Origin of the sequence: Streptomyces sp. NPDC006711 (assembly GCF_042869775.1) — a bacterium.
Lineage (GTDB): Bacteria > Actinomycetota > Actinomycetes > Streptomycetales > Streptomycetaceae > Streptomyces.
The window spans coordinates 1-104,821 of record NZ_JBIAGO010000021.1 but is presented as its reverse complement, the minus strand read 5'-3'; the positions used below and the strand labels follow the sequence as shown (position 1 = coordinate 104,821).

General features: G+C 70.9%; 108 protein-coding genes, 1 tRNA gene, 1 rRNA gene and 1 pseudogene. 59 read left to right on the top strand and 52 right to left on the bottom strand.

The features are described 5' to 3' along the window. The 3 genes from ACFYM2_RS30615 to ACFYM2_RS30605 form a co-directional block, all read right to left on the bottom strand. The coding region (locus tag ACFYM2_RS30615) for a hypothetical protein (protein ID WP_388840750.1) at nucleotides 1-205 on the bottom strand (205 nt) is incomplete at its 3' end. 109 nt (nucleotides 206-314) lie between these two features. Further along, the gene (locus ACFYM2_RS30610) at nucleotides 315-860 is read right to left on the bottom strand and encodes a hypothetical protein (RefSeq protein ID WP_388840747.1); all 546 of its coding nucleotides are present in this window, start codon (nucleotides 858-860) and stop codon (nucleotides 315-317) included. A 370-nt stretch (nucleotides 861-1,230) separates the two neighbouring features. Beyond that, nucleotides 1,231-1,698, bottom strand: coding sequence for an NUDIX hydrolase (locus tag ACFYM2_RS30605; RefSeq protein WP_388840744.1), 468 nt, complete (start codon nucleotides 1,696-1,698; stop codon nucleotides 1,231-1,233). A gap of 18 nt (nucleotides 1,699-1,716) precedes the next feature. Here ACFYM2_RS30605 and ACFYM2_RS30600 point away from each other — a divergent pair, with 18 nt between their 5' ends. The 10 genes from ACFYM2_RS30600 (at nucleotide 1,717) to ACFYM2_RS30555 (ending at nucleotide 8,675) form a co-directional block, all read left to right on the top strand. Further along, nucleotides 1,717-2,496 (top strand): GntR family transcriptional regulator, encoded by a 780-nt coding sequence (locus ACFYM2_RS30600; RefSeq protein ID WP_388840741.1) that lies wholly within the window; start codon nucleotides 1,717-1,719, stop codon nucleotides 2,494-2,496. Between the two features lie 139 nt (nucleotides 2,497-2,635). Beyond that, nucleotides 2,636-2,992, top strand: a complete 357-nt coding sequence (locus tag ACFYM2_RS30595) for a hypothetical protein (protein ID WP_365441496.1) — start codon at nucleotides 2,636-2,638, stop codon at nucleotides 2,990-2,992. 2 nt (nucleotides 2,993-2,994) lie between these two features. Next, entirely contained in the window at nucleotides 2,995-4,353 is a 1,359-nt protein-coding gene (locus ACFYM2_RS30590; RefSeq protein WP_388840738.1) for an FtsK/SpoIIIE domain-containing protein, read from the top strand. 76 nt (nucleotides 4,354-4,429) lie between these two features. Next, nucleotides 4,430-5,062 carry a DUF2637 domain-containing protein gene (locus ACFYM2_RS30585; RefSeq protein ID WP_388840735.1) on the top strand — a complete coding sequence of 211 codons (633 nt, stop codon included), beginning with the start codon at nucleotides 4,430-4,432 and terminating at the stop codon, nucleotides 5,060-5,062. Nucleotides 5,063-5,125: 63 nt separating this feature from the next. Next, complete coding sequence (locus ACFYM2_RS30580) at nucleotides 5,126-5,317, top strand: mobile element transfer protein (protein WP_388468010.1); 192 nt, start codon at nucleotides 5,126-5,128, stop codon at nucleotides 5,315-5,317. A gap of 9 nt (nucleotides 5,318-5,326) precedes the next feature. Next, nucleotides 5,327-5,482, top strand: coding sequence for a hypothetical protein (locus ACFYM2_RS30575; RefSeq protein WP_388840732.1), 156 nt, complete (start codon nucleotides 5,327-5,329; stop codon nucleotides 5,480-5,482). Between the two features lie 23 nt (nucleotides 5,483-5,505). Further along, nucleotides 5,506-5,820 (top strand): SpdD-like protein, encoded by a 315-nt coding sequence (locus ACFYM2_RS30570; RefSeq protein ID WP_388840729.1) that lies wholly within the window; start codon nucleotides 5,506-5,508, stop codon nucleotides 5,818-5,820. An 88-nt stretch (nucleotides 5,821-5,908) separates the two neighbouring features. Beyond that, the gene (repSA, locus tag ACFYM2_RS30565) at nucleotides 5,909-7,339 is read left to right on the top strand and encodes a replication initiator protein RepSA (RefSeq protein WP_388840726.1); all 1,431 of its coding nucleotides are present in this window, start codon (nucleotides 5,909-5,911) and stop codon (nucleotides 7,337-7,339) included. Further along, entirely contained in the window at nucleotides 7,336-7,524 is a 189-nt protein-coding gene (locus tag ACFYM2_RS30560) for a helix-turn-helix domain-containing protein (protein WP_388468004.1), read from the top strand. Before repSA ends, ACFYM2_RS30560 begins: the two co-directional genes overlap by 4 nt. Continuing rightward, the gene (locus ACFYM2_RS30555) at nucleotides 7,524-8,675 is read left to right on the top strand and encodes a tyrosine-type recombinase/integrase (protein ID WP_388840724.1); all 1,152 of its coding nucleotides are present in this window, start codon (nucleotides 7,524-7,526) and stop codon (nucleotides 8,673-8,675) included. The genes ACFYM2_RS30560 and ACFYM2_RS30555 overlap by 1 nt, the downstream gene beginning before the upstream one ends. 104 nt (nucleotides 8,676-8,779) lie before the next feature. Here ACFYM2_RS30555 and ACFYM2_RS30550 read toward each other — a convergent pair. Continuing rightward, nucleotides 8,780-8,853: transfer RNA gene (locus ACFYM2_RS30550), tRNA-Thr, on the bottom strand. A 593-nt stretch (nucleotides 8,854-9,446) separates the two neighbouring features. Between ACFYM2_RS30550 and ACFYM2_RS30545 the strand changes: the two genes are divergently transcribed. The 3 genes from ACFYM2_RS30545 to ACFYM2_RS30535 all read left to right on the top strand — a co-directional run bounded on the left by ACFYM2_RS30545 (nucleotide 9,447) and on the right by ACFYM2_RS30535 (nucleotide 12,007). Further along, nucleotides 9,447-10,583, top strand: coding sequence for a sn-glycerol-3-phosphate ABC transporter ATP-binding protein UgpC (locus ACFYM2_RS30545; protein WP_359006897.1), 1,137 nt, complete (start codon nucleotides 9,447-9,449; stop codon nucleotides 10,581-10,583). Between the two features lie 248 nt (nucleotides 10,584-10,831). After that, the gene (locus ACFYM2_RS30540) at nucleotides 10,832-11,242 is read left to right on the top strand and encodes a hypothetical protein (RefSeq protein ID WP_359009138.1); all 411 of its coding nucleotides are present in this window, start codon (nucleotides 10,832-10,834) and stop codon (nucleotides 11,240-11,242) included. 33 nt (nucleotides 11,243-11,275) lie between these two features. Then, complete coding sequence (locus tag ACFYM2_RS30535) at nucleotides 11,276-12,007, top strand: nucleotidyltransferase family protein (RefSeq protein ID WP_359009140.1); 732 nt, start codon at nucleotides 11,276-11,278, stop codon at nucleotides 12,005-12,007. Between the two features lie 310 nt (nucleotides 12,008-12,317). On the opposite strand, the gene ACFYM2_RS30530 is transcribed toward ACFYM2_RS30535, so the two are convergent. The 6 genes from ACFYM2_RS30530 to ACFYM2_RS30505 form a co-directional block, all read right to left on the bottom strand. Beyond that, a complete protein-coding gene (locus ACFYM2_RS30530) occupies nucleotides 12,318-13,847 on the bottom strand; it encodes a DoxX family protein (protein WP_359003065.1) in 1,530 nt (509 codons plus the stop codon). A 75-nt stretch (nucleotides 13,848-13,922) separates the two neighbouring features. Next, nucleotides 13,923-14,879: a 23S rRNA (guanosine(2251)-2'-O)-methyltransferase RlmB gene (rlmB, locus tag ACFYM2_RS30525; RefSeq protein WP_350231768.1), complete on the bottom strand. Its 957-nt coding sequence runs from the start codon at nucleotides 14,877-14,879 to the stop codon at nucleotides 13,923-13,925. Between the two features lie 108 nt (nucleotides 14,880-14,987). Next, the gene (gene cysS / locus ACFYM2_RS30520; RefSeq protein WP_388840721.1) at nucleotides 14,988-16,385 is read right to left on the bottom strand and encodes a cysteine--tRNA ligase; all 1,398 of its coding nucleotides are present in this window, start codon (nucleotides 16,383-16,385) and stop codon (nucleotides 14,988-14,990) included. Between the two features lie 165 nt (nucleotides 16,386-16,550). Next, on the bottom strand, nucleotides 16,551-17,066 hold the full coding sequence (ispF, locus tag ACFYM2_RS30515) for a 2-C-methyl-D-erythritol 2,4-cyclodiphosphate synthase (protein WP_359003060.1): 516 nt from the start codon (nucleotides 17,064-17,066) through the stop codon (nucleotides 16,551-16,553). Next, nucleotides 17,056-17,793, bottom strand: coding sequence for a 2-C-methyl-D-erythritol 4-phosphate cytidylyltransferase (gene ispD, locus ACFYM2_RS30510; protein WP_388461016.1), 738 nt, complete (start codon nucleotides 17,791-17,793; stop codon nucleotides 17,056-17,058). The genes ispF and ispD overlap by 11 nt, the downstream gene beginning before the upstream one ends. A 311-nt stretch (nucleotides 17,794-18,104) precedes the next feature. Further along, on the bottom strand, nucleotides 18,105-18,587 hold the full coding sequence (locus ACFYM2_RS30505; RefSeq protein ID WP_003953493.1) for a CarD family transcriptional regulator: 483 nt from the start codon (nucleotides 18,585-18,587) through the stop codon (nucleotides 18,105-18,107). Between the two features lie 620 nt (nucleotides 18,588-19,207). On the opposite strand from ACFYM2_RS30505, the gene ACFYM2_RS30500 reads away from it, so the two are divergent. Beyond that, nucleotides 19,208-19,876, top strand: coding sequence for a DUF461 domain-containing protein (locus ACFYM2_RS30500; RefSeq protein ID WP_350231764.1), 669 nt, complete (start codon nucleotides 19,208-19,210; stop codon nucleotides 19,874-19,876). 206 nt (nucleotides 19,877-20,082) lie between these two features. Here ACFYM2_RS30500 and ACFYM2_RS30495 read toward each other — a convergent pair whose 3' ends face one another. Then, on the bottom strand, nucleotides 20,083-20,763 hold the full coding sequence (locus ACFYM2_RS30495; RefSeq protein ID WP_267058550.1) for a response regulator transcription factor: 681 nt from the start codon (nucleotides 20,761-20,763) through the stop codon (nucleotides 20,083-20,085). After that, nucleotides 20,760-22,037 carry an ATP-binding protein gene (locus ACFYM2_RS30490; RefSeq protein WP_359003055.1) on the bottom strand — a complete coding sequence of 426 codons (1,278 nt, stop codon included), beginning with the start codon at nucleotides 22,035-22,037 and terminating at the stop codon, nucleotides 20,760-20,762. The genes ACFYM2_RS30495 and ACFYM2_RS30490 overlap by 4 nt, the downstream gene beginning before the upstream one ends. A gap of 304 nt (nucleotides 22,038-22,341) precedes the next feature. Here ACFYM2_RS30490 and phoU point away from each other — a divergent pair, with 304 nt between their 5' ends. Continuing rightward, nucleotides 22,342-23,019, top strand: coding sequence for a phosphate signaling complex protein PhoU (gene phoU, locus ACFYM2_RS30485; RefSeq protein ID WP_359003053.1), 678 nt, complete (start codon nucleotides 22,342-22,344; stop codon nucleotides 23,017-23,019). Between the two features lie 179 nt (nucleotides 23,020-23,198). Next, complete coding sequence (locus ACFYM2_RS30480; RefSeq protein WP_359003051.1) at nucleotides 23,199-23,357, top strand: hypothetical protein; 159 nt, start codon at nucleotides 23,199-23,201, stop codon at nucleotides 23,355-23,357. 83 nt (nucleotides 23,358-23,440) lie between these two features. Here ACFYM2_RS30480 and ACFYM2_RS30475 read toward each other — a convergent pair whose 3' ends face one another. Continuing rightward, complete coding sequence (locus ACFYM2_RS30475; RefSeq protein ID WP_388461021.1) at nucleotides 23,441-23,860, bottom strand: hypothetical protein; 420 nt, start codon at nucleotides 23,858-23,860, stop codon at nucleotides 23,441-23,443. A gap of 375 nt (nucleotides 23,861-24,235) precedes the next feature. Here ACFYM2_RS30475 and ACFYM2_RS30470 point away from each other — a divergent pair, with 375 nt between their 5' ends. Next, on the top strand, nucleotides 24,236-24,643 hold the full coding sequence (locus ACFYM2_RS30470) for a GerW family sporulation protein (RefSeq protein WP_388840717.1): 408 nt from the start codon (nucleotides 24,236-24,238) through the stop codon (nucleotides 24,641-24,643). 93 nt (nucleotides 24,644-24,736) lie between these two features. On the opposite strand, the gene ACFYM2_RS30465 is transcribed toward ACFYM2_RS30470, so the two are convergent. Then, complete coding sequence (locus tag ACFYM2_RS30465; RefSeq protein WP_388461025.1) at nucleotides 24,737-25,498, bottom strand: phosphoglyceromutase; 762 nt, start codon at nucleotides 25,496-25,498, stop codon at nucleotides 24,737-24,739. A 224-nt stretch (nucleotides 25,499-25,722) separates the two neighbouring features. Here ACFYM2_RS30465 and ACFYM2_RS30460 point away from each other — a divergent pair, with 224 nt between their 5' ends. Next, a complete protein-coding gene (locus ACFYM2_RS30460; RefSeq protein WP_388840714.1) occupies nucleotides 25,723-27,033 on the top strand; it encodes an MDR family MFS transporter in 1,311 nt (436 codons plus the stop codon). Between the two features lie 78 nt (nucleotides 27,034-27,111). Here ACFYM2_RS30460 and ACFYM2_RS30455 read toward each other — a convergent pair whose 3' ends face one another. Then, on the bottom strand, nucleotides 27,112-27,600 hold the full coding sequence (locus ACFYM2_RS30455) for a YbjN domain-containing protein (RefSeq protein WP_350231757.1): 489 nt from the start codon (nucleotides 27,598-27,600) through the stop codon (nucleotides 27,112-27,114). Nucleotides 27,601-27,661: 61 nt separating this feature from the next. Beyond that, nucleotides 27,662-29,005 carry a D-inositol-3-phosphate glycosyltransferase gene (gene mshA, locus ACFYM2_RS30450; RefSeq protein ID WP_388461029.1) on the bottom strand — a complete coding sequence of 448 codons (1,344 nt, stop codon included), beginning with the start codon at nucleotides 29,003-29,005 and terminating at the stop codon, nucleotides 27,662-27,664. A gap of 223 nt (nucleotides 29,006-29,228) precedes the next feature. Here mshA and ACFYM2_RS30445 point away from each other — a divergent pair, with 223 nt between their 5' ends. The 3 genes from ACFYM2_RS30445 (at nucleotide 29,229) to ACFYM2_RS30435 (ending at nucleotide 33,076) form a co-directional block, all read left to right on the top strand. Continuing rightward, on the top strand, nucleotides 29,229-30,026 hold the full coding sequence (locus ACFYM2_RS30445; RefSeq protein ID WP_359003039.1) for a class I SAM-dependent methyltransferase: 798 nt from the start codon (nucleotides 29,229-29,231) through the stop codon (nucleotides 30,024-30,026). 401 nt (nucleotides 30,027-30,427) lie between these two features. Continuing rightward, on the top strand, nucleotides 30,428-31,447 hold the full coding sequence (locus ACFYM2_RS30440) for an NlpC/P60 family protein (RefSeq protein ID WP_359003071.1): 1,020 nt from the start codon (nucleotides 30,428-30,430) through the stop codon (nucleotides 31,445-31,447). A 396-nt stretch (nucleotides 31,448-31,843) separates the two neighbouring features. Continuing rightward, the gene (locus tag ACFYM2_RS30435) at nucleotides 31,844-33,076 is read left to right on the top strand and encodes a SpoIIE family protein phosphatase (RefSeq protein WP_359003037.1); all 1,233 of its coding nucleotides are present in this window, start codon (nucleotides 31,844-31,846) and stop codon (nucleotides 33,074-33,076) included. Between the two features lie 73 nt (nucleotides 33,077-33,149). Here the strand turns inward: ACFYM2_RS30435 and ACFYM2_RS30430 are convergent, their stop codons facing one another. The 3 genes from ACFYM2_RS30430 to ACFYM2_RS30420 form a co-directional block, all read right to left on the bottom strand. Continuing rightward, nucleotides 33,150-33,494 carry a DUF2516 family protein gene (locus ACFYM2_RS30430; protein WP_359003035.1) on the bottom strand — a complete coding sequence of 115 codons (345 nt, stop codon included), beginning with the start codon at nucleotides 33,492-33,494 and terminating at the stop codon, nucleotides 33,150-33,152. Nucleotides 33,495-33,715: 221 nt separating this feature from the next. Further along, nucleotides 33,716-34,390: a hypothetical protein gene (locus ACFYM2_RS30425; RefSeq protein ID WP_388461035.1), complete on the bottom strand. Its 675-nt coding sequence runs from the start codon at nucleotides 34,388-34,390 to the stop codon at nucleotides 33,716-33,718. A gap of 22 nt (nucleotides 34,391-34,412) precedes the next feature. Further along, on the bottom strand, nucleotides 34,413-34,826 hold the full coding sequence (locus tag ACFYM2_RS30420; RefSeq protein WP_359003031.1) for a helix-turn-helix transcriptional regulator: 414 nt from the start codon (nucleotides 34,824-34,826) through the stop codon (nucleotides 34,413-34,415). A gap of 327 nt (nucleotides 34,827-35,153) precedes the next feature. Between ACFYM2_RS30420 and ACFYM2_RS30415 the strand changes: the two genes are divergently transcribed. The 9 genes from ACFYM2_RS30415 (at nucleotide 35,154) to ACFYM2_RS30375 (ending at nucleotide 43,514) form a co-directional block, all read left to right on the top strand. Further along, nucleotides 35,154-35,975 carry a TnsA-like heteromeric transposase endonuclease subunit gene (locus ACFYM2_RS30415; RefSeq protein ID WP_359003029.1) on the top strand — a complete coding sequence of 274 codons (822 nt, stop codon included), beginning with the start codon at nucleotides 35,154-35,156 and terminating at the stop codon, nucleotides 35,973-35,975. Further along, complete coding sequence (locus ACFYM2_RS30410) at nucleotides 35,906-37,114, top strand: hypothetical protein (protein WP_388840708.1); 1,209 nt, start codon at nucleotides 35,906-35,908, stop codon at nucleotides 37,112-37,114. Before ACFYM2_RS30415 ends, ACFYM2_RS30410 begins: the two co-directional genes overlap by 70 nt. After that, nucleotides 37,114-37,791, top strand: a complete 678-nt coding sequence (locus ACFYM2_RS30405) for a Mu transposase C-terminal domain-containing protein (RefSeq protein WP_388840705.1) — start codon at nucleotides 37,114-37,116, stop codon at nucleotides 37,789-37,791. The genes ACFYM2_RS30410 and ACFYM2_RS30405 overlap by 1 nt, the downstream gene beginning before the upstream one ends. A 137-nt stretch (nucleotides 37,792-37,928) precedes the next feature. Then, a complete protein-coding gene (locus ACFYM2_RS30400; RefSeq protein ID WP_359003023.1) occupies nucleotides 37,929-38,873 on the top strand; it encodes a TniB family NTP-binding protein in 945 nt (314 codons plus the stop codon). 631 nt (nucleotides 38,874-39,504) lie between these two features. Further along, entirely contained in the window at nucleotides 39,505-39,969 is a 465-nt protein-coding gene (locus tag ACFYM2_RS30395) for a DUF2199 domain-containing protein (RefSeq protein WP_359003069.1), read from the top strand. Nucleotides 39,970-40,002: 33 nt separating this feature from the next. Then, nucleotides 40,003-40,458: a DUF6228 family protein gene (locus tag ACFYM2_RS30390; protein WP_359003021.1), complete on the top strand. Its 456-nt coding sequence runs from the start codon at nucleotides 40,003-40,005 to the stop codon at nucleotides 40,456-40,458. Between the two features lie 152 nt (nucleotides 40,459-40,610). Then, nucleotides 40,611-40,928 (top strand): hypothetical protein, encoded by a 318-nt coding sequence (locus ACFYM2_RS30385; protein WP_359003019.1) that lies wholly within the window; start codon nucleotides 40,611-40,613, stop codon nucleotides 40,926-40,928. A 220-nt stretch (nucleotides 40,929-41,148) separates the two neighbouring features. Further along, entirely contained in the window at nucleotides 41,149-42,630 is a 1,482-nt protein-coding gene (locus tag ACFYM2_RS30380) for an AAA family ATPase (RefSeq protein WP_388840700.1), read from the top strand. Further along, the gene (locus ACFYM2_RS30375; protein ID WP_388840697.1) at nucleotides 42,630-43,514 is read left to right on the top strand and encodes an HNH endonuclease; all 885 of its coding nucleotides are present in this window, start codon (nucleotides 42,630-42,632) and stop codon (nucleotides 43,512-43,514) included. Before ACFYM2_RS30380 ends, ACFYM2_RS30375 begins: the two co-directional genes overlap by 1 nt. A 536-nt stretch (nucleotides 43,515-44,050) precedes the next feature. Here ACFYM2_RS30375 and ACFYM2_RS30370 read toward each other — a convergent pair. Continuing rightward, nucleotides 44,051-45,169 (bottom strand): FAD-dependent oxidoreductase, encoded by a 1,119-nt coding sequence (locus ACFYM2_RS30370; RefSeq protein WP_388840694.1) that lies wholly within the window; start codon nucleotides 45,167-45,169, stop codon nucleotides 44,051-44,053. A gap of 53 nt (nucleotides 45,170-45,222) precedes the next feature. Between ACFYM2_RS30370 and ACFYM2_RS30365 the strand changes: the two genes are divergently transcribed. Next, on the top strand, nucleotides 45,223-45,924 hold the full coding sequence (locus ACFYM2_RS30365; RefSeq protein WP_359003011.1) for a TetR/AcrR family transcriptional regulator: 702 nt from the start codon (nucleotides 45,223-45,225) through the stop codon (nucleotides 45,922-45,924). Nucleotides 45,925-46,046: 122 nt separating this feature from the next. On the opposite strand, the gene ACFYM2_RS30360 is transcribed toward ACFYM2_RS30365, so the two are convergent. The 3 genes from ACFYM2_RS30360 to ACFYM2_RS30350 form a co-directional block, all read right to left on the bottom strand. Further along, entirely contained in the window at nucleotides 46,047-46,550 is a 504-nt protein-coding gene (locus ACFYM2_RS30360) for an NUDIX hydrolase (protein ID WP_388840689.1), read from the bottom strand. Then, nucleotides 46,543-46,983, bottom strand: coding sequence for a hypothetical protein (locus ACFYM2_RS30355; RefSeq protein ID WP_388840687.1), 441 nt, complete (start codon nucleotides 46,981-46,983; stop codon nucleotides 46,543-46,545). The genes ACFYM2_RS30360 and ACFYM2_RS30355 overlap by 8 nt, the downstream gene beginning before the upstream one ends. 140 nt (nucleotides 46,984-47,123) lie before the next feature. Then, nucleotides 47,124-47,561, bottom strand: coding sequence for a VOC family protein (locus ACFYM2_RS30350; protein ID WP_388840684.1), 438 nt, complete (start codon nucleotides 47,559-47,561; stop codon nucleotides 47,124-47,126). A gap of 159 nt (nucleotides 47,562-47,720) precedes the next feature. On the opposite strand from ACFYM2_RS30350, the gene ACFYM2_RS30345 reads away from it, so the two are divergent. After that, nucleotides 47,721-48,473, top strand: a complete 753-nt coding sequence (locus ACFYM2_RS30345; RefSeq protein ID WP_388840681.1) for an N-acyl homoserine lactonase family protein — start codon at nucleotides 47,721-47,723, stop codon at nucleotides 48,471-48,473. Between the two features lie 50 nt (nucleotides 48,474-48,523). Here ACFYM2_RS30345 and ACFYM2_RS30340 read toward each other — a convergent pair. Further along, nucleotides 48,524-48,946, bottom strand: a pseudogene (locus ACFYM2_RS30340) (TetR/AcrR family transcriptional regulator); the annotation flags it as partial. Between the two features lie 21 nt (nucleotides 48,947-48,967). Here ACFYM2_RS30340 and ACFYM2_RS30335 point away from each other — a divergent pair. Then, nucleotides 48,968-49,378, top strand: a complete 411-nt coding sequence (locus ACFYM2_RS30335; RefSeq protein WP_388840678.1) for a hypothetical protein — start codon at nucleotides 48,968-48,970, stop codon at nucleotides 49,376-49,378. Nucleotides 49,379-49,406: 28 nt separating this feature from the next. Here ACFYM2_RS30335 and ACFYM2_RS30330 read toward each other — a convergent pair whose 3' ends face one another. Then, the gene (locus tag ACFYM2_RS30330) at nucleotides 49,407-50,396 is read right to left on the bottom strand and encodes an Lrp/AsnC family transcriptional regulator (RefSeq protein ID WP_388840675.1); all 990 of its coding nucleotides are present in this window, start codon (nucleotides 50,394-50,396) and stop codon (nucleotides 49,407-49,409) included. Between the two features lie 136 nt (nucleotides 50,397-50,532). On the opposite strand from ACFYM2_RS30330, the gene ACFYM2_RS30325 reads away from it, so the two are divergent. Next, nucleotides 50,533-52,029: an FAD-dependent monooxygenase gene (locus ACFYM2_RS30325; RefSeq protein ID WP_359003001.1), complete on the top strand. Its 1,497-nt coding sequence runs from the start codon at nucleotides 50,533-50,535 to the stop codon at nucleotides 52,027-52,029. Between the two features lie 34 nt (nucleotides 52,030-52,063). Here the strand turns inward: ACFYM2_RS30325 and ACFYM2_RS30320 are convergent, their stop codons facing one another. After that, on the bottom strand, nucleotides 52,064-52,903 hold the full coding sequence (locus ACFYM2_RS30320; RefSeq protein ID WP_359002999.1) for an NAD(P)H-binding protein: 840 nt from the start codon (nucleotides 52,901-52,903) through the stop codon (nucleotides 52,064-52,066). Nucleotides 52,904-53,080: 177 nt separating this feature from the next. Here ACFYM2_RS30320 and ACFYM2_RS30315 point away from each other — a divergent pair, with 177 nt between their 5' ends. Then, complete coding sequence (locus tag ACFYM2_RS30315; protein ID WP_388461043.1) at nucleotides 53,081-53,536, top strand: winged helix-turn-helix transcriptional regulator; 456 nt, start codon at nucleotides 53,081-53,083, stop codon at nucleotides 53,534-53,536. A gap of 97 nt (nucleotides 53,537-53,633) precedes the next feature. Here the strand turns inward: ACFYM2_RS30315 and ACFYM2_RS30310 are convergent, their stop codons facing one another. Genes ACFYM2_RS30310 through ACFYM2_RS30300 form a run of 3 tightly spaced genes read right to left on the bottom strand, consistent with a single transcriptional unit; the run spans nucleotide 53,634 to nucleotide 56,562 of the window. Then, entirely contained in the window at nucleotides 53,634-54,899 is a 1,266-nt protein-coding gene (locus ACFYM2_RS30310; protein WP_359002996.1) for a GNAT family N-acetyltransferase, read from the bottom strand. A gap of 25 nt (nucleotides 54,900-54,924) precedes the next feature. Further along, nucleotides 54,925-55,911, bottom strand: coding sequence for an asparaginase (locus ACFYM2_RS30305; protein WP_388840671.1), 987 nt, complete (start codon nucleotides 55,909-55,911; stop codon nucleotides 54,925-54,927). A gap of 57 nt (nucleotides 55,912-55,968) precedes the next feature. Continuing rightward, entirely contained in the window at nucleotides 55,969-56,562 is a 594-nt protein-coding gene (locus ACFYM2_RS30300) for an ABC transporter substrate-binding protein (RefSeq protein WP_388840668.1), read from the bottom strand. Nucleotides 56,563-56,730: 168 nt separating this feature from the next. Here ACFYM2_RS30300 and dtd point away from each other — a divergent pair, with 168 nt between their 5' ends. Then, nucleotides 56,731-57,156 carry a D-aminoacyl-tRNA deacylase gene (gene dtd / locus ACFYM2_RS30295; RefSeq protein ID WP_359002990.1) on the top strand — a complete coding sequence of 142 codons (426 nt, stop codon included), beginning with the start codon at nucleotides 56,731-56,733 and terminating at the stop codon, nucleotides 57,154-57,156. A 17-nt stretch (nucleotides 57,157-57,173) separates the two neighbouring features. Here dtd and ACFYM2_RS30290 read toward each other — a convergent pair whose 3' ends face one another. The 6 genes from ACFYM2_RS30290 to ACFYM2_RS30265 form a co-directional block, all read right to left on the bottom strand. Continuing rightward, nucleotides 57,174-58,139 carry a folate-binding protein gene (locus ACFYM2_RS30290; protein ID WP_359002988.1) on the bottom strand — a complete coding sequence of 322 codons (966 nt, stop codon included), beginning with the start codon at nucleotides 58,137-58,139 and terminating at the stop codon, nucleotides 57,174-57,176. A 10-nt stretch (nucleotides 58,140-58,149) separates the two neighbouring features. Then, the gene (locus ACFYM2_RS30285; protein ID WP_388840665.1) at nucleotides 58,150-58,587 is read right to left on the bottom strand and encodes a Fur family transcriptional regulator; all 438 of its coding nucleotides are present in this window, start codon (nucleotides 58,585-58,587) and stop codon (nucleotides 58,150-58,152) included. Nucleotides 58,588-58,621: 34 nt separating this feature from the next. Beyond that, nucleotides 58,622-59,194: an FABP family protein gene (locus tag ACFYM2_RS30280; protein WP_359002984.1), complete on the bottom strand. Its 573-nt coding sequence runs from the start codon at nucleotides 59,192-59,194 to the stop codon at nucleotides 58,622-58,624. A gap of 259 nt (nucleotides 59,195-59,453) precedes the next feature. After that, nucleotides 59,454-60,317 (bottom strand): hypothetical protein, encoded by an 864-nt coding sequence (locus ACFYM2_RS30275; protein WP_359002982.1) that lies wholly within the window; start codon nucleotides 60,315-60,317, stop codon nucleotides 59,454-59,456. Further along, entirely contained in the window at nucleotides 60,314-61,135 is an 822-nt protein-coding gene (locus ACFYM2_RS30270) for a hypothetical protein (protein WP_388840662.1), read from the bottom strand. Before ACFYM2_RS30270 ends, ACFYM2_RS30275 begins: the two co-directional genes overlap by 4 nt. Then, a complete protein-coding gene (locus tag ACFYM2_RS30265) occupies nucleotides 61,132-62,025 on the bottom strand; it encodes a hypothetical protein (protein ID WP_388840659.1) in 894 nt (297 codons plus the stop codon). Before ACFYM2_RS30265 ends, ACFYM2_RS30270 begins: the two co-directional genes overlap by 4 nt. 111 nt (nucleotides 62,026-62,136) lie before the next feature. Between ACFYM2_RS30265 and ACFYM2_RS30260 the strand changes: the two genes are divergently transcribed. Next, nucleotides 62,137-62,502: a DsrE family protein gene (locus ACFYM2_RS30260; RefSeq protein WP_359002976.1), complete on the top strand. Its 366-nt coding sequence runs from the start codon at nucleotides 62,137-62,139 to the stop codon at nucleotides 62,500-62,502. A 43-nt stretch (nucleotides 62,503-62,545) separates the two neighbouring features. Here the strand turns inward: ACFYM2_RS30260 and ACFYM2_RS30255 are convergent, their stop codons facing one another. From ACFYM2_RS30255 to ACFYM2_RS30225, 7 genes are all read right to left on the bottom strand, one after another. Further along, on the bottom strand, nucleotides 62,546-62,806 hold the full coding sequence (locus tag ACFYM2_RS30255; RefSeq protein ID WP_350231732.1) for a DUF3099 domain-containing protein: 261 nt from the start codon (nucleotides 62,804-62,806) through the stop codon (nucleotides 62,546-62,548). Nucleotides 62,807-62,966: 160 nt separating this feature from the next. Then, on the bottom strand, nucleotides 62,967-63,254 hold the full coding sequence (locus ACFYM2_RS30250; RefSeq protein WP_388840656.1) for a DUF1416 domain-containing protein: 288 nt from the start codon (nucleotides 63,252-63,254) through the stop codon (nucleotides 62,967-62,969). Between the two features lie 58 nt (nucleotides 63,255-63,312). Beyond that, nucleotides 63,313-64,158 carry a sulfurtransferase gene (locus tag ACFYM2_RS30245; RefSeq protein ID WP_359002974.1) on the bottom strand — a complete coding sequence of 282 codons (846 nt, stop codon included), beginning with the start codon at nucleotides 64,156-64,158 and terminating at the stop codon, nucleotides 63,313-63,315. Between the two features lie 1,306 nt (nucleotides 64,159-65,464). Beyond that, nucleotides 65,465-66,214: a DUF2993 domain-containing protein gene (locus tag ACFYM2_RS30240; RefSeq protein WP_388461058.1), complete on the bottom strand. Its 750-nt coding sequence runs from the start codon at nucleotides 66,212-66,214 to the stop codon at nucleotides 65,465-65,467. Nucleotides 66,215-66,474: 260 nt separating this feature from the next. Then, nucleotides 66,475-67,968, bottom strand: coding sequence for a hypothetical protein (locus ACFYM2_RS30235; RefSeq protein WP_388840653.1), 1,494 nt, complete (start codon nucleotides 67,966-67,968; stop codon nucleotides 66,475-66,477). A gap of 10 nt (nucleotides 67,969-67,978) precedes the next feature. Further along, the gene (locus tag ACFYM2_RS30230; RefSeq protein ID WP_359002968.1) at nucleotides 67,979-68,233 is read right to left on the bottom strand and encodes a MoaD/ThiS family protein; all 255 of its coding nucleotides are present in this window, start codon (nucleotides 68,231-68,233) and stop codon (nucleotides 67,979-67,981) included. 33 nt (nucleotides 68,234-68,266) lie between these two features. Further along, nucleotides 68,267-69,085, bottom strand: coding sequence for an alpha/beta fold hydrolase (locus ACFYM2_RS30225; protein ID WP_359002966.1), 819 nt, complete (start codon nucleotides 69,083-69,085; stop codon nucleotides 68,267-68,269). 281 nt (nucleotides 69,086-69,366) lie between these two features. On the opposite strand from ACFYM2_RS30225, the gene ACFYM2_RS30220 reads away from it, so the two are divergent. The 5 genes from ACFYM2_RS30220 (at nucleotide 69,367) to ACFYM2_RS30200 (ending at nucleotide 74,904) form a co-directional block, all read left to right on the top strand. After that, the gene (locus tag ACFYM2_RS30220; RefSeq protein WP_388461062.1) at nucleotides 69,367-70,131 is read left to right on the top strand and encodes a response regulator transcription factor; all 765 of its coding nucleotides are present in this window, start codon (nucleotides 69,367-69,369) and stop codon (nucleotides 70,129-70,131) included. Between the two features lie 150 nt (nucleotides 70,132-70,281). Continuing rightward, a complete protein-coding gene (locus ACFYM2_RS30215; RefSeq protein ID WP_388461064.1) occupies nucleotides 70,282-71,304 on the top strand; it encodes a LacI family DNA-binding transcriptional regulator in 1,023 nt (340 codons plus the stop codon). Nucleotides 71,305-71,425: 121 nt separating this feature from the next. Next, nucleotides 71,426-72,673: a S1C family serine protease gene (locus tag ACFYM2_RS30210; RefSeq protein WP_388840650.1), complete on the top strand. Its 1,248-nt coding sequence runs from the start codon at nucleotides 71,426-71,428 to the stop codon at nucleotides 72,671-72,673. A 99-nt stretch (nucleotides 72,674-72,772) separates the two neighbouring features. Continuing rightward, nucleotides 72,773-73,504: a response regulator transcription factor gene (locus ACFYM2_RS30205; RefSeq protein ID WP_359002958.1), complete on the top strand. Its 732-nt coding sequence runs from the start codon at nucleotides 72,773-72,775 to the stop codon at nucleotides 73,502-73,504. A 5-nt stretch (nucleotides 73,505-73,509) separates the two neighbouring features. After that, a complete protein-coding gene (locus tag ACFYM2_RS30200; protein WP_388461086.1) occupies nucleotides 73,510-74,904 on the top strand; it encodes a sensor histidine kinase in 1,395 nt (464 codons plus the stop codon). A 315-nt stretch (nucleotides 74,905-75,219) separates the two neighbouring features. Here ACFYM2_RS30200 and ACFYM2_RS30195 read toward each other — a convergent pair whose 3' ends face one another. After that, the gene (locus ACFYM2_RS30195) at nucleotides 75,220-77,043 is read right to left on the bottom strand and encodes a bifunctional metallophosphatase/5'-nucleotidase (protein WP_388840647.1); all 1,824 of its coding nucleotides are present in this window, start codon (nucleotides 77,041-77,043) and stop codon (nucleotides 75,220-75,222) included. Nucleotides 77,044-77,197: 154 nt separating this feature from the next. Here ACFYM2_RS30195 and mshD point away from each other — a divergent pair, with 154 nt between their 5' ends. The 8 genes from mshD to pstB all read left to right on the top strand — a co-directional run bounded on the left by mshD (nucleotide 77,198) and on the right by pstB (nucleotide 86,823). Next, nucleotides 77,198-78,121, top strand: coding sequence for a mycothiol synthase (gene mshD, locus ACFYM2_RS30190; protein ID WP_388840644.1), 924 nt, complete (start codon nucleotides 77,198-77,200; stop codon nucleotides 78,119-78,121). A gap of 271 nt (nucleotides 78,122-78,392) precedes the next feature. Then, nucleotides 78,393-80,618, top strand: a complete 2,226-nt coding sequence (locus ACFYM2_RS30185; RefSeq protein WP_359002953.1) for an RNA degradosome polyphosphate kinase — start codon at nucleotides 78,393-78,395, stop codon at nucleotides 80,616-80,618. Then, nucleotides 80,605-81,732, top strand: a complete 1,128-nt coding sequence (locus tag ACFYM2_RS30180) for a CHAD domain-containing protein (protein WP_388461071.1) — start codon at nucleotides 80,605-80,607, stop codon at nucleotides 81,730-81,732. Before ACFYM2_RS30185 ends, ACFYM2_RS30180 begins: the two co-directional genes overlap by 14 nt. Continuing rightward, a complete protein-coding gene (locus tag ACFYM2_RS30175) occupies nucleotides 81,729-82,193 on the top strand; it encodes an NUDIX hydrolase (RefSeq protein WP_359002949.1) in 465 nt (154 codons plus the stop codon). Before ACFYM2_RS30180 ends, ACFYM2_RS30175 begins: the two co-directional genes overlap by 4 nt. 257 nt (nucleotides 82,194-82,450) lie before the next feature. Continuing rightward, a complete protein-coding gene (pstS, locus tag ACFYM2_RS30170) occupies nucleotides 82,451-83,593 on the top strand; it encodes a phosphate ABC transporter substrate-binding protein PstS (protein WP_359002947.1) in 1,143 nt (380 codons plus the stop codon). Between the two features lie 136 nt (nucleotides 83,594-83,729). Then, nucleotides 83,730-84,728: a phosphate ABC transporter permease subunit PstC gene (pstC, locus tag ACFYM2_RS30165; RefSeq protein WP_359002945.1), complete on the top strand. Its 999-nt coding sequence runs from the start codon at nucleotides 83,730-83,732 to the stop codon at nucleotides 84,726-84,728. 192 nt (nucleotides 84,729-84,920) lie between these two features. Then, on the top strand, nucleotides 84,921-85,997 hold the full coding sequence (gene pstA / locus ACFYM2_RS30160; protein ID WP_359002943.1) for a phosphate ABC transporter permease PstA: 1,077 nt from the start codon (nucleotides 84,921-84,923) through the stop codon (nucleotides 85,995-85,997). Between the two features lie 49 nt (nucleotides 85,998-86,046). Next, a complete protein-coding gene (gene pstB, locus ACFYM2_RS30155) occupies nucleotides 86,047-86,823 on the top strand; it encodes a phosphate ABC transporter ATP-binding protein PstB (protein ID WP_359002941.1) in 777 nt (258 codons plus the stop codon). Nucleotides 86,824-87,254: 431 nt separating this feature from the next. On the opposite strand, the gene ACFYM2_RS30150 is transcribed toward pstB, so the two are convergent. Together ACFYM2_RS30150 and ACFYM2_RS30145 are read right to left on the bottom strand one after the other, a co-directional pair. Beyond that, nucleotides 87,255-88,253 (bottom strand): inorganic phosphate transporter, encoded by a 999-nt coding sequence (locus ACFYM2_RS30150; RefSeq protein ID WP_350231711.1) that lies wholly within the window; start codon nucleotides 88,251-88,253, stop codon nucleotides 87,255-87,257. Between the two features lie 7 nt (nucleotides 88,254-88,260). Beyond that, entirely contained in the window at nucleotides 88,261-88,881 is a 621-nt protein-coding gene (locus tag ACFYM2_RS30145) for a DUF47 family protein (protein WP_350231710.1), read from the bottom strand. A gap of 233 nt (nucleotides 88,882-89,114) precedes the next feature. On the opposite strand from ACFYM2_RS30145, the gene ACFYM2_RS30140 reads away from it, so the two are divergent. Next, complete coding sequence (locus ACFYM2_RS30140) at nucleotides 89,115-89,459, top strand: metal-sensitive transcriptional regulator (protein ID WP_359002939.1); 345 nt, start codon at nucleotides 89,115-89,117, stop codon at nucleotides 89,457-89,459. 645 nt (nucleotides 89,460-90,104) lie between these two features. On the opposite strand, the gene ACFYM2_RS30135 is transcribed toward ACFYM2_RS30140, so the two are convergent. Both ACFYM2_RS30135 and ACFYM2_RS30130 read right to left on the bottom strand, forming a co-directional pair. Then, nucleotides 90,105-90,293, bottom strand: a complete 189-nt coding sequence (locus ACFYM2_RS30135; protein ID WP_359002937.1) for a hypothetical protein — start codon at nucleotides 90,291-90,293, stop codon at nucleotides 90,105-90,107. 129 nt (nucleotides 90,294-90,422) lie between these two features. Beyond that, on the bottom strand, nucleotides 90,423-91,226 hold the full coding sequence (locus tag ACFYM2_RS30130; protein ID WP_359002935.1) for a hypothetical protein: 804 nt from the start codon (nucleotides 91,224-91,226) through the stop codon (nucleotides 90,423-90,425). A 94-nt stretch (nucleotides 91,227-91,320) separates the two neighbouring features. Between ACFYM2_RS30130 and ACFYM2_RS30125 the strand changes: the two genes are divergently transcribed. Both ACFYM2_RS30125 and ACFYM2_RS30120 read left to right on the top strand, forming a co-directional pair. After that, a complete protein-coding gene (locus ACFYM2_RS30125; RefSeq protein ID WP_388840754.1) occupies nucleotides 91,321-91,539 on the top strand; it encodes a hypothetical protein in 219 nt (72 codons plus the stop codon). A gap of 84 nt (nucleotides 91,540-91,623) precedes the next feature. Further along, nucleotides 91,624-93,198, top strand: a complete 1,575-nt coding sequence (locus tag ACFYM2_RS30120) for an FAD-binding oxidoreductase (RefSeq protein ID WP_388840639.1) — start codon at nucleotides 91,624-91,626, stop codon at nucleotides 93,196-93,198. Between the two features lie 70 nt (nucleotides 93,199-93,268). Here the strand turns inward: ACFYM2_RS30120 and ACFYM2_RS30115 are convergent, their stop codons facing one another. The 3 genes from ACFYM2_RS30115 to ACFYM2_RS30105 form a co-directional block, all read right to left on the bottom strand. Beyond that, complete coding sequence (locus ACFYM2_RS30115) at nucleotides 93,269-93,973, bottom strand: phosphatase PAP2 family protein (RefSeq protein WP_388840636.1); 705 nt, start codon at nucleotides 93,971-93,973, stop codon at nucleotides 93,269-93,271. A gap of 202 nt (nucleotides 93,974-94,175) precedes the next feature. Further along, nucleotides 94,176-95,183, bottom strand: a complete 1,008-nt coding sequence (locus ACFYM2_RS30110; RefSeq protein ID WP_359002927.1) for a bifunctional lytic transglycosylase/C40 family peptidase — start codon at nucleotides 95,181-95,183, stop codon at nucleotides 94,176-94,178. Nucleotides 95,184-95,371: 188 nt separating this feature from the next. Further along, nucleotides 95,372-96,241 carry a trypsin-like serine peptidase gene (locus ACFYM2_RS30105; protein ID WP_388840633.1) on the bottom strand — a complete coding sequence of 290 codons (870 nt, stop codon included), beginning with the start codon at nucleotides 96,239-96,241 and terminating at the stop codon, nucleotides 95,372-95,374. Between the two features lie 401 nt (nucleotides 96,242-96,642). On the opposite strand from ACFYM2_RS30105, the gene ACFYM2_RS30100 reads away from it, so the two are divergent. The 6 genes from ACFYM2_RS30100 (at nucleotide 96,643) to ACFYM2_RS30075 (ending at nucleotide 104,004) form a co-directional block, all read left to right on the top strand. After that, complete coding sequence (locus ACFYM2_RS30100; protein WP_053729027.1) at nucleotides 96,643-96,951, top strand: hypothetical protein; 309 nt, start codon at nucleotides 96,643-96,645, stop codon at nucleotides 96,949-96,951. A gap of 175 nt (nucleotides 96,952-97,126) precedes the next feature. Continuing rightward, on the top strand, nucleotides 97,127-97,990 hold the full coding sequence (locus ACFYM2_RS30095; RefSeq protein ID WP_388840631.1) for a hypothetical protein: 864 nt from the start codon (nucleotides 97,127-97,129) through the stop codon (nucleotides 97,988-97,990). After that, nucleotides 97,980-99,371, top strand: a complete 1,392-nt coding sequence (locus ACFYM2_RS30090) for a hypothetical protein (RefSeq protein WP_388840628.1) — start codon at nucleotides 97,980-97,982, stop codon at nucleotides 99,369-99,371. Before ACFYM2_RS30095 ends, ACFYM2_RS30090 begins: the two co-directional genes overlap by 11 nt. Further along, nucleotides 99,368-100,915, top strand: coding sequence for an SCO6880 family protein (locus ACFYM2_RS30085; RefSeq protein ID WP_388840625.1), 1,548 nt, complete (start codon nucleotides 99,368-99,370; stop codon nucleotides 100,913-100,915). The genes ACFYM2_RS30090 and ACFYM2_RS30085 overlap by 4 nt, the downstream gene beginning before the upstream one ends. A 19-nt stretch (nucleotides 100,916-100,934) precedes the next feature. Beyond that, nucleotides 100,935-102,362 (top strand): ATP-binding protein, encoded by a 1,428-nt coding sequence (locus tag ACFYM2_RS30080; RefSeq protein ID WP_359002918.1) that lies wholly within the window; start codon nucleotides 100,935-100,937, stop codon nucleotides 102,360-102,362. 1 nt (nucleotide 102,363) lies between these two features. Then, nucleotides 102,364-104,004 carry a type VI secretion protein gene (locus tag ACFYM2_RS30075; RefSeq protein WP_388840622.1) on the top strand — a complete coding sequence of 547 codons (1,641 nt, stop codon included), beginning with the start codon at nucleotides 102,364-102,366 and terminating at the stop codon, nucleotides 104,002-104,004. A gap of 77 nt (nucleotides 104,005-104,081) precedes the next feature. On the opposite strand, the gene ACFYM2_RS30070 is transcribed toward ACFYM2_RS30075, so the two are convergent. Both ACFYM2_RS30070 and rrf read right to left on the bottom strand, forming a co-directional pair. Then, entirely contained in the window at nucleotides 104,082-104,633 is a 552-nt protein-coding gene (locus ACFYM2_RS30070) for a GNAT family N-acetyltransferase (protein ID WP_388840620.1), read from the bottom strand. A 103-nt stretch (nucleotides 104,634-104,736) separates the two neighbouring features. Then, nucleotides 104,737-104,821 (bottom strand): 5S ribosomal RNA (rrf, locus tag ACFYM2_RS30065); the annotation flags it as partial.

The window sequence follows — 104,821 nt, the reverse complement described above, 5'->3', positions numbered from 1 at the left end:
GCTCCAGTACCGCCACGACGTCCTCAACGGCTGCCTCACCGGCACCGGCCTCCGACGCCAGCCACCATGACGACATCACGCATTCAAGGTCAGTAGTCGGTAGCGGCGCTCTGTGAAGGAAAAAGGTGGAACTGCAATGCGAAACCGTCGATACGGGAAAATAATCGCCCTCGCACGCGCTTTGAATCTGCGGATGTTCGTTCAAATCGGGCTGCTCATCGCTTGTTCGCAAGTTGTCAGTCCGGAGCAGATGTCGGCTGTGTCGGGGATGCTTCTATTGATCCAACAAGCCTCCGTTCGCGGAGTTGGCGGGTCTAATTCCCGTCGCCAAGATCCGGCGCGACGTCCTCCGGAAGATCTGCATCAAACGCAATCCAGCGAAATGCCAGGTTCAGGTTCATGAAATGGTTCTCATGCCTGTCCTGGGAATCTACAACATACCCGAAGCGCGCCTGCCGACGGCGATTCATGTGATTCTGCTCGGCTTCTCCCTTACCTCCGGCGAGGCGAATGAAGCGCTGCTCTGCGGATTGTCGACTTCGCATGACCATGGCATCGGCTATCTCGCGAAACGTGATCCCTCGCCGTCGAGCCTCTCTGAGCAGTCGCTCCTCTGAAGCCTCCACGAGCACCTGCATTTCAGCAACTAGGGTGAGAGCGTCTAACACGTCCTGGTTCGTTCTGCGCGTGCCGCGGGACGGATGCGACATGATAGAGATGAATGCGGCGACGTCGATCATAAAGTGCCGCGCCTCTTGAAATTTCTTGTCGTGTCGTTTGGCGAGTCGAATACAGGCACGTACTGCTGCGTGAGGTAGCCAGGTGTACCGGTCCATTCTTTTCTGATTGGGGGGAGCCATAAGGCCACTCTAGATCCGTTGGGTGAGGTGGGAGTCTGATTCAGAGAAGGTCGGCGGAGCGGCTTTGGGCGGGAGCTGCTTTGGCGCGAGTGATCATGGCCCCGTAAGCTTCCGGCGCGTCGGGCAGGTTGTGGACCTGCCCGGTAAAGCACGACGTTGGGGCCATGATCTTCGAGGCTCGCGCCAGAGTGGCTGCCTAAAGCCGTGGAGCCGGCCGCCCCAGCCACAGGGGGTGTCTCCCACTCCATGCCCGCAGCCGCGAGCGCGCCGCCGGGCGCGGCCAGCCGGGGCGGAGACAGGAGGCAGGCCGCGCCGCAGAGGCGGCGCGCGCCCGCGCCGTGCGCGGGCACTTGATGAAGTAGGGAAAGTTCTATCGCGCGGGCGTCAGGCGCTTGCCGTCGTGGCTGCGGACGTGCGGGCCCGCCCCGTCCAGGGCGTCCAGGAGACGGATCGCGTAGACCTCGGACATCCACTCCGCGACCTCTTCCGGCGTGAGCCAGTCGACGGCCGTTGATTCGCTCGACGTGCGCTCCACGCCGCCCGCGGGCTTGCAGCGGAAGACCAGGGCCACGATGCCCCGGGTCGTGTTCTTGTAGACCCCGGTCAGCTCGTCGACTTCCACGTGGATGCCCGTCTCTTCCCGGACTTCGCGACGAACACCTTCCTCCGGGGACTCGTCGATTTCGAGTACGCCGCCCGGAAGTTCCCAAGTGCCGTTGTCAGCGCGCCGGATGGCCAGGAGCCGACCGTCGTCGCGAACCACTACCCCGGCGACGGACACGGAGTGGAGTGGCGTTGACTGGCCTTCCCGGGCGCTGTTACTCATGTACAGGAGCATAGGAGGAAGAGAAGGACTATGGGAACAGCAGTAGGAGGTGGGAGAGCCGTACCTCGGTACGTGCAGATCGCCGACGAGATCGTTCAGCAGATCCGGGCCGGTGTCCTCAAGCCCGGCGAAATGGTGCCGAGCGAGTCCGAGCTCGTGGATCGCTACGGCGTCTCGGGCGGGACCATCCGTAAGGCCATGGTCGAGGTCCGCGCCAGTGGGCTCGTGGAGACCCGGCACGGCAAGGGCTCCATCGTGAAGGACCGGCCGCCCGTCCGGCACCGCTCCTCCGACCGTTTCCGGCGCTCGCATCGGCAGGGCGGCAAGGCCGCGTACCTGGCCGAGTCCGCCCAGTCCGGAGCGACCGCCAAGGTGAGCGTGCTCTACATCGGCCCCATGGAAGCCCCCGAGGACATCGCCGAGCGCCTGGACGTCGAGGCCGGCACTCAGGTGCTCGCCCGTCGGCGGCTGTATTTCCGCAACGGAACGCCCGTCGAAACGGCGACCTCTTACCTCCCGTGGGATGTCGTGAAGGACATCCCCGAGCTCTTCGCCGAGAACCCCGGCGGTGGCGGCATCTACGCCCGACTCGAAGACCACGGCCACGAGTTCGCGGAGTTCGTCGAGACGCTGCAAGCGCGCCCGGCGTCCAAGGCCGAGACGTCCGAGCTGGCGCTGAGCCCCGGGGCTCCGGTGGTCCACCTCGTCCGGGAAGCCGTGACGACCGCGGGCCTCGTCGTCGAGGTCTGCGACACCCTCATGGCCGCTGACCAGTTCGTCTTCAGCTATCGGATCCCCGCCGCCGACTGACGCACGCTCAACTGCCCACAACCCGCCGCGACTTCCTCGTCCCGGCGGGTTGACTCATGTACAGGAGTCATGCACTCTTCTTCATGTCACTCATGTACATGAGTGACGGAGTTAAGCATCTATAGAGGAGTGATCAGCTGTGCGTCAGATCCCTGTAGACACTTCCGCCGCGACCGTGATGGTCGCCAAGGCGCCGCAGCCCAAGGTCAAGGACCGCCGTACTGGCGAGCTCGCCGTGGACGCCGAGACCGGGGCCGCTCTGATGACCGTGGACGTGATGTTCGCGGCCAACGACGAAGTCGAGATCCTGTCCGTCACCATCCCCAAGCCCGGTCTCTCCGACGACTTGGCCATGGGGACGCCGGTCGCGCTGACCGGACTCGTCGCACGGCCGTGGGAGAACGAGTTCAACGGCCAGAAGCGGCACGGCATCGCGTACCGGGCCGTCGCCCTCACCTCGCTCGGCGTCGGCACCGCGAAGCCCAAGGCAGCCTGATCGTGGCCACCTTCACGGTCGTGCTGCTGCTGGTCGTCGCCTCCGCAGTGATCCTGCGGTGGCGGCGCCCCGCCTGGTACTGGGTCTGCTGCGGGGCCACGCTCGCCTCGTTACGGCTGTTGGTCCGGTACGCCTCGGTCATGGAGGCCTGCGGGCTCACCGTGCCGCCCGCGCGCTGGCAACTCGCCCTCGCCCGGGTAGCCAACCGGTCCGTACCCGAGTCCCGCTCACCGCGCATCCTGCGGTTGCGGCCTACTCGGACGGGGCTGGTCCTGCGGGTCAAACTCCGCCCCGGCCAAGATGCCTTCGACTTCTCCGCCGCCACGGATCGGCTGCGTCATTCCTTCGGGATGTACGGCGTCAGCTCCCGTGAACTCCGGTCAGGAATAGTCGAGTTACGGATGACCGGCTATGACGTGCTCAATCGCGTTCGGATGCCCGCTTCGAAGCCCGGTGACGGGGGCCCAATGCGTATCCCGCTGGCGCTGCGCGAGGACGGGGCGGTGCACTACCGCGACTTCCGTGCCGTGCCCCACGGGCTCACGCTCGGGGCCACCGAGTCCGGGAAGTCCGTCTACCTGCGCAACCTTGTCTGCGGGCTCGCACCGCTCGACGTCGCCCTGGTCGGTATCGACTGCAAGCAGGGAGTCGAACTCTTCCCCCTGGCTCGCCGCTTCTCCGCCCTCGCGGACGACCAGGAGACCGCGCTCGGCCTCCTGGAAGCGCTCGTCTCGCACATGGCGGACGTCTATCAACTCATACGCGCCCAGCAGCGCATCAGCGTCGCGGTTCCGGACGCAGAGATCGCCGCCGACATCTGGGACCTGCCCGACGACCTCCGGCCCGTTCCTGTCGTCGTCCTCGTCGACGAGGTCGCCGAGCTCGCGCTCTTCGCCAACAAGGACGAGGAGAAGCGCCGCGATCGCATCGTCACCGCCCTCGTCCGGCTCGCCCAGCTCGGCCGCGCCGCAGGCATTTACCTGGAGATCTGCGGTCAGCGCTTCGGCTCCGAACTGGGCAAGGGCATCACGATGCTCCGCGCCCAGCTCACCGGCCGCACCGCCCACCGCGTCAACGACGAGACCAGCGCCAACATGGCCTTCGGAGACATCTCCCCGGACGCCGTTCTCGCCGCCATCCAGATCTCGCCCGACACTCCGGGCCTCGCCGTCGCCGGCGACTCGACCGGCGGCTGGGCCCGCATCCGCGCCCCGCACACCTCGCTGCGCGACGCCGTGAACCTCTGCAACACCTACGCCGACCGCACGCCGGACCTACCGGCCCTCGCCGCCTTCCGGCCCGTCGTCGCCGCACCGGCCAAGGCCCTCGCGTCGTTCAACGCCTCCCCCGCCACGGCCTGACACACCCCGCACCACGGTCGGCGCGGCCACCTCGCGCCACGTCCCTACCCCCTCCATGCCGAATTGGTGGAGCCTCATGAACCGCTCGATCCGCGTGGACGCCGTTCTCGTACAAGCCGGGATCGCCGGGGCACTGTCCTTCGCACACCTTCATGACCTCGCTGCCGCCTCCGGACAGGACGGCTGGAAGGCCTGGGCCTATCCCGTCAGTGTCGACCTGCTCCTGGTCGCGTCCTGGCGACGGCTTCGCACTGAAGGTCCGTCGCGGCTTGCCTGGTCCTGGTTCCTGATCGCGCTCTCCGCGTCGCTCGGAGCCAACGTGGCCACAGCGGGCTTCCTCGACCTTCAACACCCGTCTTCCTGGCTGCGGTTCGGCATCGCCGGGTGGCCCGCGCTCGCCTTCCTCGGCGGCACTCTCCTCGCCCACACCTCACCCGCCCCGACCAGCGACGAACCGACGGAGCCGTTGCCGACGCACGAGTCCGCTCCCTCGGATGCCGCCTCCGCGCGAAGGCTCATCGAGGCTCCCGGACAGGAAGAGCCCGCTCCGGCCACCGCCTCCGTCCCGGCCGCCCTCGTCGACCACGCCCGCAAGCTCGCCGACGACCACCAGGCGCGTACGGGATCCGCGATCGACGCCGACACCCTGCGCGCCCGCCTCGGAGTACCGGCCCAGCTCGCCAACGCCATCGTCGCCCAACTCGACTGATACCAGCGGCAATACGGCCTCCTTTGGCCAACACCCGGCCGCCGCCCGAAAGGACTGATCTACGTGCCCGCTCGTGACCACTTCCACTCCGTGATGCGCATCGGTCCAGTGCAGATCGGCACCTACCGCGACCGCCACGGCCGGACCAAGCACGCGGCCGTGTGCACCAACGACCGCTGCGGCTGGTCCGCCGACTACTCCAGCCGGAGCGCCGCGCAGCTAGCCGCCCGCACCCACCGCTGCACCGCCCGATAGGAGCCCACCGTGGACGTCCCGCTCTGGCTCGCCCTGCTCGTCGTCGGCTACCTCGGCATCAAGCTCATCCGCCCGCCCTGGTGGCTCGTGGCCGTGCTCCTCGTCGGCGGCTATCTCCTCGCCGACAGCCTGCTCTCCCCCGTCATCGACTCCGCGATCAAGTAGGCCACTGCCAAAGGGGATTCATCATGTTCCGTCCCAAGGTCCCGACCATGCCCCAGCCGACAGCCCATGCCGCCTCGCCCGCCGTCATCGTCGAACCGACTACCAGCGTCCAGCGTCCCGTGCAGGCCTATGCGCCGACTCCGACGCCCTCCCGGCCCACCGTCCAGATCACCCCCGGCGCCGTGGTCGCCCTCGTCGGCGGCGGGACGGCCGTGGTCCTGGTCCTCGGCGCCGTCCTGGTTTCGATGCTGCTCGCGGTCGCCCTCACCGGAACGTCGCTCGCCATCTGCGCCCTGGTCGTCCGCTCCCTGATGAGCAGCGGCACGAAGCGCCGCTGACCGGCCCCCGGGCGGCCTCGATACCGCCAAGCATCCGCCGCCCGGGAGCCGTACGCCCTCCGATCCGAGAACCGAAGGAACCTCCAGCATGGCCCACCCCACCGCACCCGAACGACGCCTCAGCGCGCGGAAGGCGCCCGCACCCTCCCCGCTGCTCGACCCGATCGCCTTCGGCGACCTGCTGAGGGTGGCCTCGGCACCCGACTTCGACCGCTGGCAGGAGCAGATCCGTCGCACCGGCGGCTGCTCCGACCCCGTCCACCTCACCGGCTGGACCCTCACCAAGGACAGGACCACCGGGGAGACCCTGCACTCCTACTCCACCAGCACGGAACCGGGCGGCCATCTCCGCGTCGCCTGCGGCAACCGGCGCGCCTCCCGCTGCCCGTCCTGCGCATGGACGTACGCGGGAGACACCTACCAGCTCATCCGCGCCGGGCTCGCCGGAGACGACCGCCGAGACGTTTCCGGCACGGTCCGGAACCACCCGCGCGTCTTCGCCACCCTCACCGCGCCGTCCTTCGGCCCGGTCCACAACCGCCCTGATCGAGGAACCTGCCGCTGCGGCACCCGCCATGCCACGGACGACGCCGCGCTGGGCACGGCCCTCGACCCGGCAACGTACGACTACGCGGCCGCGGTGCTCTTCAACAACCACGCGGGCGACCTGTGGATGCGCTTCACGACCCGATTGCGCCGAGAGATCGCCGCGCGGGCCGGGCTGACCCAACGGGAGCTGAAGGAGTCGGCCCGCGTCTCCTACGGCAAGGTCGCGGAGTTCCAGAAGCGCGGCGCCGTGCACTTCCACGCCGTGATCCGCGTCGACGGCCCGAACGGACCCGGCACTCCGCCCCCGTCCTGGGCCACGGTCGCGCTCCTCACCGACGCCATCCATGCCGCCGCATCCCACGGCTACACGTCCGTCTCCGTACCGGCCGCCGAAGGGCAGCCCGCCCGCACCTTCCGCTGGGGCACCCAGCTCGACGTACGCCCCGTCAAGGCGTTCCGGGACGGTTCCGACATCACCGAGCAGGCTGTCGCCTCCTACGTCGCCAAGTACGCCACCAAGGCCGCCGAGAACACCGGCACGTTGGACCGTCGCATCTGCGAGTTGGCCGACCTCGACCGCCACGGCGTCCCCGAGCACGCCCGCCGCCTGATCGAAGCGTGCAAGCTCCTCGATCCGCTGTACCCGGACCGCCGTCTCTGGGCCTGGGCTCACATGCTCGGCTTCCGGGGCCACTTCTCCTCGAAGTCCCGCCACTACTCGACCACTCTGGGCGAACTCCGCGCTGCACGAGCCGAGTTCCGCGCTGCCCAGGAACGCGTATCCCTCGGCCTGGACGACCGCGAGCCGGACACGGTCCTCGTACTCGGCGACTGGCAGTACGCGGGGCACGGCCACACCCCCGGTGAGTCCGCCCTCGCCGCCACCATCGCTCGCGGCCTCCAACTCAACCGCGAGACGGCGCGCGAAGCCCTGCGCGACCAACTCGCCCTGGAAGGAGCCGAAGCATGACCACCGCCAACGCCGAACTGCTCACCGTGCCGGAGGTCATGACCCGGCTCAAGCTGGGACGCTCCAAGGTCTACGACCTCATCCGGTCTCACCGCCTGGTCTCGATCAAGATCGACGGATCGCGCCGCATCCCGGTCGACTCCGTGAGCGCGTTCATCCTCGGCCAGATCGAGGAGGCCGCCTGATGGCCACGCAGCGCAAACGCAACCCCAACGGCGCCGGCACGATCACCAAGCGCAAGGACGGCCGCTATCAGTGCGCGGTCTACGTCCTCCAGCCGGACGGCACCCGGGCCCGCAAGTTCGCCTACGGCAAGACCTGGGAGGAGTGCGACGCCAAGCGCCGTGAACTCCTCGACAAGGTCGCGAGCGGCACCCCCGTGCCCACGCGATCGGCCAAGCTCTCCGAATGGCTGACGTTCTGGCTGGAGAGCGTCGTGAAGCCGCGCCGCAAACTGAGCACGTACGACAAGTACGAGGCGCACGTCCGCCTCTACCTCGCCCCGATGATCGGCGGGAAGCGGCTGGAGTCTCTTGGCACCGCCGATGTCCGGCGTTTCCTTCTCCAGTTGGAGAAGAAGACCACCGGCGCCACGGCGAAGGAGTCGCACCGGGTTCTGCGCTCGGCTCTGTCCGCCGCCTGCCGGGAGGAGATGATCACGCGCAACGTGGCCAAGCTCGTCGAACCGCCGCGCCCCACGCCGCGCGAACTGAGCCCCTGGTCTCTCGACGAGACGTTGACCTTCCTCGCCGCCGCCCGGCTCGATCCGCTCTACGCGGCCTTCGTACTCGCCATCGCCATGGGCTTACGCCGGGGAGAGATCATGGGTCTTCGTTGGTCCGACATCGACCTGGGCCAAAGGACGTTGACCGTACGCCAGCAACTCCAGCGGCGGCGCGGCGTGCTCTACAACGACGAGACGAAAGGGCGCCGAAGCCGGGCGCTCCCGCTCCCCGCCATGTGCGTCGCTCCCCTGCGCTGGCACCGCATGCGCCAAGCCGCCGCCCGCGAGAGCGCCGGTGCGGCCTGGCAGGAGTCCGGCTACGTCTTCACCACCCGCACCGGCCGCCCGGTCGAACCCCGCAACGTGCACCGGTCCTTCGTCCGGGTCTCCGAGACCGCCGGCCTCCGCGTCGTCCGGCTGCACGACGCCCGGCACGGGTGCGCGACCCTGCTCACCGCGGCCGGAGTCGCGCCCCGCGTCGTGATGGAGATCCTCGGCCACTCGCAGATCAGCCTGACCATGGACGTGTACACGCACGTCGTGCAGGACACCCAGCGCAAGGCCATCAGCCACATGGACCGGCTGCTGCGGCGCCGCCCGGTCAGGGACTGACCGCCCGGCCCGGAAGTGACCATCCGGGAGTGATCAACCGCGTTGATGTCAGAGACGGATGTCAAAGGCCCCCAGCCAAGATCGGCTGGGGGCCTTTTCCCTTGAGCCCCCTGTCGGGTTCGAACCGACGACCCCCGCTTTACAAGAGCGGTGCTCTGGCCAACTGAGCTAAGGAGGCAACGCGTGAAGTGTAACCAACGCTCGGCCGGGCGGGGCGGCGGATTTCGTGGGCGGGGCCCGGGGCGGGCCACGGACTCGGGCGGGGCGCCGGCTCCGGGGGCGTCGAGGGCGCGGGGCGCCCGCCGACTCGGGGGCGGCCGGGGGCCGGGGCGTCGCCGGCTCGGGGGCGTCCAGGGTGCCGGGCGCCCGCCGACTCGGGGGCGGCCGGGGCCCGGGGCGCCCGCCGACTCCGGGGCATCCAGGACCCGGAGGCGCCCGCCGGCTCGGGGGCGGCTGGGGCCCGGGCTTTCCGGGGCCCCGGCTTTCCGGGGCCGGGGCTTTCCGGGGCCGGGGCTTTCCGGGGCCGGGGCTTTCCGGGGCCGGAGCTCCCAGGGGGCCCGGGCTTCCGGGGGCCCGGGCTTCAGGGGGCCCGGGCTTCAGGGGGCCCGGGCTTCAGGGAGCCCGGGTTGGGAAGTTCGTGGCCACGGAGTGCTGACAACGCGGACATCCGCCGGGTAGCGTCCTGACCCAGTCCACCCCGGTGGACTACACCACTTCTCCCTCTACTCGGATCGTCCGGCACGTTCCTGCCGGTGAAGGGACACATCAGTCATGGCCACTGTCACGTTCGACAAGGCGACCCGGATCTACCCGGGCTCCACCAAGCCCGCCGTCGACGGGCTGGAGATCGCGATCGAGGACGGCGAATTCCTCGTCCTCGTCGGCCCCTCCGGCTGCGGAAAGTCCACCTCCCTGCGCATGCTCGCGGGCCTGGAGGACGTCAACGGCGGAGCCATCCGCATCGGCGAGCGTGACGTCACGCACCTGCCGCCCAAGGACCGGGACATCGCGATGGTGTTCCAGAACTACGCGCTGTACCCGCACATGACGGTCGCCGACAACATGGGCTTCGCGCTCAAGATCGCCGGCGTGAACAAGGCGGAGATCCGCAAGAAGGTGGAGGAGGCGGCGAAGATCCTCGACCTCTCCGAGTACCTGGACCGCAAGCCCAAGGCGCTCTCCGGCGGTCAGCGCCAGCGCGTGGCGATGGGCCGCGCCATCGTGCGCGAGCCGCAGGTCTTCCTCATGGACGAGCCGCTGTCCAACCTCGACGCCAAGCTCCGCGTCTCCACGCGTACGCAGATCGCCTCGCTCCAGCGCCGCCTCGGCATCACCACCGTGTACGTCACGCACGACCAGGTCGAGGCCATGACGATGGGCGACCGCGTGGCCGTCCTCAAGGACGGGCTGCTCCAGCAGGTCGACTCGCCGCGCAACATGTACGACCGCCCGGCCAACCTGTTCGTCGCCGGCTTCATCGGCTCGCCCGCGATGAACCTGGTCGAGGTCCCGATCACCGACGGCGGCGTGAAGTTCGGCAACAGCGTGGTGCCGGTCAGCCGTGAGGCGCTGAGCGCGGCGGCCGACCGGGGCGACCGTACGGTCACCGTCGGCGTGCGCCCCGAGCACTTCGACATCGTCGAGCAGGGCGGCGCCGCCGCCAAGTCCCTCACCAAGGAGTCCGCCGAGGCCCCGGCCGGCCTCGCCGTCACCGTCAACGTCGTCGAGGAACTGGGCGCCGACGGCTATGTGTACGGTTCCGCCGAGGTCGGCGGCGAGACGAAGGACCTCGTGGTCCGCGTGGACGGCCGTTCGGTGCCGGAGAAGGGCACACAGCTCCACGTCGTCCCGCGTCCGGGTGAGATCCACGTGTTCTCCACCTCCACGGGCGAGCGCCTTACAGACTGAACCGGCAGACTGATACCGGCAGACTGATCACCGGTACGCGGCCGCCACCAAGGGGTCTCCGGTCGAGCGGCCCCGCACGCGCGTGCGGGGCCGCCGCCGTTCTCCGGACGGGTGTCGACAAATACCCCGGCACATCGGGCAATTCGAATGGTGTTCGTCAACACGCCTCTGAGAAAACGGCGGCGAACCGTCCCCCGACAGAGTGACTAAATGTCGCCAAATCATCACTCCCCGCTACGCTCGCCTCCGTGACGCACACAGCCCGCCGAATCGGCCGAACCCTCGCCCTCGTCCTGCCCGTCGTCCTCGTGCTCTCCGGCACGCTCGCGGTCACCCGGGTCAACTGGGCAGGCAGCAACGGATCCCAGATCCTCACCGCCTCCTCCGAGAACGTCTCCGTACGCGCCAAGTCCCGCGCCCCGCAGGACGTACTGCGGGACGCGCTCCTGACCGAGCTCCAGGAGAAGGACCCCGGCACCGCCCTGACCCACCTCCAGCGCGAGGTCGAGCACCGCCCCTCGCTCGCCCGGCACTGCATGTCGATCGCCCGCGCGCTCGGCAGGGCCGCCGTGGAGCACTACGGCCCCGTCAAGGCCCAGACGTACTCCCGCCCCGTCTGCGACACCTCCTTCGCCGCCGGCGTGGCCCAGGAGCGGTGACGTCCCCCTGCGGGGACGCCTATCGTTCACCGCATGACTGCGCGCACCACCGCGACATTTCCGACACAGGCCGTGATCCTGGCGGGCGGCCAGGGCTCACGACTCCGTCCGTACACCGACGACCGCCCCAAGCCGATGGTCGAGATCCCGGGCACCGGGGTCCCGATCATCGGCCATCAGCTTGCCTGGCTGGCCGCCGAGGGCGTCACTGACGCCGTCGTCTCCTGCGGCCACCTCGCCGACGTCCTGAAGGACTGGCTGGCCACGGCCGAACTTCCCCTGCGGGTCACCACGGTCGTCGAGGACGAACCGCTGGGCCGTGGCGGCGGCCTCAAGTACGCGGCAGCCTCGCTGCCCCACCCCGACCGGCCCTGGTACGCCACCAACGGCGACATCTGGACGCGCTTCTCCCTGCGCGAGATGGCCTCCTTCCACGGCGAACGCGACGCGACCGCCACGCTGGCCCTGGCCCGCCCCCGCATCCCCTGGGGCGCCGTCGAGACCGACGCCTTCGGCCACATCACCGACTTCATCGAGTCGCCGCCCTCGCCGTACCTCATCAACGCGGGCGTGTACGTCTTCTCCGCGGCCTTCACCGCGATGCTGCCGGACGTCGGCGACCACGAGCGCACCACGTTCCCCCGGCTCGCCCGCGAGCGGCGCCTCGCCGGGTTCCCGCTGCCCCACGGGGCGTACTGGCGGGCCATCGACACGGCGAAGGACCTCACGGAGGCCGCCAAGGAGCTGTCGGCACACCGCGCCTGACATCCTGGCCGACCCCGACCCGCCAGGGGCGCGGGGAACCGCGCGCCCAGCCACCCACGGCTCGCGGGCGGGATCGGGCGGGGCGGCGGCACGGCGAAGGGGGCCGGGGTGTTCCGGCCCCCTCTTCCGTGGGCGGGGTTCGGGGTTAGGGGGTGTCTGGTGGATCAGGGTCGGTCAGGGCGCGGCGTCTGGTGCGGTGCATCGCAAGGCGCCGGAGCGTCTCGATAGCGGAGCTATCGGGGCGATTCGGCAACGCCGCGAGGTGCCGTGCCAGACGCCGCGCCCCCGGCCATGGTCCACCAGACACCCCCTAGCCCAGCAACCCCCCGATCGGGTTGCGGTTGCCGTGGCCGCCGCCCGCGCCGCCACCGCCGCCCGTGCTTCCCGTGCCGCCCGTCGAACCCGTGCCGCCGGTCGACGTCGGGCCCGCGCTGGTGGACGGCGGGGCCTTCGGCGTGGTGCGGTGGTGCGAGGGGGCAAGGCCACCGGTGCCGGCGGAATGGCTCGGCTGGCCCGTGGTGCCCGCCGTGACGGTCTGGTGCGCCTTCGGCTTCTTGGACGCCGAAGGGGAGGAGCTGGGCGACGTCTTCGCCTTGGGCGAGGGCTTGACGGCCTTCGGCGTCGTCCGGGGGGCGAGCGCGGGGCCCGTCTCGCTCGGCAGCGGGGTGCCGGGCAGGTAGTTGGTCGGGTCGTCGTCGGGACCCGGCACGGTCACCACGGTGGTGGAGCGGACCGCGCCGCCGAGCAGCGCGCCGGTCGTCAGGGTCAGGCCGACCACGACGGTCGTCATGACCAGACCGCGCCGCAGCACCCTGCGCCGCAGCTCCCACAGTTCGGAGCGCGGGCCCAGCCTGCGCCAGGCCTCACCCGCCAGGCGCGCGTCCAGCGAGTACACCGGGGCGCCCGCGATGATCAGCGGGGACCAGGCGGCGAGCAGGATGATGTCGGGCGCGTCGTTGGCCCGTACCGTCTGCCAGCTCACCGTCACGAGCAGGGCCGCCGAGAGCAGCGCGCCGAACACGGCGGCCACCCGCTGCCACAGGCCGAGCATCGTCAGTACGCCGACGACGACTTGGAGGAAGGCCACCGTCAGCCCGGCCCCCACGGGGTGCGAGAGCGCGAAGTCGCGCAGGGGCTCGGCGAGCGCCCAAGGGTGCATCGAGTGCAGCCACTTGACCATCGAGCCGCGCTCGCCGCCGTCGAAGTACACCGGGTCGCACAGCTTGCCCATGCCGGCGTACACGGAGATGAAACCGAGGAAGACGCGCAGCGGGAGCAGCACGACGCCGAGGTTCATCCGGCGGCCCGGGTAGTAGGCGTGGCGGACCGGCTCGGTGCCGCGCCGCTTGGCGGGCGAGCCGTCGTCCGCGTCGCCTTCGAACTCCTCGCGTTCGTCGAACGCGTCGAAGTCCTCGAACTGGCCGCGCCGGTACGGCTGTTGGCCGTAGGGCGTGCGCATCTGCGGGAGGAGCGCGGTCTCCGGACCCGGGCCGGATCCGGGGACCAGCGGCGTCGGCATCGTGTCGTCGACGGCGACGCGCGGGATGGTCTGCGTCGCGCCGGTGTCATAGCCCGCGCCGGCGCCGCCGGCGGAGGTGGCGCGGACGGCCTGGAGCAGTCCGCTCGCCCCCGGCGCCGACTTCCCGCTCCACACCACGGGCGCCCTGCGGCGCACCGCGGTGCTCGAAATGATGGGCTTCGGCCGCGACTTGGGCGCAAGCTGCACCCGGAAACTCGCGTGGTTGACGATGACCTGCGCGGGGTCGCAGTCCACCTTGGCCATGCTCAGGGCAGGCTGGTCGTCGAACCCGGGCCGGGGCGTTCTGGTGTCCACACTCATCTAACCGAGTGATGGGTGCTTAGGACACTGCTTGACGGGCCCGAATCTGTCCGAGACCCGTCAAGATCACCCAGCTCAGGCGCGTCGGCGGGCCGCCTCGTAGAGCACGATGCCCGCCGCGACACCCGCGTTGAGGGATTCGGCGCCGCCCGGCATCGAGATCCGCACCCGGTAGTCGCAGGTCTCGCCGACGAGCCGGCCAAGCCCCTTGCCCTCGCTGCCGATCACGATGACGACGGGCCCGCCGATCTGGTCCAGCTCCTCGACCGTGTGCTCGCCGTCGGCGGCGAGGCCCACGATCGTGAGGCCTTCCTTCTTGTACGCCTCAAGGGCGCGCGTCAGGTTGGTGACCCGCGAGACCGGCGTACGCGCCGCGGTGCCCGCAGAGGACTTCCAGGCGCCCGCCGTCATGCCGGCCGCGCGCCGCTCGGGCACGACCACGCCGTGGCCGCCGAACGCGGACGTGGAGCGGACGATGGCGCCCAGGTTGCGCGGGTCGGTCACGCCGTCCAGGGCGACGATCAGCGGGTCCTCGCCGTTGTCGTACGCGAAGGCCGTGAGGTCCTGCGGGTCCGCGTACTCGTACGGCGGGACCTGGAGGACCAGGCCCTGGTGGTTGAGCCCGTTGGTCATGCGGTCCAGCTCGACGCGCGGGGCCTCCATCAGGTTGATGTTGCCGCGCTCACCGGCGAGCTGGAGCGCCTCGCGCACGCGCTCGTCGTTGTCGATGTACTGCTGGACGTAGAGCGTGGTGGCGGGCACGCCGTCGCGCAGCGCCTCGAAGACCGGGTTGCGGCCCACGACCATCTCGGACGTGCCCTTGACGCCGCCGCGCCGGGGCGCGGGGCGGCGGGTCGCGGCCTGCTTGGCCTTGGCGGTCGCGATGCGGTTCTTCTTGTGCTTCTTGCGGTCCTCGGCCTTGGGAGTGGGGCCCTTGCCCTCCAGGCCACGGCGCCGCTGGCCTCCGCTGCCGACCGTGGCGCCCTTCTTGTTGGACGTGCGGCGGTTCCTGCGCTGGCTGTTCCCGGCCATGACCTACCTATTTCCTCAGTGAATCCGCGATCCACATGCGGATGCAGACCGTGTACGTACGTATATGAAGTGTGCCGCCCGATCGCCCGGGCGGCACATCGCGAGCGCTCAGCGCGGGCCGAGGGTCCAGCGGGGGCCGCTGGGGCTGTCCTCGATGACCAGGCCCGACTGGGTCAGCTGGTCGCGGATCGCGTCCGCGGTCGCCCAGTCCTTGCGGGTCCTTGCGGCCTCGCGCTGCTCAAGGACGAGGCGTACGAGCGTGTCGACGGCCCCGTGCAGGTCGTCGCCCCGGTCGCTCTCCTCGGCCCACTGCGGGTCGAGCGGGTCGAGGCCGAGCACGCCGAGCATGGCCCGCACCTCGGCCAGGCGCTGGGTGGCCGCTTCCTTGTCGTCGGCGGCCAGCGCGCTGTTGCCCTGGCGCACGGTGGTGTGGACGATCGCGAGGGCCCCGGGCACGCCGAGGTCGTCGTCCATCGCCTCCGCGAAGGCCGGCGGCACCTCGGCGGCGGGCTCGACGACGCCCCCCGCCTTCTCCACCACGCGCTGGATGAACCCCTCGATGCGCGCGAACGCCGACTCGGCCTCGCGCAGGGCTTCCTCGCTGTACTCGATCATCGAGCGGTAGTGCGGGGTGCCCAGGTAGTAGCGCAGCACGATCGGGCGCCAGCGCTTGACCATCTCGGAGACGAGCACGCTGTTGCCGAGCGACTTCGACATCTTCTCGCCGGACATCGTCACCCAGGCGTTGTGCGCCCAGTACGAGGCGAAGGCGTCGCCGAAGGCCTGGGCCTGGGCGATCTCGTTCTCGTGGTGCGGGAAGATCAGGTCGATGCCGCCGCCGTGGATGTCGAAGGCGCTGCCCAGGTACTTGTGGGCCATCGCCGAGCACTCCAGGTGCCAGCCGGGCCGGCCGCGCCCCCACGGCGTCTCCCAGTCGGGCTCGCCCGGCTTGGACGCCTTCCACATCGCGAAGTCCCGCGGGTCGCGCTTGCCCGCGACGCCCTCGTCGGGCTGGCGCAGGTCGTCGACGTCCTGGTTGGAGAGCTGGAGGTAGCCGGGGAAGGAGCGCACGTCGAAGTAGACGCTGCCGTCCGCCTCGTAGGCGTGGCCGCGCTCGATGAGGCCGCGCATCATCTCGATCATCTCGGTGATGTGGCCGGTTGCGCGCGGCTCGTAGGTGGGCGGCAGGCAGCCGAGCGCGGTGTAGCCGTCGTTGAAGGCCCGCTCGTTCTCGTACCCGATCGACCACCACGGGCGGCCCTGCTCGGCCGCCTTCTTGATGATCTTGTCGTCGATGTCGGTGACGTTGCGGATGAACGTGACGTCGTAACCGCGGTAGGTGAACCAGCGGCGCATGATGTCGAAGTTGAGCCCCGAGCGGATGTGGCCGATGTGCGGGGCCGCCTGGACGGTGGCGCCACACAGGTAGATCGAGACACAACCCTGCGTGAGCGGGACGAAGTCACGAATCTGCCGGGCGCTGGTGTCGTACAGGCGAATGGTCACCTCACCAGGGTAGTGGCCCGATAGCAGTGCCCCGCGACCCTTTGCGGGGCTCGGGGCACACAATTTGACGACTGTTGGGCGTCGGCGCCGCCGGACGATCTTCGTCGTCGGCCGTGACGGTCACCCCTGGGCGCCGGGGCCCGATCGGCCGGGCGCCGCCCGCCCCTACGGCGCCCGGTACACCAGCGCCGTGGCCACCGCCGCGAGCCCTTCGGCGCGGCCGGTCAGGCCGAGGCCGTCGGTGGTGGTCCCGGACACCGCGACCGGCGCGCCGGCGGCCGCCGAGAGCGCCTTCTGCGCCTCCTCGCGCCGCTTGCCGATCTTCGGGCGTACGCCGATGACCTGCACCGCGATGTTGCCGATCTCGAATCCCTCGGCGCGCACGATCCGCGCGGCCTCCGCGAGCAGGGCGGTGCCCGACGCGCCGGACCACTCGGGGCGGTCGGTGCCGAAGTGGGCGCCGAGGTCGCCGATGCCGGCCGCCGAGAAGATCGCGTCGCAGGCCGCGTGGGCGGCGACGTCGCCGTCGGAGTGGCCGGCCAGGCCGTACGCGGTGTCCTGGGGGCCGTCCCAGAGCAGCCCGGCGCACCACAGCTCACGCCCGCGCTCGAAGGCGTGGACGTCGGTGCCGATGCCGACCAGCGGGATCAGGGGCGCGGACGCGGGGTGCTCAGAAGCCATCGTTGGCCCTCCGTCGTGCGAGTACGGCTTCGGCGAGGACGAGGTCCAGCGGCCGGGTCACCTTGAACGCCTCTTCGTGCCCTGGCACCACCACGACCGTAAGACCCAGCTGCTCGATCATGCCGGCGTCGTCGGTGACGGGGCCGGTGACCGTCTCGTGGGCGCGTACGAGCGTGTCGTGGTCGAAGCCCTGCGGCGTCTGCACCGCGCGCAGCCTGGCCCGCTCGGGGGTCGCCACGACCGGCTCGGGCGAGCCGTCCTCGCTCGGCTCGACCTGCTTGACGGTGTCGGCGAGCGGCAGCGCGGGCACCACGGCGGGCGCGCCGTCGCGTACGGCCTCGATCACCGCGTCCACGGTGTCGACGGGGACCAGCGGGCGGGCCGCGTCGTGGACCAGGACGGCGTCGAAGCCGGGCGGCAGCGCGTCGAGGCCGAGCTTCACGGACTCCTGGCGGCTCGCACCGCCGGGCACCACGAGGAAGTCCGTCCGGTCGGGCAGGGCGTGCTCGGCCAGGAGGTTCTTCACCTCGGTGGCGCCGTCCGGCGGGGCCACCACCACGACGAGCGAGACGGCGCGCGAGGCGGCCATCGCCCGGACGGCGTGCACGAGCATGGGCGTCCCGCTCAGCGTCCGCAGCGCCTTGGGGGCGCCCGGGCCGAGCCGTACGCCGCGTCCGGCCGCTGGAACCACCGCGGCCGCGCGGAAGGGGCGCGATTCGTCAGACAAGGTTTGTGTCCTCAAACGACGTGGGTATGGCCTGGGGGTACCCCCTGCTTCCGGAGCGGGGAAGTGCGTGCGCGAGGCCCTGACCGGCCCTTCCGTGACGACTGGTCAGGCAGGCGCCCAGGGATTCGCGAACCGGGGGGTACGACCCGGGGCGCGGGGCACCCGGGGGATATGAACATGCGGGGATACGAACATGCCGCAGCGCCCGGCGACACAGCGATTCTCTCTGCTGGTCAGCGGGCACCGCGGCAATGCCGGGCATCCGGGGCGCGCCCCGGAATCAGGGCCTGTCCCGGACAGGCCCAGCGGCGTCAGGACGCGAGGACCTCGTCGAGCAGGGCCTCGGCCTTGTCTTCGTTGGTGTTCTCCGCGAGGGCCAGCTCGCTCACCAGGATCTGGCGCGCCTTGGCGAGCATGCGCTTCTCACCCGCGGACAGTCCGCGCTCGCGCTCACGACGCCACAGGTCACGCACCACTTCGGCGACCTTGATGACATCGCCGGAGGCGAGCTTCTCCAGGTTCGCCTTGTAACGACGGGACCAGTTCGTGGGCTCCTCCGCGTACGGCGCGCGCAGCACCTCGAAGACCCGGTCCAGCCCGTCCTGCCCAACTACATCGCGAACGCCGACGAACTCCGCATTGTCAGCGGGCACGCGCACAGTCAAGTCGCCCTGGGCGACCTTGAGCACCAAGTAGGTCTTGTCCACGCCTTTGATCTGGCGAGTTTCGATAGCCTCGATCAGCGCGGCCCCGTGATGGGGATAGACCACGGTGTCGCCAACCTTGAACGTCATGTGACAGGTACCCCTTCCGTGGCTATCCAGGGTAACACGGAAACGGCGTCTTCTGAATGGCGTTTTCGCAGGTCAGGGCATATCTCGGGGCTTGACAACAGCGCCAGGAACGTGCTGCGCAGGGCTTGTGGAGGGCGGTATTCGCAGGTCGGAGCGGCTGCGAAGGAGCTGTGAAACACCCGCGCCGGGCGCCCGTGAAGACGCCTCCGACATGCCGAACGTCCCGTTTTGTCGGGTTCCGGACGGTGAACTTCATCTACTCCGTTCGGCGCTCGTTCACCCGTTCGGCTGAGCGCCATTCATTCTGCTCATTACCCGAATTGATCAACGAACGGTCCGGCCGGACCCTCTCGCGGATTTTCCGTAAGGAATGTGTGGCGGCGCCGGGAATTGATCACGCGCCACTATGCGAACGGCGCCCGAAAGGAGGGCCGGCGCGCGTGATCCACTCAAGTTGGCCGGGCCCGTCGTCCGTAGGGGCGGGTCGGGTGCGGGGCGGGTGGGGCGGCTCGGTAATCTAGGCCCGCTGACACACCCTTAGCCGGCCCTCAGGCATGCGGCCGGCTGACCCGTAGCCCCGTCCGAAGCCCGTCTCGTACGTCCAAGGAGTTGCCGCCGCCGTGAGCCGCAGCCTTCGACGCGGCGCCCTCGCCGCTTCTGCCATCGCGTTCTCGCTCGCTTCCCTCTCCGCCTGCGCGGCGGGCAACGGGGCGCAGACGCTCGGAGTCAAGGCGGACAACGCCTACGTCACCGTCGGCGACATCAAGGTCCAGAACGCGACGGTCGTCACCCAGCCGAAGCCCGACGCCGAGGGCCCGGCCGTCGTCGCCGCGACGCTGTTCAACAACGGCAAGGACCCGCAGACCCTGGACTCCGTCCAGGTCGGCAGCGCCACCGTCAAGCTCTCCCCCGGCAAGGGCACGGGTCCCATCACCGTCCCCGCGCACGGCTCGGTCGTGCTCGGCGGCAAGGGCAACGCCTCCGCGGTCATCGACAACGGCCGCGAGGCCGCCAAGAACGGCGACGCGCAGAAGGTCACCTTCCAGTTCAGCCAGACCGGCGCCGTGAGCCTGGCCGCCTACGTGGTCCCGGCCACCAGCTACTTCGAGGGTGTCGGCCCCAGCGAGCTCCCGAAGCCCAAGACCTCCGCCTCGGGCACGCCGTCGGGCGCCCCCTCGGGCACCCCGTCCGGCGCGGCCACGCCGAACACGCCGGGCGTCGGCGGCAGCAGCGGCAAGCCCGCGGGCTCCGGCGCGGCGACGCACAGCGCCACCACCACCGGGCACTGACCGGACCCGACCGGACACCGGCCGGACACCATCCGGATCTGACCGGATCTGTCCGGACACCGGCCGGCCCCGGACGGCCCCGGACGCGCGAGGGGCCGGGCAGTACCCCCGGGACAACGCGTGAAGGGCGCCCCACCGACCGCGGTGAGGCGCCCTTCACGCATCTGCGAGCGGCGTGGGCGGCCCCTGACACGAGGCCACGCGGCCTACGGCTCGAACTTGTACCCGAGGCCGCGGACCGTGACCAGATAGCGCGGCGCGCCCGGGTCCGGCTCGATCTTGGCGCGCAGGCGCTTGACGTGGACGTCGAGGGTCTTGGTGTCGCCCACGTAGTCCGCGCCCCACACCCGGTCGATGAGCTGCATGCGCGTCAGCACGCGGCCCGCGTTGCGCAGCAGCATCTCCAGGAGGTCGAACTCCTTCAGCGGCAGGTCGACCTTGGCGCCGGAGACGGTGACCACGTGCCGGTCGACGTCCATCCGGACCAGGCCCGCCTCAAGGGCCGCCGGGGTGACCTCCTCCGGTTCGCCGCGGCGGCGCAGGACGGCGCGGATGCGGGCCACCAGCTCGCGCGAGGAGAACGGCTTGGTGACGTAGTCGTCCGCGCCTATCTCAAGGCCCACGACCTTGTCGATCTCGCTGTCCTTGGCCGTCACCATGATGACCGGCACGTTGGAGCGGCCGCGCAGCTGGCGGCAGACCTCGGTGCCGGGCAGCCCCGGCAGCATCAGGTCGAGCAGCACGAGGTCGGCGCCGTTGCGCTCGAACTCGTCAAGGCCGTCGGGCCCGGTGGCCGCCACCGCGACCTCGAAGCCCTCCTTGCGGAGCATGTAGGACAGGGCGTCGCTGAAGGATTCCTCATCCTCGACGACGAGCACTCGGGTCACGGAAGGACCTCCGGGGCAGGAACTATGGCTTGGGAAACAGGCACAGCGGAACTGAAGGTCTCGTACGGAACGTCGTCGTCCTCGTCGACCGTGACCGGGTCGCGCCGGGAGGCGCGGTCCCGAACGGCGCCGGCTTCCGGCAGCCGCAGGGTGAAGGTGGAGCCCTGTCCCTCGGAGCTCCACACCGTGACCTCCCCGCCGTGCGAGGCGGCCACGTGTTTGACGATGGCGAGCCCGAGGCCCGTGCCGCCGGTGGCGCGGGAGCGGGCCGGGTCGACCCGGTAGAAGCGCTCGAAGACGCGCTCGCGGTCCTTCTCGGAGATCCCTATGCCCTGGTCGGTCACGGCGATCTCGATCATGTCACCCCCGGGCGCCGCGATGCGCCGGGCGGCGATGCCGACCCGGGTCCTGGCCGGCGAGTAGTTCACGGCGTTCTCGACGAGGTTGCCGAGCGCGGCCGCGAGCTGGCCCCGGTTGCCCCAGACATGCAGGTCGGCGGTGCCGCCGGCGGCCATGGTGATCTGCTTGGTGGACGCGGGGTGGCGCGAGCGGTCCATGGCCTCGGCGACGAGCTCGTCCACGCGGACCGGCTCGGCGTCCTCAAGGGGGTCGTCGTTCTGGACCCGGGAGAGGTCGATGAGCTCCTGGACGAGGTTGGTCAGCCGGGTCGCCTCGATCTGCATCCGGCCGGCGAAGCGGGTGACCGCCTCGGGGTCGTCCGACGCGTCCATCACGGCTTCGGAGAGCAGCGAGAGCGCCCCCGTGGGGGTCTTGAGCTCATGGCTGACGTTGGCCACGAAGTCACGCCGTACGGCCTCGATGCGGCGGGCCTCCGTCAAGTCCTCCACCAGGAGCAGCACGAGGCGGGAGCCGAGCGGGGCGACCCGGGCGGAGACCGCGAGGGCTTCGCCCCGGCCGGTGCCGCGCCGGGGCAGGTCGAGCTCGACCTGCCGTATCTCGCCGTCGCGCCGGGTGTCGCGCGCCATGTGCAGCATGGGCTCGACGGCCAGCTTGCCGCCCCTGACCAGGCCGAGCGCGTACGCCGCCGAGCTGGCCTTGACCACCGAATCGCCCTCGTCGAGCACGACGGCGGACGAGCGCAGCACGGACAGGACGGTGTCCACGCCCGGGGGCAGGACCGCGTCGGTGTGCAGCGACGACCGGGTGGGCCGGGCCTGGTCCCGCTCGCTCCAGCGGAACGCCAGCATGGCGATCACGCCGGTGCACACCCCGGCGATCGCTGCCAATGCGGCGACCGCCGCGTTCACGTCCATGCGTCCAGGTTATGCGGCTCCACTGACACTCTCCCAGCCAAAAGTGCGCCTGCTCGAACGTTCGTCGCCCAGAGTTCACCGAGGTGACGGGGACGGTTCACTTCTTGTGGCCGAACCGGACGCGTACGGAACGGACCGTGGGAACGTGAGGGTCACAGGCTCCCCTCCCCCGGCCCCGGAGACCGTCGAGGCCCGCTGAGACCCACCGAGATCCGCCGAGAACCGCTGAGACCCGCCGAGAACCGCTGAGACCCGTCGAGACCACCCCTGCGAACCCCTGAGAACCCTTGAGAGAGGCACACCCATGCGTGACGCGTACCACGAGGAACTTGACTCGATCGGCGAGGGCCTGGTCGAGATGGCCCGGCTCGTCGGGTCGGCGATCGGGCGCGCCACCACGGCCATGCTCGACGCGGACCTGAAGCTCGCCGAGAACGTGATCGCCGCCGACCAGAAGGTCGACGACCTCCAGCACGACCTGGAGGCCCGCGCCATAGCCCTGCTCGCGCGCCAGCAGCCGGTCGCCACCGACCTGCGCATCGTCGTGACCTCGCTGCGGATGAGCGCCGACCTGGAGCGCGCCGGCGACCTCGCCCAGCACGTGGCCAAGCTGACCCGGCTGCGCTACCCCGAGCGTGCCGTCCCCAACGACCTGCACGCCACCATCCTGGAGATGGGCCAGCTCGCCCAGCGCCTGATGGCCAAGGCCGCCGAGGTCATCATCACCAAGGACGTCGACCTGGCCCTCCAACTGGAGCAGGACGACGACGAGATGGACCTGCTGCACCGCACGCTCTTCCAGCACCTGATGGACGACCGTTGGAAGCACGGCATCGAGACCGCCGTGGACGTGACGCTGCTGGGCCGCTACTACGAGCGGTACGCGGACCACGCGGTGTCGGTCGCCAAGCGCGTCGTCTACCTGGTCACCGGCGAACACGCCGACGAGCTCCAGTCCCCCACGCAGGGCGAGAGCGCCTGACCGGCGCCCGGCCGGTGGGGCGCGCGGGGCGGACGTACGGGACGGGCGCACGGGGCGGGCGTGAGGGGCGCGCGGTACCGCGCCCCAACTCGGCTGCGCGCATGCGCCGTTGATGCGCCCGCCTTCGTGGGCATGCAATGGGGGAAGGCCCGTTGTTCTGCCTACCCCGGGAGGGACCCATGACCGCATCACCCGCGAGCGAACCACGGCAGGACGCACCCGTCACACCCGTCGAAGTGGCCCGGCTGCCCCTGGCCGGCGCCTGCGGCTGCGGTTCGAGCTGCGGCTGCGGCTGCCAGTCGGGGGCGCCCTGCCAGTGCGGCGGCTGCTCCGGCTGATCCTGGCGCGCGAGGGGGCCCCGTCGATGCCGGCGGGGCCCCTTCGGTGTGCCGCGCTCAGCGCGACGGGCGCTCGGGGCCGGTCACTTGACGGTCACGGTGACCGTCGGCGAGGTGCCGTTGTCGGCCTTGACGCGCAGTTCCTGCTTGCCCTTGTCGTTGAGCTTGGCGTCGAAGGAGTAGCTGCTGCCCTTCTTGACGGTGGTGCCGGCCTGAAGGGTCGTCCACTTGCTGCCCTTCTTGTGCTGGAGCACCAGCTTGCTGCCTATGGGCATGCCCTTGGTGCGTCCCGTGAACGTCACCTTGCCACCGGCCTTCACCGAGCCGGGCGTGGCCTTCACGGTGATGGATCCGGTCGCCTTGGTGGCGGACACGGACGGGCTGGGCTTGGCGCTGGTACCGGCCGAGGCGACGGCGTCGGTGCCACCGGCGACCAGCAGGACGGCGGACAGCGCACCGGCGGCGGACACCCGGGCGCAGCGGCTGAGCAGGGTGGTTTTCACGTCGAACTCCTGTCGTGGCGAACCCCCCGGACCGAGGTGCGATGCGCCGGGACGAGACGGAAGGGGATGCCCGCCACCGACGACACGCGCCTACGAGGCTATCCAGGTCCCGCCTGGTCCGCGACCGGAGCGGATGCGCACGGCTACGGCGAGTAAGCGGCACCAGTACGCCGGCAGGAACGGAACCCGCTCTACGACTTCTCCCGCCCCGCCCCGTGACCGCGCGGCCCGGGCGACCATGGAACGCGCAAGCGCCACCGCCCGCCCACCACCATGCGCACGCCATCGCCGTCCCGGCCGCACCCGCCGGCGTTACCGCCGAGCCCGCCGCCGTACCTGCCATACCCCCCGTCCCCGCCGCACCGGAGGTTCCCGATGTCCAGCCCCGCCACACCGAGCCGGCCCGCCCGCACCGTCGAGCCCGTCCTGGGGGACGAAGCGGCCCCGGCCCCTCCGGTACGCCTGGCCGATCACCTCGGCAGCCGGGCCTCGGCGTCGGCCGTCTGCGGCGAACCGGTCACCGTGGACGGCACGACCGTCATCCCGGTCGCGGACATCGGTTTCGCGTTCACCGGGGGCGTGGGTTCCGCGGCGGCCCGGAGCGAAGGAACGGCCGGAGGCGGCGCCCGCCTGCGCGGCTACCTCCAGATCAAGAACGGCACCGTCACGTACACACCCCTACGGCCTTCCTGGCTGGACATCGCCGTCCCCCTGGCCGCCCTGCTGGCAGGAGCCGCCACCCCCACCCTCATACGCCGCCTCACCAGACACCGCCCCGGCTGACCAACCCCGGCCGGCCAGCGGCCCCGCGCACAAAAACGCCTCCCGCCCGCGCTGTTCACGCGGACGGGAGGCGTGGCCGGAAAGGCGGGAGGGCTACTTCTTCTTGCCCTGGTTCTTCACGGCCTCGATCGCGGCCGCCGCCGCGTCCGGGTCCAGGTAGGTGCCGCCCGGCTTGACCGGCTTGAAGTCGGCGTCCAGTTCGTACACCAGCGGGATGCCGGTCGGGATGTTCAGGCCCGCGATGTCGGCGTCGGAGATGCCGTCGAGGTGCTTGACCAGGGCGCGCAGCGAGTTGCCGTGGGCGGCGACCAGGACCGTGCGGCCCGCCAGCAGGTCCGGGACGATGCCGTCGTACCAGTACGGCAGCATGCGCGTGACGACGTCCTTCAGGCACTCGGTCTGCGGGCGCAGCTCCGGCGGGATCGTCGCGTAGCGGGCGTCGTCGCTCTGCGAGAACTCCGTGCCGTCCTCGAGCGGCGGCGGCGGGGTGTCGTAGGAGCGGCGCCACAGCATGAACTGCTCCTCGCCGAACTCGGCGAGCGTCTGCGCCTTGTCCTTGCCCTGGAGCGCGCCGTAGTGCCGCTCGTTCAGGCGCCAGCTGCGGTGCACCGGGATCCAGTGGCGGTCCGCGGACTCCAGCGCGAGCTGGGCGGTGCGGATGGCGCGCTTCTGGAGGGAGGTGTGCAGCACGTCGGGGAGCAGGCCGGCGTCCTTGAGCAGCTCACCGCCGCGCGCCGCCTCCTTCTCGCCCTTCGGCGTGAGGTTGACGTCCACCCACCCGGTGAACAGGTTCTTCTCGTTCCACTCGCTCTCGCCGTGGCGGAGCAGGATCAGCTTGTACGGTGCGTCGGCCATGCGTCCGAGCCTAATCGACGCCCCGGGGCCGTCGCGCGCGCGGGACCGAGGCCGGGGAGGCGTCTCGATTGACGGACGCCGTCAATTCAGTGGCCCCTCCAAGCGGCTCCCTTGTAACTTGCGATCGTCCAGCGCACCGCTTACACAGCACCGCTTGCACAGCACCGTTCACGCGGCAGCGCTTGCACAGCACAGGTCGCACGCACAGTTCCGGGGGAAGCCGCATGTCCGTAGCCAGTCTGAGACGCGCCGCACGAGAATCCGTCTCCGGGCTGCCCCCGGCGTTCTGGTGGCTGTGGACCAGCACCCTGATCAACCGCCTCGGGGCGTTCGTCGCCACCTTCATGGCGCTCTACCTCACCCTCGACCGCGGCTACTCGGCCTCCTACGCGGGTCTCGTCGCCTCCCTGCACGGGCTCGGCGGGGTCGTGTCGTCCATCGGCGCGGGCATCATGACCGACCGCGTCGGCCGCCGCCCCACCCTCGTCATCGCCCAGACCTCGACGGCCTTCGCGGTCGCGCTGCTCGGCTTCATGACCGACCCGGTCGCGATCGCGGGGGTCGCCTTCCTCGTCGGCATGGCGAGCAACGCCTCCCGTCCGGCCGTGCAGGCGATGATGGCGGACATCGTCAAGCCCGAGGACCGCGTCCGCGCGTTCTCCCTCAACTACTGGGCGATCAACATGGGTTTCGCGGTCTCCTCCATGACCGCCGGCTTCATCGCGCAGTACAGCTACCTGGCCGGCTTCCTCGGCGAGGCGACGCTGACCCTGGTCTGCGCGGTCGTGGTGTTCCTCAAGCTGCCGGAGTCGCGTCCGCAGCGCAGCGCCGTGGAGCGGGCGGCGGAGCCGGAGATCGGCATGGGTACGGTGCTGCGGGACGGCCGCTTCATGGGTGTGGTCGGCCTGTCCTTCCTCATCTCCCTTATTTTCCAGCAGGGTTACGTGGGTCTGCCGGTCGCGATGGGCACGGACGGCTTCTCCAGCTCCGACTTCGGCCTGGCCATCGCCGTCAACGGCGTCCTCATCGTCGCGGTGCAGATCCCCCTCACCCGCTACCTCCAGCACCGCGACCCGCGCCGTCTGCTGATCCTCTCGTCGCTGCTCGCGGGGTACGGCTTCGGCCTGACGGCGTTCGCGGGCTCGGTCGCGGTGTACGCCCTGACGATCTGCGTCTGGACCGTGGCCGAGATCGTCAACGCCCCGACCCAGACCGGCCTGATCGTCCGCCTCTCCCCCCTCCACGGCCGGGGCCGCTACCAGGGCGTCTACACGATGTCCTGGTCGGTGGCGGCCCTGGTCGCCCCGCTCATGTCGGGTTACGTCATCGACCACTTCGGGGCGCAGTGGCTGTGGGGCGCGTGCGCGGTGCTGGGCACGGTGGCGGCGGGGGGCTACTGGGCCCTGATGCGGGGGCTGCCTCCGCAGGCTCCGGCGGCCCCGGCGGCTGCGGCGGCTGCGGCGCCGGTCGCGAGTAAACCGGCGGCCGCTCCGGCGGGCGCGCCGGTGGAGGGGTGCGCGGGGTCGGTGGCCTGAGGGCCGAGGGGACCTGGGGCGGACCCACGAGGGGCCGGGCCTCCCGGGCCGTTCGAGGACGGGCGAGGGCGAACCCCCTCAGCCCGTCTCCCCCGTGAGCCGCCCGAACGCCTCGAGGTTCCGCGTCGATTCGCCCCGCGACACCCGCCAGGCGTACTCCCGCCGGATGGCGGACGCGAAGCCCAGTTCGAGCAGCGTGTTGAAGGACCCGTCCGCCTCCTCAAGGACCACCCCGAGCAGCCGGTCGAGCTCGTCCGGGGTGACCGAGGACAGCGGAAGCTTGCCCGCCAGGTACACGTCCCCGAGCTGGTCGATCGCGTAACTCACCCCGTACAGACGGAGGTTGCGCTCAAGCAGCCAGCGGTGGACGGCCGGTTCGTTCTCGTCGGGGTGGCGCACCACGAAGGCGTTGACGGAGAGGGAGTGCCGTCCGACCCGCAGCGAGCAGGTCGTGGAGAGCTTGCGCGTGCCGGGCAGCGTCACCACGTACGCGCCGGGCCCGGGGGACTCCCACGAGAGCTCCGCGTCCTTGAGAGCCGCTTCGATGACCTGCCGCACGTCAGCCATGCCGCGAGCCTACGCGAACCCCGCGTGCCCGAGCCGGGCAGGGCGCACGCGTGCGCCGGTCTCACCCGTGGTGCGACCGCACCCGCCGCCGGTGCTCCTGCGTCGCCGCCGCGTACACGTCCGCCGTGGCCGACGCGGCCGTGTCCCACCCGAAGGACCGCGCGTGCCGGGCGGCCGCGTCGCCCATGCGCCCCACCAGCGCGGGGTCGGCCGCGAACCGGTGCAGCGCGGCCGCGTAGTCCTTGGGGTCGTGGCCCCGCACCAAGAACCCCGTCGAGCCGTCCCGCACCGCCACGGGCAGGCCACCGACCGAGGCCGCCACCACCGGCGTGCCCGCCGCCTGCGCCTCGATGGCGACCAGGCCGAACGATTCGCTGTAGGACGGCATGACCAGGACGGACGCCGCTCGGAACCAGTCCGCGAGCCGGTCCTGGCCGACGGGCGGTTTGAACCGTACGACGTCGCAGATGCCGAGCTTGGCCGCCAGTTTCTGCAACCCCTCCGGCTTCGCGAGGCCACTGCCGGACGGTCCACCGACGATCGGCACGATCATGCGGGAGCGCAGCGAGGGGTCGAGGTCGAGGAGTTCGGCCGCCGCCCGCAGCAGGATGTCGGGCGCCTTGAGCGGCTGTATGCGGCCCGCGAAGAGCGGAATGAAGGCGTCCTGGGGCAGCCCGAGCCGGTCGCGCGCCGCGCTCCTGCCGTCGGCCGGACGGAAGCGGTCGAGGTTCACGCCGGGGTGGACGACGGCGACCTTGCCGGGGTCGGCGTCGTAGAAGCGGACGAGTTCGTCGGCCTCCTCGGCGGTGTTGGCGATCAGCCGGTCCGCCGCGTCGACGATCTGCGTCTCACCGATGACCCGCGCGGCCGGCTCGGGGGTGTCGCCCTCGGCGAGCGCCGCGTTCTTGACCTTGGCCATGGTGTGCATGGCGTGCACCAGGGGCACGCCCCAGCGCTGCGCGGCCAGCCAGCCGACGTGCCCGGAGAGCCAGTAGTGGGAGTGGACCAGGTCGTAGTAGCCGGGTCTGTGGCGCGCCCAGGCCTGCATCACGCCGTGCGTGAAGGCACAGAGCTGGGCGGGCAGCTCCTCCTTGGCCAGGCCTTCGTAGGGGCCCGCGTCGACGTGCCGGACCAGCACACCGGGCGCCATCTCCACGGTGGGCGCGAGGCCGCCCGCGGTGGCCCGGGTGAAGATCTCGACCTCGATGTTGATCGCGGCGAGGCGCTTGGCGAGCTCGACGATGTACACGTTCATGCCGCCCGCGTCCCCCGTGCCCGGCTGGTGCAGCGGGGAGGTGTGCACGCTGAGCATGGCGACGCGGCGCGGCTTGCGGTGGCCGCCGGGCAGCCGGAGCCGTGGCTGCCCCGCCAGGGTGCCGGCGAACCGGGACACGTACTGGCTCACGTCGGGGCCCTCCTCGGCTCGGGGCACTGCCTTCGGTCGCGGAGCGGGCAGCGGACACGCCCCTCCAAAGCCCCGAACATCGGCGTCGGCTCTTTCATTTCCACTTTGCCAAAAAGTTGCCGGACACGCCGCGCGAGGTGGGGCGCCCCTACCGGCGACGTCCGGGCGAGGCCCCGCGTGCGGGGCGGAACGCCGGGGTCCGAGGGCCGCCTACTCTCGTCCTATGGCTCCACCCGCCCCACCCGCCAAGCGCCCCGTCGGCACCGTCACCCGTGGCACCACCAACCCGAACCGGCTGCGCCGCATGGACCGCTGGATCGCCGACGCGCACGGGGCGGCGCTGCGCCGCGCGGACGCTCCCGTCGCGGTCGACCTCGGGTACGGGGCCGCCCCCTGGACCGCGCTGGAACTGCTCCAGCGGCTGCGCGTGGCCGCGCCCGCCGTGTCGGTGGTCGGCATCGAGATCGAGCCCGCGCGGGTCGCCGCCGCCCAGCCGTACGAGCGCGAAGGCCTCACCTTCCGCCACGGCGGCTTCGAGGTGCCGCTGGCCGAACCGCCGGCGTTGATCCGCGCGGCGAACGTGCTGCGTCAGTACGACGAGGGCGAGGTGGCGGCCGTGTGGGCCCGGCTGTGCGCGCGGCTCGCGCCCGGCGGGCTGCTCGTGGAGGGCACGTGCGACGAGATCGGACGCCGTCACGTCTGGGTCGCGCTCGACCGCTCCGGCCCGCGCACGGTGACCTTCGCGACCCGGCTCGGCTCCCTGGTGCGCCCCTCCGACCTGGCCGAACGCCTGCCGAAGGCGCTGATCCACCGCAATGTGCCGGGCGAGCCGGTGCACGCGTTCCTGCGCGACTTCGACCGGGCGTGGGCGGCGGCCGCGCCGTACGCCGCGCTGGGCGCGCGCCAGCGGTGGATCACGTCCGTACGGGATCTGTCGGCCGACTGGCCGGTCGTGGACGGCGTACGGCGCTGGCGGCAGGGCGAGGTGACCGTGGACTGGGCGGCGCTCGCGCCCCGTTGAGGCCGCGCGGGGTTGCCCGCCGGGGTGCGGCTGTCTGCCGGTCTGACTGTCGGCCGGGGCCGGCCTGCCTGCCTATCCGTCCGTCCGCCGGGGCCGGTCTGTCGCCTGCCTGCCTGTCGATGACGTCGTACGGGTGAACTCCCGTGGCCGGCGGAACGCGTGGCGCGCGGTGTTCGTAGGACGGGTGAGGGCGCGGGGTGCGGGCAGCGAGTGGGTCCCTTCCCTGCCCTTGCGCCTCTGTCGTTTTGCGACGGGGCGTGGCAGCATCGCGCACGTCGGCGATATGTTACTGACGGTTAATCAGGTTCAGGGGTCCGGTGGGGGAACCGGGTGGTCTCAAGGGGGAGTTCTCAGTGCCGAAGCAGCGCCGTTTGGCAGCCGCGATCGCCTTGGTGTGCGCCATGACCGCGTGGGCCGCACCGGGGACGGCGTTCGCCGACCCGAAGCCGACGCCGTCGGCCACCGCGTCCGGCGCGGCGTCGGCGCCCGGGGCGCTGGAGGAGGTCAGCCGGCAGATAGACGACCTGTACCGGCAGGCGGCCGCGGCCACCGACGCGTACAACCTGGCCGTGGAGCAGACCGCGCAGCAGTCCGCGCGGATCGTCAAGCTGGCCCAGGAGATCGTGAAGGGCCAGGAGAAGATCAAGGCCCTCAAGGACCAGGCCGGCGCCACCGCGCGGATGCAGTACCGCAACGGCGGCCTGCCGCCGGGCGCGCAGCTGATGCTCAGCGGCAACCCCGACACCTTCCTCGACGCCGCCGGTTCCCTGCGCCAGGGCGAGCAGGCCGCCCAGGGCCTGATGTCCGAACTGACCAGGACGCAGGACGACTTGGCGGCGTACAGCAAGGACGCCACGGCCCAGTGGAAGGACCTGGAGGCCAACCGGGTCAAGAAGGAAGCCGCGAAGAAAGACATAACCGAGAAGATCGCGGCGGCCGAGAAGATCCAGGCCGACATGCAGGAGCAGGAGCGCCAGCGCCTGGCCGACCTTGAGGCGAAGAAGGCGTCGGACGCGCAGACGGCCTGGCTGAGCACGGGCGTCCTGAAGGACGTCGGCGGCACGGGGGCGAGCGAGCAGGGCACGAAGGCGGTGAAGTTCGCCACCGACCAGATCGGCAAGCGGTACGTGTGGGGCGCGGCCGGACCCGACACCTTCGACTGCTCGGGGCTGACCTCCCAGGCCTGGCTCGCCGCCGGCCACCCCATTCCGCGCACCTCGCAGGAGCAGTGGGCTCAGCTGCCCCACGTGGCCATCAAGGACATGCGCCCCGGCGACCTGGTCATCTACTTCGCCGACGCCACCCACGTGGGCATGTACATCGGAAACGGCGCGATCGTGCACGCCCCGCGTCCCGGCCGGACGGTGACGATCACGGGAGCGGGTTCGATGCCGATCCTGGGGGTGGTGCGACCGGGCTAGTGGGGGGCGCCCCGCTCCGGCGCACCCGCTCAGGCGTCCGGGTCCGCGTCCGACCGGGCGGCGCGAGTGGGTCCGCGAACCACCGGGCGGCCCGGGCGGGTCCGCGTCCGCCCGGGCAGCGCGGGCGGGTCCACGGCCGACCGGGCAGCGCGGGCGGGTCCGGGAGGGCAGGCGCGGACGTCCGTCGGGGCCCGGCCCCTACCGGCGGTACGGGCACCGCGCAACTTCCTGGGGCTCCGACAAATCAGGCATGTGGCATATGCCAGCCGGATCACCGTGATGAACCACCCATCGGCATTCCGCCGCGCGGGTGATGACGCTAGGGTCCCGGCTGGTGGGGCGCTGACCGGCGCTCCGCCGCGCCCTCGGGGGGAGGGAAGGAATCCGGAACCGACGATGCCCGCATCCCAGCACGTACCCGTACCGCACCAGCGAGCCGCCCCGGAGGCCCAGCCGGGCGGCGCCGACGGCCCGCTCAACCTGCTGGTCATCGAGGACGACCCGGCCGGCACGTTCACCGTCGACGAACTCCTCGACGAGGCCGGCACCCGGGTCCGCATCCGTACCGCCCGCAACCTCACCGAGGCCGAGCGGCTGCTCACCGACGACGTCCACTGCATCCTGCTCGACCTCGCGCTGCCCGGCCGCGACCCCGACGACGAGCTCGCGGCCCTGCGCCACGTGCTGCTCCTGGCCCCGCGCCACGCCGTCCTCGCCCTGACGCCGTCCACGCACGCGGAGCGCGCGGCGGAGGCGGTCCGGGTGGGCGCGCAGGACTACCTCTTCCGCGACGAGCTGGACGGCAGGCTGCTCAGCCGCGCCATCCGGTACGCGGTGGAGCGCAAGCGCGCGGACACGGCGCAGTACAAGCTGGCGGAGTCCCGGCTGCGCGCGCAGGAGAACGCCCGCCTCGAACGCGGTCTCCTGCCCACCCCGCTGCTCCAGGGCTCGGACCTGCGGTTCGCGGCCCGCTACCGCCCCGGCCGCTCCCGCGCGCTGCTCGGCGGCGACTTCTACGACACGGTGCGTACGCCCGACGGCACCGTCCACGCGATGATCGGCGACGTCTGCGGGCACGGCCCGGACGAGGCGGCGCTCGGGGTCGAACTGCGCATCGCCTGGCGGGCGTTGACCCTCGCGGGCCTGTGCGGCGACGAACTCCTTTCCACCCTGCAACAGGTACTTGAGCACGAGCGCGACAGCGAGGAGATCTTCGCGACGCTGTGCACGGTCGACATCTCGCCCGACGGCCGCAGCGCCGGCCTCTGCCTGGCCGGCCACCCCTCACCGCTGATCGTCCTCAATGGCCGCGCGCAGCTGCTCCCGTACGAGAACGGCGGCCCCGCGCTCGGCCTGCTGCCGCGCGCACGCTGGCCGCGCCGCCAGGTCGAACTCGGCCGGGAATGGGGCCTGTTGATGTACACCGACGGCCTGATCGAGGGCCGCACCGGCGATGGCAGCCAGCGGCTCGGGCAGGACGGCATGCTGGAGATGATCAACGCTCAGCTGGCGTCCGGGCTTCGGGGCGAGGCGCTGCTCGAAGCGGCGGTGACCCGGGCCCGCGAACTCAACGGCGGTGAACTGACGGACGACGTGGCGCTACTGCTCCTGGAACGCAAGCGGCCGTAGGGTCCCGCCTTAGGATCAGGCCGGACCGGGAAGCTGGGGGCGCGCTCGGAGCGCGCCGCCTGCCGATCCGATGTCAGCGCCGGCCGTTGTAGGGACCGTACGGCCCGTCGCTGCTGGAGCCGCCGCCGCGCCGGCCGCCCCGGCCGCCGCCGGAGACCTGCCGGATCGCGGGGCGTACGTCGACCATGAACACGATCGAGGCGACCAGGCCCGCGAGCTGGAGGAACAGATACGGCACGAACAGGTTCACCAGGACCGTGAGGCCGAGGATGATCAGCCAGAACGGCTTGGTCTGCTTGTCGGCGGCGCGGTAGGCGTCCTCACGGCCGAGGGCGGCGAAGACCAGCGCGACCACGGCGATGACGAACATCGCGAGATAGGCCAGCATCTGGAGAAAGCTGAATCCCGTGAGCAACATGCCGTGCACCGCCTAGTGAGTCCTGAGTCCTGGTCGTGAAGTCCGCGTGCTGAGCCGGGTGAGCGCGGGCGGGTGCCCGCGGCCAAGGTACTAGGACAACGGGGCGGACGCCGCGAAGGTGCCCGCCCCGTGCCCGCCGTCCGCCCCGAGGGGGGCGAAGGGATCATGCCCCGGATCGCGGGAAGATCACTCCGAGGCGCAATCCAAGGCCCACTTCGAGGTCATTCCCCGGCCTTGGGGGCGGCCTTCTTCACCGGGGTCTTGCGCGGGGCGGTCTTCTTGGCGACAGGCGTGTCGGCGCTGGGCGTGGTGTCGAAACCGGCGGGCGCGTTCCCGCCCTGGGCCACGAGCCGGTCGGCGACGGTGACGTCGTCCGCGCCCAGGGTGTCGTCCTTGGCCGGGGCCGCGCCGGCGGAGGTGTCGCTCTTGGCCGGGGTCTCGCTCGTGGGCTCGACGGCGCCGGCGATCTCGACGATCTCGTCGGCGGCCTCGCCGCGCCACTGCTTGACGACCTCCTGGCCGTGCTCGGCGACGGCGTCGTAGCCCTCGCGCGCCTTGACGGCGTACTCGGCGAGGACGCCGACCCCGCGCAGCGCCAGGTCCTGAGCGCTCTCACCCAGCTTCTTGAAGTCGCCGTCGATGGCGCCGATGAGGCCGCTGGCCCGGGTGGTGACGGCGGCCTGGACCTCCTTGACGCGAGCGGCGGCCTTCTCCTGCACGGCCTTGGGGTCGGTGCGGCGCACGGCCTCGATGCGCTCGGGCGCCTCGGACTGGATCTTCTCGATCAGGGCCGGAACCTTCTTGGCCTGCTGCCCAGCGAGGTCCGCCGTCCCGGCGAGGAAGTAGAGGGGGGTGGGGTCGGTGAGGGTCTTGCGCAGGTCATCGGTGATGGCCATGACTGTCCTCCCGGATCAGTGTTCAGTTGCTCGCTTGAGGGTGGTCGGCATCGCTGCCGTCGGCGGCGCTTTCGGTGTCCGTGCCGGCGTCGAGCCCGTTCTCCTTGCGGAAGGACTCGTAGATCTGGAGCAGAACCTGCTTCTGCCGCTCGTTGAGCGAGGGGTCCGCGAGGATGACGCTGCGCGTCCCCGCGGCCTCGGGAGACCGCTCGTCGAGGATGCCGGCCTGCACGTACAGCGTCTCGGCGGAGATCCGCAGCGCCTTGGCGAGCTGCTGCAAAATGTCCGCACTCGGCTTGCGCAGCCCGCGCTCGATCTGGCTCAGATACGGATTGGACACCCCGGCGGCATCGGCGAGCTGCCGCAACGACAGCTGCGCGGTGCGCCGCTGTTCGCGCAGGTATGCGCCGAGATTGCCGACGTTGAGCGATGCCATACCCCGAGAGTGCACCACCCCCGCTAACTTTTGCAAGCACCCGCTTGCAAAAGTGTGCGGCGCCACGTGGGGCATACACGCGTGCGGCCTGACGGGTCTCGCTGAAGGTGAGCCAGTCTCGGTCTATCTGGACCATCCGGTCGCTCGTCTCAGTCAACCTTGACCATCTGTCGATCTGTCTCGCTCTTCTTGGCCCACTGCCGCACGGGTCCCTACGGTCGTCGTATCGGGTGGGTGCCGAGCGGGGTGGCTGATGGCGGTGGAGGACTTCTGGCTGGAATACGTAGACGCCCGCGGTGAGCCGCACGGCGGGCCGCTTGAGGTGATGTGGCCGACCCGTTTCGAGGCAGTCGGGCAGGTACGCGGGTTCCCTTCGTACCGGGGCAGCGGAACTTCGCGGGCTATTGGGCTGCTACAGGTGGCGACCTGGTCGGCTATGAGTCGTGGGTGGAGCTCGGGCACCTGATGAGGCTGGACGCCGATCCGGATGTGGTGACGGTGGCCTCGCAGCCGTTCCGGCTGACATGGCGGAACGGCGACCCAGCCCGGCGGACCCGCCATACGCCGGACTACTTCGTACGCCGTCGGGACGGCACCGCTGTGGTGCTGGACGTACGTCCGGACGATCGGATCGAACCAGACGACGCGGCGAAGTTCGCGGCCACGGCCGCGGCCTGCTCCCAGGTTCGCTGGGGCTTCGAGCGGGTCGGGATACTCGATCCCGTGCTGGCGGCGAATCCGCGCTGGCTATCGGGCTACCGACACCCGCGGTTCGGCGCGAGCCGGTCGCCGATGCTCTGCAAGCGGTGTTTGGAGAGCCGCAGGGACTACTTACGGGGGCCCGGCAAGTCGGGGATCCAATCGCCACGCTGCCGGTGCTCTTCCACCTGTTGTGGCGCCGGGTGTTGGCCGCTGACTTGGGGGACGAGTTGCTGGCGGGGGCCACGCGCGTGCACCTCGTTCCTGCGGTGGCGAAGGAGGTGGGCGGGGATGCCGGCGCGTCCGCAGCTGCTGTCGCTGGGTGATCGGGTTCGCTACGACGGGCGCGAGCACACCGTAGCCGCCTTGCACGGCACTCGGTGCAGCTGGTGGATGACGCCTTGGCCGCCAGTGTGGTGCTGCGGGCCGAGTGGTGGCGAAGGCACCTGACCGAACTGCTTGCGGGCCGTCCAGACGTCGATGCGCGCACCCCGGTGAAGGCCGAGTACGACCCGGCCGTGAACTCCTTGCGGCAGCGGGAGCCGGCCAAGCTCGCCCAACTACGCGAAGCAGGCGAGGAGGTGGGGCTGAGCACGTTACGCAGGATGCGCTCTCGCTTCGAGCGCGAAGGGGTGGCGGGTTTGGTGGACCGTCGGCAGCGCAAACCCGCCACCGGCACGAGCCGGGCCGATCCGCGGGTGGTCGAGGCAATCGATAAAATCGTCAGCAGCCGGACCGACGAGCCGACCGTGTCCGCGCAGGTGCTGCGGCGCAAGGTCGAGCGCCTGCTGGCTGCCGAGCACGGCACGGGAGCGGTTCCGATGCCCTCCAGGGCGACGTTCTACCGCTTGTTGGAAGCAGTCTCGACCGGGCAACATCTGCTGGGCTCGGCCCGCACCCGACGCTCGCTCGGCAAACAGCCGAAGCGGATGTTCGGGCAGCTGACGACAGCGCGACCAGGTGAAGTGATGGAAATCGACTCCACGCCACTGGACGTAATGGTCGTCCACGACGACGGAACAGTGGACCGCTGCGAGTTGACGGGACTGGTAGATCTGGCGACGAGGACACTGGCTGCGGTGGTGCTGCGACCCTCGACGAAGGCGGTGGACGCCGCCCTGCTGCTGGCGCGGGCGATGAAGCCCGAGCTGGTGCGGCCGGGCTGGTCGGACGCGTTGCGCATGTCCCGGTCGGTGCTGCCCTACGCCTCGCTGCTGACGCTGGACGAACGGATGGCCAAGGCCGCCGCGAAGCCGGTGATCGTCCCGGAGATGGTGGTCAGTGACCGCGGGAAGGCGTTCATCTCGGACAACTTCCGTAATGCCTGTCGCCACTTGGAGATCTCGTTCCAGCCCGCGCATCCGGACACCCCGACCGACAAGCCGCATATTGAACGGACCTTGGGCTCCGTGGCAACGATGTCTGCCCAGGATCTGCTCCCGGCTACACCGGCCGTAGTGCCGAGATGCGAGGCAGGGATCCATCCGCACGAGCGGTTTGGTCCATCCACCAGCTCCAGGAACTGCTCCAGGAATGGGTCGTTTCGACGTGGCAGGTCAGGCCGCACGGCGGGCTGCGGGACCCGTTGATGCCGGATCGCCCGTTGAGTCCGAACGAGAAGTACGCCGCGCTGGTGGCGGCGGCCGGATACGTGCCGGTCGCACTGAGCCCGGAAGAGTACATCCAGCTCATGCCCCGCGAATGGAGGGTCATCGGTCCCGGAGGGGTGCGGATCAACAACCGTACTTACGATTCCCGCGACCTTGTCCCCTTTCGGCGCCAGCCCTCCGGGGCGGGTCCGGACGGGAGGCTGTGGGAGGTCCACTACGACCCTTATGACATCTCCTGCGTCTGGGTACGCAACCACCATGGCACGGGCTGGATCACCGCAACCTGGCGCCACCTACGCACTTCGCCCGTCCCCATGGGTGAACTGGTCTTCGACCGGGCCCGTCAGGTGCTGGCCGAACGTGAACGGCGCAAGCCGGACGAGGAAGCGGTCGCTGAGGCTGCGGTCGAGCTGCTTGACCGGGCCGCTGATGGTCACGGAGAACGCCCTGTCCGGCGGCGGAAAGGCTCGGGCCGAGCGGCCGAGCGGCGTGACCGCAAGGTCGTCGGCCGCACCCGTGCCACCAGCCAGCCGGCCTGGCCTTGTCCCGAGACGCCCGCCGCCTCCCAAGCGCTTCCGGCCGAACCAGCTCAGGTTTCCGATGCCGCCGAGGAGGGCGAGGAGTTGGCGAAAGTGGAGGCGAAAAGACGGTGGTGAGCCCCTCCGGAGATGATCGCTCTGGGGCCGACAAAGACGAACGTATGGAGCCGCCCACGACTCTCACTGGCTGGCAGCGGTTCGTGGAAAAGGACCCGCACCCCTTCGACGTGCTTCCCCGCCCTCGCTGGGAGTCGATGAACGACGAGGAACGCACCGACTACGACGAAGCTCGCACCGACTACCACTCAGAACTCCAAGTGGTACGCACGTCCACAGTCAAGGAAGTCGCTCACCAGGGACGCCTTCTGACTCTGCTCAACCGACGCGAGCACGGAGCTCGCCGCAACCTGATCATCTCCGGCGACCGCACCACGGGCAAGACCACTGCACTTCGAGAGCTCGGGCGCCTTCATGAACTGCGTGTTCGGCAGAGATCCGGCGAAGGCCAACGCATCCCGGTGGTCTATGTCACCGCACCGCCAAAAGGATCACCCCGGAAGCTCGCCTTGGAGTTTGCCCGCTTTCTCAACATTCCGACCATCACCCCACGCCACAACACCGCCGACATCACGCATTCCGTCTGTCAGGTGCTGACAGAGGCCCGCACGGACCTGGTGCTGGTCGACGAGATCCACCTCATGAGCCATCTCCGCGATCCTGGACGGCAGCGAAAGCATCACCCGGCGACAACTGCACGCCATCCACGTGGACCGCGCCAGCGAGAGCGCCTACCGGACATCCGCATGATCGGGGTCAAGGCCCCGACCGGGCGGGCACGGCCTCTGCCTCTGACCTCCCCGCCCTTTCCGAATGAGACTGTTCGGTCCTATGCCGCGCGGCTCGCGCTGCTCAACGGGGGTCCCCCGAAGCACGTGCTCCGCCGCTTCTACTCGGCGGAGAGGCCCCTGGACAGGCTGGACCTCCTCGCCGTTCGCAGCGGTCAGACACCGAAATCCCTGAGGAAGGCTCTGCCCGAACTGACCACCGCCGCAGTATGGCACCAGCCGGGCTACCCGTTGATCAACCGGACCTGGGCCTGCGACTTCTGCGCGGCCGCACATACCGGAAGGACCAGCAGGCGGATCGAGATCTGGGGGCTCAGAGACCTCAACCAGCTCTGCGTCAAGCACCGCCGGTGAACAGGCAGTGGCACCGCCTACGTCACAACAGATACCCCAGGATCCTGCCCGCCTACGAAGAATGCTCCAAGTTCTGGCGCGACCTGACCCGACACGGCTACGCAGTAGACCGCACGGAGCGCAGACTCCGCTTGATCCCTCCGGACGGGACCAGTCGGCACCGGCCATACCCATACGCCGAGGCCGCCGACTTCACCGACGTCGTCCAGGTCGCCGCTCTCTTCGCTTCCTTCTGCTGGCGAAAACAAGCCCTCGGAAGCCAGGGAGAGGTTCAGCGCTTCCGCCGAGAGTTCGACAGGCGACTACCCGCAGAGCGGAAGCTGAGGACAACCGCCATCCCACGGCTCCAAGAAGAGATCGTGCGGCTTGCCCAACGGGTCGACAAGGCCGTCCGCCACCATGAGGCCAGCCTCGACGGGCTCGTAACCGCCCACCCGCACGACCAGTTCCCTCCCCTTCTCATCCGACGGATCTTAAAGCGCTCCCCAGCACACGCACGGTGAACTGCCTCTGCCCTCACCGAGACGGAACCGACGTCAACTGCGTCGGAGCCGATCATTAGGCTCCGCTCATGACCAGCAACCCCGGATTCACCTGCTCGTGCTGCGGCAGCCACCACGCCGAGCTGCCGATGAACTACGCGGCCACCGCCCCGTACGTCTGGGAACCGAGCTTCGCAGACTCTGCGGACTGCCTTCTCTCATCGGATCAGTGCGTGATCCAGGCACAGCACTACTTCGTCAAGGGCCTGGTCGAGATACCGATCATCGGCAGCGACGGGGTGTTCTCCTGGGCCGCATGGGTCTCCCTCAGCCGGGACAACTTCTCCCGATCCGCAGATCTTTGGGACACCACGGGACGTGAAACCGAGGAGCCGTACTTCGGGTGGCTGTCCACCGACCTCTTCCTCTACTCGCCCAGCACCATCAACTTGAAGACCCGCGTCCACACCCGTCCCATCGGACAGCGTCCCTTCATCGAGCTGGAGCCGACCGACCACCCTCTCGCAGTCGAACAGCGGACCGGCATCACTATGGAGCGCGTCCGTGCGATCGCCGAAGCCGTTCTCCACCCCACCGACAGCGAATCCAAGTGACGTCGAACGAGCGGCTGACCTAGTGTTCCGCCCATGACCACACCAGACGTCGGCACTGACGATGAGGCCAGCGTGTCCATCCGCTGCCAGGACAACGCCTCCGTCAGCGTGACGTTCTGCGACCGGTTCAGCTTCGACGCCGACTCCGTGCACTATGCCGTCGAACTGCGCGCTCCCGGACTGACCGCTCGCGTCGACGAGGTCGTCGCCTGGATCTGGGACAGCGACCTCACCGCGTTTCTGGAAGAGCTCGCCACCGACTACCAGGGGTGGGACGGCGAACGGAGCTGGCATGCCAACGACCGCGACCTGACGGTGTCGGCGGCCTTCCGGTCCGGCGGCTACGTCGGGCTGACCTGGGCCTTGCGGCCGTGGACGCAGGCCGCAGGCGGCTGGGGCGCCTCGGTGACCACCTGGCTGGAGGCCGGCGAGCAGATGACTTCCCTCGCCGGCGATGTCCGGGCCTTCCTCGCCGAGGAGAACCAGTGACATCCCATATGCGCATCACCTGGACGGTCGCAGGATCCGGGTGGGCCGACTGCACCCTTGAAGATCGCCAGGTAAAAGTCGAGTTCACCGCGTCCTAGATCACCAATGCGCCCGAGGAGCTCCTGACCGCGGTGGGCCGGCTCGTCGCCGGCGTGACAGAGGCCTGCGCCCTGTTCGAGGCCGAGCCGACTGCCTACCGGTGGATCTTCTACCGCGAAGGCGAGGACATCTGGATCCGCGTGCTGGAACTACGCGACGGCAGCGATCACGACAACAGGGGAACCGAAATCTGGTCCAGCCAGCTCGGCACCGACCAGCTCGCCCGCACCGTGATCCGCTGCTTCGACGAGGTCGCGCAGACTTACGGCGAGAGCGGCTATCGAGGCAAGTGGGGGAAACACTTCCCACGAACCGAGCTCGAAGCCCTCAGACGCCTCTGGCACGCCCACCACCGCAGCGACAACACATAGCCGCACCGGCCCGCGACAAAGCAACGGCGGCCCTACTCCAGACTCCCAGCGTCGCACTCCAGCCGGGCCGCTGAGTTCGCGACGTCCGCCCCCGCACGTCCATGCGCGCCGCCGCCTAAGATCGCACATCACGACGGAGCACAGTAAGCGGGAGAGGGCCAGGAAAACCGTGCGATTCGGCGTAATTTATGACGACCATCGCTTGGCCGAAGGTGGCGCCATGGCGGAGGATCTTTTCGATGCCCTCCTCGTCCACGACACCTGGGACGACGACGGGTACCGCACCATGTTCACGTTGCGTGTTCTTACCAGGGAGGGCTGGGTCGAGGTCGGCACCGTGAAGATCGGCCATGTGGCGACGGACGACGAGGATTTTGGCAACTACCTACTCCCGGAGCGCTTCAGCCGCCTGGACGGCTCACGCTATTTCTCGGTGGGTCAGGATGAAAACTATTACTACAGGCTGAGCGAGATACCCAGCGCTGTCCGGGAGGAAGTGCTCACCGCGCTCCGGGACATCGCCTACGACGAGGACTCCTTCCTCCTCGCACGGAATCAGAATGTGACCCGTACTTCGCTACTCCGCTTCGTCAAGATGTCGACCGTGCGCGGGCAACTGCGGCGCATCGCACGTGGTGGAGCGCGCCGGGTGAGTTTCAATATCGCCTACGAGCCGCCGCTGCCATCGGCGATGGCTTCCGTGCGGTTCGAATTCAAGGTCGAACCAGGCTCCCGGCCGGCCAGCAACGTGCACGCCCTGACCGGACGGAACGGCGTGGGGAAGTCATATGTGCTTTCCCACTTGGCCCGCGCCGTCGCTGCGGTTGAGCCGCAGGCACATGAGCTCGGGCGGATCATCGAGTACGGCCGCGAGGGCCGATCCTTCAACAACCTGGTGACTGTCTCGTTCAGCGCCTTTGACGACTTCCCGCTCGTCGAGGGCGACGAAATGTTCATCGCTTCCTACGTGGGCCTGCGTGTTCAGGGTTCACGATCCCCAAGGTTCAAGACCCCTGGCGGGCTCAGGAAGGACTTCGCGCAGGCCATGAAGGCATGTCTGACGCGCGAGCGCAGCCCACAATGGATCAGGGCATTGCGCACCCTCGACTATCCCGGGAGCGGACTCCTGGAGGAGGGATGGCTGGAGAACTTCGAGAACACCGCAAGCCTGAACAGCCGCGAGAATAAGGCCCGGCAGCTCTTCCGCCGTCTCAGCGCCGGCCACCGGCTCGTTCTGCTCACCATGACCCGGCTCATCGAGCACGTGAGCGAGCGGACCCTCGTCATCATCGATGAGCCGGAAACCCACCTCCATCCGCCCCTGCTGTCCGCGTTCATGCGGGCGCTGTCCGATCTGCTCGCCGAGCGCAACGGGCTGGCCATCGTCGCCACACACTCTCCGGTTGTACTCCAAGAGATTCCTGCCCACTGCGTCTGGAAGCTCTGGCGCTACGGCGGGCAACTCGGCGCCGCGCAGCCCCGCATCGAAACGTACGGCGAGAACGTCGGCGTGCTGACTCACGAGGTCTTCGGTCTGGAACTCACCGAAGCCGGCTTTCTGCACGAACTACGACGTCTAGTCGACGTCGGCTACTCCTACGACGCTGTCCTGGAACACTTCAGTGGACGGCTCGGCAGCGAGGCACAGTTGGTGCTCAGCGCCTTGCTCGGCCAGCGCGACGACGTGGAGGGACACGGCTGATGCAGCACATAGATCCTCCGACCTTCGACGCACGCGACGTCTACACCACCTGCATCGCCAACGCCCGCCCAAATAACCGAAAACGTCTGGAATCGTTCACCGACGCGGTGGCCGATGCAGCAAGCGCGTACGAGGCAGCCGCTCAGGGCCAGGCTCTTCACACCCTCACCGGCCTCGCCGCCACGCCTGGCACCCGTCGCGACCGCAAGGCACTGGAGGGGGTTTACACCGACCGGTTGGCCAAGGACCGTGCTCCGGGCCGCCGCATCTACGAGGCGCTCAAAGGTACGACCGACCAAGAAGGCCGTCGACGGGATAACCGGTGTCCCCTGTGCGGGGAGGGCCTGGTAACCACGCTCGATCACCACCTACCCAAGAACACGTACCCACTGCTCAGCGTGGTGCCGGTTAACCTCATCCCGGCTTGCCGCGACTGCAACACCGGCAAGCGCGCGACAGTCCCCGTCAATGCGGGTGACCAGACCCTGCACCCCTACTTCGACGACTTCTCCCACCACCCCTGGCTTCGAGCTCGTCTCAGGAGGCCACGCGGCAATGAGCAGCCGTCGATGAAGTTCTTCGTTTCCCCCCACCCTGATTGGAGCGACACACTCACAGAACGCCTCCAGAAACACCTGAAGGTATTCGACTTGGACTACCGGTACAGCCTTCTGGTGAGTAGCCACATCGCATCCACCAACCACGACCTCACGATGATGCCCACCAACTCCGTCGCCCCCTGGCTTGAGCACAAGGCCGAGGGCTGGCGCTACCGGGGAAACCCCAACACGATGGGCTATGCCCTGTTCAAGGCCCTGGCGGCCGACAAGTGGTATGTCAACGGCGGCTGGCGCGGCTCAAGTCCGGAGACAGACCTCGACTAATCCCCGACAGCCATTCTCCGAGAAGGCCGATTTGAGGACACGCCACGACTTCGGAGAAGAGGGTGCAACAGCTCACTCGGGCTGGACGTGACGCCGCAATCAGTCCGCCGCGGGACCGATCGATGGCGTGGTCATCGGGTTCGCCGACCGGGCCCCCTTCTGCGGCCCCCGGCCAAGCGCAGAGCCGACGGGCTTGTCGTCGGCTCTCTCTCGTGTCGTGGTGTGGGCGCACCAGACGCGGCACGACTCCGCTCGACGGTAGAGCGACTGGGTTCGATGTCAACGGACAGCTGCTCAGGTTGAGTGAGACAGGCCAGCCATTGCCGTCTCACTCAACCTGAGCCACCCCAGGTCACCGCCTCACGGTGGCCCACTTCCATTGAGACGGGACACGGCCCACGTTGGACGTGCGGCCGTCCGTTCCCTGTCCATGTGCGGTTCCCGCCGCGTCCGCAGTGTGAAGGGATCGCGGCGGCGCCATGCTGCCCCGTGAAGCCGTGGCGAGCTGTCAGTGCTGGCGTTCTCGCGCTTGGCGGTCAGGATGGCTGGACTTGGTCGAAGAGGGCGAGGGCTTCGGCGGGATCCGGGCTGACGAGGCGTTCCAGACCGGCCGTCGTGATCTTCGCCCACCTGCCGGCCCGTGCCCACATCCGTTCCTCGAAGGCGCGGACGGCATCGTCCAGACCTTCAGGGCCGGTGGCGATGGACTCGGCGAGTTCGGCGCCTTCCAGCATCGCGAGGTTCGCGCCCGCCCCCAAGGGGGGCATCAGATGGGCGGCGTCGCCCAGGAGCGTCACCCCGGGGACGTGGGCCCAGGTGTGGGACACGGGCAGGACGTAGAGGGGGCGGTGTACGAAAGCGGTGCCGTGGCGGAGGAGGTCGAGGACGGGAGCGGCCCAGCCGTCGAACAGAGCCAGCAGGCTCGATCGCACGGCCTCGACGTCGGCCAGGTCCAGGTTCGCGTGCCAGTCCAGCGGCGCGCGGAACTTGGCGTACACCTTGACGTGGCCGCCGCTGTTGCGCTGGGCGACGAGGGCTCGGTTCACGCCGTACACGGCCATGGAACCGTCGCCGATGAGCCGGGCGAGGTCGGGGTGGCGGGTGTCGACGTCATCCAGCGATGTCTCGACATGGGTGACGCCGGTGTAGTGCGGGGTCGCCGACGAGACCGCTGAGCGGATCCGGGACCAGGCGCCGTCAGCGCCGATCACGAGGTCGTACGTCTCCCGCCGCCCGTCCGCGAAATGGACCACTACGCCACCCCGGGTCCCCGGCACCACCTGCGTCACGCCCCGGCCCCACTGAACGTCGAGAGGGCCGAGCAGCAGGTCGCGCAGTTGTCCGCGGTCGATCTCGGGATTGGCCCGGTCCTCTGGACGGGGTTGCCAGTCGCGCAGGACCGTCCCGGCCGTGTCCAGGATGCGCATGGCCTGCCCCTCGGGGCGGGACAGCGCCTGGAACTCCGCCAGCAGCCCCGCCTTGTCCAGCGCGAGCTGGCCCAGCCCTTCGTGCAGGTCCAGCGTGCCGCCCGAGGGGCGCGCGTCGGGGGCGGGATCGCGTTCGAGGACGGTGACTGGGTGGTCATGGCGGTGAAGGACGCGGGCGAAGGTAAGGCCGGCAGGACCGCTCCCGACCACTGCGATGCGGTGTCTCATGCCGATACACTGTATTGCTCCTATACAGCGCATCGCAACGGTACGGTGTGAGCATGACTGTCTGGGACCGGCCGGAGCCGCCGACTCGCCCCTTGCCGCTCGACCGAGAGCGGATCGTCGCCGCCGCCATCGCACTGGCCGACGAGGGCGGGCTGGAGGCGGTGTCGTTGCGCAAGGTCGCGGCCCGCCTGGACGCCGGTCCGATGCGGCTGTACCGGCACATCTCCACCAAAGAGGAGCTGTTCGACCTCATGGTGGACGAGGTCCAGGCCGAAATTCTTCCCGCGGAACAGCCCGGGCAGCCCGGTGACTGGCGGGAGGCGCTACGCGCTCTCGCTCAAGGCACCAGGCAGTGCGCTCTCCGTCACGAATGGCTGGCCGACCTGCTCGGCGGCCGCCCGGCCCTGGGACCGAACGGCCTCGCCGTGACCGAGGCCACGCTGGCCGCCCTCGACGGTCTCACCGATGTCGACACCGTCATGCGTGCCGTGGAGACCGTGAGCGCCTACTTCATTGGCGCGATCAGGCGCGAGATCGCGAACCTGCGGGCCGAGCGCGCCACGGGCTTGTCCAAGCACGACTGGCAGCGCGCCCACGGCCCGCATGTGACGAGAATGCTGGCCACAGGCCGCTTCCCGGCGCTGGCCAAGGCCGTGCACGACGGCACGGACGTGGACGCCCAGACATCCTTCGCAACCGGCCTGGACTGGGTTCTCGACGCCGTGGCCGCCAAACTCACCCCGCCGTCGGCATGACGCTCAGCCCTGACCGGTGGTGAGCGAGGAGATCGCGCCGGACTGTGTAGTCACCCGAACGAGGGGCGATGACCCGTGGCGGCGACGCGGCGAGGTCCAGGGGGCCAGGGGGGCCAGGGCGATCAGAAGGTTCCCCGCTCCACGGACGAAAAGTAGTGACTCAGCACGTCGCGGGTGTCCGGAGTGAACACGTTCTCCCGCATCGATCCGCGGAGCTCCGTCTCCGACAGCCAGCCGTGCCACATCACTTCGTCGGGGTCAGGGCGCAGCGGGCCCGACAGGACGGCCTCGTGCACGGCGAGCCAATGGGGGCTGATTCCAGTGCGGTTGAGGAACTTCACGATGAAGCGGACCGGCATACGAACACCCAGTTCCTCGGCCAGTTCGCGCGATGCGGCTTCCTCATAGGACTCCCCCGGGACGACGGCGCCACCCGGCGCCACCTCGTAGTGCCCGGGGAACCGATCCACGTGCTCGGCGCGACGGTGCACGAGGATCCTGCCTTGCCGGTCGCGGCATACCGTCACGGCGATCCGGTGCGGCCAGCCACGGCGAACGGCCTCGCGCCGGGCAACCACCGCCAAGACCCGGTCCTGCTCGTCCACCCGCTCGACCAGCTCACCCACGCGTCCCACCCAGGTCCGCAGCGGCACGGTCGCCGGCACCCGTCTGCTGTTGATCGAGCTTCTTCAGGACCCGGTCGCGGAGCAGGGCGTACTCCTCACGGAGCCTGCGCCACTCGGTCACGGGCGGGCGGGGGACCACGACACCGCCCGTGACGGTCTCCTCAGGGCCGAACTGCTCACGCGTGAGATCGACCTCGATGCCCCCGCCCAACCGGTTCCACCAGTGGAAGTCCACACGCTCTCCGTCGACGTGGACCTCCCCACGGATCAACTCACCCCCCAGCAGGTCATGGACCACCATCGCGGTCACTCCGCACTGGTCCCGGGCCGGGTTGTCCTCGGTCCAGCGCGATCGGAACTCGGGCGTGCATGTCTCGGCACACCAGCTGCCGCGCACGGCTCGCTCGATGTCGGAAAGAAGCAAGGGCGTCATGCCCGTGATCCTGCCCCGCCCCACTGACAACGGCCTGCGGCACCGGGCGAGTTGGCATCCGGGCCGCCGGCCGCCGCCCGCGACGCCGACACCCTGCGCGCGACCAGTCGGTCTGCCCCGTCCTGCCCGCACCCCGTCCGTCAGAGCACGCAGAACTCATTGCCTTCCGGGTCCGCCATCACGACGTGATCCGGCCTGCCCTGCAACTCGTCCTCGCGGATCACGGTCCCACCCGCGGCGGTCAGCCGCACCACCGCCTCGGCCACGCGCGGCCAGCGCACCTCCCACGGAGTCTCACGGCCGCCGCCGACACGCACATCGACATGCAGCCGATTCTTCCCACGTTTCGGCTCCGGCACCTTCAGAAAGGACACCGTGGGGCCTACGCCGTCCGGATCCGAGAGGTACGCCCCGTCGTCCCACTCGTCCTCCGGAACCCCATGGTCCGCGAACCACTCCTCCCAGCTCCCGAACCCCGGCGGCACGGGCCTCGCCACGTAGCCCAACGCCAGAGCCCAGAACGCGGCCAGCCTCGCCGGGTGCGCGCAGTCGATCGTCAAGCTCCACTCGGTCGCCATGAGCCCTCCCCAGTCGGAGGACCGGACTGTAGCGCGTACCTACGACAACCCCTGCCCGTTGCGTCACGCGGGCCCCGCGGCCCCCACGGGAGCACCCGGCGGTTCCGCTGTCGGCGGACCCGCTGGCTGCCGCCGTCGTGGCCCGGCCAGGATGGCCGTATGGGGAAGCACATGGCGGTGCGCCGACTGGATCTGGGGTACTTCGTCCGACCCGCAGCGGAGACAGGAGGGACCCAACCCAGGGTCGAACCCGCTCTTGCCTACCTGGTGCGGCACCCCGACGGGCTCATCCTCTTCGACACCGGTATCGGTGCAGGGGACCCCGAAACCGAAGCGCACTACCGGCCCCGGCGCCGCGCGTTGCAGGACGTCCTGTCCGCGTCCGGGGTCGCGCTCGACGACATCTCCCTGGTCGTGAACTGCCATCTGCACTTCGACCACTGCGGCGGTAACCCCCTCCTGGGCGGTGCGCCCATCGTGGTTCAGGACGTCGAGCTGGCCGCGGCCCGTCGGGGCGATTACACCTTCGCCGAGCTGGTCGACTTCCCCGGCGCGACCTACGAGGAGATCGCCGGCGAGACCGAGATCCGGCCAGAGGTCTGGATCATTCCGACGCCCGGGCACACTCCGGGGCACCAGTCGCTGGTCCTGCGGCAGGGCGACGGCACCGTGGTCCTGGCCGGCCAGGCGCACGACTTCGCCTCGGACTTCGCGTCCGAGCACCTGGCCCACCACGCGGCCCTGCACGGCGTGGAGCAACCGCTTCCGCCCTATCGGCACTGGCTGAACCGGCTCTGCGACTTCGACCCGCGCCGTGTGCTCTTCGCCCACGACTGCTCCGTCTGGGAACCGCCGCGCGACATCCCCAGCCGGCACACCCCCACCAGGACGAAGCCCACCGGGGCGCCCTGAGCCCGGGCCACGGGATTGTCACGTCGGCACGTCGGCACGTCGGCACGTCGTCATGGAGCGTCCGTACTCACGTCCGCGCCCGGGTCAACGTCCGCGTCCGCATCCGTGCGGGTCAGGCCCGATGCCAACGCGCGGGCCGCGGTCGCGAAGAAGTGTTCGTCGGCGCCGGGGGCCAGGCCCAGCGGGATGCCCTGGCCCAGGCCCACGAACAGGGCTCTGAGGGCGGTTGCCAGGCGTTGGGCCTGAGGTCGCGTCACCACGGTGCCGTTGTGCGCTCGCCCCGTGAACAGCGCGACCAGGTGCTCCTCCTGCCCCCGGACGGACGTGGCGAGGCGGGCTCCGAGGTCCGGGTCGTGCAGTGCCATGTCGAGCAGCGTGATCTGGAGCGACAGATGGGGCAGCGCGTCCGGGGCGTCGCAGGTGCGGCGGTAATGGCGGGCGAAGGCGTCGGCCGCCCTGGAGAGACGCAGGCCGATGCTCAGGGAGGGGTGCTCATGACGCGGGCCGTGGTGCCTACGGCGGCACGCTGGACACTGGCCGGGATTGTCGGTGACGGCGTCTTCAAAGTGGTGCTGGCCGCTGTCTACCTCGCCGGCGCGGCCCCGCTCGGCCGTCTGCTGGGGGTGTCCGGCTGGCTGATGGCCGTCTCCGGGGTCGCCCTGCTGGCGTGTGGCGGCATCGAGATCCGCCGTGTGCGCGACCGGTCCGCGCGCACCTGCCTGCGGCTCATGGCCGCCTACGACATCGGCTGGGTCGTGACCGCCGCCGTCGGATTCCTGCTGGCCCGGCGGGGCAGCGGTGTTGGAGGCGAGGTGTGGGTCGGGTACCAGGCGGCCGCCGCCGTGGCCTTCGCCGGGCTGCTGCTCGCCGCCGCCCCCACGCCGCCGCCGCCCACACCCCGCTGATCCGTCCCCGCCCCGTCGGCCGCACCCCCTAGCCGTACGCCCCCGACCCCCGCCCCCACCGGCTCCCCGCCTGCTTGACCGTTCTGATCACCGGGGCCGATTCCAGGTGGGTGATGGAGGGGAGGGCGGACACCCGGGTGGTCAGGTAGCGGTACAGGGCGCGTTGGTCCGCGCAGACCACGCTCGCGTACAGGTTGGCCGGGCCCGTCGTGGCGGCAGCGAAGGCCACTTCCGGGTGGCCGGCCAGGGCGTGGCCCGCCTCCTCCAGGTGGGCCGGGGCGACCGAGAGCCACAGCAAAGTCCTGGTGCGTACGCCGAACATGCGCCAGTCCACGTCGATGTCGAGGTAGAGCACCCCGTGCGCGCGCAGTTGCGCCACCCGGCGCCGGACCGTCGTCGGCGACCAGCCGGTCGCGCCGGCCAGCTCCTCGTACCCGGCCCGGCCGTCGGCGGCGAGCACGGCGATCAGCGCGCGGTCGGCGTCGTCGAGCCGGATCCGTCCCGCCGCACGCGGCGCTCGCGGCGGACGCAACCGCTCCGCCTCCTCCTCGTCCAGTGATCCGAGCTTTCCGACCACGTTGTCCGGGCCGCCGTAGAACGCGTGCAGCACCGAGTGCGCGGTCACGCCCTCCACACGCGGGGTGCCCGGGAGTTTCGCGAGCAGCAGCGCCTCGCTGTCCGCCTCGCTCTCGGTACGGACCGCGCACGTGACCTCGGTGCCGCCCGAACTCAGGCTCACCCAGGACGTGTCGGCCCGCCGGGCCAGCGCCTCGGCGACCGGCACGGACGCCGCCGGCGCGCACCGCACCCTCAGCAGCCACACATCGGCGCCCAGCGCGGTCGCGTCGACCCCGCCGAGCACCCGTACCGCCCCGGTCGACCGCAGCCGGGCGTAGCGGCGGGCGACCGTACGGTCCGACACCCCCAGTACGGCGGCGATGGCGCTGAACGGGGCGCGGCCGTCGATTTGCAGGGCGTGTACGAGCCGCCGGTCCAGGTCGTCAAAGTCGGATTCCACTGGGCCGAGGCTATCCGGTGTCAAGTCGCGCCGGAATCGGGGTGGTTGAGGGGCGGTCGGGGACGGCACGCGGAGGGTTGGTCCTGCCCTGCTCGACGGAGCCAGCCCCCGACCCCCAACCCCCCAAGGAGACCCCATGGACGCCGACCCCGGCACCCACACCCACCCCGGCCCCAACACTTCCGCCCCCACCCCCACCCCCACCGACGTCCTCGTCGTCGGCGCGGGGCCCACCGGGCTCGCGCTCGCCAACGAACTGCTCACGGCCGGCGTTTCGGCCGCCCTCGTCGACAGGCTGCCGCGCCGCAGCGACCTGTCCAAGGCCGGCGGCGTGCAGTCGCGCACCCTGGAGGCGTTCGACCAGCGGGGGCTGCTGGAACCGCTCCTCGCCACCGGGGACCATCCCACCGCCTCCGGCCACTTCGCCGGGATACCGCTCCCCTTCGCCGCCCACCGGCTGCCCTGGCGGTCCGTGCCGCAGGTGGTGATCGAGGGGTTCTTCGAGCGCCACCTCGCCGCGCGCGGCCTGCACGTCCGGCGGGCGCACGAGCTGACCGGGCTCACTCAGGACGAGTCCGGGGTCACCGCCACCTTCGCCAACGGCGCCGCCCTGCGCTGCCGTTACCTCGTCGCGGCCGACGGCGCCCACAGCACCGTACGGTCGCTGCTGGGTGCCGCGTTCCCCGGCGAGCCCGGTACGTTGACGACCACGGCCGCCGACGTACGCCTCGACGGCGCCGACGCGGTCGCCACGCACACCTGGAACGAGGACGGACACTTCGCGGCGCTCTTCCCGCTCGGCACCGACGACCGGGGCAGGCCGATGCACCGGCTGGTGCTCGGCGGGCCCGGCGAGTCGTCGCTGCCGAGGGACACACCGGTGACCGAGGACGACGTACGCCGTGGTCTGAGCACCGTGTTCGGCGCCCGGGTGCGGCTGCTCGAACTGCGCTACGCGCGCCGCATCACCAACGCGTCGCGCCTGGCCGAGCGCTACCGGCACGGGCGGGTGTTCCTCGCGGGCGACGCCGCCCACGTCCACCTCCCGCTCGGGGCGCAGGGCATGAACACCGGGCTCCAGGACGCGTTCAACCTGGGCTGGAAGCTCGGCGCGGCCGTGCGCGGGTGGGCGCCCGATGGCCTGCTCGACACCTACCACGCGGAACGCCATCCCGCCGGCGCCGCCGTCCTGCGCAACGTACGGGCCCAGAGCCTCCTGATGGACTGGGCCGGCACCCGCGACCCGAGTGTGCTGGCCGCCCGGGCGATCTTCACGGAGCTCGTCCAACTCCCGGACGTACAGCGCCATTTGGGGGGCCTGATGTCGGGGATGGCTCTGCGCTACCCGATGCCGGACCTCGACGGCGGCCACCCGCTGACCGGCCGCCCCGTACCGGACCTGGACCTCGGCACGACCCGGACGCACGAACTCCTGCGGTCCGGCCGGGGCGTCCTGCTCGACCCGGACGACGCGTTCGCCAAGGCCGCCGAGCCCTGGTCGGACCGGGTGGACGTCGCGGGCCGAGGCGCCGCCACCGAGCCGATGCTCATCCGGCCCGACGGCTATGTGTGCTGGGCCGGCACGGTCGGCCTCGAAACGGCGCTCGGCCGCTGGTTCGGCGAACCCCGCTGACGGGTTGGGCGAACCCCGCTGGGGCGGCCGCCGCTCAGCGGAACGCCGCCACATTGCGGGCCGCCCACGCGGCGAACGGGCGCGGCGGCCGGCCGAGGACGCGCTCGACGTCCGGGCTGACGCGCAGTTCGGCCGGGTTCGGGGAGCCGATGATGTCCAGCGTGTCGTCGGCGAGTTCCCCCGGCATCGTGGCGGTCATGCCCGCCTTCGCCTCCTCGCGGGTGAGTTCGTGGAACCGTACGGGCTCGCCCAGCGCGGCGGCGATGGCCTCGGCCTGGCCGCGCGGGGTGATGACCGCCGGTCCGGTCAGCTCGTACACGCCACCGGCGTGCCGGTCCTCGACGAGGCACGCCGCCGCGACCTCGGCGATGTCCACCGGGTCGACGACCGGCACCCCGACGTCGCCGAAGGGCGCGGCCACCGTCCGGCGCGTACGGACGGACTCGGCCCACCACAGCGCGTTCGAGGCGAAGCCGCCCGGTCGCAGGACGGCCCACTCGAGGCCGCTCTCCCGCAGCGTGTCCTCAAGGGCGCGCATCGCGATCCGCGTCCGTCCGTACGGCCTGGTCGACACGCCGAGCGTGGACAGCAGGACCACGCGGCGTACGCCTGCGGCCGCCGCCTCGCCGATGATGTCGGCGGGTTCGGCTCCGGCGGCGTGCAGATCGCCGGAGAGCAGCACGAACAGGGCCCGGGCGCCTTCGAGCGCGGGCTTGAGTCCGGCGGGGTCGCTCAGGTCGGCCACCACGTGGCGTACCCCGTCGGGCACCTGGGCCGGGCGCCGCGACACCGCCGTCACCCGCTGCCCCGCCTCGGCAAGCGCCCGCGTCAACGGCCGGCCAATGTTTCCGGTGGCCCCGGTCACCACGATCATGAAAGCTCCTTCTCTCTGCGATGCGCGCGAATACGTGCGACGCGTGTGACACGTGCGGTAGGTGCGGTAGGTGCGACGTGTGCGGTGTGCTCCCGCGCCGCGTCGATCTCCGTGGTCCGCACGTTAGGAGTTCGGGCTAACTATCGGTAAGGGCATACCTCTGGGTAAGCTCCTGCCATGACGGAAGGCGCGCAGCTCAGCCCGGTCGCTCCCGAGCGGCGGTATGACGTGTTTCACACCGACTGCCCGGCGCGGGTGGTCGTCGACCACGTGACCAGCAGATGGGGCATCTGGGTCCTGATCGCGCTGCGGAGCAACGACCTCCGGTTCTATGAGCTGCGCGAGAGCATCAAGGGCATCAGCGAGAAGATGCTCGCCCAGACGCTGCGCGCGCTCGTCGAGGACGATCTGGTCTGGCGCAAGGTCGAGCCGACCACACCGCCCCAAGTCACCTACGGCCTCACCGAGTTCGGCCGCGAGCTCGGCACCCCGCTGGAGGACCTTTTCGACCGGATCACCCAGCGCCTGGCCCCGGATGACGCGCGCTACCCCAACGGATGGGCCGCACGGCCCACACGCGACCCCGCCCGAGCCAACCCCGCACAGCCCACACGCGACCCCGCCCCCGCCTGAGCCAACCGACCCCGCCCCGCCTGAGCAGGGGCCGGGCAGGGCCCGAACACACCCGAGCCACACGCACGCCCGCCCGCGCCCCCGTCGCGGCGGCCGGTCAGAACATGTCCGGGCACCACGGGCGGCGGGCCGTGCGGAACAGGGCGTCCGCGCGCAGGGCCGCGCCCGCCCGGGCCTCGGTGACCCGGCCGAGCCCGAGCAGCCGCGAGGCCGACTCGTCGCCCAGGTACAGGGACGCCAACTCCCGTACGTCAAGGACCAGTTCGGCCTCCCGCGTGGTGGGCACGCAGCGGGCGCCGCCGCGGTCCGCCTCCAGCAGGAAGCGGCCCGCCGTCAGGCCCGTGGCGTCCTCGACCTCAAGGACGATGTCGCAGCCGCCCTCGTCGTCGTACGCGCGGGCCTCAAGGGCGGCGGCGACATCGAGCAGCCGCAGCCACAGAAAGTCGCTGTGGGTCACGATCCTGGCGGCGCGCGGGTTCGGGAAGAACAGGGGCAGCAGGTCGTCGGGCGCGCGGTAGCCGGTGCGTACGGTGCGGATCCAGTCGATGGAGCACAGGTAGTGCCACAGGGCGCGGTCCGCCCGCGGGGTGAGCCCGATCAGGCCTTGCACGGTCGCCGTGTTCTCGGGCAGCTTGGCATCGCTCCAGCGCTCGTCGGCGGTGTACGCGACGATCCCGGCCGGGTCGCCATCGGCCGTGCGGTACACCGCGAAGAACGGCTCGGTCCAGGTCGCGTCGCGCCGCACGACGCCGGTGGTCCGGTCCCACCAGCGCCGGTCGCGGTTGATCGCGCCGGGCTGGAACGGCCGGAAACGTTCGAACACCTCGGCGCCGAGCTCGGCCGCCTCGGCCGGGTCCACCAGATCCACCCGGCCGCCGCACTCCGGGCGCGACCAGTGCGGGTCGAGGCCGGTGCGGGCCGTGTCGATCTCCCACTCGGTGAGCCAGGTCGCGGGCCCGTACCCGTACCGGCCGTAGATGGGGTACTCGGCGGCGATCAGCGTGGACGCGAGCTCGCCGCGCTCCCGGGCCCCGGCGAGCTCGGCCGCCATCATGCGGGACAGCAGCCCGCGCCTGCGGTGCGTGGGCGCCACGGTGACCGCGCTGACCGCGCTCACCGCCAGCGCGGCCCCGCCCGGCACGGTCAGCTCCTGCGCGAAGGACCGGAACGTGGCCACGCACCGGCCGCCGTCGAAGGCGCCGCGCACCCGGCCGAGGTCGGTGTGGGCCATCAGGTCCCGCGTGTAGTCCTCGCGCGGCGGCGTCGATTGGAGAAATCCCGTGCTCATCGCCTTCATCCAGGCGGCGAACTCGGATTCGGCGACGGTACGGACCTCGATGTCGGGCGTGGCCGGGAAGCTCATGGCCGCCACGCTAAGCGGCCCCGCTTCAGAATGTCGCGCGGATTTCGCCCACCTCGGCGGCCCCGCCGAACAGCGGGGCGCGGCCGATCCGCTCCACTGCGGGCGCGTCCACCCCCATCAGGCGCAGCGCACGCGCCAGGATCGGACCGAGCGCGCGGATGGCGCCGTCGTCGACCTTGAAGGCGAGCGCGCGGCCGTCGGCGAGCGCGAAGGCCTGCACGGCCTCGGCGCCCATCTTCGACAGCGCGCCGGGCACCTCGCGCATCAGCCAGGTGTCGGGCCTGCGCGTACCGGCGACGTACTCGGGGTGGGCGCGCATCGCCTCGGCGACGCGGCCTTCGACGGTGTCCGGGGCGGCCGTGGCGAAGGTACGGAAGGCGCGGGCGAGGCCGGTGAGGCTGATCGCCATCAGGGGAGCGCCGCAGCCGTCGGTGCCGACGGAGGCGACGGGCTCGCCGGCGGCCGCCTCGACGCTGTCGTGGGCCAGGCGCTGGAGGGGGTGCGCCGGGTCGAGGTAGGTGCCCAGGCCCCAGCCGTTGAGCTTGCAGGCGGCGAGCATCGCCGCGTGCTTGCCGGAGCAGTTCATGGTGAGCCGGTCGCGGACGTGCCCCGCGGCCAGGTACGTCTCGGCCTCCGCGGCGTCCAGCGGCAGGTCGGGCGGGGTCTGGAGGTCGTCCGGGCTCAGTCCGTGCTCGGCCAGCATCGTGCGGACCAGATCGAGGTGGAAGCCCTCGCCGGAGTGGCTTGCGGCGGCGATCGCCAGGCGCTCCCCGGACAGGTCGAGCCCGGCCCGCAGCACGGCGGCGGCCTGCATCGGCTTGTTGGAGGAGCGGGGGAAGACGGGAGCCGCCGGGTCGCCGAGCGCGAACTCGACGCTGCCGTCGGCGGCCAGGACCACGAGCGAGCCCCGGTGATGGCCCTCGACGAATCCCGAACGGACGACCTCGGCGAGGACCGGGGGTATCGGGGACGCGACCTGGGATATCGGGGACGTCGGGGACACGGCGGTCATGGGGCGGCCTTCCGGGGCAGATGACCCGCCCCGGAAGGATCGCTTCCGGTCGGTGGGTCAGATGAGCAGATCGTCTACTTGCGCTTCCCCATCACGGTACCTGCGGGCGATCTCCGCACTGCAATCGTCGGCGGTGCGCTGGAGCTCCTGGCGGCGCCGGGAGACCTGCTGCTCGTAGCGGATCAGACGGCCGGTCGCGGTGTGCAGCTCTTCGTCCGTACGGGCGGCCAGGTCGGAGAGCTCGACCTCGGCGTCCATCTCGGCGGCCAGGACGCGGTACTCCTCGCTGCGCGGCGCGGACAGCGTGACGTGGCGGGCCGAGGCCCGGTGCGAGGAGGGCGCGTCGGTCAGGATCTCGGCAAGCCGCTCCACCACCGGCGCCTGCGGCCCGGTGCGCCGGGCGAGCTCGGCCCGCAGGATGTCGATCCGGCCGTGCAGGAGCCGCCGCACATAGCTGAGGTCGGCCTCGTCGCGCTGCGACTGGCGGCGCAGCGCGCGCAGTTCGGCCAGCCGGAGCCCGGCCAGGTCGTGTTCGCGCTGGAGCGGCAGGGCGCCGCCCGCCCATCGCATGGGGGATCGCACGGCGGTACGCGGGCTGGTCCGGGTCAGCGATACGGGACCGGACGATCGCCCGGCGCCTGGTGTACTCATGCGTCTTTCCGTCCCCTCGACCGGTGCATGGGGTCTCCCTGGGCCCGAAGGACCCCGGGGAAGCACCGCCTGCACGCATCGTGCCACTCCGGGTACGGCGGGTGCAGGCGCACTGCACCCGTTCAGCCGCTCGGAATCCGGACGCGCCGGTGGCATAAGTTGGGCCACATGCGAGCGGTGGTGCAGAGAGTCGACGGCGCGAAGGTCGTCGTGGCGGGCGAGACGGTCGGCGAGATCACGGGCGAGGGCCTGTGTGTCCTGGTCGGCGTGACACACGAGGACAATCCGGACAAGGCGGCGCAGCTCGCCCGCAAGTTGTGGTCGGTTCGCATCCTTGAGGGCGAGAAGTCCTGCTCCGACGTGAATGCGCCCTTGCTGGTGATTTCGCAGTTCACTCTCTACGGGGACGCCCGCAAGGGCCGCCGCCCCACCTGGAACGCGGCGGCACCGGGCGACGTGGCGGAACCCCTGGTCGACGAGGTCGTGGCCCGGCTGCGGGCGCTCGGCGCCCGGGTGGAGACGGGCCGCTTCGGCGCGGACATGCGGGTGTCCCTCACCAACCACGGCCCGTTCACGGTCATCGTCGACGTCTGAGCCCAGGCGGAACCCGGCTACGGCTCGACCACGACTTCCTGGGCCGCCGCCGTGTTCCCCGCGAGCAGTTCCGCGTCCACCGGCACGTTCCGCTTGACCAGGGCCAGCGCGATCGGACCCAGCTCGTGGTGGCGGGCCGAGGTCGTGACGAAGCCGAGCTGACGCCCCTCGGCGCCGTCGGCGGCGAGCCGCACCGGCGTCCCGGGACCGGGCAGCAGCACCTCGCTGCCGTCCAGGTGCAGAAAGACCAGGCGGCGCGGGGGCTTGCCCAGGTTGTGGACGCGCGCGACCGTCTCCTGCCCCCGGTAGCAGCCCTTCTGGAGGTGCACGGCCGAGCCGATCCAGCCCACCTCGTGCGGAATCGTGCGGTGGTCGGTCTCGAAGCCGAGCCGGGGCCGGTGCGCCTCGACCCGCAGCGCCTCGTACGCCAGGATCCCGGCGAGCGGGCCGGCGCCGGCCGCGTACTTCTCCAGGTCGGCGCGGGGCAGGAACAGATCACGGCCGTACGCCGTCTCGCGCACGGCCACCCCGTCGGGCACCTCGGCGATGGAACCGGCCGGCAGGTGGACGACCGCGAACTCGCCGGTGCGGTCGGCCACTTCGACCCGGTAGAAGAACTTCATCGACTCCAGGTAGGCGATCAGCTCGCCCTGGGTGCCGGGCTCGACGTGGATCCACACCGTGGCGCCGTCGTCCACCAGATACAGGGCGTGCTCGACGTGTCCGTTCGCCGACAGGACCAGCGCCTCGGTGGCCTGCCCGGCGGGCAGGTCGCTCACGTGCTGGGTGAGCAGCAGGTGCAGCCAGCTCAGCCGGTCGTCGCCGGTGACGGTGAGGACCCCCCGGTGGGAGAGGTCCACGAGTCCGGTACCGCCGGCGAGCGCGCGCTGCTCGCGGAACAGGTCGCCGTAGTGCGCCGCGACGCCGTCGTCGCGCCCTTCGGCGGGGACGGCGCCGGCCTGGGACAGCAGAGGGCTCTTCATACGGGCAAGCCTACGACCCGGCGCCCTCGGCCTTTTTGGCGCACTCGGCGCAGCGCCCGAAGATCGCGAAGTGCTTCATGTCCGTGTCGAAGCCGAAGGTGTCCCTGAGCTTCGCGGTGAAGTCACCGGCCACCGACACGTCCGCCTCGATCACCTCGGTGCAGTCGCGGCACACCAGATGGAGGTGGTGGTGGCGGTCGGCCAGGTGGTAGGTGGGGGCACCGTGGCCCAGATGGGCGTGCGAGACCAGACCCAGCTCCTCCAGGAGCTCAAGGGTCCGGTACACGGTGGAGATGTTCACGCCGCCCGCCGTCTTCCGCACCTGGGTGAGGATGTCGTCGGGCGTCGCGTGCTCCAGCACGTCCACGGCCTCCAGGACGAGCTGTCGCTGGGGCGTCAGGCGGTAGCCGCGCCTGCGGAGGTCGCTCTGCCAGTCGGTGGTCACCACGCCCCCAGCGTAAGACCTGCTCGAAGAAGGAGACCTACTTGAAGAAGGCGATCCCGTCATCGGGAAGATCGCCGAGTCCGCGCGCCATCTCCGCGACCTCTTCCGGCGTGACGACCTTCTTCAGGTGCGCCGACATGTACGGACGGAGCTCGACGTCGGGCGTCGCCTTCTCGCCGACCCACATCAGGTCGCTCTTGACGTAGCCGTAGAGGCGCTTGCCACCGGTGTAGGGGCCGGAGGCGGCGGTGCGCGCGACGGCGTCCGTCACGATGTCGATCTGCGGCTTCTGGTGGGCGAGCTCGCCGTACCAGACCTCGACGATGCCCTGGTCGCGGACCATGACGACCTCGACCTTGCGGTCCTTGTCGATGCGCCAGTAGCCCGACTCGGACTCCAGCGGCTTCACCTTGTTGCCCTCGGCGTCCAGGATCCAGGAGTGCGAGACGTACTCAAGGAAGTCACGGCCGTCGTGGGAGAAGGTCACGGACTGCCCGAAGTTCGCCTTCTCGGCACCCGGGAAGTCGGTGACGCCCGCTCCCTCCCACGTACCGAGGAGGAAGACCAGGGGGACCAGGTCGGGGTGGAGGTCGGACGGAATCTCGATCATGAGGCTGCGATCTCTTCGTTAACGACGGCAGGGGGTCAGCGCTGGCCCTGGTACAGCTTCTTCACGGTCAGACCGGCGAAGGCGAGGACGCCGACGCAGACCAGGACAAGGAGGGTGGAGAAAACAGCCTCAAGCACGGGGGGCTCCTCGCAGCAGCGGGTTCGGGGCGGACAGGGCCGGCCCCCAGCCTAATGGGTGGGAGCGCGGCCCTCTCTGTGAGGTACGCCGCCGGTGGCACGGCGGGGTGACGCGGGGGGGGTCAGCCCAGGAGCTGTTCCTGGAGGACGGTGGTCTGGTGGAAGGGGACGGCGGGGGCGGATCCCTTCCGTGACTGGATGACCAGGGCGAGGATGTCACCCGCCATGAGGTAGGCGTGCCGTACCTGGACGGGCCCGGTCGGCGCCGGCTCCACGTACACGTCGTGCCCTACGTCCGGGACGCGGGAGACGTAGTCCTGGTCGAACACGGACTTGCCCTCCACGTCCTTCAGGACCGGAGGGGCCACGTTCGCGTCCGGGAGGTGCTGGGAGGTGAACGTGGTCTGGTACCCGACGCTGTGGAAGCGCAGCAGGTAGATACGGGTGGCGGTGCCGTCCGGCATGGTCCAGCCACGGGCCGCGATCTGCACGGGGCCGCCCGTGGCGAGGTCGTGCCGCATGCTGGAGACCTCGCGGTCGGCGCCGAACTCCTGGAAGAACCGGTCGGTGGAGATACGGCTCCTGTCCCCCTTGAGCGTGGGGTCGGGCACGGACCCCACCGGGGCGGGCAGCAACAGCCGCTCCAGGTCGGCGTAGTGGATCCGGCCGGGGTTCTCGACGGCGAACGGCAGCGCGGCCCCGGCGGGCAGGGCGGGCCTGACCAGCCGGGGATACTCCCAGCGGCCGTCGCTCTCGGTGGAGAGCCCGGGCACATCCGTGCGCTCCCGCTCGGTGATCCCGTACGCGACGCCGGTGCCGAGCACCGCGAAGACGGCCGCGGCGGCCGTCCACCGCAGGACGGCCCGCAGCACGCGGCGGTCCTTGGGGGCGGCCGGCGTCTCCGGAAGCGGGGGCGCTATGGCTTCCGGCGTGACCGGGGCCGGGGCTGTGTCCGCTGCTGCGCGCTGGTCGGTCGAGTCACTCACACGGGCTCCCCGGGGGACGCGATGAGGTCGAGCTGCCTGCGCAGCAGAGTGGCCGCGTCGGCGGTGTCCAGCGGGGCCGGGCCGTAGGTGTACGCGTTGACCATGATGTCGCCCTCGTACGCGGTGCAGTACATGGCGTCGAGCTTCATCCCGTCGTGCTCGGGCAGGAGCAGGCACACGGAATTGGCGTGACCCTTGATCTCCGGACCGACGCGGAGGGCCTTGCTGTCGCGCCCGGTCTTCTTCTGGACCTCGATCATGTCCTTGACGGCCTCCATGTTCTGCATCTGCGAAAGCCGCATCTCGACGACGAAGTGGCCCTCGCCGTAGCTGCGCATGGCGATCGCCTTGATCTTCAGGTTGTCGATGATCTCGTCGCTCTCCGCCCGCATGTCGGCAGGCAGGTGACGGCCACCCTCCTTCAGGAGGGCGATCGACCGCTGGGTGTCGAGAACCGTGTCGTTGCCGAACTCCCCGATGTCTGGACCGAGTTCGTAGGTGAAGGGCAGCGGAAGCAGCTTGTCGCCGAGCCCGGCCGACGCGGAGACCGAGGCTCTGGGCGCGGGCGCCGGGGTTCCCTTCGGCATCGCTTGGACGACGGTCGGGGCATTGCGGTCCGCTTCGCCCAGCTTGGCCAGGCCCCAGACGGCGCCCCCGGCGACGAGCAGGAGTGCGACGGCCCCCGACACGAGCGGGACGACGCGGCCGTTACGGCGTGCGAGCGCCGGGGCCTCGGATGTGAGGGCCCCGTCGGGCTCGGCGGGCTCGGGGGTGACGGCGGGGACCGGCTCGGCGGCGGCCCTTTCGTGCTCGTTCACAGTCGCTCCAACTGCTGCTTGGCCAGGGCCTGAAGGGCCGATTCCGATACGGTCCCCGCGGCGTTCTCGTACTGGATGTCCATGTACGTGCCGTCGCGCCAGGCGAATGCGCGCCCCCTGTACACCGGTTGGTAACCAGGCTTGGTGTGCGGCCTGTCGTACACGTAGACGCGCCCTTCGGCGCTGTCCGGGATGGGCTTGCCGGCGTTCCCGGCGTACTCCGGCTTCTGCATGTAGTCCTTCTGGCGCCGGACATAGGACTTGGAGTCGACGGAGGTGTCGTCGTGGAACTGCATCAGCGTGATCTCGACGTACACCCCGCCCTGGGACCAGGACGTCCTGGCGCAGCGCCGGAACCCGACCCTCAACAAGTCCTGGAAGGCGCCGTCGGGAGACTCGTAGCCCGCCGACACGGACGGCAGATCCTGCCAGTCGGGCCCCGCTTCGGTCTTCGCGCCGTCCGGCTTCGGCATCAGGAGGAGGCGCGGATCGCCGTCCGTCTTCTCGTCCCAGCGGTCGGCGGAGATGGTGCGGGCCGTCGTCTTCCTGTCCGCCGGCGAGGTCGTCGACGGGGCCAGGTCCCGCTGGGCGAGTGGCACCAGGGGCGTCGGCGGCCTCTGATACTGCACGGCGTACCCGGTGACGGTGCCCGCCAGCACGCCGAGCGCGGCGGCGCCCGCGACGATCAGGGCGGTACGGCCACGGCGACGGCCCGGGCGCGCGGCGGCCACGGCCCCGGGCCTGGCGGCGGGCTCGGCGACGGGCCCTATGAGGGACGCATCCGGTCCGGACGCGGTGCCGGGGCCGGGGGGATCCGGCTCGGGTGCCACCACGGGTGGCGCCTTCGGGTCCGGCCCGGACATACCGGGCGGCTCTTCCGTTGAACTCACGCGTCCTCCACAGGACTTGGCATGGCGTCAGGAGCGGATGCGTCACCGCGCCACACAGCAGACCCACAGCCACCGGGGGAGGTTGCGGCCCGGCGGATTACAGTTCGGCATATGCCGAAGCAGAAGCTCGTGATCAAGGTGACCGCCGGGGCCGACGCGCCCGAGCGGTGTTCGCAGGCGTTCACCGTGGCGGCGGTGGCCGTGGCCAGCGGGGTGGAGGTGTCGCTGTGGCTGACGGGTGAGTCGTCCTGGTTCGCCCTGCCGGGCCGGGCCGCCGAATTCGAGCTTCCCCATGCCGCGCCGCTGCCCGATCTCATCGAGTCGGTCCAGGCGGGCGGGCGGATCACCCTGTGCACGCAGTGCGCGACCCGCCGCGAGATCACGGAGCAGGACGTCCTGGAGGGCGTACGGATCGCGGGGGCGCAGGTGTTCGTGCAGGAGATCATGGCGGACGGCGTGCAGGCGCTGGTGTACTGAGCGCCGATCCGCCGCGTACGGGTCGCCTACGGCTCGCGTACGGCTACGGGCGGCGCTTCTTGCCGTCCAGCTCGTCCCACCACTCGTCGGACTTCGGGTCGCCCGAGGGGTCGTCCCACCAGCGGTCATCGGGCCCGCGCCGGTTGGCGATCATCGCGGCGACCGGCGGGATGACCATGGCGACGACGCACATTCCGACGGCCGCCGGGACGGACCACAGGCGCACGAAGCCCCAGGCGGACACGAAGAGCAGGATGCAGCCGCCCATCATCCAGAAATAGCCGCGCCGACGCCGGGCCAACATGCATCCAGCGTACGACCAAGGGGCCCGGCCCGATACGCCGAAGTACGAGGTGGCCCGGCCCCGCACGGCACGAAGGGCCGCACCCCATTCCAAGGCGTCCAACCCCCGGGGTGCGGCCCTTCGGCCGGCTACTGCGGTACTGCGGTACTGCTGCCGTCGGTCAGACGGCGATGGCGACCTCGGCGAGGCCACCGGTCCGGGCGACGACCGTACGGTCCGCGCTGCCGCCCGGCACCAGGGCGCGCACGGTCCACGTGCCCTCGGCCGCGTAGAAGCGGAACTGTCCGGTGGCCGAGGTCGGGACCTCGGCGGTGAACTCGCCGGTCGAGTCGAGCAGGCGCACGTAACCGGTGACGGGCTCGCCGTCGCGGGTCACCTGGCCCTGGATCGTGGTCTCACCGGGCTTGATCGTCAAGGCGTCGGGGCCGCCGGCCTTCGCTCCACACATGGGTTCTTCCTTACGGTCTACGGTCGGGTACGGCTGGGGCTGCGCGGGCTGTGCGGGGTTACTTGTTGGCGCCGAGCTCGATCGGCACGCCGACGAGGGAGCCGTACTCGGTCCACGAGCCGTCGTAGTTCTTGACGTTCTCCTGGCCAAGCAGCTCGTGCAGCACGAACCAGGTCAGGGCCGAACGCTCACCGATGCGGCAGTACGCGATGGTGTCCTTCGCCAGGTCGACCTGCTCGGCCTCGTACAGGGCCTTGAGCTCGTCGTCCGACTTGAAGGTGCCGTCGTCGTTGGCGTTCTTCGACCACGGGATGTTGCGGGCGGACGGGACGTGGCCCGGGCGCTGCGACTGCTCCTGCGGGAGGTGGGCCGGGGCGAGCAGCTTGCCGGAGAACTCGTCGGGCGAGCGCACGTCGACGAGGTTCTTGGTGCCGATCGCGTTCACGACGTCGTCGCGGAAGGCGCGGATCGAGGCGTCCTGCGGCTTCGCCTTGTACTGGGTCGCGGGGCGGCTGGGGACCTGGTCGCCGTCCACGAGGTCGCGGGAGTCGAGCTCCCACTTCTTGCGGCCGCCGTCGAGGAGCTTGACGTCCTGGTGGCCGTAGAGCTTGAAGTACCAGAAGGCGTACGACGCGAACCAGTTGTTGTTGCCGCCGTACAGGACAACCGTGGTGTCGTTGGCGATGCCCTTGGCCGAGAGGAGCTTCTCGAAGCCCTCCTGGTCGATGAAGTCGCGGCGGACCGGGTCCTGGAGGTCCTTGGTCCAGTCGATCCGGATCGCGTTCTTGATGTGGTTCTTCTCGTAGGCCGAGGTGTCCTCGTCGACCTCGACGATGGCGACCTTCGGGTCGTCGATGTGGGCCTCGACCCAGTCGGCGTCTACCAGGACGTCGCTGCGGCTCATGTTGATCTCCTCCGGGGCAGTCTGCGGGGGCGGCGATGCGGGTACGCGGTTGCGGGGGTGCGGGTACGCGGTTGCGGGTACGCGTCTGGGGCTCGCCTGCGCGGCGCGGGCCGGGGCGGCCGTTGAACGGCCAAGTGGCCCGGGGAACGCGGGAGTTGAGCGTCCCGCTCAGAAGGGGCGACAGAGCATGGCGGCGACGCGGCACAGGTCTACTGCCCGCCGCTTCGTGAGGTCCGCCTGTCGCTTCATGCGTCCGATCGTAGGGACGCGTGCGGGGTGTGTCACCGGGGTGTCGCATGCTGAGACTCGATCATCCGCATCCTGATACGCGGCGGCCCTTCCTGCCCCGCCCGGGCCAGCCCCGGGTCCGTCTCCGCCCCACCGCATCTGCCCTGCGGACCCCACCGTCTCACCATCCGGTCAGGGGGCGGGCGCGGGGCGGTGGCCACCGCGCGGAGGAGGCACCCCCTGGGGCTCCGCCCCAACCCCGGGGGTTCGCCCACCCACCCACCCGTGCAGGAAGCCAGAAACGTGCACCCCCTTGGTGCTCCGCCCCAAACCCCAGGGGTTCACCCACCCGCCCACCCGTGCAAGGTGGCGGAAACCTGCCCCCCCCTGGGCTCCGCCCCAAACCCCAGGGGTTCACCCGCCCGCCCACCCGTGCAGCCGAACAAAAAGGCCGACCCCTGGGGCTCAACCCCAACCCCCAACGGATTCATCACCCGCCCACGCGTGCAAGGAAACGAAGGGCCAGCCCTCGGGCTCCGCCCCAAACCCCGGGGGATTCACCCACCCGCCCGCCGTACAGGGAAACGAAGAGGCCGACCCCTGGGGCTTCGCCCCAGACCCCTCTGGGGGCTGCGCCCCCTCGCCGGCTGTCGCCAGGGCAACCCCGGACGCCCTACAGGGGCGCGGGGAACTGCGCGAGCAACCCCGCACCACCCGCACCCACACCCGAGCCGCCCCAACCCCAGGGGCGCGGGGAACTGCGCATCCCCCAGCTCCGGGTCAGGACCCGACCCGGAGCCAGGGCCCACAGCGCGAGGACCGCCGCGCACCTTCCGCCGGGTCGAAGGACCCGACCCGCCCAAGGGCCCCGGACGCGCAGAACACGCACCCCGCCCCGGACCGGAGGAGCAACCCGCCCAAGGCACCCTGGGCGCGAGCGACCCGCACCCCCACCCCGGACCGGAGGAGCGATCCACCCCAAGGAACCCGTCGCGAGCGACCCGCACCCCCACCCCGGTTCGGAGGAGCAACCCCTCCGAGGGTGCGGGGACGGGTGGGCCCCGAGGGGGTGTGGGCGTCAGCCCGCCAGGGGGACGTCCGTGCCCCTGCCCGAGAAGCGCAGACCCGACTCCGACGCCGTCACCTTGTCCAGCTTGATGCTCGACGGCATCCCGTCGATCTTCAGCTCGTAGTCGACCGCCTTGCGCAACCGCTGCTCGAACCCCGGCACCGGCAACGTCGGCAGCGACTCCGCCCGCAGCTGCACCATCCCCGACCCGTTCAGGGACACCGTGCTGTACGCCGACACCGTCTGCCCCCGCAGCAGCGCCTTGACCGGGGCCGGCAGCGTCACGCCCTGGCCCTCCAGCAGATCGGTGAGCGGCCCGGACACCTTGACCTGGCCCTTCGCCGCGCGCTCCGCACCCGCGTACCCCACCGTCGCCCCCTTGGGCGCGGCCTTGGAGAGGTCGGCGTACGAGATCTGCGCCGCCCCCTCGGCCCGCCCGGCGACCGCCGAGGAGAACGAACTGTTGATCCGCACCGCGTACAGCTCCGCCGTCACCTCGGTGACGTTCACCGAGTGGCCGCCCGCCGTCGCGGTCACGCCGGACAGCGAGACGTCCACCTCGTCCAGCTCCTTGGCGGCGACCTGGGTCAGGAAGGGGAAGCCCTTGATGTCCACGTCAGGCGTCGAGCCGAGGTGCTGGCTGCTCTTGATCTTGTCGGCCGCCTTCGACTCGGCGAGGTTCACCGCGATGCGGTCCGCCGCGACGAAGATGCCGCCGAGCACGATCACGATGATCAGAATGATTCGCAGTGCGCGCATTGCCTACGTGTCCCCCACCAGTCGGCCACCACTCGGCCTTCGACGTTCGTGTGTCGTTTGTCGCGTGTCGTGTGTTGTGCGTCGTGTGTTGTGCGTCGTGTGTCGCTTTCGCGTGCCGCTACTCGCGTGTCGCTTGTCGCCGTTGGCGCACCGCCGGTCGCGTACGCGCACCCCGCACCGGGCCCCGGCGGCCACTCTCCCGGCGCCCGGCTCCGCTGATCAACCCCCAGAACGACGATCGCGAGCCTAACCCCGGTTCCCTAGGCCACGGCGCGTCCGATGAGATACAGCACAGGCACGGCCGCCGTGAGCGGCAGCGCCACGCCCGCCGTCATGTGGACGAACCGGGACGGATAGTCGTACGAGGCGACCCGCAGGCCGATCAGCGCGCAGGCCCCGGCCGCGAGGCCGAGCAGGGCGCCGGCCGCGCCGATGCCCGTCAGGCCGCCGACCGCGATGCCCGCGCCGGCCGCCGCGAGCAGCGCGACCGCCACCGAGGCCGCCGACGGCAGCGGCAGCGCCCGGGCCAGCGCCGCCACGGCCACGGCCGCCGCGCCGACGGACACGGCATGCGGCGGCGCCGCGAGGTACCCGCCGGCCAGGATCGCGAGCGCCGTCGAGGCGACCGTCGCCATCAGGCCGTACATCCGCTCGTCGGGGTCCGCGTGCGAACGCAGCTGGATCACGAGGGTGAGCAGCACCCAGACGCCGAGCGTGCCCAGGATCGCGGCGGGCGCGTGCTCACGGCCGAGCGCGAGCAGCGCGACATCGGCGACGAGCGCGCCCGCGAAGGCCAGCGCGATGCCCTGCCGTGCGGGCCACATCCCATTCAGGCGGAACCAGCCGGCGGCGGTCACCGCCTGGAGGGCGATGAGGGGGACGACCAGGGCGTACGGGCCGGCCGGCGCCGCCACCGCGAGGAGCAGGCCGAGCACGGCGGTCAGCGCGGCGGGCCGCATGCCGGGCGCGATGATGGGCGAACGCCCCTCCGCGCGGGCCCGCTGGGCGTCGGTGACGCGCGCGTTGCCGACCGTGGTGGGCGGACTGTAGGCGGGCCCACCAGCACCGGCATCGGCACCAGCACCGGCCGCCGCGGCCCCTGCGCCGCCGTCGGCCCGATGCACCCCGGACCCGGCCTGATCCGCGCCGGCCCCCTCGGAAGCAACGGACACGCCGGGCACACCGGACGCGCCGGACAGGCCGGACGCACCGTCCCCGGCCGCCCCCGGCCCGAGACCCGGCGCCTCGGCCACGCCCGCGTCCCCGGACGCACCCGGCGCCGCGTGCGCACCCGGCCGCGCGGCGGGCTCGTACACCGGCGCCCGTCCCGGCCCGGACGCCGCCATCGGCACCTCGGGCGGCAACGGCACGGACGTGGTCCCCGCCCCGGCGTACCCCGCACCCGTGCCGTCCTGCCCGCTCTCCTGCCACGGCTGCGCATGTCGCGGCCGGTACGGTGCGGGGTCCTCCTGCTGCGGCGCGGGCGGGATCGTGGGCTGGTACTGGGTGTCCCAGGTCTGGCCCTCCCACGTCTGCGTGTACTGCTGGTGGTCCGGCTGGGGCTCGTACGGGAACGGCGGCTGCGGCACGGGCTGCCCGTACTCGTCGTACTGGCCGTATTGGTCGTACTGGCCGTGCTGGCCGTGCTGGTCGTACGAGGGCTGGGGCTGAGCCTGCGGCTGCTGCGGCTGCTGCGGCTGCGGCTGCGGCTGCGGCTGCTGCTGCTGCTGCTGATACGGGTACTGGTCGCTCATGACGTGGGGGTCACCCTCCTGCGAACGGCGGGAGCACCTCGACCGTGCCGCCCTCGGCAAGCCGTACGGTCTCATGGTTCCGCTTCCCGACGGGGTCGCCGTCGACCAGGAAGGAGCACCGCTGGAGTACCCGCGTGAGCTCTCCGGGGTGCCGTTCGCGGACCGCGTCGAGGGCTTCGGCCAGCGTGCCGGCCGCGTACGGTTCCTCGGCGACGCCGGCGGCGGACTTGGCCGCGGCCCAGAAGCGGATGGTTCCCGCTGCCATGGTCAGGCTCCTTTCGTCGCCCTCCATGATGGGCTACGCGGCGGGCCGGGCGGTGATCAGCCAGTGCCCGATCCGCTCAAGCAGCTCGTCGCCGGCCGCGTTCTCCGCGTGGCCCATGCCCCGCTCAAGCCACAACCGCGCAGGTCCGGCCGCCGCAAGCAGCTGGGGGTGGTCGACGGGGAAGTACGGGTCGCGGTCGCCGTGCACGATGAGCAGCGGGGTCGGCGCGATCAGCGGGACGGCCTCGACGGGCGAGAGCGGAACCGGGTCCCAGTCCTCGGTGTGGATGCGGGTCGCGAAGCCGAGCCGGCCGACCAGTCGGCCCGCGCGCCGCGTCACGAGCCAGTGCACCCGGCGCATCGCGGGCGTACCCCGGTAGTACCAGCGGGCGGGCGCGCTGACCGCCGCCACTGCTTCCGTGCGCCCCCGAGCGCTCCCCCGGCAGATCGCGGCGTGCCGCAGCACCACCGAGCCGCCCATCGAGAAGCCGACGGTCACCACCCGCGCGTACCCGAGTGATCTCGCCCACTCGACGGCCGCCGTCAGGTCGAGCACTTCGCGGTCGCCCACGGTCGAGCGGCCGCCGGACCTTCCGTGGCCCCGGAAGGAGAACGTGATCACGGCCGCGTACTGCGCGAAAACCCCAGCGGCCCGGCGCACGGCGGGCCGGTCGGCCGATCCGGTGAAGCCGTGCGCGACGACGATCGCGGTGTCGCGGGACCCCTTGGCGCAGGGCTCGTAAACCGCCTCGATCCGGACACCGTCGGACGTACGCAGGGTGGCGCGCCGGGGGCCGGGAGTGATCGACGGAACAGCCGGAGTGTGAAATCGGCCCTCTGCCTCGGCATTCATGTGGGCTATTCTCCTGGGCAGAGGATCCGGGCAACGCAGCCCCCGGGTCCTTTTGTGTTTCCCCGTCGTTGTTACGGGCGGGTCAACGAATGCTCACAACTGGGCCCGAACGGCCCGGAACATCACGGAAGTACGGAAAAGTACGAAGCAGTGCCGCACCGCCCCCGGGGCTCCGCGAGAGCTGAGGGGGACCCCCTCCGCAGGGACCGAGGAGGAAACGACGTCATGGGCGAACCAACCGCACACGATAAGAAGCGGATCATCCGGGTAGGAGGAGAGCGATGAGCTCCTTGCTGCTCCTGACCAATGCCCTTCAGCCGTCGACGGAGGTGCTTCCCGCCCTCGGCCTGCTCCTGCACAGTGTGCGCGTGGCCCCCGCCGAGGGCCCGGCGCTCGTCGACACCCCGGGTGCCGACGTCATCCTGATCGACGGCCGCCGCGACCTGCCGCACGTGCGCTCGCTGTGCCAGCTGCTGCGCTCCACGGGGCCCGGCTGTCCGCTGCTCCTGGTCGTGACCGAGGGCGGGCTCGCCGCCGTCACCGCCGACTGGGGCATCGACGACGTGCTGCTCGACACGGCGGGTCCCGCCGAGGTCGAGGCCCGTCTGCGGCTGGCCACCGGCCGCGCCCAGGCGACCTCCGACGACTCCCCGATGGAGATCCGCAACGGCGATCTGTCGGTGGACGAGGCGACGTACAGCGCCAAACTGAAGGGCCGGGTCCTGGACCTGACCTTCAAGGAGTTCGAACTGCTCAAGTACCTGGCCCAGCATCCTGGCCGGGTCTTCACGCGCGCCCAGCTGCTCCAGGAGGTCTGGGGCTACGACTACTTCGGCGGCACCCGCACGGTCGACGTGCACGTGCGGCGGCTGCGGGCCAAGCTCGGTCCCGAGCACGAGTCGCTGATCGGCACCGTACGGAACGTCGGCTACCGCTTCGTGACGCCCGAGAAGCCCGAGCGCGCCTCCGAGGACGCCAAGGCGAAGGCCGTCGTGGACGCGGCGACCGCCGAGGCGAAGGAAGCCGCCGCCCGCGCCGAGCGGTAGGGGTAGGCGAGGGCGCTCCCCGGGCGCCGCTCGGGGGAAGCCCCCGCCGCCCGGACGGGAAAAGCTCCGGTCGGGCCCTAGGTCACACCTGGGGTACGACCTGCGATAAGGCCTGCCCAGCGGGAGGTCACCCCGCGTAGACTGCCGCGCGTGGCCAAGGTGACGCGGGACGACGTGGCACGACTTGCGGGTACTTCGACCGCCGTCGTCAGCTATGTCATCAACAACGGACCCCGGCCGGTCGCCCCGGCCACGCGCGAGCGTGTCCTCGCCGCGATCAAGGAGCTGGGGTACCGGCCGGACCGGGTCGCCCAGGCGATGGCGTCGCGGCGCACCGACCTCATAGGAATGATCGTCCCGGACGCGCGCCAGCCGTTCTTCGCGGAGATGGCGCACGCCGTCGAACAGGCCGCGTCCGAGCGCGGAAAGATGGTCCTGGTCGGCAACTCCGACTACGTGGACGAGCGCGAGGTCCACTATCTGCGGGCCTTCCTCGGCATGCGGGTCGCCGGCCTCATCCTGGTGAGCCAGGGCCCGAGCGAGCGGGCCGCCGCCGAGATCGACGCGTGGGACGCCCGGGTGGTGCTGCTGCACGAGCGGCCCGAGGCGATCGACGACGTGGCGGTGGTGACCGACGACATCGGCGGCGCCCAGCTCGCCACCCGCCACCTGCTCGAACACGGCCACGACTACGTCGCCTGCCTCGGTGGCATCGAGTCGACTCCGGCTGTCGGTGACCCGGTGGCCGACCACGTCGAGGGCTGGCGCCGGGCCATGCTGGAGTCCGGCCGCTCTTTGGAGGGCCGTCTCTTCCAGGCTCCGTACAACCGGTACGACGCCTACCAGGTGGCCCTGGAGATCCTGGCCGGGCCCGAGCGGCCGCCGGCCATCTTCTGCGCCACCGACGACCAGGCGATCGGCGTGCTGCGGGCCGCCCGCGAGCTGCGCATCGACGTGCCGGGCGAGCTCGCCGTCGCGGGCTTCGACGACGTCAAGGAAGCGGCCCTGACCGATCCGCCGCTGACCACGATCGCCTCCGACCGGCCCGCCATGGCGCGGGCCGCGGTGGACCTGGTCCTCGACGACGGGCTGCGGGTCGCGGGCTCGCGCCGCGAACGTCTCAAGCAGTTCCCCTCCCGGCTCGTCGTCCGCCGCTCCTGCGGCTGCGGCTGAACCGTCCGAGCCGCCGCGGCCGGGCACCGCCGGGCGTCCTTATACCGGGCAAACACGGTTCTGCCGGGCTTCTTACCCGGTCCTCAGACTGCTCTCATCAACGGTGGCGAAGGTCATAGACATGACCGAGAGCCCCCGCCACAGCGGCGAACCCGAGCAGCAGCCCCAGCACTCCGACCTCACCGACGAGTCCCGGCAGCGAGCCAAGGACGACGCCAGGCGAGAGGCCGAGGCCTACGCGGCGGCCTATCCGCCGCCTCCCCCCTACCAGCCGGCCACACCCGTGACCACGGGCCCCGGCACCACCGTGTGGCCGGGCGCCCCCGTCGGCGCCGGGTTCCACGACGGCGGCCACGGCGGCGGCGCCCACCGCGCGGGCGGCGAGGCGGACGCGCCCGGGCCCCGCCGCGCCAAGCGCTCGGTCGGGCTCCTCGCCGCCGTCGCCATCATCGCGGCGGCGATAGGCGGCGGCACCGCGAGCGTGGTCGAGCACTACGTCGGCAACGACAGCTCGTCCGTCAGCGCCGGAGTGAGCGGCACCAACGCCTCCCACAGCACCAACGGCACCGTCTCCGGGGTCGCCAAGGCCGTCATGCCGAGCATCGTCGAGATCAACGCGACGTCCGGCTCGGGCGAGTCGACCGGCGCCGGCGTGATCATCACCTCCAGCGGCGAGATCATCACCAACAACCACGTCATCGCGGGCGCGACCTCGGTGAAGGTGAAGCTCAGCGACGGCAAGAGCTACACCGCCAAGGTGGTGGGCACCGACCCCGACAAGGACCTCGCGCTGATCAAGCTGAACGGGGCGAGCGGCCTCAAGCCCGCCTCGCTCGGCGACTCCAGCAAGATCGCGGTCGGCGACCAGGTGGTCGCGATCGGCTCCCCCGAGGGCCTGACCGGCACCGTCACCAGCGGCATCGTCTCGGCGCTCGACCGCGACGTCACCGTCGCCAAGGAGGACGGCAGCCAGGACCAGAGCCAGGGGCAGGGCCGCGGGCGCGGCAGCGGCGGGGGCGGCTGGCCGTTCGAGTTCGGCGGGCAGCAGTTCAACGGCGACACCGGCTCGTCCAAGACCACGTACAAGGCGCTCCAGACCGACGCCTCGCTCAACCCGGGCAACTCCGGCGGCGCGCTCATCGACATGAACGGCAACATCATCGGGATCAACTCCGCGATGTACTCGCCCAGTTCGGCCGGCCAGACCGGTTCGACGGCCGGCAGCGTCGGGCTCGGGTTCGCCATCCCGGTCAACACCGTCAAGTCCGACCTGTCCAGCCTGCGCGCCGGCGGCAGCGGCGGCGCGAGCACCGGCGGCGGCGACCAGAGCGGCGACGGCTCGGGCGGCGCCTTCAGCGGCAGCTACTGACCCCGTCCCGGCGCGGGGCGGTGAGCCGCCCCGCGCCACCCCGTCCCATGCGAGGCTGATGGTCCGAGCCGGCAGAGAGACAGAAGAAGGAACCCGCTCATGAGCCCCGCCGAGGACGAACCGCAGCGCATCCTGATCGTCGACGACGAACCCGCCGTCCGCGAGGCGTTGCAGCGCAGTCTGGCCTTCGAGGGATACGGCACCGAGGTCGCCGTGGACGGCCTCGACGCCCTGGCCAAGGCGGAGGCGTACCGGCCCGAGCTGATCGTCCTGGACATCCAGATGCCCCGGATGGACGGGCTCACCGCGGCTCGCCGGCTGCGCGCGGCCGGGTCCACCACGCCCATCCTCATGCTGACCGCGCGCGACACGGTCGGCGACCGGGTCACCGGGCTCGACGCGGGCGCCGACGACTACCTGGTCAAGCCGTTCGAACTCGACGAACTGTTCGCGCGCATCCGGGCGTTGCTGCGCCGCAGCTCCTACGCGGTGGACGCGGGCGCGGCAGGACAGGACGCCGGGAACGTGCTGACCTTCGCCGACCTCAGGATGGACCTGTCCACGCGCGAGGTCACCCGGGGCAGCCGCGTGGTGGAGCTGACCCGCACCGAGTTCACCCTCCTTGAGCTGTTCCTCACCCACCCCCGCCAGGTCCTGACCCGTGAGCAGATCCTCAAGGCGGTGTGGGGCTTCGACTTCGAGCCCTCCTCCAACTCCCTCGACGTGTACGTGATGTATCTGCGCCGCAAGACGGAGGCGGGCGGCGAGCCCCGGCTCGTGCACACGGTGCGGGGCGTGGGGTACGCGCTCCGGCCGGGCGGCGCGGAGTGAACCGTCTGGCCCGCCGCTACCGCGCGATGCCGCTCCGCTCCCGCCTCGCCATGCTGGTCGCCACGGCGGTCGCGGTCGCGGTCGCGGCGGTCGCGGTCACGTGCTGGCTGCTCACCCGGGCCCAGCTGCGCGGCGAACTCGACACCACGCTGCGCAACACCGGCGCGCCCAGCGCCCTGGTGGTCTCCGCGCTCCAGTCCTGCACCGCGCAGGGCAATCTGCCCACCGGACAGAAGCCGTTCGCCTACATCCAGGTGGTGCTCCCCGACGGCACCCGCTGCGTGGCCCTCGACTCGCCTCCCGTGCGCGTCACCGCCCAGGACATCGCCGTGGCCCGCGACCTGAAGCCTGAGACGCTGCACAGCAGCACCACCGACAGCGGGATGGACGTGCGGGTGCACACCACGCGTCAGGAGTTCGCCGGGCGCTGGGCCACCGTCTCGCTGTCCCGCCCGCTCACCGAGATCGACTCCTCCCTCAACCGCCTGGCCCTTCTGCTGACCGGGCTCGCCGGCATCGGCGTCGTCGCGGCCGGGGCGTCCGGACTGTGGGTGGCCCGGGCCGGTCTTCGGCCCGTGGACAAGCTCACCGGGGCCGTCGAGCACGTGGCGCGCACCGAGGATCTGACCGTACGCATCCCCGTCGAGGGCGAGGACGAGATCGCCCGGCTCTCGCGCTCCTTCAACGCGATGACCGCCGCGCTCGCCTCCTCGCGGGACCGGCAGGCGCAGCTCATCGCCGACGCCGGGCACGAGCTGCGCACCCCGCTGACCTCGCTGCGCACCAACATCGAACTGCTCGCGCGCAGCGACGAGACCGGCCGGGCCATTCCGCCGGCCGACCGCGCCGCCCTGATGGCGTCCGTCAAGGCCCAGATGTCCGAACTGGCCTCCCTCATCGGGGACTTGCAGGAGCTGTCGCGGCCCGACGCGGTGCGCGAGGGGCCCCTGGAAGTGGTCGGGCTGCACGACATCACCCGGATCGCGCTCGACCGGGCCCGGCTGCGGGGGCCCGAGCTGACCATCACGGCGGAGCTCGCGCCCTGGTATGTGCGGGCGGAGCCCGCGGCGTTGCAGCGGGCGGTGGTGAACGTGCTGGACAACGCGGTGAAGTTCAGTCCGCCGTACGGGACGGTCACCGTCACGCTGGACCGGGGTGTCCTGACGGTACGCGACCAAGGGCCCGGCATCCCCACGGAGGATCTGCCGCATGTCTTCGAGCGGTTCTGGCGGTCGCCGTCGGCGCGGGCGTTGCCGGGGTCGGGGCTCGGGCTCTCCATCGTGGCGCGTACGGTGCGGCACGCGGGCGGGGAGGTGTCGCTGGCCCCCGCCCCCACGGGCGGCACCCTGGCCACGATCACCCTCCCGGGCGCCCCGACCCCGCCGCCGGACACCCCCTGAGCCGGGGCCTGCCCCCAACCCCCCGGGGCTCCGCCCCGGACCCCGGATGCCCCTCCCCGCCCCTTCCCTAAACCCTCCGGGGGTTGAAGGAAAAGCCTCTGGGGCTCCGCCCCAGACCCCATTCGGCCTGAACGGCCTCGTCCTCAAGTGCCGGACAGGCTGAAGGTGCCGATGCGGACCAGCACCAGCCCCGCCAGGGGCGCGGGGAACTGCGCGAACGGGGTTGGCATGGCCCGTGCGGGTTGTCACCGGATGCTCAGGGGCGCGCGAGGAGCGACCACGGCCCGCACCCGGAGCACCCAGCCCTCAAGGGGTCTACCTGAGCACCGTGATCCGCCCCGGAGCCGGCGGAGCCAGCGGGGTGGAAGGGGTCGAGTTCGCCGCGAGGTACGCGTCGAACACGTCCAAGTCCGACGCCCCGACCACCTTGTCCGTGCCGACCAGCGCCGGGAACCCGTCACCCCCGCCCGCGAGGAACTCGTTCATGGCCACGCGATACGTGGCGGCCGGATCGATCGCCGCCCCGTTCAGCCGCACCGTGCCGTCCACCACCCGCGCCGCCCCCGACTTCGTCAGGTCGAGCGTGTAGGTCAGCCCCGACGAGACCTGGAGGATCTTCGGATCCGCCTCGTTGACGCCGCTGACCTGCTGCTTCAGCGCCGCGAGCAGCTGCGCCCCGGTCAGGCCGACCACGTTCATCATGTTGGTGAACGGCTGGACGGTGAACGCCTCGCCATACGTCACGACCCCGTCCCCCTCGCCGCCGCTCGCCTTGTACACGAGGTCGGAACGGATACCGCCGGGGTTCATGAGGGCGAGCTGGGCGCCGCCCTTGTCGGGCGCGGACAGGCCCGCGAGCTGCGCGTCCGCGATGAGGTCGCCGAGCGGCTTCTCGGGCGCGTCCGAGCCCCGGCCGTTGATGTCGGCGGAGATGTAACCCTGCGGACGACTGGCGACCGGCGCCGCCAACTTGCCCCATCGAGCGATCAGTTGCGTCATGTCGGCGGCCTTGGGCTGGTCCCGGCTGACGATGTGGTTGGCCGACTTGGGCGACAGGGGCGACTTCACCGCCGTCCGCACGATGTCCTTGGTGCGCCGGTCGTAGGTCAGCGTCGTGTCCGTGTACAGCTTGCCGAACGACGCCGCCGAGGTGACCAGGCGCGGGTTGCCCGCCGGGTCGGGGATGGTGCAGACGTACGCCTGGTGGGTGTGGCCGGTGATCAGCGCGTCCACCTTGGGCGTGATGCCCTTGGCGATGTCGACGATCGGCCCGGATATCCCGCTTCCGGGGCCCTGGCTGTCACAGCTGTCGTTGTAGGCGTTGGAGGACGGCATTCCGCCCTCGTGGATGAGGGCGACGATGGACTTGACGCCCTGGTGGTCGAGTTCCTTGGCGTACTTGTTGATCGTCTCGATCTCGTCCGCGAACTTGAGGCCCTTGACGCCGGCGGCGGTCACGACGTTCGGGGTGCCTTCGAGCGTCACGCCGATGAAGCCGATCTTGACGCCGTTCTTCTCCCACACCGTGTACGGCTTGAGGATCGGCCGGCCGGTCTTCTCGCTGGTCACATTTGCCGCGAGGTAGGGGAAGTCCGCGCCGGGGAACTTCCTGCCCTTCTCGTAGCAGCCGTCGGTGGGGTGGCAGCCGCCGTTCTGCATGCGGGTCAGCTCGGTGGCGCCCTCGTCGAACTCGTGGTTGCCCACGGCCGTGACGTCCAGCTTGAGCTTGTTCAGCGCCTCGATGGTCGGCTCGTCGTGGAAGAGCCCGGACAGCAGCGGGCTCGCGCCGATCATGTCGCCACCCGCCGCGGTGATCGAATGGGGGTGGCCCGCGCGGGCCGTGCGCAGCGAGCCGGCCAGGTATTCCATGCCGCCGGCCGGCACGGACTTGGTGGTCCCATCTGCCTGACGCTCCGTCACCGTTCCGGCGGAGCCGGCCGGTGGCTCCAGGTTGCCGTGCAGGTCGTTGAAGGAGAGCAGCTGCACGTCGACGGTGCGGCCCGGCTTGGGATGGTGTCCGTGGCCCCGGTCGTGCGCGTGGGCGGGCATCGCGGCGACGAGCGCCCCGATGGTGGCGAGGCCTGCGGCCCCGGCCCACAGTCGTGTGGCGGCACGGTTCATGTGGCGTCTGGCTGGCATGTGTTGTTCGGATCCCCTGTGCGTCGCATGTGCGTTCCTTGTGGATTCCCGGCGCAGCCTAAGGTCAACGCGCGTAGCGCAACAGGGGGTCGCGGGTTACGAGCTGGTTGCCGTTGGCCGGGCTCGCGAGGTGGGCCGCCGTACCCTCGTACCCATGACAGACGCAGCCGCCCCCACCCCCTCCACCCGCGACATCCAGACCCTCGACGAGCTCACGCACCCCCAGGCGCAGGCCGTGCTCGGCCTCATCGCCGAAGCCGCCCGCTCCGACGGGCAGCAGGCCGTTTCCGAGCAGGGCCGGCTCCAGTTGCGCGGCGGCCACCGCGAGGGCGTGCGGCATTTTCTGCTGACCGTGGGCGACACGCTCGTCGGGTATGCCCAGCTTGAGGACACCGACCCGGTCGAGGCACCCGCCGCCGAGCTCGTCGTGCACCCCGCGCACCGGGGGCAGGGGCACGGCCGCGCCCTGGGCAGCGCGCTGCTCGGGGCGACCGGCAAGCGGCTGCGGGTGTGGGCGCACGGCGGCCACGCGGCGGCCCGCCACCTCGGGCAGGTGCTCGGGCTCACCCTCTTTCGCGAACTGCGCCAGCTGCGGCGCCCGTTGAGCCCGCTCGACATCGCCGAGCCCGTCTGGCCCGCCGGCGTCACCGTGCGCACCTTCACGCCGGGCGAGGACGACGCGGCCTGGCTCGCGGTCAACGCCGCCGCCTTCGCCCACCACCCCGAGCAGGGCTCGCTCACCCAGCGCGACCTCGACGACCGCAAGGCCGAGCCGTGGTTCGACCCGAAGGGGTTCTTCCTCGCGGAGAAGGCCGGCGAGCTCGTCGGCTTCCACTGGACCAAGGTGCACGCCGAGGAGCGACTGGGCGAGGTGTACGTGGTCGGGATCCGGCCGGACGCCCAGGGCGGCGGGCTCGGCAAGGCGCTCACCGCGACCGGCCTGCGCCACCTCGCGGCCGAGGGCCTGCCCACCGCGATGCTGTACGTGGACGCCGACAACACCGCGGCCCTCACGGTCTACGAACGCCTCGGCTTCACCACGCACGAGGTGGACCTGATGTACCGCGCGGAGTCCTGACCCGCCGCCGCGCGGCCCGCCCCGGACCCGCCCCGGACCCCGCTCCGGACCCCGCCCCGGCCCCCGGCCCGCCCCCGGGGGCCCGGGTCCGCTCTCCCGGACGCCATGTCCTCGTAACCGGGTATTCAGACACGCTTGCGACGCTCACGCAATGAAGCCGCCGGCGCCCCCCACCCGGAACGGACCCGTTCCCCCGCCCTCAGCCCCCAGAGCGCTCACTCCCGCCCGCTCCGACGCGCTGGACCGGGCCGTCGCGCGGAACAATGGGGACATGAGCCAGCAGCCCAGCTCCGAAGTCTCCCTCAAGCCCGCCCAGCCGTCCGTGGCCTCCATAGCCGCGCACCGCCCGCACACCCTGGCAGCGGTGGCCTCCGACCTGGAACCGGACATCGACGCGGATCTGGACGCCTACGAGGACGAGAGCGAGGGCGACGAGCTGCCCTCGGGGCGCTTCCTGGACCGCGAGCGCAGCTGGCTCGCGTTCAACGAGCGTGTCCTCGAACTCGCAGAGGACCCGGCCACCCCGCTCCTGGAGCGGGCCAACTTCCTGGCGATCTTCGCCTCGAACCTGGACGAGTTCTTCATGGTCCGGGTGGCCGGACTCAAGCGCCGCATCGCCACCGGCGTGGCCACCCGCTCCGCCTCCGGCCTCCAGCCCCGCGAAGTCCTCGACCTGATCTGGACCCGCTCGCGCGAGCTCATGGCCCGCCACGCCGCCTGCTACCAGCAGGACGTCGCCCCCGCGCTCGCCGACGAGAACATCCATCTGATCCGCTGGCCCGAGCTCGCCGAGAAGGAGCAGGCCCGCCTCTTCACGCTGTTCCGCCAGCAGATCTTCCCCGTGCTGACGCCGCTGGCCGTGGACCCCGCGCACCCCTTCCCGTACATCTCGGGACTCTCGCTCAACCTGGCCGTGGTGGTGCGCAACCCCGTCTCGGGCCACCGTCACTTCGCCCGCGTGAAGGTGCCGCCGCTGCTCTCGCGCTTCCTGGAGGCGTCCCCGCAGCGCTACGTACCCCTTGAGGACGTCATCGCCGCGCACCTGGAGGAGCTGTTCCCCGGCATGGAGGTGCTGGCGCACCACATGTTCCGCGTCACCCGCAACGAAGACCTCGAAGTCGAGGAGGACGACACGGAGAACCTGCTCCAGGCCCTGGAGAAGGAGCTCATGCGGCGCCGCTTCGGACCGCCGGTGCGCCTGGAGGTCGAGGAGTCCATCGACCCGTACGTACTGGACCTGCTGGTACGGGAGTTGAAGATCTCCGACGCCGAGGTCTACCCGCTGCCCGGGCCGCTCGACCTGACCGGCCTGTTCGGGATCGCCGCGCTCGACCGGCCGGAGCTGAAGTTCCCCAAGTTCGTCGCCGGCACCCACCGCGACCTGGCCGAGGTCGAATCCGCCTCCGCGCCCGACATCTTCGCCGCGCTGCGCGAGCGCGACGTGCTCCTGCACCACCCCTACGACTCCTTCTCCACCTCCGTGCAGGCCTTCCTCGAACAGGCCGCGTCCGACCCGGACGTGCTCGCCATCAAGCAGACCCTGTACCGCACCTCGGGCGACTCGCCGATCGTGGACGCCCTGATAGACGCCGCCGAGTCGGGCAAGCAGGTGCTGGTCCTGGTGGAGATCAAGGCGCGCTTCGACGAGCAGGCCAACATCAAGTGGGCCCGCAAGCTGGAGGAGGCGGGCTGCCACGTCGTGTACGGCCTGGTCGGGCTCAAGACGCACTGCAAGCTCTCCCTCGTGGTGCGCCAGGAGAACGACACCCTGCGCCGCTACTCCCACGTCGGCACCGGCAACTACCACCCCAAGACCGCCCGCCTCTACGAGGACCTGGGGCTGCTCACCGCCGACCCGCAGGTCGGCGCCGACCTGTCCGACCTCTTCAACCGCCTTTCGGGATACTCCCGCCGCGAGACCTACCGGCGCCTCCTGGTCGCCCCCAAGTCCCTGCGCGACGGCCTGATCTCGCGGATCAACAAGGAGGTCGCCCACCACCGCGCCGGGCGGCCCGCCTACGTCCGCATCAAGGTCAACTCGATGGTGGACGAAGCCGTCATCGACGCCTGCTACCGGGCCTCGCAGGCGGGCGTGCCCGTCGACATCTGGGTGCGCGGCATCTGCGCCGTCCGCCCGGGCGTGGCCGGGCTCTCGGAGAACATCCGGGTACGTTCCGTCCTCGGCCGCTTCCTCGAACACTCCCGGATCTTCGCCTTCGGCAACGGCGGCGAGCCCGAAGTCTGGTTCGGCAGCGCCGACATGATGCACCGCAACCTCGACCGACGCATCGAGGCACTGGTCAGGGTCGCCGATCCGGCCCACCGCGCGGTTCTCGGCCGGCTCCTGGAGACCGGGATGGCGCCGACCACCGCCTCCTGGCACCTGGGCGCCGACGGGAACTGGACCCGGCACGCGGCCGACGCCGACGGGCTGCCGCTGCGCCATGTGCAGGAGATGCTGATAGACGCCCGGAGGCGCCGGCGTGCAACGCCTTGAGAACATCACAGGACAGGACCCGGCGGGCGACATACTCGCCCGCTACCTCCACCTGCGGGCGGGGGAGTTCCTGCGCGGACTGCGCCTGCACCGCGAGGCGGGACCCGACGGGCACGTGGCCGACGAGGCCGCCAGCGCGCTGCGCGCGACCGCCCGCCGCATCGGCGCCACGCTGCACACGTTCCGGCCACTGCTCGACGCCGCCTGGGCCGACCAGCTGCGTTCCGAACTGGCCTGGCTTGGCGTCACGTTGGGCGGCGAGCACGCCTGCGCCGCGCGCCTGAGCCGGCTCATCGACGCCCTGCACCGGCTGTCCGGCGGCAGCGGAGCGCCGGCGCGCGGCGAGGCGGGGGCGCTCACGGTGGGCGCCGCCCGCGCGGGCGCGCTGCTCGACCGCCAGCTGACGCCGGCACGCGCCCGGGCCCACTCGGCCGCGCTCCAGGCGCTCGGTTCCTCCCGCTTCCACGCGGTGGCGGACGCGGTCGCGCTGCTGGCCAGCGAGGTGCCGCTGGCGCCCGCGGCCGCCGCCCGCGCGGAGGAGGTCCTGATCCCCTCGGCGCTGGCCGCCCAGGAGCGCCTGGAGCGGGCGGTCGCCGCGCTGCCGCTGGCCCGCGCCGCCCGGCCCTACAACGCGGAGGCGCTTGTCCAGGAGAGCGAGGGCCAGGACAGCCCCTGGCACCAGGTGCGGCGGCTGCTGCGACTGCACCGGTACGCCCAGGAACTGCTGCACGCGGGCGCCCCGGACCCCGGACCCGGCGCCTTGGCACTCGACGGCCTCGCGCCCGTGGCCGCGCACCTGTGCGACCCCTATCTCTGCGGCCCGCGCCGCGGCACCTCCCCGCCCCGCGCCACGGGGCTCGACGGGCCGGGACTGAGCGATCAACTCCCGTGCGCGGCAAGGGCACTTGACCGCCACCGCGAGGCCGCCGAGGCCGCGGCCGCCGCGCAGGCCGCCGCCCGCACCCCCCGCATCGCCCCGGCGACCGCGTACGCGCTCGGCGTGCTCCACGCCGATCAGCGGCACGAGGTGGAGGCGGCCCGTTTCGCCTTCCAGCGGATCTGGCAGCCTGGGGCGGTGACGACAGCACCCGCGGCGACCACGGCCGCGCCATGAGCACCGCACCCGGGAAAACCGTCCTCGCGGCGGGCTGCGTCCTGTGGCGCCGCCCGCCCCAGGACGGCACGTCCGTCTCCCGCGACGCCGCCCGTACGCGCCCGCACGCCATCGAGGTCTGCCTCGTACACCGGCCGAAATACGACGACTGGTCCCACCCCAAGGGCAAGTTGCGCCGGGGGGAGGACGCGCTCGCGGGGGCGCTGCGCGAGGTGTTCGAGGAGACCGGGTACACGTGCGTGCCGGGTGAACGGCTGCCCACCGCGTACTACACGGATCCGCAGGGCCGACCCAAACGCGTCGAGTACTGGGCCGCCGAGGCGGGCGAGGGACATTTCACGCCCAACGCGGAGGTCGACCGGCTGCTCTGGCTGCCCCCGGGCGCCGCCCACCAGCGCCTCACCGAGCCCCGCGACCGCCAGCTGCTGCTCGCGCTGCTCGATCTGCCGCGCCCCGCCTGACCCGTGCGCCGCCCCCGCCCCGGGGGTCACGGGTGCGGAATCGGTTCTGTACGCCTCCTGAACACGAACCGGTAACGGTCGGCACCGCACTGCCCGCCACGGTTCACCTGCCGTTAACTCTCCCCCGCCGACCGCTTCACCTGTTCTGCCTAATTTCGGCCTTACACGGTGCACGGCATCCCGCCCTCACCGCCCATCCACGCACGCCGCCGTAGAACGAACGGAACCCCGGCGGCTCCCGGAAGGAACACCCGACAGTGAAGCTTCAGCGCAAGAACCGGCTCCGCGCCACCGCCCTCGGCGTCATCGCCGTGTCCAGCGCCCTGGCCCTCACGGCGTGCGGCAGCGACAACAACAGCGGCGGCGGGAGCACGGGCGGTACGGGTGGCACGGCGTCGGGCGCCGCCTCGAACGTGAAGTGCGACGGCGCCAAGGGCCAGGTCCTGGCCTCCGGCTCCTCCGCGCAGAAGAACGCCATGGACCTGTGGGTCAAGAACTACATGGCGTCCTGCAAGGACGCGCAGATCAACTACAAGTCCTCCTCCTCCGGTGAGGGCATCGTCGCGTTCACCCAGGGCACGGTCGCCTTCGCCGGCTCCGACTCGCCGCTCAACCCGCAGCAGGCGGCGGACTCCAAGAAGGTCTGCGCCGGCGGCCAGGGCATCAACCTGCCGATGGTCGGCGGTCCGATCGCGATCGGCTTCCACGTCGAGGGCGTCGACAGCCTCGTCCTGGACGCCCCGACCCTCGCCAAGATCTTCAACGGCAAGATCACCAAGTGGAACGACGAGGCGATCGCCAAGCTGAACCAGGGCGTCAAGCTCCCCGACCTCGCGATCCAGGCGTTCCACCGCTCCGAGGACTCCGGCACCACCGAGAACCTGACCAAGTACCTCAGCGCCACGGCCAAGTCCGACTGGACCTACGCCCCGGCCAAGAAGTGGGCCGCCCCCGGCGGCCAGGCCGCCTCCGGCTCCGCGGGCGTGGCCGCCCAGGTCAAGCAGACCAACGGCGCCATCGGCTACTTCGAGCTCTCCTACGCCTCCTCCCAGTCGATCAAGACCGTCGACATCAACACCGGCGCCTCCGCCCCGGTCAAGGCCAGCTCCGCGAACGCCTCCACCGCCATCGCCGCCGCGAAGATCGCCGGCACCGGCAAGGACCTCGCCCTGAAGCTGGACTACACGACCAAGGCCGACAACGCCTACCCGATCGTCCTGGTGACGTACGAGGTTGCCTGCGACAAGGGCAACAAGGCCGCCACCCTCCCCGCGGTCAAGTCCTTCCTCTCCTACGCCGCGAGCGCCGACGGGCAGAAGCTGCTCACCGACGCCAGCTACGCGCCGATCCCGTCCGAGATCAACTCCAAGGTCATCGAGACGATCAACTCGCTCTCGTAGAACCGCAGTTGGGCGGCCGGGCCGAAGACCCGGCCGCTCGCGTGGGGCGGGGCCCCGATCCGGCCCCCGCCGCACACCATCCGGTGCACCGCCGCCAGGGGATCCCCCGGATCCCCGCCCACAGACCGGAAAGATCATGGCCTCTTCTCTCGTAACGGACACACCTCCGCCACCCGCTCCCGCCCCGGCACCGCGCCGCAAGCAGTCCACCGGCCGCGCGGGCGACACCATCTTCCTCGGGCTCTCCCGGGGCTCGGGCGTCCTGCTCCTGGTCGTCATGGCGGCCATCGCCATCTTCCTGAGCATCCGGGCCGGCATCGCGATATCGAAGGACCAGGGCAACTTCCTGACCACCTTCGACTGGAACCCGGCCGGCGACCCGCCGGCGTTCGGCATCGCGGTCCTGCTCTTCGGCACCATCGTCAGCTCGGTCATCGCGATGGCCATCGCGGTCCCGGTCGCCGTCGGCATCGCCCTGTTCATCTCGCACTACGCGCCGCGCAAGCTGGCCGCGCCCCTCGCGTACGTCGTCGACCTGCTCGCCGCCGTGCCCTCGATCGTCTACGGCATCTGGGGCGCCCTGTTCCTCGTGCCCTACCTCGGCGGCCTCAACGAGTGGCTCGACACCTACCTCGGCTGGACGTTCCTCTTCGAGAAGACCCAAGTCGGCGTCGCCCGCTCCATCTTCACCGTCGGCATCCTGCTCGCGATCATGATCCTGCCGATCGTGACCAGCGTCAGCCGCGAGGTCTTCCTCCAGGTCCCGCGCATGAACGAGGAGGCCGCCCTGGCCCTCGGCGCGACCCGCTGGGAGGTCATCCGCCTCTCGGTGCTGCCCTTCGGCCGCTCCGGCGTCATCTCCGCCTCGATGCTGGGCCTCGGCCGCGCGCTCGGCGAGACGATGGCCGTCGCCACGGTCCTCTCACCCAGCTACGTCCTCTCGCTGCACCTGCTCAACCCGGGCGGCGGCACCTTCGCGCAGAACATCGCCGCGAAGTTCGACGAGGCCAACCAGCTCGGCCGCGACGCCCTGATCGCCTCCGGCCTCGTCCTCTTCGTGCTCACCCTGCTGGTCAACGGCGGCGCCCGCATGATCATCGCCCGCCGCAAGGAGTACTCGGGGGCCAACGCATGACCCGCGCCACGCCCCGCGACCTCCGCACCCCGGACCGCCGGGGCCGGCCCTGCCAAGCCCTCACCCCCGCAGCCGCAGGGAGCCCCGCATGAGTACTGCGCTGTCCCGGGGGACAACCCCCGGACCCCCGGCCGCGGCCCGCCGGAGCCGGCCCTGCCAAGCCCCCACCCCCGCAGCCGCAGGGAGCCCCGCATGAGTCACGTAGCCGTACAGGACGCCCGGCCGGCCGCCACGGCGCCGCACAAGGGCAGCCTCAGCCACCGCTCGCTGCCCCGCTGGGCCGGCGCCGGCTTCGCGGTCGCCGCGATCGCGCTCGCCGTGGGCATCGGCCTCGCCTTCGACCTGCGCAGCACGGTCCAGTGGGGCCTGATCGCGGCCCTGCTGTTCATCCTCATCTCCTACACGGTCACCACGGCCGTCGAGAACAAGCGGCAGGCCAAGGACCGGGTGGCGACCTCCCTGGTCTGGGTCTGCTTCGTCCTCGCCGTCATCCCGCTCTTCTCCCTCCTGTGGACGACGATCAGCCGCGGCACCAAGGTGCTCAACGGGTACTTCCTGACCCACTCGATGGCCGGCGTGCCCGCCTTCGAGCAGGGCGGCGGCATCTACCACGCGCTGATCGGCACCCTGGAGCAGATCGGCATCGCCACCCTGATCTCCGCGCCGCTCGGCCTGCTGACCGCGGTCTACCTCGTGGAGTACGGCAAGGGCGCGCTCGCCAAGGCCGTCACCTTCTTCGTCGACGTCATGACGGGCATCCCGTCCATCGTCGCGGGCCTGTTCATCCTCACCCTGATGCTGATGTTCGACCTCCAGCCCTCGGGCTTCATGGGCTCGCTCGCCCTGTCGATCCTGATGATGCCGGTCGTGGTCCGCTCCACCGAGGAAATGCTCAAGCTCGTACCGAACGAGCTGCGCGAGGCGGCGCTCGCCCTCGGCGTACCGAAGTGGCGCACCATCCTGAAGGTGGTCATCCCCACCGCGATCGGCGGCATCACCACGGGCTTCATGCTCGCGGTCGCCCGCATCGCCGGCGAGACCGCCCCGATCATGCTGCTCGTCTTCGGCAGCCAGCTGATCAACACCAACCCCTTCGAAGGCGCTCAGTCCTCGCTCCCCTTCTACATCTGGGAGCAGTACCGGGTCGGCAGCGACGCGTCGTACGACCGCGCGTGGGCCGCCGCCCTCGTCCTGATCGCCTTCGTCATGATCCTCAACCTGGTGGCTCGCGGCATCGCCCGCTGGAAGGCCCCCAAGACCGGTCGCTGACGCGGCCCCTGCTCAGCGACCAGTCCTCCACAAAGACAGTGAGTCACCCATGGCCAAGCGAATCGACGTATCCGGCCTCTCCGCCTACTACGGCGCCCACAAGGCGATCGACGACATCTCCATGACCGTCGAGCCGCGCTCCGTGACCGCCTTCATCGGGCCGTCCGGCTGCGGCAAGTCCACCTTCCTGCGCACCCTCAACCGCATGCACGAGGTGACCCCCGGCGGCCGCGTCGAGGGTAAGGTGCTGCTCGACGACGAGAACCTGTACGGGGCCGCGGTCGACCCGGTCGCGGTGCGCCGCACGGTCGGCATGGTCTTCCAGCGCCCCAACCCGTTCCCCACCATGTCGATCTTCGACAACGTGGCGGCGGGACTGCGTCTGAACGGTACGGTCAAGAAGAACGAGCTGGCCGGCGTCGTCGAGAAGTCCCTCAAGGGCGCGAACCTCTGGAACGAGGTGAAGGACCGCCTCAACAAGCCCGGTTCGGGTCTGTCGGGCGGCCAGCAGCAGCGGCTGTGCATAGCGCGGGCCATCGCCGTCGAGCCGGACGTCCTGCTCATGGACGAGCCCTGCTCGGCGCTCGACCCGATCTCCACGCTCGCGATCGAGGACCTGATCGGGGAGCTGAAGGAGCGCTTCACGATCGTGATCGTGACGCACAACATGCAGCAGGCGGCGCGGGTCTCGGACCGTACGGCGTTCTTCAACCTCGCGGCGGTCGGGCAGCCCGGCAAGCTGGTCGAGATCGACGAGACCGAGCGGATCTTCTCCAACCCGTCCGTGCAGGCCACGGAGGACTACATCTCGGGCCGCTTCGGTTAGGCCCGACCCCCAGACCGTCTGCGGTGCTGCATGGCGGTGCCACCGCAAGACGAAGGGCCCGGCCCCGGTCCTCCACACCGGGTCCGGGCCCACCCACACCCCCTGGGCCTCCGCCCCAGACCCCGATCGCGCTGAACACGCTCGTCCTCAAACTCCCCCAAGGCCTTAAGGGCCAGGGGGGACCCCCATGACGGGCTGAGGTTGCCTCAGCAGGAGCCCCGCCAGGGGCGCGGGGAACTGCGCGCCCAGCCACCCACGACCCGCAGCCAGGGTCCCTGGGGCTCCGCCCCAGACCTCGATCGGCCTGAACGGCCTCGTCCTCAAACGCCGGACGGGCTGGGTATGCCCATGCGGGCCAGCACCAGCCCCGCCAGGGGCGCGGGGAACTGCGCGGGCACCCCCACCGCACCCCGGACAGGCGGCAGGCCGCGTCAGCCGAAGCAGAGCTGAACCACGAGATAGCTGACCGCAGCGACCGCCCCCGCAGCCGGCATCGTAATGAACCACCCCAGGATGATGTTCTTCGCGACCCCCCACCGCACCGCATTGACCCGCTTGGTCGCCCCCACACCCATGATCGCCGAAGTGATCACATGCGTCGTGGAGATCGGCGCCTGGAACAGGAACGACGACCCGAACATGATCGACGCCCCGGTCGCCTCCGCCGCGAACCCCTGCGGCGGATCCAACTCGATGATCTTCCGCCCCAGCGTCCGCATGATCCGCCAGCCACCCGCGTACGTACCGAGCGACAGCATCGCCGCGCACGCGAACTTGACCCAGATCGGGATCTCGTCCCCGGCGGACTGCACATCGGCGATGGTCAGCGCCATCACCACGATGCCCATGGTCTTCTGCGCGTCCTGGAGACCGTGCCCGAGCGCCATGCCGGCCGCCGAGACGGTCTGCGCGATACGGAACCCGCGCTTGGCCTTGTGCGGGTTCGACTTGCGGAACAGCCACAGGATCGCGCACATCACCAGGTAACCGACGATCAGGCCGATCACCGGCGAGATGAACATCGGGATGACGATCTTGTCGAGCACACCGGACCAGTACACGGTGGTCCCACCGGCCAGCGCCGCTCCCACCATGCCGCCGAACAGGGCGTGCGAGGAGGAGGACGGCAGCCCGAAGTACCAGGTGACCAGGTTCCAGATGATCGCGCCGACCAGCGCCGCGAACAGGATGCCCATCCCCTTGTTGCCCTCGGGCGTGGAGATCAGCCCCTCGCTCACGGTCTTGGCCACGCCGCTGCCGAGGAAGGCACCGGCGAGGTTCATGACCGCGGCCATCGCGAGGGCGGCCCTCGGGGTCAGCGCCCGCGTCGAGACCGAGGTGGCGATGGCGTTCGCCGAGTCGTGAAAGCCGTTCGTGTACGTGAATCCGAGCGCGACGCCAATGGTCACGATCAACGCAAAGGTGTCCATGACTGGGTCAGGACTCCTTGACGGCGATGGTCTCCACCGTGTTCGCCACGTGCTCGAACGCGTCCGCCGCCTCTTCGAGCACGTCCACGATCTGCTTGAGCTTCAGCACCTCGATGGCGTCGTACTTGCCGTTGAAGAGGTGGGCGAGCAGCTTGCGGTGGATCTGGTCGGCCTGGTTCTCCAGGCGGTTGACCTCGATCCAGTACTCGGTCAGATTGGACATCGTGCGCAGGTTGGGCATGGCCTCGGCGGTCAGCACGGCCGCCCGGCTCAGGACCTCGATCTGCTGCTCGACGCCCTTGGGCAGTTCCTCCACGTTGTAGAGGACGACCAGGTCGACGGCCTCCTCCATGAAGTCCATGATGTCGTCGAGGCACGAGGCGAGGTTGTAGATGTCCTCGCGGTCGAACGGCGTGATGAAGGAGGAGTTCAGCTGGTGGAAGATCGCGTGGGTGGCATCGTCCCCCGCGTGCTCCGCTGCCCGCATGCGCTCCGCGATCTCGGCCCGGGACGCGGAATCCGCTCCGAGCAGTTCCATGAGGAGCTTCGAGCCCGTGACGATGTTGTCCGCGGATGCGGAGAACATGTCGTAGAAGCTCGTCTCCCTGGGGGTCAGACGAAAGCGCACGTGGGGTCCTCGGAGTGCTTGGGATTCGGTCAGGCTGATGCTAGGCGCATCATCCGGCCACGGCTAACCGGCGTTCTTCAGTGTCGCCCATCAGGCACAGTGATCAGCACGGACCCCCGTCCGGGGGACGAAATTCGTTACCATATACCCATGAGGGGTATCCACTCCCCTTGCCTCACAAGGCGAGCCAAGCCACCACCTTGGCGCATGGCAGGAGACAACGGGAGGACGCGATGACGACCACCGAGGCGGCCGGCCCCCCGGTCGAGCCCCCTGTGACCGATCACGACCGCGGCGTGCACGGCTATCACCACCAGAAGGACGAGCACCTCAAGCGGTTGCGCCGGATCGAGGGCCAGATCCGCGGCCTGCAACGGATGGTCGACGAGGACGTCTACTGCATCGACATACTCACCCAGGTCTCGGCGTCGACCAAGGCGTTGCAGTCCTTCGCGCTCCAACTCCTCGAGGAGCACCTGCGGCACTGTGTCGCCGACGCGGCGGTGAAGGGTGGGGACGAGATCGACGCGAAGGTGGAAGAGGCGACGAAGGCGATCGCCCGCATGCTACGAACGTGACCCGCGGCGTCCCTGAGCATCCGGCGCCAGCCCGCGTGCGCATACCCAGCCTGTCCGGCCTTTGAGGACGAGCGCCCTTCAGGCGCGACACGGGGTCTGGGGCGGAGCCCCCGGGACCCCGGCTGCGAACCGTGGGTGGCTGGTCGCGCAGTTCCCCGCGCCCCTGACTACTCGGCGCCGGCCAGCATGCGCATAGTCAGCCCGTCATGGGGGTCCCCCCTGGCCCTTAAGGCCTTGGGGGAGATTGAGACGAGCGCCTTCAGCGCGAACGGGGTCTGGGGCGGAGCCCCAGGAGCCCCGGCTGCGGGCTGTGCGGGGCTGGGCGCGCAGTTCCCCGCGCCCCTGGCAGGGCTGGTGCTGAGGCATACCCAGCCTGTCCGGCGTTTGAGGACGAGGCCGTTCAGGCCGAACGGGGTCTGGGGCGGAGCCCCAGGGGTTTCCTTTCGCCCCCGGAGGGTTTAGGGAAGGGGCGGGGAGGGGCCTCCCGGGGTCTGGGGCGGAGCCCCAGGGACCCCGGCTGCGGGCCGTGCGGGGCTGGGCGCGCAGTTCCCCGCGCCCCCGACCACTCGGCGCCGGCCAGCATGCGCCCAGTCAGCCCGTCCGGCACTTGAGGACAAGGCGTTCAGGCCGGGCGGAGCCCCAGGGTCAGCCCGGGTCGGGGCGGCCGGGGTGCCGTTCGCCCCGCACCACATTCAGAACCTCGTCGATGAGATCGGGACTGAGCCGGTCCCCCTCCGTGGCGGACGCCGCGATCATCAATTCCCCGCACAGCTCTATCTCGACGAGGGCCACGTGGTCCTGGACGGTCACCCCGCGAAGCGAAGCCACGCACATCACCCCTTCCTCGACCTCTTCTCCCCGCCGTCGGCTTCCCAGCGTAAAGAGGGCGGCACACACCGCGCATGGCACGGACGGACCATTTCCGCCACCACCGCCCCACCTGAGGGAGCCATTTCTGGCCGATTACGGTTGGATCGCGCCGTCGTAGATGTCCCGCGCCGCCGGCAACCGTACCGACGCGCCCGCCCCGAATTCGTACAGCAGCGTCGTGGAGGCCACCGCCACGGACCGCCCCCGGTTGACGTAACTGAACTGGTGCCGCACCTTGCACAGGCGCCCCGCCGCGTCGACGTACGCGTCGAACGGCACGGCCCCCTTGGAGAACCCTTTCGCCACCGTCGCGGGCAGCGCCGCGCTCCCCCGGTAGTGCCGCACCTTCACCCCGGCAAGGTCCTCCTCCCCGACGTACGTCACACCCTGCGCGTCACGCAGCAGCCCGGCAGCCGCGTAGGGATCGGTGGCCCCGCCGGTGACCAGGTTGCCGTCGGCGAGCGAGGCGGTGTCGATCCGCACCCACTTGTCGGCGGGCACCCCCGCGCCCCGGTTCTTCATGTAGAGCGCGCCCGGCGCGAGGAGCTCGGTGATCGGCTGCTTCTGCCGCGCCCCGGTGGCGTCCTGCGGCAGCAGCACCACCAACTGCCCGGTCCTGCCCCGGAAGTCGTACGTCCCCTCGCCCCGGATCGTGACCCGGGTGCCCCCGGTGGCCATCTCCATGGAGGTCGTGACCCGGGACGTACCCGCCGCCACCAGCCGGTCCGCGGCCGAGCGCACGAGCGCCCCCGGGTCGGCCGGCGCGCCGCTCGCGCTCTCGGCACTGTTCGCGCCGCACCCGGCGACGGCCGCGAGCACCCCACCGGCCACCCCGCCGACCACCGCGGCGGCCACCATCGCGCCCGCTCGCCCGGCTCCGTTCCGCCGCACCACCATCGCCGCCAAACCCCCAACGCCCACTGGCCTAGCCCATATCCCCTAACGACCGCGACCGCGCCCCCGTCACGCACGGCCGCAGTACCGTGGTGCGGTGCCCCACCAGACCACCGTCACGGAACGCGGCAGCTTCGCGATCGCCCGCTGCGGATGCGGCTGGACCGGCCCGGCCCGCCGCAGTCGCGACAGGGCCCGCGCCGACGCCGACACCCACCACACCGACGTCCCCCGCGCCGACGCCGACACCCACCCCACCGACCTCCCCCACACCACACCCGCCGCCTCGGCCCCGCCGACCCCCTCCACCACCTGAGCACCCGCGCCGGCCACCCGGTTCGGGGGGCGCCCCCGCGGGGAAGGCGCCCGCACAGCGCCCCACACGCCCCCGGGAGCCACCATGCGCCGCCGCACTCTCCTCACCGCAGCCGCCGGCTCCGCCGCGACCGCACTGGCCACCACCGGCTGCGGCCCCGCCGCGCACCCCGGCCCCGCGCCGGTCACCATCCCGCCCACCCGCTCCCCGTCCCCGAGCTCCCCGGCCACCGCGCAGGCCCCGGCCGACTGGAACGCCCTGGCCCACTCCCTCGACGGCAGACTCGTCCGCCCCGGCGACGCCGACTACGCCACCGCACGCCAGCTCTACAACACCCGCTTCGACAGCCAGAAACCCGACGCCGTCGCCTACGTGGCGCACGAGGCGGACGTGCGGGAATGCCTTGCCTACGCCCGCGCCCACCACACCCCCGTCTCGATCCGCAGCGGCGGCCACGACTACGCGGGCTGGTCGTCCGGAACCGGACGTCTCGTCATCGACGTGTCGCGGCTCGCCTCCGTGTCGTCCGACGGCACGATCGGCGCGGGCGCCCGGCTCCTGGACGTCTACACCGGCCTCGCCGAGAGCGGCCGCACCATCCCCGGCGGCTCCTGCCCCACCGTCGCCGTCTCGGGCCTGACCCTGGGCGGCGGCCACGGCGTCACGGCCCGCGCGTACGGGCTCGCCTGCGACAGCCTGACCTCCGTCGACCTCATCACCGCCGACGGCCGGAAACTGCGCGCGAGCGAGCAGCAGAACCCGGACCTCTTCTGGGCGCTGCGCGGCGCGGGCAACGGCAACTTCGGCGTGGTCACCGGCCTCACCTTCCGTACCCACGACGCGCCGCAGGGCGTGACGGCGTATCTGACCTGGCCCTGGCGACAGGCGCAAGCGGTGATCGGCGCCTGGCAGGAGTGGGGTCCCGACCAGCCCGACGAGATCTGGAGCGCCGCGCATCTGGCCGGCGGCGCCGGCGGCGCCAACCCGACCCTGACCATCGCCGCGTTCTCGCTCGGCACGTACGGCGATCTCCAGAACGCCCTGGACCGCCTCGCCGACCGCGCGGGCGCGTCCGCCTCCTCGGTGTCCTTGCACCGCACCGGCTTCCAGGACGCGATGCTCCTGTACGGGGGCTGCTCCACCTACAGCCAGGCCCAGTGCCACCTGCCCGGCACCACCCCTGGCCGCGCCCCGCAGGGCGTGCTCCAACGCGAGACGTACGCCGCGAAGTCCGACTTCTACACCAAGGCACTGCCCCCGACCGGCATACGCCAACTCCTCGGCGGCGCCGAGGAGTTCACCCGCATCCCCGCCGCCGACAACGGGGGCGGCGGCACCATCGTGCTCACCGCGCTCGGCGGCGCGGTCAACCGGGTGGCCCCCGACGCCACCGCCTTCACCCACCGCACCTCACGGGTGCTCGCCCAGTACATCGCCTCCTGGCGCCCCGGCACCTCGGGCGCGACCCAGCAGTCCTGGCTGGCCCGCACCCACGACGCGATGCGCCCGTACGCCTCGGGCGCGGCCTACCAGAACTACCCCGACCCCGCGCTCACCGACTGGCGCACGGCCTACTACGGCACCGCAGCGCCGCGGCTGGCGCGGCTGAAGCAGCAGTACGACCCGGGCAGGCTCTTCGACTTCCCCCAGGCGCTCTGACCCGTACGGCAGCCGGCCCGTACCGACGTTGGCCCGTACCACCGTCGGCCGCACCGCCGCTGAGCCGGTGTCAGGCCGCCAGATCGCGCTCGGTGGCGCCCGGCCGCTCGATCGCGCCGCCGGCCGCCGCCGGGACCACCGTGAGGGTGCGCCGCGAGTGCACGAGGAGCCCGAGCCGCCGCGAGCGGGCGACGGCCGCGACGACCGGAGTGAGCAGCAGCTGGGCGAGCGGGGCGAGCAGCAGCGTGACCGCCGTGCCGAGTGCGAAGCCGCCCACGACGTCGGTCGGGTAGTGGACGCCCATGTAGACCCGGCAGAACCCTTCGAGCAGGGCGAGGCCCAGCGCGATCAGGCCGAACTTGCGGTTGGCGACGAAGAGTCCGGCGCCGATCGCCATGGCGAGGGTGGCGTGGTCGCTGACGAAGGAGAAGTCGGCCTTGCCGCCGACCAGGACGTCGAGCCCCTTGTGGTCGAGGAAGGGCCTGGGCCGCTCCACGAAGTCGCGGATGGGGATGTTGACCAGGACGGCGATCCCGGCGGCCAGCGGCGCCCACACGATCCCGGCGACCGAGACGACCGCGGACTGCCGGTCCTCCGCGCGCCGCACGCTCCACCAGCACCACAGCACGACGAGCACGAGACCGAGCAGGATCCCGTACTCCCCGACGAAGGCCATGGTCCGGTCGAGCCAGGAAGGGGCGTCCTTGGCTAGCCCGTTGATGTCGTAGAGCAGGCTGACATCGGGATTCGCTCCGTCGAATGCGAGTCCAGCCATGCTGCGGCCCCTTGCCTTGATCCGTCCTGCTACCAACCCCCGTGGTCAGTACGTACATCAGTCACTGTCCAGGAAACGCCCATCACGGCCGCCGCGTTCCACTCTCCACTGAATGATCACCTCGACGTTATCGAAGAGAGATTCATCGTCGCAGTTCAGGGCCTTGGCTTCACGGAGAGTTCAAGCCACCGGAGGGCCTGGTTCAAGCCCCCGGTTGGAGCGTCGGCAGCGCGGCCGCGCCGTCCTTGGTGACCCGGGTCGCGCCGAAGTAGTCCGGCGCGTCGATCTTGTCGAAGCGGATGACGGCACCGGTGTAGGGCGCGTTGATCATGTATCCGCCACCCACGTAGAGCCCCACGTGGTGAATGGCCCGGGAGTTGCCGAGGTCGGTCGAGAAGAAGACGAGGTCCCCCGGAAGCAGCTCGTTCCGCGCGGGGTGCGGGCCGGCGTTGTACTGGTCGTTGGCGACGCGCGGCAAGGTGATCCCGACGCTCTGGTACGCGGCCTGCGTCAGCCCGGAACAGTCGAACCGCCCCCCTTGCTCGGGCGTCCCCTCCCCGCCCCACAGATAGGGCGTCCCCAGCTTCTGCTGCGCGTAGTAGATGGCCCCGGCCGCCTGCTGGGAGGGCTGCACGCGCCCGACCGGGGCGGCGAAGCTCTTCTCCAGGGAGCGAATGGTCTTCACGTACCCCTGGGTCTCGCTGTAGGGCGGAACACCCTGGTAGTGGATGACGGCATAGGCACCCGCGTTGTAGGCGGCGAGCATGTTGTCGCTCGCGTCCCCGGGTACGCCCTTGACATATTTGGCCAATTCACAGTCGTACGAGGCCGCTGACGGAATGGCGTCCGCCGGGTCCCAGATGTCCCGTTTGCCGTCGCCGTTGCCGTCGATGCCGTGGGTCGCCCAGGTGTCGGGCATGAACTGGGCGATGCCCTGGGCGTTGACCGGGCTGACGGCGTTGGTCTTCCAGCCGCTCTCCGAGTAGAGCTGGGCCGCGAGCATGGCCGGGTTGAGGCTGGGGCAGTAGGTGCCCCACTTCTGCACGAGCGGCTGATAGGCGGCCGGCACGGCCCCCTTGGCCAGGCCGACCGCGCCGCCCGCCGAGGAGGCCAGGCCCGCCGCGGCCGAATACGTACCGACAACGAGCAGCGTGATGAAGCTCAGGCACACCCCGAACCCGATCCCGGCGACCACCCAGACTCTGCGCACCCCTCAACCCTCCCCCATCGAGGCGCGGTTCACCGCCACTTCATCCGCACTCGTGTCGCACGGGCGCGCATTCGGCCAGGGAGCCCGGCGCACCCGGCGCGAAACCCGCCCACGTCAGCACCACGCCCCCCTCACGCCCCCGGCTGTCCCGAAACCGGTCAGCGGCCCGCCTCAGCCGGTCGCGCCCCTCAGGGCAACAGGCACGCACACACCAGGGGCTGATCCTCCGTCACCGCCGCGCTGTCCGCCGCCCGCGCCGTCGCGTGCGCCACCGGCTCCGGGTCACCCGCCGACTCCGCCAGCTTGTACAGCGACTTGGTGACCGGCCCGAAGACGACGCTGTACGAGACGTCGGGGTCGTCACCGCCGAACTCGTACCCCCCGATCACCCCCGCGACCGCCCCGCCCTCGGTGACCCAGGGGCTGCCGCTGGTGCCGCCGGGGAAGGCCGGGCAGTCGATGCGCTGCTGGGTGGCGCCGTAGGCGGTCGCCGTGTTCGTGCAGACCTGCGGAACCTCGGTGTCCGAGGGATACCCGGTGACGGTCACCGGCCCGCCCGTCGCGCGGTCGGCGAACAGCGGGGCCGCGCCCACCACGTCCTCGATCTGCTTGCCGCCCTGCGAGCCGGGCCCGAGCACCGCGAAGGCGACGTCACTGTCCTGGTCCCCGTCCTCGTTCCAGCTGTCGTCCGCGTACACCGACTCCACCGGCCATGTCCCGTACGGCGCCGAACCGTCCCGGTAGGCGGGCGCGAACACCGTCCTGCCGCCCTCCGACTCGTCCGCCGACAGACAGTGCGCGGCCGTCACGATGAGATCGTGTCCCGAGCTGTGAACGACCGACGCGGTGCAGTAGTGCCCGCCGTCGAGATCCCCCTTGAACAGCGCGCCCACCCGCGCGTCGGCCGCCGTGGCCGGAGCGGTCGTGGTCAGGCTCCTGGCCACCGTGTCGTGGTCGCCGTACGTCGGTATGACCAACAGCACCGCCGCCGCCGACAGCGCGCTGAACCTCCCGCGCCTGGGGGCGAACTTCCTCCCGGAGATGCCAGTGCGCTTCATACGTGCGGCTCCTGGTGGTCGGCGGCCTGCTTGCTGACTGCGAACACTCTGACTCTCGCTGCCCCCGCTGAGAACGACCATGAGGCTTTTCTTAGAAGTTTCTATGAACCGGTCCGCCACCGTGACCAGCCACGTCGCCCTCCGACACGACGAACGGCCCAAGGGTGTAACAACGACAGTCATTGCCCGGAGTCACGCTCCGTGATACACAGAGTGACCATACGCGTTTCCGCATACACCGGTTCACCGCAGGTCAGGGCGGTGAACCGGTACTGCCATGCGGGTACGGGTAAAGAGAGGCGCGAAGGCGTGCTACTCCGGCGGTTTCATCAGCGAAGATAGAACCTGACCCATGCCGCGCGGCAGGGGCTTCGAACTACCCGACAGGGGCGGTGAGTTACATGTACCTGGCAGCCGGAAAAGGCGACATCACCACCATCATCGGCGGAATCGCCCCCAACTGGGGGCCGTTCGGGACGCTCGGCAACGAGGCCCGCATCATGGTCGAGGTGGTGATGGCGGTCGCCATCCTCCTCTGCCTCGGCATCGCGGTATGGGGTGCGGCCAAACAGCGGATCGGGGCGACGGCGCTGCGGGACACCTTCAGCGCCGAACAGGGCAAGGGCCTGATCGTGGCCGGCCTGACCGGAGTCTTCATCATCGGATCGCTCGGCACGCTCTTCACCATCGTGTACGGAATGGCCGTCTGACGCCCAGTCAGACAGGCCGCACGTCCCTCCCGTCCCCCTCACACCATCCGTCCGTCGTGCCCACCGGCAGAGGTTGCGTCCCCCTGATGTCGAGTCACCACACCGCGCCCGCGCGGGAACCAGCACGGCTACCGTCGTACTACGCGGAACCGCACACGGTCGAGGGGGCGCAGGCATGAGTTTCGACGACGAGCCGGGCCGCGGCGGGTCCGGACCCGGCCACGGCGACGACCGCTTCAGCACGCTCGGCGGCACCCGCCAGACCCGTACGCGCCTGCCCGAGCCGGCCGGCGACAGCTACGGCACGGGCCGCCGGCCACCCCGGACGTCCCGCTCCCTGGTGATGGTGGTCGGCGTAGTGGTCCTCCTGATCGCGGCCATCGCCTTCGCCAACCGGGGCGGCGACGACCCGGGCACGTCCCCCGACACCACCGCGAGGCCCGGCGGGGCGGGCGCGACAGCTGCGACGGGCACGAAGCCGGTGACGGGCAAGAACGGCTCAATCCCGGCGGGCTTCCCCCAGACCGAGGAGGGGGCGCAGTCGGCTGCGGCGAATTACGCGGTGGCGTTGGGGTCCACGGGCATGTTCAACAAGGACACCCGGCACCAGATCCTCGATGCCGTGTACACCACCGCGGCTGCGGCCAAGCTCAAGGCACCGCAGGACGCGGCGTACTCCGCGGACTTCCTGAAGAGGCTCGGGCTGGACGCCGAAGGCCGGACGCCTCCAGGCAATGCGTTCGTCTCCCGCACCATCCCCGTGGGCACCAAGGTGCAGGACTACGGCACGGGCAGCGCGAAGGTCTCCGTCTGGTACACCGGCCTCATCGGAATGTCGGGGCCCGGTTCCACCGATCCAGTACGCACGGCGTGGAAGACGTGGACGTTCGACCTCCAGTGGTCCGACAACGACTGGAAGATCGCCGACGACACCCAGACCGACGGCCCTGCGCCCGTCCCCGGCGACATCGCGGCTTCCAGCGCCGACGCCATCAGCAAGGCCGTCGGGGAGTACGGAGGCTTCACCTATGCCCGGTAAGCCGACCCGCGTCGCCCTCTCGATCACCGGCACGTTCACGGCTGTGCAAACTTCAGCCGTCCTGTTGGCGAGCAGGGCCTACGCGGCTCCGACCCCCACACCCACCCCGAGCGGATCGCCCGGCGCCAGCCCGAGCCCCAGCGCGAGCAGTGACCCGTGTGACCTTCTGATCGGCCCCGCCAAGCAGTACTGCACCAGCGGATCGGGCGGCACCAGCAAGAACGTCCCCCCCACCGACGGCGGCGCAGCCGACCCCCTCACCTCGCTCTCCAAGGGCTGCGCCGACGCCGCCGTCTGGGTCGTCGACACGCTCTCCAAGTTCGTGAAGACCGCCGCCAAGGTGGACTTCACCGACCCCGCCTTCCTCAGCCGCTACGCCATCGTCTTCGCCGCCGCCACGATCCTCACCCTCGTCCTGTGGCTCCTCGCCGTCGCCAAGCGCGCCATCCGCGGCGTACCGCTGTCGACCGCGATCTCGGAAGCCGTCGGCTTCCTGTGGCTGACGGTGCTCGCCTCCGCGTTCACCCCGCTGGTCCTCTACACCGTGGTCAACGCCACCGACGCCGTCACCGACGTCATCGCCGCCGGCACCGGCGACCAGACCGGCGTCTTCTTCGGCTCCTTCTCGGACGCGCTCAAGAAGGGCACATCCATCGGCGGCGGCCCGATCATGCTGATCGTCGTCTCCCTGGTCACCATCGTCGCCGCCGGCATCCTCTTCCTGGAGCTCTACATCCGCGCCCTCCTGCTGTACGTGGGCGCGCTGCTCGGCGTCATCGTGTACTCGGGACTCGTCGACAAGAACATGTGGGGCCACGTCCGGCGCTGGGCCGGGATCATGATCGCGATCATCATGGTCAAACCCATCATCGTGATCGTCCTGAGCCTCGCCGGAGCGCTCTCCTCCGGCAAGGGCCCCGACTCCTTCTCGGCCGTCGTCTCCGGCCTCGCCATCATCCTGCTCGCGATCTTCGCCTCGGCGATGATCTACCGCTTCGTCCCCGGCTTCGGCGACGAGATCGCCTCCGCCCGCTCCAACCGCAAACAGGCCACCAGCGGCGCCCAGGCCGCCGCCCTCGTCTCCTCGCCCGCCGCCCTGGTCTCCCAGGGCATCAAGGCCCACAGCAGCCGGGGCAACCAGGGCGGTGGTGGCGGCGCCGCCCAGGCGCGCCCCGCCAACCCCCTGTCCGGTGGCGTGGCCGCCCACAGCAGCCGGGGCTCCGGCGGTGGAACGGGCGGCGGAGCCGGCGGCGGAACTGTCCCCTCCGCCGCCCCTCCGCCGCGCAGCGGCAACAGCCCGACGTCCGGCACGCCGCACTCCCACCGCCGCGACACCGGCGGTACCACAGGTAACAAGAACACTGGAGGTGGAGGGCGTTGACGACCCAGTCCCAGCCGGTCACGCCCCGCCGTACGTATCTGATCGGCCGCGCCAGGCCGTCGGCCGTCGTCGGCAAGAACCGGGAGACCGGCGAGATCGCCCTGATCATCGGCGGTGCCTTCCTCGGCATGGTGTGCGGGCTGCTCGTCCCGGTCCTGTCCCTGCGCATCGTGCTCCTGATGGGTTTCCCCTTCCTGGCGCTCGCCGCGGTGTACGTGCCGTACAAGCACCGCACCTTCTACAAGTGGTTTGAAATCAACCGCAGTTATAAGCGTTCGCTACGCCGAGGCACCGCCTACCGCTCGGGTTCACCCGAAGCGGGCGTACGCCTCGACGGGCGCGAGGTCGAGGTCGGGCCGCCACCCGGCATCGGCCACATCACCTGGCTCGCCGCGCCCTTCGGCCCCGACGAGATCGCCGTCCTGCTGCACGCAGACCGGCGTACCGTCACCGCCGCCATCGAGATCGAGGGCCCCGGCGTCGGCCTGCGCGACAGCGAGGACCAGGAAGCCCTGGTCGACCGGTTCGGCACACTGCTCAAGCACGTCGCCAACGGCGACGGCTTCGTCACCCGGCTCCAGATGCTGGCCCGCACCCTGCCCGCCGACCCCGACGCCCACGCCAAGGACGTCGCCCAGCGCGGCGACACCAAGGCGCCCGGCTGGCTCCAGGAGTCCTACGACCAGCTCCAGTCCATGGTGTCCACCTCCAGCGAGCAGCACCGCGCCTACCTCGTCGCGTGCATGCAGTACAGCCGCGAACTCGCCGCCGAGGCCAACGCGATGGCCCGCGCCGCCAACCCGCACGGCCGCAAACTCGACCGCGACGCGGGCCTCGCCGTCGTCATGGCGCGCGAACTGACCGACATCTGCGCCCGGCTGGCCGAGGCCGACATCCGCGTACGCCAGCCGCTCGGACAGAGCCGGCTCTCCTCCCTCGTGCACTCCATGTACGACCCGGACCACCCCATCGACCACATCCAGGCCATGACCAAGCGCAACGCCTGGCCGGCCGAGCTCGACGCGGTGGAGCCCACCTACCTCCAGGCCAAGACCCGCGAGTCCTCCACGCGGGCCCCCTGGTGCCACGCCACTGCCTGGGTCAAGGAGTGGCCGATGACCCCGGTCGGCGTCAACTTCCTCGCGCCGCTGCTCGTCCACACCCCTGACGTGATCCGCACGGTCGCCGTCTGCATGGACCTGGAGCCGACCGAAGTCGCCATCGAGCGCATGCTCACGGAGAAGACCAACGACGAGGCGGAAGCCTCCCGAGCGGCCAAGATGAACCGCACGGTCGACCCCCGCGACATCGCCGCCCACGGCCGCCTCGACCAGCGCGGCGAAGACCTCGCGAGCGGCGCCGCCGGCGTCAACCTGGTCGGCTACATCACGGTCTCCTCGCGTTCGCCCGAAGCCCTGGCCCGCGACAAGCGGACCATCAGAGCCTCCGCCGGCAAGTCCTATCTGAAGCTGGAGTGGTGCGACCGCGAGCACCACCGCGCCTTCGTCAACACCTTGCCGTTCGCGACCGGAATCCGCCGCTAGTTGAGAGGCAGTACCCGCCATGCGAGATCCGCTGTCTCTCCTCACCGACGCCTTCACCTCCCTGCTCTTCGGCAAGGTGGAGACCACCCGGCTGCCCGTCCGCACCTCCACGGGCCAGGCCCAGGCCGTCTACCTGCCGACCGCCGCCCCCGGCCTCGGCGACTCCGGCGTGATCATCGGGCGCGAGGTGTACAGCGGCAAGGGCTACATCTACGACCCCTTCCAGCTGTACGGCCAGCAGCTCCCGGCCCCGCACTGGCTGGTGCTCGGCGAGTCCGGCAACGGCAAGTCGGCCCTGGAGAAGACGTACGTCCTGCGGCAGTTGCGGTTCCGCGACCGCCAGGTCGTCGTGCTGGACGCCCAGGGCGAGGACGGCGTCGGCGAATGGAACCTCATCGCGCGCGAGCTGGGGATAACCCCCATCCGCCTCGACCCGATGACCGCGATGGACGGCGGCATCCGGCTCAACCCGCTGGACCCGGCGATCACGACCACCGGCCAGCTCGCCCTGCTTCGAACGATCATCGAAGTAGCGATGGGACACGGCCTGGACGAACGATCGGGATTCGCTCTCAAGGTGGCGCACGCCTACGTCAACGCCACGATCACGGACCGCCAGCCGGTCCTGACCGACATCGTGGAACAACTGCGCCACCCCGAGGCCGAGTCGGCCGAGGCGATGAATGTCGACATAGACGATGTACGGGCCTGGGGACTCGACGTCGCCCTGGTGCTCGACCGCCTGGTCGACGGCGACCTGCGCGGCATGTTCGACGGCCCGACGACCGTCGGCATCGACCTGGACGCGCCTCTGATCGTCTTCGATCTTTCGCACATCGATCGAAATTCGATCGCGATGCCGATCCTCATGGCGATCGTGGGCGTCTGGCTGGAGCACACCTGGATCCGCCCCGACCGGAAGAAGCGCATCTTCCTGGTCGAGGAGGCCTGGCACATCATCAACAGCCCCTTCGTCGCCCAGCTCTTCCAGCGCCTGCTCAAGTTCGGGCGCCGGCTCGGCCTGTCGTTCGTGGCGGTGGTCCACCACCTGAGCGACGTCGTGGACGGCGCGGCCGCGCGCGAGGCCGCCGCGATCCTGAAAATGGCCTCGACCAGGACCATCTACGCCCAGAAGGCGGACGAGGCACGGGCCACGGGCCGGGTGCTCGGCCTGCCACGCTGGGCGGTGGAGATCATCCCGACGCTCACCCCAGGCATCGCGGTGTGGGACGTGAACGGCAACGTCCAAGTGGTCAAACACCTGATCACCGAGCGAGAACGCCCCCTGGTCTTCACCGACCGCGCCATGACCGAATCGGCGGCCACGGACGACATCCTCGCCTCGGAGCTGGACTCCCGGCTCGAATCGGAGACGGAACGCCGAGCGGCCCTCAGGGAACAGCATCTGTCCGCCGCACCCGACTCCTCCGAGTCCACGGTGGCCTGACATGAGCGGACCCGCAGCACCGAGAGAGACCCCGCGCGGCATCCCGGACTCGCTCCTGGTCGGCCTGCTGGCCTTCCTCCTGGGTCTGACCGTACTGGTGTGGACGGCCACGGGCCTGGGTGGCCTCCTCACCCAGGGCGCGTGGCCGCCGGGCGTATCGTTCACGCAGAGCCCGATGGCCCTGCGCTCCCTGGTCACCGCCCCGCACGACCTCCCGTCGGCCTGGCCCGACACCCCGCCCCACGCCCTTTCGGGCTACGGCCTGTTCTGGGGCCTGCTGATCGGCGAACTGCTCATAGTGATCGTCCTGACGATCTTCGCGCTCGGCACGTTCACACGCTGGCGGGCGGTACGAACGAGAGCGAAGCAGCAAGCCCTCCCTCCCGGGGCCCACCCCCTCAACCCAACCCCGGCCAATAACGCCGCCCCAGCAATCCCGCCCCCGGCCAACAACGCCGCCCCAGCGATCCCGACCCCGGCCACCACCAGCCCCGCAACGCACGCCGGGACCGACGCCCCCCTCCCCACCCCCGCTGTGGGCAATCGTTCCGCAGGGCGGAACGGGTGGGCACAGCGGACCCCGGCGGCAGGCACCCCGGCCACCGCCACCGACCCCGCACAGCCGTCGGCGCCCGCACTGGAACTGGCCGGCACACCAGACCCCGTAAACCCCGCAGGGGGCCCGGGGGTACCCACCCCCAGAGCCGAACGACCGGACACCCGGCTCCACTTCGGCACCCCGGCCGCCCGGCGGCCCCTCGCCCTCCAGGCCATCCAGGAGGCGGAGGGCGCGGCCCTGGTCGTCACCTCGGACCCGACCCTGTGGGCCGAGACGAAGGACGCCCGGGCCAAGCTCGGCCCCGTACACGTCTACGACCCCACCCACCGCTGCGACACCCCCGCCCGCCTGCACTGGTCCCCCACCGCGGGCTGCGAGGACCCCGACACGGCGGCCGCGCGGGCCGCCGCGCTCCTGGCCCCCGTGCGCCCCCAGGCCCGCGTGGACGCCGCGATGGCCGACACCGCGGAGACCCTGCTGCGCTGCTGGCTGCACGCCGCCGCCCTGGAGAGCCGCGACGGCAAGGCGACGAAGCAGTTGCACCGCTGGGCCCAGGGAACGGCCGCCCACGAAGCCGTGCGCATTCTGCGCACCCACCCCAAGGCCCAGAACGGCGGCGCGGGCCTCCTGGAGTCCGCGCTCACCGCTTACCCCGAACGCCGGGAGATCGCCCAGGCGTTGACCGCCCGTGCTCTCGCCTGCCTCGCCTCGATCCACATCCGCGACGCCTGCACACCGAACCGAGCGGATTCGCTCGCTCTGGAATCTTTCGTGAACGAAGGGGGCACCCTCTATGTGGTGGGCGAAGCGATCGAGGATCCCCGGTCCGACCCTGCCGCGATGCCCCTCCTGACGGCGCTCGCCTCAGACGTGGTCGAGCGCGGCCGCCGCATGGCCGAACGGTCATCTGACGGTCGCCTCGACCCACCAATGACGCTCGTCCTGGACGACGTCGCGGCAGTGGCCCCCCTTCCCCGCCTTCCGGAGCTGCTGTCGACCGGTCAGGACCAGGGCCTTCCGCTCCTGGTCCTGCTCCGCTCCCCCGAACAGGCCCGCGCGCGCTGGACCGAAGCGCTGACCTGAGAGCGCCGGCCGCGGCCCGAGCCCGCTCGTACGGTCAGGCTCGCGCTGTCAGGTTCGCCCCTGGCAGGTTCGTACGATCAGGTTCGTACGAGCTCCATCTCCAGGTCCACGCCGCCGGCCTTGCCCACGACGGGCGCGCACTGACCCGTCGCCACGAAACCGAACTTGCGGTAGAAGCCCTGAGCGCGCGGGTTGTCCTCGTGGACGTAGAGCCTTACGCGCTCGACGGGCGGCGCCTCCAGCGTCCAGGCCCACTCGACGGCGGCCTGGAAAAGCCGCTCGGTCAGGCCCACCCCTCGGTGCTCGTCACGCACGAAGACGCCCACCAAGTGCGCCTGCGGGGCGGTGATTTCCGCGCCGAAGATGTCTTTCGCCCCGACCTCCTCGACCAGCACGACGACCGTGCCCACCAGTTCCCCGTCCGGCGTCTCGGCGACGAACTGCCGGGCGGACGTGCCGCGCGTGACGCCCGCCGTCCGCTCCTGCCAGAACGAATCCGGGCGGGCCAGAGCCTGTTCCGGGGTCTCAAGGAACGCGACCGGAGCCACCGGATCGGCCAGCGCGACCAGGCGCAATTCCTTCATCCGCAGCCATTCGTCGGCGCGGACCGGGCGAATCAGATAGTCCATGCGCTCATGCTCGCCACAGCCCCGACCACCCGCAACGTGTTTTGCCGCACCCAGAACGCAGAAAAGCCCCGCACCATGAGGTGCGGGGCTTTTCCCAAAATTTGTTCGGCGGCGTCCTACTCTCCCACAGGGTCCCCCCTGCAGTACCATCGGCGCTGAAAGGCTTAGCTTCCGGGTTCGGAATGTAA

What these genes read in the sequence shown, in the direction of transcription:
- ACFYM2_RS30610 (WP_388840747.1), bottom strand. Translation starts at nt 860, where the DNA reads ATGGCTCCCCCCAATCAGAAAAGAATGGACCGGTACACCTGGCTACCT.
- ACFYM2_RS30605 (WP_388840744.1), bottom strand. Translation starts at nt 1,698, where the DNA reads ATGCTCCTGTACATGAGTAACAGCGCCCGGGAAGGCCAGTCAACGCCA.
- ACFYM2_RS30600 (WP_388840741.1), top strand. Translation starts at nt 1,717, where the DNA reads ATGGGAACAGCAGTAGGAGGTGGGAGAGCCGTACCTCGGTACGTGCAG.
- ACFYM2_RS30585 (WP_388840735.1), top strand. Translation starts at nt 4,430, where the DNA reads ATGAACCGCTCGATCCGCGTGGACGCCGTTCTCGTACAAGCCGGGATC.
- ACFYM2_RS30570 (WP_388840729.1), top strand. Translation starts at nt 5,506, where the DNA reads ATGTTCCGTCCCAAGGTCCCGACCATGCCCCAGCCGACAGCCCATGCC.
- repSA (WP_388840726.1), top strand. Translation starts at nt 5,909, where the DNA reads ATGGCCCACCCCACCGCACCCGAACGACGCCTCAGCGCGCGGAAGGCG.
- ACFYM2_RS30560 (WP_388468004.1), top strand. Translation starts at nt 7,336, where the DNA reads ATGACCACCGCCAACGCCGAACTGCTCACCGTGCCGGAGGTCATGACC.
- ACFYM2_RS30555 (WP_388840724.1), top strand. Translation starts at nt 7,524, where the DNA reads ATGGCCACGCAGCGCAAACGCAACCCCAACGGCGCCGGCACGATCACC.
- ACFYM2_RS30545 (WP_359006897.1), top strand. Translation starts at nt 9,447, where the DNA reads ATGGCCACTGTCACGTTCGACAAGGCGACCCGGATCTACCCGGGCTCC.
- ACFYM2_RS30535 (WP_359009140.1), top strand. Translation starts at nt 11,276, where the DNA reads ATGACTGCGCGCACCACCGCGACATTTCCGACACAGGCCGTGATCCTG.
- ACFYM2_RS30530 (WP_359003065.1), bottom strand. Translation starts at nt 13,847, where the DNA reads ATGAGTGTGGACACCAGAACGCCCCGGCCCGGGTTCGACGACCAGCCT.
- rlmB (WP_350231768.1), bottom strand. Translation starts at nt 14,879, where the DNA reads ATGGCCGGGAACAGCCAGCGCAGGAACCGCCGCACGTCCAACAAGAAG.
- ispF (WP_359003060.1), bottom strand. Translation starts at nt 17,066, where the DNA reads ATGGCTTCTGAGCACCCCGCGTCCGCGCCCCTGATCCCGCTGGTCGGC.
- ACFYM2_RS30505 (WP_003953493.1), bottom strand. Translation starts at nt 18,587, where the DNA reads ATGACGTTCAAGGTTGGCGACACCGTGGTCTATCCCCATCACGGGGCC.
- ACFYM2_RS30490 (WP_359003055.1), bottom strand. Translation starts at nt 22,037, where the DNA reads ATGGACGTGAACGCGGCGGTCGCCGCATTGGCAGCGATCGCCGGGGTG.
- phoU (WP_359003053.1), top strand. Translation starts at nt 22,342, where the DNA reads ATGCGTGACGCGTACCACGAGGAACTTGACTCGATCGGCGAGGGCCTG.
- ACFYM2_RS30480 (WP_359003051.1), top strand. Translation starts at nt 23,199, where the DNA reads ATGACCGCATCACCCGCGAGCGAACCACGGCAGGACGCACCCGTCACA.
- ACFYM2_RS30470 (WP_388840717.1), top strand. Translation starts at nt 24,236, where the DNA reads ATGTCCAGCCCCGCCACACCGAGCCGGCCCGCCCGCACCGTCGAGCCC.
- ACFYM2_RS30465 (WP_388461025.1), bottom strand. Translation starts at nt 25,498, where the DNA reads ATGGCCGACGCACCGTACAAGCTGATCCTGCTCCGCCACGGCGAGAGC.
- ACFYM2_RS30460 (WP_388840714.1), top strand. Translation starts at nt 25,723, where the DNA reads ATGTCCGTAGCCAGTCTGAGACGCGCCGCACGAGAATCCGTCTCCGGG.
- ACFYM2_RS30455 (WP_350231757.1), bottom strand. Translation starts at nt 27,600, where the DNA reads ATGGCTGACGTGCGGCAGGTCATCGAAGCGGCTCTCAAGGACGCGGAG.
- ACFYM2_RS30445 (WP_359003039.1), top strand. Translation starts at nt 29,229, where the DNA reads ATGGCTCCACCCGCCCCACCCGCCAAGCGCCCCGTCGGCACCGTCACC.
- ACFYM2_RS30440 (WP_359003071.1), top strand. Translation starts at nt 30,428, where the DNA reads ATGACCGCGTGGGCCGCACCGGGGACGGCGTTCGCCGACCCGAAGCCG.
- ACFYM2_RS30435 (WP_359003037.1), top strand. Translation starts at nt 31,844, where the DNA reads ATGCCCGCATCCCAGCACGTACCCGTACCGCACCAGCGAGCCGCCCCG.
- ACFYM2_RS30430 (WP_359003035.1), bottom strand. Translation starts at nt 33,494, where the DNA reads ATGTTGCTCACGGGATTCAGCTTTCTCCAGATGCTGGCCTATCTCGCG.
- ACFYM2_RS30425 (WP_388461035.1), bottom strand. Translation starts at nt 34,390, where the DNA reads ATGGCCATCACCGATGACCTGCGCAAGACCCTCACCGACCCCACCCCC.
- ACFYM2_RS30420 (WP_359003031.1), bottom strand. Translation starts at nt 34,826, where the DNA reads ATGGCATCGCTCAACGTCGGCAATCTCGGCGCATACCTGCGCGAACAG.
- ACFYM2_RS30405 (WP_388840705.1), top strand. Translation starts at nt 37,114, where the DNA reads ATGCCGGATCGCCCGTTGAGTCCGAACGAGAAGTACGCCGCGCTGGTG.
- ACFYM2_RS30400 (WP_359003023.1), top strand. Translation starts at nt 37,929, where the DNA reads ATGAACGACGAGGAACGCACCGACTACGACGAAGCTCGCACCGACTAC.
- ACFYM2_RS30395 (WP_359003069.1), top strand. Translation starts at nt 39,505, where the DNA reads ATGAACTACGCGGCCACCGCCCCGTACGTCTGGGAACCGAGCTTCGCA.
- ACFYM2_RS30390 (WP_359003021.1), top strand. Translation starts at nt 40,003, where the DNA reads ATGACCACACCAGACGTCGGCACTGACGATGAGGCCAGCGTGTCCATC.
- ACFYM2_RS30380 (WP_388840700.1), top strand. Translation starts at nt 41,149, where the DNA reads ATGGCGGAGGATCTTTTCGATGCCCTCCTCGTCCACGACACCTGGGAC.
- ACFYM2_RS30375 (WP_388840697.1), top strand. Translation starts at nt 42,630, where the DNA reads ATGCAGCACATAGATCCTCCGACCTTCGACGCACGCGACGTCTACACC.
- ACFYM2_RS30370 (WP_388840694.1), bottom strand. Translation starts at nt 45,169, where the DNA reads ATGAGACACCGCATCGCAGTGGTCGGGAGCGGTCCTGCCGGCCTTACC.
- ACFYM2_RS30365 (WP_359003011.1), top strand. Translation starts at nt 45,223, where the DNA reads ATGACTGTCTGGGACCGGCCGGAGCCGCCGACTCGCCCCTTGCCGCTC.
- ACFYM2_RS30355 (WP_388840687.1), bottom strand. Translation starts at nt 46,983, where the DNA reads ATGACGCCCTTGCTTCTTTCCGACATCGAGCGAGCCGTGCGCGGCAGC.
- ACFYM2_RS30350 (WP_388840684.1), bottom strand. Translation starts at nt 47,561, where the DNA reads ATGGCGACCGAGTGGAGCTTGACGATCGACTGCGCGCACCCGGCGAGG.
- ACFYM2_RS30345 (WP_388840681.1), top strand. Translation starts at nt 47,721, where the DNA reads ATGGGGAAGCACATGGCGGTGCGCCGACTGGATCTGGGGTACTTCGTC.
- ACFYM2_RS30335 (WP_388840678.1), top strand. Translation starts at nt 48,968, where the DNA reads ATGACGCGGGCCGTGGTGCCTACGGCGGCACGCTGGACACTGGCCGGG.
- ACFYM2_RS30325 (WP_359003001.1), top strand. Translation starts at nt 50,533, where the DNA reads ATGGACGCCGACCCCGGCACCCACACCCACCCCGGCCCCAACACTTCC.
- ACFYM2_RS30320 (WP_359002999.1), bottom strand. Translation starts at nt 52,903, where the DNA reads ATGATCGTGGTGACCGGGGCCACCGGAAACATTGGCCGGCCGTTGACG.
- ACFYM2_RS30315 (WP_388461043.1), top strand. Translation starts at nt 53,081, where the DNA reads ATGACGGAAGGCGCGCAGCTCAGCCCGGTCGCTCCCGAGCGGCGGTAT.
- ACFYM2_RS30310 (WP_359002996.1), bottom strand. Translation starts at nt 54,899, where the DNA reads ATGAGCTTCCCGGCCACGCCCGACATCGAGGTCCGTACCGTCGCCGAA.
- ACFYM2_RS30305 (WP_388840671.1), bottom strand. Translation starts at nt 55,911, where the DNA reads ATGACCGCCGTGTCCCCGACGTCCCCGATATCCCAGGTCGCGTCCCCG.
- ACFYM2_RS30300 (WP_388840668.1), bottom strand. Translation starts at nt 56,562, where the DNA reads ATGAGTACACCAGGCGCCGGGCGATCGTCCGGTCCCGTATCGCTGACC.
- dtd (WP_359002990.1), top strand. Translation starts at nt 56,731, where the DNA reads ATGCGAGCGGTGGTGCAGAGAGTCGACGGCGCGAAGGTCGTCGTGGCG.
- ACFYM2_RS30290 (WP_359002988.1), bottom strand. Translation starts at nt 58,139, where the DNA reads ATGAAGAGCCCTCTGCTGTCCCAGGCCGGCGCCGTCCCCGCCGAAGGG.
- ACFYM2_RS30280 (WP_359002984.1), bottom strand. Translation starts at nt 59,194, where the DNA reads ATGATCGAGATTCCGTCCGACCTCCACCCCGACCTGGTCCCCCTGGTC.
- ACFYM2_RS30260 (WP_359002976.1), top strand. Translation starts at nt 62,137, where the DNA reads ATGCCGAAGCAGAAGCTCGTGATCAAGGTGACCGCCGGGGCCGACGCG.
- ACFYM2_RS30255 (WP_350231732.1), bottom strand. Translation starts at nt 62,806, where the DNA reads ATGTTGGCCCGGCGTCGGCGCGGCTATTTCTGGATGATGGGCGGCTGC.
- ACFYM2_RS30250 (WP_388840656.1), bottom strand. Translation starts at nt 63,254, where the DNA reads ATGTGTGGAGCGAAGGCCGGCGGCCCCGACGCCTTGACGATCAAGCCC.
- ACFYM2_RS30245 (WP_359002974.1), bottom strand. Translation starts at nt 64,158, where the DNA reads ATGAGCCGCAGCGACGTCCTGGTAGACGCCGACTGGGTCGAGGCCCAC.
- ACFYM2_RS30240 (WP_388461058.1), bottom strand. Translation starts at nt 66,214, where the DNA reads ATGCGCGCACTGCGAATCATTCTGATCATCGTGATCGTGCTCGGCGGC.
- ACFYM2_RS30235 (WP_388840653.1), bottom strand. Translation starts at nt 67,968, where the DNA reads ATGAGCGACCAGTACCCGTATCAGCAGCAGCAGCAGCAGCCGCAGCCG.
- ACFYM2_RS30230 (WP_359002968.1), bottom strand. Translation starts at nt 68,233, where the DNA reads ATGGCAGCGGGAACCATCCGCTTCTGGGCCGCGGCCAAGTCCGCCGCC.
- ACFYM2_RS30225 (WP_359002966.1), bottom strand. Translation starts at nt 69,085, where the DNA reads ATGAATGCCGAGGCAGAGGGCCGATTTCACACTCCGGCTGTTCCGTCG.
- ACFYM2_RS30220 (WP_388461062.1), top strand. Translation starts at nt 69,367, where the DNA reads ATGAGCTCCTTGCTGCTCCTGACCAATGCCCTTCAGCCGTCGACGGAG.
- ACFYM2_RS30210 (WP_388840650.1), top strand. Translation starts at nt 71,426, where the DNA reads ATGACCGAGAGCCCCCGCCACAGCGGCGAACCCGAGCAGCAGCCCCAG.
- ACFYM2_RS30205 (WP_359002958.1), top strand. Translation starts at nt 72,773, where the DNA reads ATGAGCCCCGCCGAGGACGAACCGCAGCGCATCCTGATCGTCGACGAC.
- ACFYM2_RS30195 (WP_388840647.1), bottom strand. Translation starts at nt 77,043, where the DNA reads ATGCCAGCCAGACGCCACATGAACCGTGCCGCCACACGACTGTGGGCC.
- mshD (WP_388840644.1), top strand. Translation starts at nt 77,198, where the DNA reads ATGACAGACGCAGCCGCCCCCACCCCCTCCACCCGCGACATCCAGACC.
- ACFYM2_RS30185 (WP_359002953.1), top strand. Translation starts at nt 78,393, where the DNA reads ATGAGCCAGCAGCCCAGCTCCGAAGTCTCCCTCAAGCCCGCCCAGCCG.
- ACFYM2_RS30175 (WP_359002949.1), top strand. Translation starts at nt 81,729, where the DNA reads ATGAGCACCGCACCCGGGAAAACCGTCCTCGCGGCGGGCTGCGTCCTG.
- pstC (WP_359002945.1), top strand. Translation starts at nt 83,730, where the DNA reads ATGGCCTCTTCTCTCGTAACGGACACACCTCCGCCACCCGCTCCCGCC.
- pstA (WP_359002943.1), top strand. Translation starts at nt 84,921, where the DNA reads ATGAGTCACGTAGCCGTACAGGACGCCCGGCCGGCCGCCACGGCGCCG.
- pstB (WP_359002941.1), top strand. Translation starts at nt 86,047, where the DNA reads ATGGCCAAGCGAATCGACGTATCCGGCCTCTCCGCCTACTACGGCGCC.
- ACFYM2_RS30150 (WP_350231711.1), bottom strand. Translation starts at nt 88,253, where the DNA reads ATGGACACCTTTGCGTTGATCGTGACCATTGGCGTCGCGCTCGGATTC.
- ACFYM2_RS30140 (WP_359002939.1), top strand. Translation starts at nt 89,115, where the DNA reads ATGACGACCACCGAGGCGGCCGGCCCCCCGGTCGAGCCCCCTGTGACC.
- ACFYM2_RS30135 (WP_359002937.1), bottom strand. Translation starts at nt 90,293, where the DNA reads ATGTGCGTGGCTTCGCTTCGCGGGGTGACCGTCCAGGACCACGTGGCC.
- ACFYM2_RS30130 (WP_359002935.1), bottom strand. Translation starts at nt 91,226, where the DNA reads ATGGTGGTGCGGCGGAACGGAGCCGGGCGAGCGGGCGCGATGGTGGCC.
- ACFYM2_RS30120 (WP_388840639.1), top strand. Translation starts at nt 91,624, where the DNA reads ATGCGCCGCCGCACTCTCCTCACCGCAGCCGCCGGCTCCGCCGCGACC.
- ACFYM2_RS30115 (WP_388840636.1), bottom strand. Translation starts at nt 93,973, where the DNA reads ATGGCTGGACTCGCATTCGACGGAGCGAATCCCGATGTCAGCCTGCTC.
- ACFYM2_RS30105 (WP_388840633.1), bottom strand. Translation starts at nt 96,241, where the DNA reads ATGAAGCGCACTGGCATCTCCGGGAGGAAGTTCGCCCCCAGGCGCGGG.
- ACFYM2_RS30100 (WP_053729027.1), top strand. Translation starts at nt 96,643, where the DNA reads ATGTACCTGGCAGCCGGAAAAGGCGACATCACCACCATCATCGGCGGA.
- ACFYM2_RS30095 (WP_388840631.1), top strand. Translation starts at nt 97,127, where the DNA reads ATGAGTTTCGACGACGAGCCGGGCCGCGGCGGGTCCGGACCCGGCCAC.
- ACFYM2_RS30090 (WP_388840628.1), top strand. Translation starts at nt 97,980, where the DNA reads ATGCCCGGTAAGCCGACCCGCGTCGCCCTCTCGATCACCGGCACGTTC.
- ACFYM2_RS30080 (WP_359002918.1), top strand. Translation starts at nt 100,935, where the DNA reads ATGCGAGATCCGCTGTCTCTCCTCACCGACGCCTTCACCTCCCTGCTC.
- ACFYM2_RS30075 (WP_388840622.1), top strand. Translation starts at nt 102,364, where the DNA reads ATGAGCGGACCCGCAGCACCGAGAGAGACCCCGCGCGGCATCCCGGAC.
- ACFYM2_RS30070 (WP_388840620.1), bottom strand. Translation starts at nt 104,633, where the DNA reads ATGGACTATCTGATTCGCCCGGTCCGCGCCGACGAATGGCTGCGGATG.